The organism is Methylobacterium sp. 391_Methyba4 (assembly GCF_029691625.1).
GTDB classification, from domain to species: domain Bacteria; phylum Pseudomonadota; class Alphaproteobacteria; order Rhizobiales; family Beijerinckiaceae; genus Methylobacterium; species Methylobacterium fujisawaense.
In genome coordinates this window covers 1,511,833-1,624,805 of sequence record NZ_CP121475.1, presented here as the reverse complement: position 1 = coordinate 1,624,805, position 112,973 = coordinate 1,511,833, and the positions used below count along the sequence as shown (strand labels likewise).

The following is a 112,973-nucleotide window of genomic DNA, read 5'->3' as shown; positions in this document are numbered from 1 at the left end:
GTGGGCGTCATCAGCAGATCATGCGCGGCGAACAGGGCGGCGAGATCCTGGCGCAGCGCCAGCGCCATCCGCTGCACGTCGAACAGGTCGGCCGCCGAGAGGGCCGCCCCGGCCTCCGCCAGGGCGCGGATGTCGGGGCCGAGGTCGTCGCGCCGGCCCGGATGCGCCCGCATCAGCCAGGCGATTCCGGCCTGGCCGAGGATTGGCCACGCCTCCGTGATGGCGGTCGCCGCGTCGAAGCGGCCGGTCTCGACCCGGTGGCCGAGGCCGGCGAGGCGCCCGGCCGCCTCGGCGACGCTGTCGGCGATCTCGGGATCGACCGGGGCGGTGCCAAAGGCCGGGACATGGAGGATCCGCAGCGGGCGCTCCGGCATTGCGGCGGTCCCGAACGAGCCGAAGCCGTTCGGCGCGACCGCGTTCGGATCGGCCGCCCCGAGGATCCGCATCAGCGCCGCGAGGTCGTCGACCGTGCGCGCCATCGGCCCGACCACCTCGAGGTCGAGCATGATCGGCGGCAGCCCGCCGGTTCGCGGCACCCGTCCGGCGGTGGGTTTCAGGCCGACGAGGCCGGTATGGGAGGCGGGGCGGCGGATCGAGCCGCCCGCATCGGTCCCGAGGGCCAGGGGGCCGATCCCGGCGGCCACCGCCGCGACGGCGCCGCCGCTGGAGCCCCCCGGGGTCAGCGCCGGATCCCAGGGGTTGCGGGTGACGCCGGAGACCGGGTTCCCGGTATAGCCCTGGACGGTCAGTTCCGGGACGTTGGTCTTGCCCAGGATCACCGCTCCGGCCGCGCGCAGGCGGGCCACCGGCGTCTCGTCCCGGTCCGCCCCCTGCCCCGCGTAGAGCCGGCTGCCCCAGCCGGTGGCGAACCCGGCGACGTTCAGGCTGTCCTTGATGGTCACCGGCACGCCGTCGAGGGGGCCGAGCGGCCGGCCCGCCGCCCAGCGGGCCGCGCTCGCCGCGGCGGCGCGCGCCGCACCTTCGAAATCGACGGCGACCAGGGCGTTGAGCCCCGGGTTCACGGCCTCGGCCCGGTCCAGGCAGGCGCGGGCGGCCGCGACCGGGCTCGCCGTCCCGGCGGCGTAGCGTCGGCCCAGGGCGGTGGCCGAGAGGGTCCAGAGCGGGCCCGTCGCATCGGTCTGCATCATGGCTCTCCCTCGCGATGCGCGATCCAGCGGGCGAGCGGCCCGCTCAGGCCCGTGGCCGGTTTCGCGGGCGGCCGGGCGAAGCGTCCGGCCCGGGGCGGCCGCGTCCCGAGCCGCACCAGCGCCTGCGCCTGGCCGAGGGCGGCCGCCAGCGGGTCGACCAGGGGCACCGGCACCGCGTCCCGCAGGGTCGTGGCGAGGCCGGCGAGGGGCGCCCCGGCCAGGATCACCGCGTCGGCCCCCTCTTCGACCGCCCGCTCGGCCAGGGCCAGGATCTCGGGCCGCAAGTCGTCCTGGACCTCGGTCACCGCCTGGAACGGCCGGCGCACCGCGTAGAGGCCGGCGCAGCGGGCCGACAGGCCGGCCAGGGCCACCGCATCCTCGTACCAGGGCAGCAGCGCGGGGGCGAAGGTGACGATCGCGAAGCGCGCTCCGACCTGGCAGGCGGTCAGCATCGCCGCCTCGGCCATCCCGACCACCGGCAGGTCGAACAGCTCCCGCGCCGCGATCAGCCCGGGGTCGCCGTAGGCCGCGATCACCGCGGCATCGTGGCCGGCCTGGTGCGCGGCGAGCGTCTCCAGCACCGCCGCGCCGGCGAGCTGCGCCTCGGCCCGGCTGGCGATGTAGGGCAGGCCCGTCGTGGCGGTGAGCGCGGTGATCCGCGCATCGGGGGCCAGCGCCGCCTGGGCCGCCCGCGCCATGCGTTCGGTCATCGCCGCGGAGGTGTTCGGGTTGAGGAGCAGGATCCGCATGGCGGGTCAGCCCGCCATCCGGCGGGACAGGCCGGCGGCCCGCTCCATCACCACCGCCAGCACCACCGTCACCAGGATCAGCAGGCTGGAGGCCGCCGCCACCGTGACGTCGAGGCGCCCCTCCAGATCCTGCCACATCCGGATCGGCAGCATGTCGGTGGCGGCGTCGCGCAGGAACAGCGAGACCGGGACGTTGTCGAAGCTCGCCATGAAGGCGATGAAGCCCCCGGCCAGGATCCCGGGCCGGATCAACGGCAGGGTCACCCGGCGGAACGTGTAGAGGCGCGAGGCGCCGAGCGAGGTCGAGCTCTCCAGCAGCACCGGGTCCATCTGCGACAGGGCCGCGACCGTGGTGCGGACCACGAAGGGCACGCAGACCACGGTGTGGCCGAGGATCAGGGTCAGCGGCGAGACCGGGATCCCGGCGAGGCTGAACAGCATCAGGGCGGCGAGCCCGAAGGCCAGGGCCGGCAGGACCAGCGGCGACAGGAACAGGCTGTCGAGGAGCCGCGCGGAAAGCCGCCGCGACCGGGCGATGGCGAGCGCCGCCGCGGTGCCCAGCACCACCGACAGGAGGGTCGCCCAGCCCGCCACCACCAGGCTGTTCCAGGCGGCGGCCTGGAGCTGCTCGGCCTCCGCGAGCGCCGCGTACCAGCGCAGGGAATAGCCCGGCGGCGGGAAGCGCAGGGAGAAGCCGTTGGTGAACGAGACCACCACGACGATCACGGTCGGCGCCGCCAGCAGGACGAGGCAGAGGCCGGCGAGCAGCAGCACGGTGCCGTGGAAGCTGAACCAGTCGAAGTCGCGCCGCAGGGACGTCCGCATGGTGACCTCAGGCTTGCGCGTAGCCGCGCGACAGGCGGCCCACGAGGTTGAGGAGCGTCACGCAGGCCAGCACCGCCACGAGGAAGACGATCGCGATCGCCGCCGCGAAAGGCCAGTTGTTGAGCGAGGAGGCCTGCTGGTACAGGTACATGGGCATGAACAGCATCTGCCCGCCGCCGATCAGCGACTGGGTGATGAAGGCGGTGATCGCCGCCGCGAAGGTCAGCAGGCAGCCCGCCACGATGCCGGGCAGGCAGAGCGGCAGGGTCACCCGGAGGAAGGTGCGCCACGCCCCCGCCCCCAGAGCCGCCGAGGCGTCGGCGAGGTTCGGGTCGATCCGCGACAGGGCGGTGACCAGCGGCAGGACCATCAGGGGCATCTGCACCTGCGCCAGCGCCAGGACGAGGCCGCCCTCGGTGTAGAGCAGCTTCAGGGGCGTGTCGCTTAGGCCGAGGCCGATCAGGGCGGCGTTGACGATGCCCTGGCGCCCGAGGATCACGATCCACGCGAAGGTCCGCACCACCACGCTCGTGAGCAGCGGCAGCAGCACGATCAGGGTCAGCAGGCCGCGCAGCCGGCCGGGCGCCCAGGTCAGGAGCAGCGCCAGCGGCAGGCCGAGCAGCAGGGTGAGCGCGGTGACCTCGACGCCGAGCCACAGGGTCGCGCCGAGCACCCGCAGGGAGAACGGGTCGAGCAGGAACCGGGCGTACTGGTCGAGGCCGAACCGGGTCATGCCCGGATCGGCGTAGAAGCTCACCAGCAGCAGCAGCGCCAGCGGCGCCAGGAAGAAGACCAGGAAGAACGCACCGAGGGGCAGAGCGAGGCGGATGTCGTAGGCCGCCGTCCAGGCGCGGACCGGGCGGCCTGGCGCCGCGACCGGGCCCGCCGTCGCCATGGCCGGGCCGGCGGTCACACCCGGATCTCGCGGTTGAAGCGCTCGATCCAGGCCGACCGGCTGCGGTTGATCGCGGCCCAGTCCTGGAAGACCGACTTGCGCTTCAGTTCGTCCGCGTCCTTGGCCAGCACCTTCGCGATCGCGCCCTCGATCGCGACCTTCCGGTTGGTCGGCACGATCAGGTAGGGGCTCTGCATCAGCTTGGCCTGCACCTCCGGCGAGAGGGCGGCCTCGATCAGCTTGAAGGCCAGCTCCTTCACCGGCGTGTTCTTGACGATGTGGATCGTCGTCTTGAAGGCGATGATGCCCTCCTTCGGAATCGCGAACTCCACCGGCACGCCCCGGGCCTTCAGGATCTGGATCGCGTTGAAATTGCCCGGCCCGATGTCGACCTGCTCCTGCTGGTAGAGGGCCGCCAGGGCGCCCGGGTTGGCCGCCACGGCGGCGAGGTTCGGCTTGAGCGCCTCCAGCGCCTTGAAGCCCGGCTCGACATCGGTCTCCGAGCCGCCGTGCATCCGGGCGATCTCCACGAGGAAGCCGGTGCCGAGCGTCGAGTTCAGGTTGGTGATGCCGACCCGGCCCTTGTACTCGGGCTTCCACAGGTCGGCCCAGGAGGTCGGCGGCGTCTTCACCTTCTCGGGATTGTAGGTCAGGCCGACGATCTGGAAGAACGGCGCCGGGCCCATCGGCTCCTGCGCGTCGGCGATCAGGTCGCCGTAATGGGCCGACTGGGCCACCGGATAGGGCTCGACGAGGTCCTGGGCGATGGCCGTGAGGGCGGGGCCCGGATCGTGCAGCATCACGTCGATCGGCGGGTTGGCGCGGGCGGCCTGGACCTTGGCGATCTGGTCGACCGAGAGCATCGGATCGAGGATGACGTCGCCCCCCGAGCTCTTGCGGAAGGCCGGCACCAGCACGGCCCGGTGCGCCTCCTCCCAGCTGCCCGTGAAGGTCGCGAAGACGAGCTTGCGCGCCTGAGCGCGGGACAGGCCCGGGAAGGCCTGCGCGGCGCCGAGGGTCAGGGCGCCGGCGAGGAGGCTGCGGCGGTGCAGGGTCATGGTCGGCTCTCCTGGCTCGGACTCGGGCGGCTCGGCTTCAGTGGCGGGAATCGGGGAAGACGCTGACCCGCTCGGGCGCGGTCGGCGACAGGCGCACGCGGGTGCCGGGCGGCCGGGGCCGGGCGCCCGCGGCCCGGGCCTCGGCGGTCTTCAGGCGGGCGCCGCCGTCGAGGCGGATCTCGTGGACCAGGGTGGCGCCGAGCGGCAGGCCGATCTCGACCACGCCGTCGAGCCCCTCCCCTCCGGTCGCGAAGGCGACGTGCTCGGGCCGCAGGCAGGCGGCCACCCGCGTCCCGTCCGGCAGGGCCGTGACGGTGGGGAGAAGGCCGCCGGTCTCCAGAGCCACCACGCGGGTGCCCCCCGGGCCGGTCGCGAGCCGGCCGTGCAGGACGTTGGCCGTGCCCACGAAGGTGTTGACGAACAGCGTCTCGGGGCGGTCGTAGACGTCGGTGGGCGGTGCGAACTGCTCCAGGCGGCCGGCATTGAGCACGGCGACCCGGTCGGCCATCGACAGGGCCTCCTCCTGGTCGTGCGTGACGATCAGCGTGGTGGTGCCGGCGCTGCGCTGGATGCGCTTGATCTCGATCTGCATGTCGAGGCGCAGGTTCTTGTCGAGGGCCGCGAAGGGCTCGTCGAGGAGCAGGATCGAGGGGCGCACGGCGAGCGCCCGGGCCAGCGCCACCCGCTGCTGCTGGCCGCCCGACATCTCCCGCGGGTAGCGCCCGGCGAGGTGCTCCAGCCGCACCAGCGCCAGCATCTCGGCCACCCGTGCCTTCTGCTCGGCCCGCCCGACCCCCCGGGCCGCGAGGCCGTAGGCGACGTTGTCGGCGACGCTCATGTGGGGAAACAGGGCGTAGTTCTGGAACACGATGCCGACGGTGCGGCGGTTCGGCGGCAGGTGGTCGACCGCCTGGCCGCCGATGATGACGCGCCCCTCCGTCGGCTTCAGGAAGCCCGCCACCGCCCGCAGCAGGGTGGTCTTGCCGCAGCCCGAGGGCCCGAGCAGCGCCACGAGCTCGCCGCCCTTGATGTCGAGGGTCACGGTGTCGACGGCGAGCGCCGTCCCGTAGCGCTGGGTGATCCCGTCGAGGATCAGGGTGGTTCCGGCTCCGGCGCTCACGGACGGCCCTCCCCGTCCGCCGCGAAGGCGCGGCCATGGGCGGCGAGATGCGCGGTCGGGCAGCCGGCGAGGTCCAGGCCCTTCCACAGGGTGACGGCCACCGAATCGATCACCGGCACGCCGAGTTCGGCCTCCAGATCCGGAGCCAGGACGGCGCCCGCGAGATTTGTGCAGACGATCGCCACCGCGTCGACGCCCTCGGCCGCCACCGCCCGGACCATGCCGGCGATGGCCTCGGGACCGGCCTCGGCGAAGGCGAAATTCTCCGACAGGCCGAGATGGCGCTCGGCGCCGCAGTCGAATCCGGCCGCACCCCAGTTGGCCTGGATCCGGCGCTGGACGTCGCCGGTATAGGGCGTGACGAGGCCGATCCGCCGGAAGCCCCGGGCGCGGAACAGGTCGCGGAAGGCGAGCGCGGCGGTGGAGGCCGGGCGTCCGGTCCGGTCGGTGATCGCCGCGCCGAGGCGCTCGTCCGCGTCGAAGCCGAGCCACGCGCCGGAGGTGCCGTTCCACAGGATCGCGGCGACCCGGGCGTCGGCGAGCAGGTCGGCCGCGCTCAGGATCGGCTCGGGGTCGAACTGGTCCAGCGCCGCCGCCGACAGGCCGATCTCCGTCACGCGGAAGCGGGCGAAGTGGGCGCTCACACCCGCGCAGCCGGCCAGCAGATGGGCGGTGGCCGGCTCGAGGACGCTGTTCGACGAGGGCGTCAGCATGCCCAGGCGCGTCGTGCGGTTCGGTCGTTCCATCGCATCCTTCCCCGACACGCGGAGCATCCGACAGGCCGGGACGAGCGACAAGGTATTTTCTGCATGCTGCATGCAATTTGCGCAAATGCATGATATGGCAGCGCAAGTGGCCGAAAAATGGATCATCGATCGGGCGGCCGCACGCGCTAGGCTGGCGCGGTGGAGCGGGAGGATCGATGGACGTCGTCGCACGAGGCCGGGGCCGGCCCCGCAAGGCCCTGATCGTCCCCGCCGCGCAGGTGCACAGGATCGGCCTGCACGAGCAGGCGGCGGCCCGGCTCAAGGACATGATCGTCCGCGGCGTGCTGCCGGCGGGCGCGACCCTCGTGGAGACGGACCTCTCCGTCGCGCTCGGGGTTTCCCGGACCCCGCTGCGGGAAGCCCTCAAGCTCCTGGCCGCGGAGGGGCTGGTCGACCTGCACCCGAATCGCAGCGCGCGCGTCCCGGACTGGACGCCGGAAGAGATCCTCGAACTGTTCGAGGCCTTGGCCGGCATCGAGCGGCTCACCGCGGAACTCGCCGCGCCGCGGATCTCCGAGGCCCTGATGGACGACCTGCGCGGCAAGCAGGCTCAGCTCGACCGCATGCACCGGGACCAGGCGCTCGATGCCTATTTCGCCCTCAACCAGGAGATCCACCGGACGATCGTCACGGCCGCCCACAACCGTCCGCTGGCGGAGGCCCACGCGCCGCTCCAGGCCCGGGCTCAGTGGGCGCGCCTGCGCGCGCTCTCCAGCGGCAGCCGCTGGGCGGAATCCGCCCGGGAGCACCGGGATCTGTTCGAGGCCCTCGCCGGGCGGGACGCCGCCGAGGCCGGGGCCATCGCCCATCGCCACGTGCTGCGGACCGGCGTGGTGATCGCCGAGACGCTCCACGCCCGGCGCGCGGCCCCCGCCGCCCGGTAAGGAAACGTTAACCCTGTCGGCGCATCGGTGGGCCACCAGCCGGACGCAGGCCTTCCACGCCCCTCCGATCCGCCCCTCAACACGGGTGGGCGTGGGAACCTCGTCCGGCGCGGGCCGTCATGCGTCGTCGAACGCGATCCCGAGTTCGGTTTCCTGACGCCAGGTGACGCGAACCGGCCGACGCTGACCGTTGATCCCGTAGGACAGCACGAAGGCGTCGGGAACGCCGATCACGCTGACGACGCGCAGGCGGGCGCCGCCGTCCGAGATGTTGCGGATCGTGCAGTCGATCGCACCGCCACCGGCGAGTTCGATGTGCCCCTCGAGAAGCGTCCGTCTGCGGGGCGCCACACGTCTGTCGTCCATCCTCGTTACCCTTGGCTTGCGGGGCCGGATTCCACGCGAAATCCACACGAGCATCGCTGATCCGACGCACGGGTCCCGCTGCCTACCCGTCCATCGGCGCGCGATGACGACGGGCGGCACGGGCCGGTCCGTCAGCCATCGGCGCGAGAAGATCACGGTTTTCGTGTCGATTCCGTCAAGAAATCGGAAGACCGATCGCAGCCGGGCCCCGTCAGGACGTCTTCACCAGCTGCAGCGCGCCCCTTTGGAGCGGCGCGGGTGACGGCGCCGCGCTGCGCGTCTGATTGCGGCCGCCGGTCTTGGCCTCGTAGAGGGCGCCGTCCGCCAAGCGGTACAGGTCCGGCAGGGGCGCGCTCCGGTCGCCGCTCGGCCGCGCGGCGGCGAGCCCGATGCTCACCGTCACGACGCCTGCCCCGAGCCCGGCCGACGGGACGGGGAGCTTCGCCACCTCGGCATGGATCGTGTCGGCGACGCGCCGGGCGCCCGCCTCGTCGGTTTCGGGCAGGAGCACGGCGAACTCCTCGCCGCCGATGCGGCTGGCGAGATCCTGCGGGCGGTGCACGCTCGCCGACAGACTGCGCGCCAGGCCCTGCAGGACCGCATCGCCCACCGGGTGCCCGTATTGGTCGTTGAAGCGCTTGAAATGGTCCGCATCCACGATGAGCAGCGACAGGGGATGGCCGTCGCGCCGGGCCGCGTCCAGAGCCCGCTGGTACATGTCCTCGAAGCAGCGGCGGTTCGGCAGGCCGGTCAGGGCGTCGGTGCGCGACAAAGCGGCCATCTCGGCCCGCATCGCCTCGCGGCGGCGCAGCTCCCGCCCGAACAGGAGCGACAGCGCGATCGTGAGGCCGCACAGCGCCAGCACGATGCCGCCGATGATCGTCGCCTTCGCGGCCCAGTCCGCCTCCACGTCCTTCGTGGACAGGGCGACGTTCAGGATCAGCGGCAGGGTCCCGATCCGCGTGAATTTGTAGCTCCGCTCGACGCCGTCGCGCACGGAGGTGCTGACGAAACTGCCCCGCCCCTCCCGCAGGAACCGCCTGAAGGTCGGCGCCTGCGCGATGTTCGCCCCGAGATCGGCCTCCACGTAGGGATAGCGCATGATGCGGGTGCCGTCGGTCAGGTACAGGTTGATGGCCCCGCCCGGCCCGAGGTCGATCTCGCTGAACAGGTGCGTGAAGTAGGACAGCTTCACGGTGCCCAGAACCACGCCGCCGAAGCTGCCGTCGGGCCTGTCGATGCGGCGGCTGAACGGCAGCATCCGCTCGCCGTCGAGCCGCGACACGATCGGGCGCCCGACATGGAGGCCGAGCCCGGCGCTCGCCTGGTGAACCTGGAAGTACTCGCGATCCGCGTAGTTGCCCTTGCGGGGCGGGACGGCCGCGATGTCCGCGACGACATCGCCCTCCTCGTTCAGGATCAGCATCACGCCCATGTCGCGGGCGGTCGCGGCGCGGTCGAACAGGATGAGCTGGCGCAGCCGCGGATCGGCCTCGGTCAGGCCCGGCACCTTCAGGTTGTCGACGGCCGCGCGGATCGAGAGATCGTACATCTCGATGTTGCGCACGATGTCGCGCTCGAGAACCTGGAGGAGGTTCCGGCTGGTCTGGTCCGCGCTGTCCCAGGCGTCCCGGCGCAGATCGGCCAGCATCAGGCCGGACGTCACCACCATGCCCAACGGGGCCAGGACGCCGAGCGCGATCCAGGTGCGGGCCGATCTGAGCCAGGAACCGGCGCGCCGCAACACGTTCATCGGCCCCACACAGGCGTCGTTTCGTTGCCGGGTACTGACATGGCGCGCCTTAACCGCGGCTTTCGCACCCGAGCGGCCGAGCCATCACGGGCGAATTATGGGGATGACGGTCCACTTGTGATGGACGGCGCTGACCGGGCCGTCCGTGGGCCGGCCTCCGCCTCGGCGTGCGGGAAGCGCAGCTCGACATGGCAGCCGCCGCCCGCCGCGTCGCGGATCGCCACGGGGGCGCCGTGCAGGTCGGCGATCGCCGCCACGAGGCTCAGGCCCAGGCCGTGGCCGGGCGTCTGGCGCGCCGCCTCCGCGCGATAGAAGCGGTGGAACACCTGGCTGCGTTCCCCCGGTGGCAGCCCCGGGCCGGTATCGGCGACGGTCACGACGATCGCGGCCTCGGTCCGCTGCAATCCCACCGCGACGCGGCCGCCGGGCGGCGTGAATTTCAGGGCGTTGTCGAGGAGATTCGAGAGGGCCTCGAAGCACAGGTCGCGGTCGCCGTGGACGGGGTGCGGCCCGTCCGGCGCCGCGAGCGCGAGGTCGATGTCCTTCTCCTCGGCGAGCGGCGCGTGGAACTCGACCGCCACGGCCGCCACCTCGCCGAGATCGACCCGCGTGAACGCGCCGCGCCGCCGCCCGTCCTCCATCTCGCCGATCCGCAGGACGGCGGTGACCATGGCGAGCGTCTGGTCGATCCACACGAGCCCCTGGTCGATCGCCTCGTGGAACTCCGCGACGGTCCGGGCCTGGGACCGGGTGCGCTCGAGCCGGGCGCGCAGGCGGGTGAGCGGCGTGCGCAGGTCGTGGGCGACGGCGTCGCCGACGCTGCGGACCTCGCCCATGAGGTGCTCGATCTCGTCGAGCATCCGGTTCACGGTCCGGGTCAGCCGGTCGAACTCGTCGTCGCCCGGGCCGACCGGCAGGCGCTTGCCCAGGTCGCCGCGCATCACCTCGGCCACGGCGGCCTCGGTGGCGGCCAGGCGGCGGCGCGCGCGGCTCGTGAGCAGCAGGCCGCCCAGGGCCGAGAGTGCCAGCGTCGGCACCAGCCCGAGGCCGAGGGCGCGCAGGATCGTGGCCTTCACGCGGTCGATCTCGTCGGTGTCGTGGGCGATCACCACGGTGCTGCCGTCGGCGAGCGCCAGCGCGGCCGCCCAGATCTCGTCCTGGAGGCTGCGACCGGCGAGATCGACCGTCGCGCTCACCCGATACGCGTCGCCGTCGCGCGCCAGACGGGCCGGCAACGCCCCGAGATTGCCGGCCCGGCGTGTCCCGTCCGGCGCGAACAGGCCGCCGTAATGCGTGGCGTGGACATCCATCGCGATCCACGTATCGACCCGGGTCGCCGCGACGCCAGGGTCGGCCGCGGCCGCCCGGACCTCCAGCCGGAGCGTTTCGGCGAGTTCCTCCCGCAGGTAGTCGGCCGTCTGCCAGTAGACGAAGGCGAACATCGCCAGGGCGAGCAGGAGTGACCACAGGGCGATGCCGAGCGCCCAGCGGATCGCGGTGGAGCGGAACAGATCCGCCGAGCGGAGCCGATCAACCATCGGGCGTCAGCGTGAAGCCGGTGCCGCGCACGCTGTGGATCAGGGGCGGCTCCCCGCCCGCCTCCAGCTTCCGGCGCAGGCGCCCGACATGGACGTCGATCAGGTTGGACTTGGGCGTGAACCGGTAGTTCCAGACCTCCTCGAACAGCATCGCCCGGGTCACGATCTGGCCGGGGCGGCGCATGAGATACTCCAGGAGCTTGAGTTCGCGCGGCAGCAACTCCAGGTCGCGGGCGCCGCGCCGGCCCGTGCCGGCGATCAGGTCGATCGCGAGGTTGCCCACGTGCAGGACGGTCTCGCGGCTGTCGACCGGCCGCCGCAGCAGCGCCTCGATGCGTGCGGCGAGTTCGGCCAGCGCGAAGGGCTTGGCGAGGTAGTCGTCCCCGCCGGCGCGCAGGCCCCGGATCCGCTCGTCGACGTCGCCCAGGGCGCTCAGGACCAGCGCCGGCGTCCGATCCCCGTCGCGGCGCAGATCTTGGAGGACGCTCAGGCCGTCCCGGCCGGGGAGCATCCGGTCGAGGATGATCGCGCCCCAGCCGCCATCCCGGGCCGCCCGGGCTCCGTCCGGACCGGTCGCGGTCCAGACGACCTCGTGGCCGCGCCCGCGCAGGTCGTCGAGCACGTCCCCGGCCGTCTCCGCATCATCCTCGATCAGCAGCAGCTTCGCCACGCGCGGCCCCCGCCCCAGTTCCACGCCCCGGCGCAGGCGCGGCTGTTTCCCGGTCCCGGACCCTTGTGCCGGACTTCGCGGCGCAAATCGCCCCGCGACCGTCCGCATGAACCCGAATTTAATGGCACCGCATCGCGTTGGCCCTCTTTATTGGAATGACTCTAGCCCGTACCCGCGTGCCCCTCGGCCGCCGGACGGTGCGCTTCCGGATTCCCTCGATGCGGACTTGGTCTCGCCTTCCCTGCCCGTCCCGCCGCTTCGCGCCCGATCCGTGGACGTCGGTGCATGCCTAGGAAGCGGCGCCCGCGGCGCCTGATCAACCGCTACGCGGCGAGCCGCCTGTACGATGTCGAGACCCGGGCCTACGTCACCCTCGATCACCTCAAGGATCTGCGCAGCGCGGGCTACGAGGTCGTGGTCCGTGAGGTCGAGACCGGGCGCTTCGTGACCGAGGACGTGCTCAAGCCGGGTCTCGACGCGTGAGGCGGCCGGTCGAGTCGGCTGCGGCGCTCGGCGCCGGGCGATGGGGAGGCCTGCGGTGGATCGGATGGCGCTGACCATGGACGCCTCCGACGCCGCGCGGGAGGCCGAGACCGACGCGCAGGCGCCGCATCCGGATGTGGGGCCGACCGCGGCGGCCGCTCCGGAGGTCCGGCCCGGGAAGGCCCGGCGCGGCGGCGCACGCCTGGCCTGGCTCGTCCTGATCCTCGCCGCGCTCCTGGGCGCCGGCTGGATCTCGCGCGACGCGCTGCGCGACCGGCTCGGCTTTGGGCCTGCCCAAACCGGGGACGACGCCTCGATGACGGCCTCGTCCGCCGCGAAGACGGAGGACGCGCCGGCACAATCGGACTTCGTCACCCTCGACGCGGCCGGCCAGAAGCGGTCCGGCCTCGCCTTCGGGACGGCCGAGACGCGCCGGATCGTCCTGCCGGTGCGCGCCCCCGGCACCGTCGCCTTCGACGAGCGGCGCGTGACGCATCTGAAGCCGCGCACGCAGGGGCGGGTCCTGAGCCTCGCGGTCCAGCCCGGCGACCGTGTCGCGGCCGGCCAGACCCTGGCGACCCTCGACGCCGCCGGGATCCTGGACGCGCGCAACGGCCTCCAGGCCGCCCAGGCGACCCTGGGCGAGGCGCAGGCCTCCGAGCGGGCCGCGGAGATACAGCTCAAGCGCGGCCAGGAGCAGCTCAAGTTCGGCGGCGTCGCCCAGGCCGAGGTCGAGCGGCGGCAGGTCGATCTCGCCAAGGCGCGCGCGGCGGTCCAGTCCGCCCAGGCCAATGCCGACATGTACCGGGCGCAGTATCAGCGCCTCGCCCCCGCGGAGGGCGCCGCGCCCGGCACCAGCGCGGTCGTCACCCCGATCGCCGGGGTCGTGACGCAGGTCGGCGTGACCCTCGGCGAGGTCGTCGACACCGCCCGCGACGCGTTCACGGTGGCCGATCCGGCCCGCGTCGTCGTGCTGGCCAATCTCTACGGTCCCGACATCACCCGGGTGAAGGCCGGGGACGCGGCCACGGTGGACAGCCCGATCCCCGGCCAGCCGCCCTTCGAGGGCCGGGTGCGCTCCGTCAACGCCGCCCTCGATCCGGCGACCAACACCGCGCCCGCGCGGCTCGAACTCGACAATCCCGAGGACCTGCTGCGCGCCAACATGTTCGTGTCGGTCACGGTGGCCGCCGATCTCGGCCGGTCGGGCGTCACCGTCCCGGCCGCCGCGATCCAGCAGACCGAGGCGGGCCCGATCGCCTTCGTGCGCGTCGCCCCCGACCGCTTCGAACGGCGCGTCCTGACCCTCGGGATCCAGCGGGCGGACTGGGTCGAGGTGACACGCGGCGTCGCGGCCGGAGAGAGCGTCGCGACGGCGGGCAGCTTCGGCCTCAAGGCGATCCTCATGCGCAGCCTGCTCGGCTCCACGGATTGAGCACCGCGATGAAGACCTGGTTCGCCCTGATGGTGCGCCGCCGGTTCCTGGTCCTGGTGGTGGCGCTCGCGGCCGCCGCGGGCGGGATCGCCAACCTCGAGGGCCTCTCCATCGACGCGGTGCCGGACATCTCGCCCCGGCAGGTGATGGTCCTGACCCTGTCGCCGGGGCTCGGCCCCCTGGAGGTCGAGCGTCTCGTCACCTTCCCGGTGGAGAATGCCATGGCGGGCGCGCCGGGCCTCGCCAATGTGCGCTCCACGTCCCGGGCCGGGGTCTCGGCGGTCTACGCGACCTTCGACGAATCCGTATCGGTGACCGAGGCCCGGGCCGAGGTGTTCCAGCGCCTGCCGCAGGCCAAGAGCCTGATGCCGGCCGGCGTCGGAGACCCGCAGATGGGCCCGATGGCGACGGGCCTGGGCGAGATCTACCAGTTCGAGCTGCGCGGGCCGGCCTACACGCCGATGCAGCTCAAGCGCATCCTGCAATGGACGATCGCCCCGAAGCTCAAGCTGACGCCGGGCATCGCCGATGTGAACATCTACGGCGGCCAGATGCCGACCTACGAGGCCCGCATCTCCGCCGACGCCCTGCGCCGTTACGGGGTCACCCTCGCCCAGGTCTACACGGCGCTCGCCGACAACAATGCCGCGCGCGGCGGCGCCTATCTGGAGCACAACGATCAGCAGGAGGTGATCCGCGGCCTCGGCCTCGCCAAGGGCCCGCAGGACATCGCCGACGTCGTGGTGGCGACCGGCCCCGGCGGCGTCCCGGTCACGCTCGCGACGCTCGGAACCGTGCAGGAGGCGCCCAAGGTCCGGCTCGGCGCCGTCACCCACGACGCCGCGGGCGAGACGGTCGTGGGCATCGCCCTCATGCGCTACGGCGAGAATGCCAGCGCGGTGGTCGAGCGGGTCAAGAAGACCATCGACGACCTGCGCCCGCAACTGCCGCCCGGGGTGGCGATCGTCCCCTATTACGACCGCAGCGCCCTCGTGGATCGCACGATCCATACGGTCGCGCACAACCTCCTTGAGGGGGCGGTGCTGGTGATCGTGGTCCTGCTGCTGCTGCTGGGCAACCTGCGGGCCGGCCTGATCGTCGCCGTCGCGATCCCGCTCGCGATGCTGATGGCGTTCGCCGGCATGCGCCTGCTCGGCCTGTCGGGCAACCTGATGAGTCTCGGCGCCATCGATTTCGGTCTGATCGTCGACGGCGCCGTGGTGATGATCGAGAACGTGCTGCGCGCGCGCGGGGAGCATCCGGACCGGCCGGCCACCGAGGTGGTGCGGGACGCCACCGCCGCCGTGGCGCGGCCGGTGATCTTCGCGGTGGCGATCATCATCCTCGTCTACGTGCCGATCCTCGCGCTGCAGGGCGTGGCCGGCAAGATGTTCGTGCCGATGGCGCTGACCGTGATCCTCGCGCTCGCCGGCGCTCTGGTCGTCACCCTCACGCTGATGCCGGCCCTGGCCGCCCTCTTCCTCGCCGGTCGCGGCGTCGGCGAGCGCGAGACGCGCCTCGTCCGGGGGATGCGCGCCGCCTACAGGCCGCTGCTGCGCGGCGCCGAGCGGCACGTGGTCCTGACCGTCGGGGTAGCGCTCGCGCTCTTCGCCGGCTCCTGCGTGCTGGCCACGCGCCTCGGCGGCGAGTTCCTGCCGAAGCTGTCGGAGGGCGCGATCGTCGTCACCTCGGAGAAGCTGCCGGGCATCGCCCTCGACGCGTCGCTGGCCACGGTCGGCCGGATCGAGCGGGTCCTGAAATCCTTCCCCGAGGTGAAGCGGGTGGTCTCCCTCACCGGCAGCGCCGAGATCCCCACCGACCCGATGGGCGTCGAATCGACCGACAGCTTCATCACCCTCGCCGACCCCGCCACCTGGACCACCGCGGCGACGCAGGACGGCCTCGTGGCCGCCTTCGACACGCGGCTGAAGGAGGAGGTGCCCGGTGTCGCCTACAGCTTCTCGCAGCCGATCCAGATGCGCATGGACGACCTGCTGGAGGGCGTGCGCGGCGACGTCGCGATCAGCCTGTACGGCGACGACCTCAAGGTCCTGAAGGACACGGCCGATGCCTTCGTGCGGACGGTGTCGGGGGTCGAGGGCGCCGCGGACGTGAAGGCCGAGGCGCAGGCCGGCATGCCGGCGCTCTCGATCCAGGTCGACCGGGCCCGGGCCGCCCGTTACGGCATCACCGTGTCCGACGTGCTCGACGTCGTCGAGAGCATCGGCGGCCGCACCGCCGGCATGGTCTACGGGGACGACAACTCGATCACCGACATCGTGGTGCGCCTGGATCCCGCCGACCGCGGCGACATCGAGCGCATCCGTGCCCTGCCGGTCGGCCGCTCCGGCCAGGAGGCGGGTCGAGAGGCCGGCAGCCGGATGATGGTGCCGCTGGCGATGGTCGCCAGCGTGGAGGTCGCGACGGGACCGGCGCAGATCAGCCGGGAGCGGCTGCAGCGGCGGATCTCCGTACAGGCGAACGTCCGGGGCCGCGACGTGCAGAGCTTCGTCGCGGCCGCCCAGGCCGCCGTGGCGCAGCAGGTCACGCTGCCGCCGCGCTACGCCCTGGTCTGGAGCGGCCAGTTCCAGAACCTGCAGGAGGCGACCGGCCGGCTGACCGTGGTGGTGCCGGCGGCGCTCGCCGCGATCCTGATCCTGCTGGTGGTGATGTTCGCCGATATCCGCATCGCCGGCCTGATCTTCCTCAACGTGCCGATGGCGGCCACCGGCGGCATCCTGGCGCTGACCCTGCGCGGGATGCCGTTCTCGATCTCGGCGGCGATCGGCTTCATCGCGACCTTCGGCATCGCGGTCCTGAACGGCGTGGTGCTCACGAGCTACATCCGGGACCTCGAGGCCACCGGCCTCGGCGCCAAGGAGGCCGCGACGCGCGCCGCCGAGATGCGGCTGCGGCCGGTGATGATGACCGCCCTGGTCGCCGCGCTCGGCTTCCTGCCGATGGCGCTCTCGACGAGCGCGGGCGCGGAGGTGCAGCGGCCGCTCGCCACCGTGGTGATCGGCGGCCTGATCTCCGCGACGCTGCTCACCCTCGTGGTGCTGCCGGCGGTCTATCCGGTGGTCGCGGGCCTGCGCCTGCCCTTCGGCGGACCCGGCCGCGCGGCGCCCGCCGCCGTCCCGGAGGCGCGGAAGCGGGCGCGGGCCGAGGCGTGAGCCCGCGCGGCCGTCTCCGCCGAAGGACGTAGCCCGCCCTCCTTCGGCCGGCACCGCTACGTCGAAAGCGCGGTCCGGCTCCGGAGCGCGGCCGATTGTGGTCGATCCGGACGGCCCGCACGGTGGCGGCAGGCCTCAGGCAGAGGCCGCGGAGCCCCGCCATGTCCGTCCTTGGCCTCGTCGCCGAAACCGCGCGCCCGCCCCGCCTGGCCGTTCTGGTCCCGTGCTACAACGAGAGCCTGACGATCGCGCAGGTCGTCGGCGATTTCCGCGCGGCCCTCCCGACGGCGCAGATCTACGTCTACGACAACAACTCCACCGACGGGACCGCCGAGGTCGCCCGAGCCGCGGGCGCGATCGTCCGGATCGAGCCGCGCCAGGGCAAGGGCAACGTCGTCCGGCGGATGTTCGGCGACGTCGAGGCCGACATCTACATCCTGGTCGACGGGGATGGCACCTACGACGCCGCGGCGGCACCGTTCCTGGTCGGACGCGTGCTCAAGGACGACCTCGACTTCGTCAACGGCGCCCGCGCGGAGGTCTCGCAGCAGGCCTACCGGCCGGGCCACCGCCTCGGGAACCGCGTCCTCACCGGCCTCGTCCAGGGCGTGTTCGGGCGCGAGTTCCGGGACATGCTCTCGGGCTACAAGGTCATGTCGCGCCGCTTCGTGAAGTCGTTCCCGGCGATGTCCAGCGGCTTCGAGACCGAGACCGAACTCGTGGTCCACGCGCTGGAGCTGCGCATGCCCGCTGCCGAGGTCACGACGGCCTATCAGGAGCGGCCGGCGGGATCGGTCAGCAAGCTGCGCACCTACCGGGACGGTGCGCGCATCCTGTACCTGATCCTGCGCCTGATGAAGGACGAGCGGCCGCTCCAGTTCTTCGGCGCGCTCAGCGTGGCGCTGCTGCTCGCCGCGCTCGTGCTGGTCGCGCCCGTCATCGTCACCTTCGTCGAGACCGGCCTCGTGCCGCGCCTGCCGACGGCGGTCCTGAGCCTCGGCATCGTGATCCTCAGCGTGCTGACCTTCTTCACCGGGATCGTCCTCGACCTGACGACCCGCACCCGTCAGGAGCTGAAGCGCCTGCTCTACCTCTCGGTGGCCCGGCAGCTCGATGTCCGCTGAGGCCCGGGCATCCCGCAGCGAGGCGGAGCGCTTCGCGTGCTTCTGCCTCGTCGGCGGGATCGGATTCGTCACCGATGCCGGGCTGATGGCGCTCTGCATCCACGGCTTCGGCTGCGGGCCCTTCGCCGCCCGGGCGGTGTCCTTCGCGGTGGCGGTGCTGGTCACGTTCCTGCTCAACAGGAGCCTCAGCTTCGCCGATCTGCGGGGGCGCCCGGTCCTGAGCGCCCTGGCCGGCTACCTGCTGGTGCAGGCCTTCGGCTTCGCCTGCAACATGCTGGTTTTCGCTCTGGCGATCCTCCGGCTTCCCGAGCCGTTCTCCGCCCCCCTCGCCGCCCTGGCCCTGGCCTCCGCGGTCGCCCTCGTCCTGAACTATGCGGGCGCGCGCCTCCTCGTCTTCTCCCGGGTCGGCTCCCGGGTCGACTTGTCGTCCGCCCCCGAGCTTCGTTAGCGGGGCGGCGCGGCTGCCCAGGCCGCCTCCGATCCGCAGGCCGCGCCGCGATATCGGGACGGGTCCGGCCGTAGCGGACGGCCGTGTCCGGATCGCTCCCTGGACGGAGCCGGCCTCTCGGTCCGGCCGTGCTGGACCAATCCGCACCGTCGGCTTCGGCTGCCGGAAGGCGCTGGAGCCGGTTCAGCTTCGGGACGGGCCCGTTCGTTGCCCGGTGATATCGTCTGAAGGTCCGGGCGGCGCGATCCGCGCCTGAATGCCCGACCGCGAGGGAACCGCCCGCCGTGCATCCCCCGGAGGCGGCCGCTTCGCGTCTCCGCCGGCGCATGCCGTCCGTCCCGCCGCGGACGGGTCGGCTCGGCGCGCGCAGCGCCCGTCACACCGGCTTGCGCGCCGGCTGCGGCTCGCCCGGCCCGCCCGCACGGACCGCGAGCGCCACCATGAACAGCGCGCTGAGCCACGCCAGGCGCGCTTGGTAGCGGTCATGCGGTCCGGACAGAGCGCCGCAGGCCACCGCGTTGACGAGCAGCAGGAGGCAGATCCCGGTCCCGATCAGCATGAGGCGATCCAGACGCGCCCGGGTGTCGGCCCCGAGCCGGGGCCGCAGAGCCCAGTAGAGCGCGGTGACGGCCATCGCGGCCAAGCAGGACAGGAGGTTGACGCCGAAGGCACCCTGCAGGGTCGGGACGAGCGCGGCCTCCGGCGGGCACACGCCGGGTTGCGCGACGCACCGGTCGAGCTTGGGGATCGTCTTCAGGATCGCGGCCGTCCTGAACTCGGCATCGTCGACGAGGAGATGCGTCCCGATCACGAACTCGGTCATGTCCACGCTGACGAGCTGCCGCAGGGCGTTGCGCGTCGAGGCCGCCGCCTGCGCGATCGGATGATGCAGGATTGCCGCGCGGACGAAGCGCCCCTCCTCGGCGCCGAGCGCCGTGCGCAGGGCGGCGGGCGCGGTGCTGAAGTTGGGACCGGGGCTCCCGCTGCCCCAGAGAAAGTCATTGTGGTCGACGAAGTGCCGGCCTGCGAAGGCGCAGGCCGCGAAGGGGCGATCGGACGGCGTGCAGGTCTCGGTGAGGAGCAGACGCCCCGGCCCATCGGCGATGACGCGCGCCATCAGGTAGGGCGGCGTTCCGACCGGATGCCCGGAGACGCGTTCCGCGAGCCGGAGATAGGCCGCATTGAAGGCGAGCCCCAGGATCAGCGCGCCGCCGATCCAGAGCAGCGACGCCCTGCGGACATGTCGGTCTGCGAAGGGGACGAGCCGGCACAGCGCGATCAGGACGAGCGCGGATCCGGCCAGCAGGACGATCGTGGCATGCATCACCAGGCTGAGGGCGACAACGCCCGCATAGGCGAGGGTTTTTCCGCGGGACGCCGCTGTGTCGAAGACGAGCAGCAGGGCCGCCAGGACGAAGGTCGCCGCGAAGATGTCGGGCATCAGGAAGCCGCTGAACGCCCCGGCGGAGGTGAGCAGCGCCAAGGCCGCCAGACCGGCCAGGACCGCACCGGGCCGGGGCCGCTCCCAGACGAGATCGAGGAATGTCACGGTCAGCCAGGAGACGAGGACGGATTGGAGGACGATGATCCACCACACGCTCGCCAGGGCGGACAGGACGTAGAGCAGCAGCGCATAGACCGGGGAGCGCCCGCCCGCGATCGCGGCAAGGCCGCCCGCCGCATCCGAACTCGCGGCCGGATCGGCCATGACGGCGCCGCCGCTGCCGGCCGCCGCCGCCGAGCCGCCGAGCCGGGCGAGACCGCCGAGGATGCTCCGGCCGATGATGAAGTAGTGCTCGCTGTCGGGGAACAGGAACGGGTGGCCGTTCCAGAGGGCCGGGATCAGAAACAGGATCGTGCCCGCCGACACCAGGATCGCCAGTCGCCCGGCGCCCCGGCGTCCGGCGGGTGAGCTCTCCGCGGACGCGCGCATGCGGGCGGGGGCGGCGCCAGGGCTCAAGGGGCCGGAGCGCTCGTCGACGATGATCATCGGTCCGGTCCTCGATCCCTCTGGCGCCATCGCGGGCTGCGTCCCCACGGCACCCGGACCCTGGTCCCCGTCACGCGAGCCCAGGAGCGCGCCGCCGATCGGCAAGCGGCTTCCGAGCCGCGATCTGCCGGTCCGACGTGGCACGGGCCGTCCGGGGCGGACTATCTCTCCTTTATGGGTAGGGGGCCGGCACGGTCGTCTCGCGGGGGATAGCCGCCCGGGACCGGACGGTGACACCATCCGCAATCGGTATGGGGATACGTAATTCTGTCCGGCTGCTCGCGGGGGCCCGAGACGGCTAAGGGTTTCCCACAAGACTCTCGGGCGCCGGCGGCTTCGCCTCCGACCGCAACCGCGCTCCGGGCGTTGTGCGAGAGGCTCTACGGGATCACGCGTAGAACAGGAGCCCGGCATGTTGGACGGCGACGCCTTTGCCCACGAGATCGCGGCGCTCCTGATCGCCGACATCAAGACGTCCGGCGCACGCACGCGGGGCGAGCTCGAGGAAGCCTGCCGGGTCTCCCTCGAAAGCCTGCTCGGCGACGCCGCGGTGCCGCCCGGGATCGCCGTGCTGATGCCGATCGGGCTGGACCGGTGGCCGCGGGTGGTCGTGAAGGGGCGGCGCCTGCCGGACGTGTAGGGAGCGTGGACCGGTTCCGGCCAGCACCGTCCCGGTCCTAGCGGCCGATCACGCCCGTGCCGCCGGTCGGGCCGATCGCGTTCGGTCCGGTATTCGGGGCGGGCGTCGCGGCCTGGTTGCGCTGGATGTCCATCCGCAGCGTGTTGCTCTGGGTCGTCTGCTCCTGCCGCAGGGCGCGCAGCTGGCCGCCGGTTTCCATGGATCGGTTGGCGGCGTTGGGATTGGTCTGCTGAACCTGGGCCGATGCCGGTGTCGCGGCGATGGCGGCCAGACAGAGGCTCGTGATGATGAGGAGGCGCATGGGGAGGCTCTCGCGCTGACGGATCTTGCGGGGTCGACCCGCCGAGGGCCCGCCAAGTTCCCTCCGCCCGGCCGCGGATCGCGCTGCGCCGCCTCGGCTGCCCGGAATCCGCGTCGCGCGTGAGCGGGCGTCCCCCGGCCCTGCGGCAGGGTTAGCCGAATCTTGCGGTCCCGCGGCGTCCTTCACGGCTTGTTAAGATGTCGGGGCAAGGCTGGCGGCGCTGTCGGGAGTGGGGTCTGATGCAAGCCTTGTCGGCGGAGGATGAACAAGCGGTCGAGCGGCTCACGCTCCGACTTCTTCAGGACGCCTATTGCGACCTCGCCGCCGTGCTGCGCGGCGCGCAGCCGCAGGCGGCCGCGGCGATCCTCGGGGTCATGGAGCAGCGCGTGACCGACGTCCTCACCCGGATCTGCCGGCAGGGTTCGGAAGGGGCGGCCTCGGTCGAGATCGCCGTCGCCGTCGGCGAGCGGATCGGCGAGATCATGGATCAGGCGCATGGGCGGGATGGGCCCGGCGTGCGGGCCGCCTGATTGAAAGATTGCGGACCCTCAAAATTGTTATTACTCGATCCGATCGGCTGAGATTTAAAGTTGTGGTAGAAAAATCCTATCTATGAATGTGGTTCGAAAACACGACATGTCGCTTCGCAGGCAGATTCAGGCGAGTTTAAAACTGACATAATTGTTGGGTACTTAATTTTTGCCGGAGATATAAATCGGCCTCTAACGATTTTCGGTATGTTTATTTGACCGAAATATTTTACCTATAAAGGTACAGGCGTTCCGTCGAATGAGACCAATTATAAAGCGGTGGCACTAATTCGCTGATGCGGAGATTCGCTAAGAGTCCGTCCGAGAAGTCAGGCTGAGCGGGCCAGTCGCCTGACGAGGATCATGACGGCTGCCGCGTAGAGGAATGCTCTGGCCGAGGCGATAGTCGCCTCTGGGTCCTTCCAGAGGCGGCGATTGCGGCTGATCCAGGCGAAGAACCGTTCGACCACCCAGCGGCGTGGATGCACGGCAAAGCCGACTTGATGGGGCGGCTTGCGCACGATCTCGACCGTGATGATCGTGGCGGTCGCCGGTCTGTTGCCGGCATAGCCTGCATCGGCGAAGGCTTTGGCGATGAACGGGAAGGTCCGACGCGACAGGCGCAGCATCGGCACGGCTCCGTCGCGGTCCTGTACGTCGGCAGGCTGAGGATCGAGGACGAGCGCGCGCCCGTCCATGTCGACCAGCGCTTGGCGCTTGCGCCCCTTGACCCTCTTGCCGGCATCGTAGCCGCGCGGGCCGCCGCTCTCCGTCGTATTGATGCTTTGGCTGTCGAGGACCGCGGCAGACGGTGAGGCTTCCCGTCCGACACGCTCGCGATCGGCCATGACCAGGTGGTGGTTGATCCGGCCAAACAGCCCTGTGTCGCGCCAGCGGCTGAAGTAGCCGAACGTGGTCGAGCGCGGCGGTAGATCCTTGGGTATCAACCGCCAGGAGATCCCACCCCTCAGAACGTAGAAGATGGCGTTCAGGACCTCCCGTGTCGTCCAGAGCGGAGGCCGGCCACAGGGCGCTGGCCTCGGCATCAGTGGCTCGATCACCGCCCACTCGGCGTCGGTAAGGTCGGTTTCATAGCGAAGGCCCACGCGGCTATGCTGCCGCCGGGTGGTCGGGGTCCACATGGCGCTTCCAGGTCAGGCTTCAGCACCCTCCTGGAATCATCGCCATCCCGGCCACTCAACCCCGCCTCAGACACTTACCGGACGGGCTCTAACACTACCTGGGCACTTTGGAGGGCGTTGGGCGTTCTGATCCTGCAGCGGCGGCACTGCGGGAGACGGACATGGCCGAGAGACCGTCGGGGCAGGATCTCGATGCGTGGCTGGTGCCTTTCCTGGCGGCGATGGGGCGCAAGACGCGGCGGACCTGGGCTCCGCTGTACCTGCGCGGCCTGCTCGGCCCCGGGGATCGCAAGAGCCTGCAGCCGATGGCCGCCCGTCTCGGGCTGCCAGGTCACGACCAACTGCAGCACTTCATCGCCAGCCCGGCCTGGGACGACGGCCCGCTCTGGGCGGAACTCACCCGTACCGCGGACCGGCTGGTCGGCGGATCCGACGCCTGCCTGGTGATCGACGATACGGCGCTGCCGAAGAAGGGCACGCGCTCGGTGGGCGTGGCGCGCCAGTACTGCGGGCACCTCGGCAAGAAGGCCAACTGCCAGTCGCTCGTCTCCCTCACCCTGGCGCGGGGCGAGGTGCCCGTCCCGGTTTGCCTGCACCTGTTCCTGCCGGAGGAGTGGGTCGCCAACCCGAAGCGGTGTCAGCGGGCAGGTGTGCCCGAGGCGGCGGTGGTGCCGCAAAGCAAGGGCGAGATCGCGCTTGCCGAACTCGACCGCCTGCAGGCCGAAGGCGTCCGCTTCGGTGTGGTACTGGCCGATGCCGGCTACGGCTGTAGCGCCGTGTTTCGGCATGGCCTCGACGCGCGCGGGCTGACCTGGGCGGTGGGGATCGCCAAGAACCAGAAGGTCTACGATCCCGACGTGCGGCTGGTGGAGCCGGGCGGGAGGGCGCGCAGACCCGTGCCGGATCAGGAGCCGCAGGAGGCCGAGGCGGTTCTCGCTGCGCTGCCGTGGCGGCGCGTGGCGTGGCGGCAGGGCACGAAGGGCGCGCTCGCGGCCCGGTTTGCCATGACCCGCGTGCGGGTGGGCGACGGTCCGATCTGGGGCAACAACCGCCATCTGCCGGGCGCCGAGGTCTGGTTGGTGGGCGAGTGGCGCGCCTCGGGCGAGCGCAAGTACTACCTCTCGAACCTGCCGCCCCGCACGACCCGGCGCGCCCTGGCCGGCACAATCAAGGCGCGCTGGGTGTGCGAGCAGGGCCACCAGCAGTTGAAGGAGGAACTGGGCCTCGACCACTTCGAGGGCCGCTCCTGGACTGGCCTGCACCGGCACGCGCTGATGACGTGCATCGCCTGCGCCTACCTGCAGCACCTGCGCCTGGCTGGGCCCGACCGGACGGATGGGGGAAAAAAAGGTGGCTGGCCTACCGGGACCGCCACCGTCTCCGAGCCTGCCCGCCGTGCGGCAGGCCATCATCGGCCGCCTGTTCGTCGGCCTCATCCCACCGGTGCGATGCCCGCACTGTCGCCGCCGCTTCCGGCTGCCGTCTGACCTCAAAGTGCCCAGGTAGTGCTAAGACGTGATAGGTCTGGGCAGCAAGCCGAAGCATGCCAAGAGCATTTCCCGGTCCCGTCGAGATACGCCTCGGGCGTCGAAAAAATCCGGGATGCGTGAGGTCGCTTCATGAATTTCAACGAGAATCGATGTGGCTTCGGCAGTGGAGAGGCCAAATTTGGCGTAGCTCGCGAATGCGATGCTCGGGTTGCACTCTCGACTGATACCGGGAGCTGGGGCGCAGACATGTTTGGTGCCCGAAGGATGCGGTACAACATCGAATACCGGTGAGAGCCGCCAGCCGGCCCCATCGTGGATGAAGGCGTGGTTGCGCAAATGATCATCGGTGTTCCGTAGATAGGCATTAACCAGGAGCCTGCGGAACATCTCGCGCTCTGGATCCTGAACACCGATCCGGCGCGCGGCTGATGCGATGTCCGAATAGGTCTTGCTTGTGGCATATCCATGGGCAGGTTCACTCAGCAAAGTGCCGGCGCTGAGGTAAGACAAACGAGCCCCATCCGAGGACCGGTCGAAACGCGATATCAAGAGAACCGACCGACCGCTAACGACACGCAGTTCGCGGTCAGGGACTCGAAGTCCTGCGGCCTCAGCAAAATCCAGACAAACCGCTTCAGCCCTGGGATTGTCGAACCTGTCATCCCACGTGGAAAATTTGGCTATCCATTCCTTGTCTGAAACCCGAATACGCGCCTTCGGTCGAGCTCCTCCAATGTCCGAGCTGTGAATGAATAGCTGAGCGAGTTGGTCCGCCGACGCTTCGCCTCCTTCATAATTTTCTGCTGCGATGAGCACCTCTTCGAGAACGTCCTCGCTTTGAACGAACCCAGGCGCCGCGTCCGCTCTGGGTGTCCACCTCTCGGGAGCCTCGGGCGTTGAGCCAAAGGCCAGGTCGCCCGTGCGCGACAGCCCGCCCAGAGCCAGAAATTCCGGCATGCCGAGTTACAGTTCTGGGAATACCTGCGACAGAATTCCTTTTCCCCAGCCGTCAGGGCCTGCATCGTGAAAGGCCAGATGAACCTCTCCCGGAGCCGCTGGCCGCCACTTGGTTGCGAGCGGCAGGCCAATGGGGTCGAGTGGCCTACGTCCCTCTGCAGCTAGATAGTCGGAGCTATAGGCAAACCGACCGATGCGCCTTGAGCTACCCTCGAAGATCAAGAGGCCGATGGGCACGTAGCCGCTCTGCCCTGACCGAAACACGTGCATTTCCTCAATGCGGTTGTACTTAGAGGTCCGCCACATACCCGCTCACACTGATCCTGCGGCGATACAGCATGAAATCCGCTGTGTCTCTGACGTGGTCACACAGGCAAATGTCGCCACGTTGATCTGTGCGGATCCGTGAGATCGGCGCAGTGTGCAAGACTTTGCTGGCGACAACCTTCCACCCGGCCGTTAGGCGATCATGCGATGTGAAGCGCTCACCTGCAACAAGGAAAAGGGCGCCAAGCTTCCGTTAACGATCGCGACAGGAAGGGCGTCCTTGAGATTATATCGTCGCCGTTGTGGTCTTCTCAAAGACGCCGATCCGCGCCACGTTCGTCCTCGGCAGACCACCCGCACATGCCGCGCCGCTCTTTAGCAGAGGGCGGCCGGCACCGGTGTTAGCAGCACCAAGCGCCGGCCTGACCACGATCCGTATCGCAAGGAGATACCGACCATGGCTGAGACCTTCACTACCGGCGTAATCACGCCGACGAAACTGGCCCGATGCATGAATTCCGGGCAGTCCCACCGCCCGTCCCGGCAACCCGCCTGATCGCCTGAAGGTGCGCTGGCACGCGATAGGCCGTGCCTCAGCGTCCCCTCGCAATCCCGCGATCCTGACGCCCTCGTCGCCGCAGGCCTGAGGCCGCGGAAACGAGCCCGTTCGCCGCCCTGCCGCCGTTCGGCGAAGGGCGCGCGGTTTGGTGTCGCCTGGACGGAAACCATCCATGACCATCGTCGTCCCCCACCCCGCCGCCCAGCGCGGCGGCCGACAGCGGTTATCTGCACGTGGGCAGCCTAGCTCCGGGCCGACCAGCCGGATCACCGTCCCGCTCGGGAGCGCCGCCGCCGTCGGCTACGGCCACGTCCAGCCCCCGATCCCACAGATCTGCGCACCCGAACTGATGGCCGCGGCCGAGGCAGCGCTCGACGGCGCGTTCCGGGCGACCTTCGTGCCCGATCCCCTGCTCGGACCAGGCTTGTCGCAGCTCGGCTCCGTGCTGGCCTCCATGGTCAAGCGGCATGGGTCTCTGATCGAGGCGGCCATCACTGACGTCCTCGAGCGAAGCGGGCGCTACATCGTGCTGCGCAACGTCGCGATGCCGATCACCGTGCCGACCCAGGAACTCGTCCGCGCCAGCAGCGTCGCCCAGCTCAGCCAGACCTCGATCGAACTCGCTGGCGCGGTCGCGCAGTCGGTATTCCTCGACCTAATCGTCGTCGACCGGAGAGAGAGCCGAGCCATCATCGCTGAGGTCAAGAGAGGCTCCGGAAAAAATGAGGCTAGGAAAATACACCAAGTCGAATGGGTGCTGCGGTGCGCGCAGGTCCAGGGTCGCTCATTTTTGGCCTCACTCGGCTACGAGGTCGCTCAGACTCGCGCGGTGCTGATCGACGTCTATGGAAGGGCGGGATACTGCGATGACCTTACGGTGAGCGGACCGGCCATAGATCAGCTGTTCGCGACCCCGGTCTCGTCGGCTCTCGAGACTGTGACCGCGGCGCTTCAAGCCCGATTGCGCGCGGCTGTGCCGGACCTTCTGACGATGGCGTTGGCGAGCCTCGCCGTTCCTGAAAACGTCAAACACCCGCACTCGCCCGGGCCGTTCGCGCCCTGATCGCACCACGCTGGCATCGGGTCGCGACCGCGACCTGATGCGTCCATCTCGCTCTCCATCAATCCCGCACCGCGCGCCTGCGCGCCGGCGTGCTCTCCAGGTCTGTCTCAATGACACTCGCTCGTGACCCCGATGCCCACCCCTCCGGCACAACTGACGCGGCCAGCCTCTCGCTGCCGCTGTCCTGGTGGCGCGTCCTCGCCCCTCAGGCGCTCGATATGCCGGCGCAGTGCCGCTTGGCCGCTGCCCTGAAGGCCGCGCAGCCCCTGCCGTCCCCCGACTGGTCCGCGGCTTGCCGGGGCGATCCGGCGGCTGCGATCCACATCGCCCTCGGCGTCCTCGCCGAGGCCATCGCCTTTCCTGGGCGCCTCGATCCGGCGATGTCGGCGCTCTGCCTGTGCGCAGCGCGGGGTGACGGCTCCTGCATCGACCTGCTCGTGCACGTGCTCGGGCGGCGCGCTCGACGCCGGGCTGATCTCAAGGTGCTCTGCCTCGCCCACGCTTGGTGCTCCGTTGCGCGCCGCGGTTCCGACCGCGTCGGCGTCGCCCGCTGAGAGGGAGGAATCCGATGGCATTCTCTTCGACCCCGCCTGCCTTGCAGATCGACCCTGAAGCGGCACGTCGCCTGCTCGAACCGATGCTTCCGCGCCGCCTGCGAGCCTGCCTTGCACAGGATCTGCGCGTGGATTCTGCCTGTTCCGAGATCGCCCTGGAGATCACCACCCTCGCCCCGGATGCCGAGGCCCTGGTCTCGGCCTGGATCGCGGCAAGGACTTCTTCGGACGGTCTTTTATGGCGTGACCGTCGATGGATCGCCCGACGATCCGCCCTGATCCGGTTCCTCGACGTGTTGGCCGTGGAGCGCGATCAGCCGGTGGCGCGGGCGTTGGCCGATGTCGCGACGCTGCTTTCCTGCGCTGGCGATGATCGCAGAGCTGCCGCGCGCTTGGCCCAGCCCCTTTGGCAGGAACGCGAAGCGGTTCTCGACCTCCGGAAAGGGTTCGCAGCCCTGGCCGAGGCGCAGACGCGCCTCGCTCTCGGACGCGTTGCCGAACCGGGCGCCGATACGGATGTAACCGGGGCGACCGATCTCGCTGTCGCCCTGCAGGCAGCTTGGCACGACGCGCTCAAGGATGCGCTTCTGACGTTTTCCGAGAAGACGAGCAGCGCCATCGCTGCGGCTGCCGCCCTGGCCTGTGGCGTCGATGACGCCTTCGCCGGCGATGTGGCACTCGTCCACGCGCTCGTACCCGTTGGGGAGGTCTTGACACGGCCGGTTGCAGACAACGCGGCGACGCGGGAGCGGTGCAGGTGGAAGATGATCGAGGCTCGCCTCGCCCAAAACGAGGCGCGCCGGCGCGAGAAGGCGGCGACCGTCGAGACGACGGCACAGATACCGGACGCAGATGTCCCACACGCCGAAGTGCCCAAGGGGCACGTTCTCGTCGTTCCAACGATCCAGGAGACCGGGAGCGACCGCGGCAAGTCCATCGCGCGCGGCTATGAGCACATCATCGGTAAGCCGCTCCCGCTCGTCGAGGTGCCGGATCTCGCGGCTGTGCGCGCTCGGTTGACCTTCGAGTTTCCTTACGCGCAGGCCATGATCGACAGGCTTCTTGCCGATCTGATCGGACGTGAGCACGCCACGTTCCGACCGACCCTGCTGATCGGCCCGCCGGGAGCCGGCAAGAGCCGCTTTGTCGCGAGGATCGCCCATCATCTTGGATTGGGGCTGTGGCGAGTCGATGCGACTCGGGACGCGGGCGCATCGCTGGGTGGCCTTGATCGTCGTTGGGCAACGTCGGAGCCCGCGCATCCGATCATGGCGGTGGCTCGGTCTGGCACCGCCAATCCGCTGATGCTGATCGACGAGTTGGAGAAGGCCGCAACGCGCGCAGATCACGGTAGGCTTTGGGATGCCTTGCTTCCGATGCTCGAGCCGGAGACCGCCCGGGCCTACCAAGATCCTTGTTTTCAGACGGAGACCGACATCAGCCGTGTCTCGTGGCTGGGCACGGCCAACGAGGTGGGCAACCTGCCCGCTCCGTTGCTTGATCGCCTGCGCGTGCTGGAGATGCCGGCACCGCGCCACGCGGATCTGGAGGCATTGCTCGGACCGATCGTGGCCAGGATTGCGGAGGATCGCGGGCTCAATCCCGCCTTCGTTGCGCCACTGGACGGAGAGGCGATAACATTACTTCGACGGTCATGGCGTGGCGGCTCCGTGAGGCGGCTGATGCGATTAGTTGAAGCTTTCGTGACGGCGCGCGAATCTCTTGCCGTTCGACAATAGCTAGACGGGTCTCAATGGACACACCGTAGCGTGAGGCCAGCGTGCCGGAGCTCTCGTGCGAGCGGGAGATCTCGGCACGCGGCTGGGGTTGTGTGTGCTGGATAGGGATGACGAGCATCAGCGCTCTCTACCAGCGAAGTGGCGGCGCAGACCTGCGGATCGCCATGCATGAGTTGTGATCGTCCAGCACGCCGCATCCCGACGACGATCCGTAAATTAACATCTAAAAGCCTTTCCTGTTAGCGTATCTAAAAATTAAGATGCGGGGGCGGAATTTGATTCGATGCAGTCGAATCAGTGCGATCTGCGGCAAGCCTGTGCCAAATCCAGCATTTTTAATCTTATACAGACCGCAAGATCGAATTGTTGCTCAGTAGATTTATTTTAAAAAATGATGTCGTAAATGGTGTGCGGCTAGCACAAATTTAAGATGCCGGCATATTTAATTGTCTATCTAATATGTTCATTTAAATCTGCCGTGCAACAGCAGAGGAGTCATGTTGGCGGCTCGGCGGAGCGCCTCTGGGGCGGTGCGATGAACGGATCTGCAGAGTTTACAATCCCTTAACCATAAAGGAGGCATGTGACCTACGGAAAATTTGTCTTCAAACTCGTGGCCGTGGCCGGCATGTGCGCACAGGATGCTGATTTTTCGGATGCGGTCAGGCTAAAGATTGCCGTGTCGGACCGTGTCGTAGTCGTCAGTGAGGCCGATGTAGTTAAAGCTGTGGCATCGGTTGCGCTCAGGTCTTTCTCAGACTCCTCGCGAGCGAGCCGCGTGAACGGTGACGTCGCGACTTGTTCACCGAAGGGCCGGAATCGGTCCATGCTGCCAATTGAAGAGCAGTGGTCCGGTGCTGTCGATCTGACGCGGCCAAAGAAAGGCATTTCAAATCAGTTCAGCTTTGTTGCCCAACGTATTGATGAAATCATGTCAAATCAGAACAATTATAATGATGCAATTACTTCTGCCGATGCTTCGAATATTGACGATGATCATCGAATTTTCGAGGAGAAGTCATTCGGTGCCGGTCATTTCCATGGTGACATGGCTGTGCACGTGCATCGCTCTAGCAATCGAACCGAAATTATAGATCGAAGCTACTTAAATCGAACAAGTTCTGAGGATATAAAATTGGAAAAATTTCTATGCTGACAGTCACGCGAACACCGCTGCGTATTAGCTTGTTCGGCGGCGGCACCGATTATCCGGAGTACTTCGAGCGCGCGCCCGGCGCAGTCGTCGGCGCAGCGATTGATAAATACATCATCATCGCAGCGCTCGATTTGATTGGCTGTCAAGATTACAATTATAGATTAAGTTATTCCCGCGTTGAGCATTGCAACACTATTTATGAAATCGAACATCCGGTCGTTCGGGAGGTGCTTAAGCATTTCGACGTGACTCGCAGGCTTGATATGAGCATCATCTCCGATTTGCCTGCGGCGGGCAGCGGATTGGGCTCTTCTTCGGCTTTCACAGTTGGCTTCTTGCGTACGATCTACGCGATATTGAATCAAAAGCCTACGAAGATCGAATTGTCGAAGAAGGCAATCGAAGTCGAACGTGAAATCCTGCGCGAGAACGTTGGTGTCCAGGATCAGCTCCACGCAGCCTTCGGCGGGATCAACCGATTTGATTTCAGCGGTTCCGCGATCCGCATATCCCCCGTTCAGATGAGTTCTGCGGCCACACAGCAGCTCAACGCGTCGATGGTGCTGGTCCATACAGGCATCGCGCGGCGCGCGACGACCACGGTCGCCGCCCAGATCGCCGTGACGCGCGCGCGCGCGATCGACAAGGAATTATCCGAACTCTACCGCCTCGTGGAGGAATGCGTCTCGCTGCTGGAGGCGGGGACGAGCGGCTGGCTCACGCAGCTCGGCGAGATGCTCTCCGCCTCGTGGCGCATCAAGCGGACCCTGTCGCGTGAGGTCTCGAATGCGGTGCTCGACGATCTGTTCGAGGCGATCATCGCGTCGGGGGCCTACGGGGCGAAGCTGTGCGGCGCGGGCGGGGGCGGCTTCTTCCTCGCCCTCATCGATCCGGACCGGCTTCCGGCTCTGACCGAACGGGTGGCGCCGCTATCCGTCGTTCCGATCGGCATCGATGTCGACGGGTCGACTCTGATCTATCGCCAGACCCGCTGAGCGGCGCCCGCCCATCATTCCAGCCCGGCCGCAGGCGGCCCGACGGCTCATCGCGACGAGAGGCAACGATGCGAATTCTGATCACCGGCGGCGCCGGCTATATCGGGACGATCCTGGTGCCGATGCTCCTGGAGCGCGGGCATCACGTCACGGTTCTCGACACGTTCAAGTCCGGAGGGCCGGACCTGTCCTCGGCCTGCCAGTACGATACGTTCAAGCCGATCAAGGGCGACGCCCGCGATACGCGCATCCTCGACGACCTGATCCCGAAGCACGACGTGCTCATCCCCCTCGCGGCCCTGGTCGGCGCACCCCTGTGCAAGGAGGACGCGATCGGCGCCACGACCCTGAACCGCGATGCCGTGATCGCCCTGGTCCAGCGCGCGGGCGGGGAGCAGAGGATCGTCTACCCGACGACCAATTCGGGCTACGGCGTCGGCGAGGCCGGCAAGTTCTGCACCGAGGAATCACCCCTGCGGCCGATCTCGCTCTACGGCACCACCAAGGTCGAGGCCGAGACGGCCGTGCTCGACAGCGGGCGCGGCGTCAGCCTGCGGCTCGCGACGGTGTTCGGCATGGCGCCGCGCATGCGCCTCGACCTCCTCGTCAACGATTTCACCCACCGGGCCGTGACCGACCGGGCGCTCCTGGTCTTCGAGGGCCACTTCAAGCGCAACTACATCCACATCCGCGACGTGGCCAAAGGCTTCATCCACGCGATCGACAATTACGACCGGATGCGTGGCGAGGCGTACAATCTCGGCCTGTCGAGCGCCAACCTGTCGAAGCTGGAACTCTGCGCGCGCATCAAGGCGCACGTGCCGAATTTCGTCTATGTCGAGGCCCCGATCGGCGAGGATCCGGACAAGCGCGACTACATCGTGTCCAATGCGAAGCTGGAGGCGACCGGCTGGTTCCCCGACTTCGACCTCGACCGGGGGATCAAGGAGCTGATCAAGGGCTTCCGGATGATCCGCAATTCGCGGTTCGCCAACGTCTGATCCGGACGGCTCCAGCCCAGCAGCGATCACCCCGCCGGACGGCCCGACAGGTCGGCCGGCGCGGTCACGGACCGAGGTGCTCATGAGCGCGATCGTCGATTTCCTCACGCAGACCCGCGACACCTTCCAGGCGGCCCTCGACGATTCCCGCTTCCAGGCGACCCTCGCCGAGATCGCCGACGTGGTGACCGCATCCCTGCGCGGCGGCGGCAAGCTCCTGACGATCGGCAATGGCGGGAGCGCCGGCGACGCGCAGCACATCGCGGGCGAGTTCGTCTCGCGGCTCAATTACGATCGGGCGCCCGCCGCAGCCCTGGCGCTGACCACGGACACCTCGGTGATCACCGCGATCGGCAACGATTACGGGTACGAGCACGTGTTCGCGCGGCAGGTGCTCGCCCTCGGGCGGCCGGGCGACGTCCTGCTCGCCCTCTCCACCTCCGGGCGCTCGCCGAGCGTGCTGAAGGCGATGGATGCGGCGCGGGCGCTGGGCGTGCGGGTCGTCGCGTTCACGGGCGCGACGGGCGGAGCGATGCCGGAGCGGGCGGATCTGTGCCTGTACGCGCCGTCGGACGCGACGCCCCTGATCCAGCAGGTCCACATCACCGCCGCGCACATCGTGTGCGGCCTCGTCGAGGAAAGCCTGTTCCCCCGCGGGACGGCGGCGTGAAGGGCGGCCCGTGACCGAGAGACCGAGAGGCGCCGGCAGCCCCGTCCGGCAGGCCATGATCCTGTGCGGCGGATTCGGCACCCGCCTGGGCGCGCTGACGTCTGCGATGCCCAAGCCGCTGCTGCCCGTGGCGGGCGAGCCGTTCCTGGACGTCCTGCTGTTCGAGCTCGGCCGCCACGGCTTCACCGACATCGTGCTGCTGGCCTCCTTCCACAGCGAGAAGATCCGCGCCTACGCCGCCGACAACGCGGTCGCGCGACGCTTCGGCATGACGCTGCGGGTCTCGATCGAGCCGGAGCAGGCCGGGACCGGCGGCGCCGTCGTGCACGCCCTCCCCGAGGCGGACGAGACCTTCCTCCTGCTGAACGGCGACTCGTGGTTCGACGTGAACCTGCTGGCCCTGCCCGCCCTGGCGGCGCGTCATCCGGAGGCGGCGATGGTCCTGTCGCTCCGCCGGGTGCCGGACGCGGCACGCTACGGCGTCGCGCTCCTCGACGGCGTGCGGATCACCGCCTTCCTCGAGCGGCCGCCCGAGCCGGGCCCCGGTCTCGTCAATGCCGGCGTCTATCTGGTGCGCCGCGACGCCTTGAAGGGCTTCCCGCCGGCCTGCTCGCTGGAACGGGACGTCCTGCCCGCTTTGGTCGCCGATGGCCGCGTCGTGGGCGAGGCCTACGACGGTTACTTTCTCGATATCGGCGTGCCCGAGAGCTACGACCGCGCTCAGGTGGAGATCCCGGCCCGCCGCACGAGACCGGCCGCCTTCCTCGACCGGGACGGGGTCCTCAATCACGACCACGGCTATGTCGGTTCCGTGGACCGGTTCCACTGGATGGAGGGCGCCCGTGATGCGGTCCGCGCGCTGAACGACGCCGGCTTCTTCGTGTTCGTCGTCACGAACCAAGCGGGGGTCGCCCGCGGCTTCTACACCGAGGCCGATGTCGCCCGTCTGACGGCCTGGATGCGGGACGACCTGCGCGCGGCGGGCGCGCATATCGATGATCTCCGGTACTGCCCCTATCATCCGGACGGGACGGTGGAGGCCTACAGGGCGGTCCACGGCTGGCGGAAGCCCGAACCCGGCATGATCCTCGACCTGATGGACCACTGGGACATCGACCGCGCGCGCAGCTTCCTGGTCGGCGATCAGCAAACCGATCTCGCCGCCGGCCGGGCGGCGGGGCTCGCCGTGCATCACTTCCGGTCGGACGACCTGCTCGCCTTCCTGCGCGAGACCGCGCTGACGGGCTAGGAGACGGCAACACGTGTGGGGGACCAGGGCGCGCGTCGCCGCGCGGCGGGTTCAGTCGTGGGACTGAATCGAGAGCTCCGCCTCGGCCGCCTCACGCATGGCGCGGTCCCAGTCGAGCCGGCGCTTGGGCGGCGTCTCGCGCTCGGCGTCCGCGGCCTTCCGATCTCGCGGAGCGACGATCTTGATGTCGTACTCGGGCACGCTTCAATCCGCTCTTTAACTTGCGATTAATCGTATTGGCGGAACGCGCGGGCCTTGTCAGCGGTTCGATCGCTCGATCCACAATCCGGTGACGGCTCTCATCCGCGGCCGGACAGACCGATCAGGATCATGGCGGCATGCACGGCTCCGACGATGGAGCCCGACTGGGCGAGCCGCAGAGCCTCGGCCCGCGGCACGCGCATCACCGCGATGTCTTCGCCGGGATCCGGACGCGCCGGCCCGGCCGCGATCACGCGCGCGCGGACGAGATGCATGCGGTTGGCGTAGCGGGCCGGATCCGCGTTGAGGGTGACCACGCGTTCGGCATCGGCAAAGGTGTAGCCGGTTTCCTCGTGCATCTCGCGCTCGGCGGCCGCGAGGATATCCGTGTCGCCGGGGTCGATGGCCCCGCCCGGAAGCTCCAGGCTCGGGCTCCCATAGGCGTGCCGGTATTGGCGTACGAGGATGACGTGATCGGCCGCGTCGATGCCCAGCACGAGGGCGATGTCCGCGGTCTCGAGCACGTAATAGGGATCGAGGACGTGGCCCGACGGTGTCACGCAGTCGTCGGCACGGAGTCCGAGCCATCGATCCTTCATGATGTAGTGCGACTTGCGTATCGTCCACGCGGTTTCGGGCATGATTGTTTCCAAATCGAAGATATTGGTAGTGTTTTTGGCAGAGATGCGCTGAACAGCGCGAGGGTGCGGGCGGTATGGATCGGGTCGAATCCAGTGGTCCTGCCCTGTCGTCGATCCGGGCCGGAGCGATCGTTGCGCCCCTCCAGCTCAGCCGGTAAGCGTCTCGGGCACGTAGAGTCTCGCGCCGCGGATGTCATAGGTCGTACGATGACGGGAACGAAACTCGCCATGGCATGCCGCGTCTGCGATGGACGCGATGTCGAGCTGTTCCTCGACCTGACCGATCAGCCGCACTGCAACCGCCTGATCCCGCCGGACCTCGCCGACCGGCGCGAGCCGCATTTCCCCCTGCGCGCCGGCTTCTGCCACGACTGCACGCTCGTCCAGATCGATCACACGATCCCGAAGGAGAGCATGTTCAGCGACTACCCCTACGTCTCGGGCACGACGAAGACGCTGGTGGAGCATTTCCGCCAGACGGCGGCCCGGCTCGTGGAGCGGTACGGCCTCGGGCCGCAGGACCTCGTCGTCGATATCGGCAGCAACGACGGCACGTGGCTGCGGCAGTACGAGCCCTTCGGCCTGCGCCGCTGCGGCGTCGAGCCCGCCGCCAACGTCGTGGAACTGGCTCGCGCCGCGGGCGTGCCGACACTGAACCGCTTCTTCAACGAAGAGACCGCCGAGATCGTCCGCGCGCAGGACGGGCCGGCGAGCCTGATCACCGCCGCCGGCGTCTTCTTCCATCTTGAGGAGCTGCACAGCGTCGTGAAGGGCATCGTCACGCTGCTCAAGCCGGACGGCGTCTTCGTCGTGCAGGCGATCTACCTGGGCGGCATGATCGAGAACACCGCCTTCGATCAGATCTACCACGAGCACCTGTGCTATTACACGCTCCGCTCCCTGGAGCAGCTGTTCGCGCGCCACGGCCTAGAGGTCTTCGACGTCAGCGTCGTCCCGGTCCACGGCGGCTCCCTCGAGGCGCATGTCGGCTTCCCCGGCGCCCACCCGGTCAGCGACGCGGTCAAGCGCATGCGCGCCGACGAGGAGGCCCGCGGCTATGGCACATTCGAGACCTATGTCGGCTTCGCCGAGAACGTCCGGCGCCTGCAGGCGGCGCTGCTCGATCTGCTGGAGCGCATGAACGCCGAGGGGAAGACGGTCCACGCCTACGGCGCCCCGGCCAAGGGCGCGACGCTGCTCAACGCCTTCGGCATCGGCCCGCGGCTGGTTCAATATGCGGCCGAGAAAAATCCGCTGAAGTTCGGCCGCCTGATCCCCGGCGCCCGCATCCCGATCGTCGAGGAGGGCAGCGTGCCCGCGCCCGACGCCTATCTGGTGCTCGCCTGGAACTTCATCGACGAGTTCCTGGCGCGCGAGCGCCGCTACCTCGAGAACGGCGGCGCCTTCATCGTTCCGGTGCCGGACCTCAAGGTGATCACCGCCGCCGACCTGCCGGCAGCCTGAGCGTGGCCGCCCTCCCCTCAGCCCCCTTGCCCGAGGCCGTCGTCGTCGTCGGTGCGACCGGGTTCGTCGGCCGCAACCTCGTCGCGCATCTCGCCGGCCGCGTGCCGCGGCTGATCGCGGTCAGCCCCTCCGGCCAGGCGGTCCCGGGGGCGACCGAGGCCGCGCGCTTCGACGCCCTCGAGGCGCTCTCGGTCCCCGCCGACGCGATCGTCGTTAACGTCGCCGCGCAGCGCTACGACGCCGACAAGTTCGAGACGGCGCAGAGCGACCTGCTCACCGGCAATGCGGAGATCGCCAACCGCCTCTACCGGTTCTGCCTGACGAAGGGCATCCGCGAGGTGCGCGCGGCCTCGAGCGTCGCGGTCTACCCGGCGGCCTGCGATCCCCTCGACGACGCGCAATCGGTCGACCTCAACGCGCCGCCCAATCCGAACGAGGCCTTCTACGCGTGGTCGAAGCGCTGGTCCGAGGTGGTCGCCGACCTGCACGCCGAGCGCTACGGGATCCACACGATCAGCTTCCGCCTGAGCAACCCCTACGGCCCCCACGACTCGACGGATCCGCGCAAGGCGCATGTCCTGCCGGCCTTCGTGATGCGCGCGCTGGCCCCGGGCGAGCGCTTCACGATCAAGGGCAACCCGCTGGTCGAGCGCGACTTCATCTACGTCGGCGACGTCGTCGACGTGTTCGCTCGGTCGCTCGCGATCCGGGAGACGAGCGACGCGCTCAACCTCTGCCGCGGCGAGACCACGACCCTGCTCGACCTCGCCCGCACCATCCTGGAGGTGGCGGGAGAGGACCGGCCCGTCCACGCCTCCGACACGACGACCCACGGCGTCCTCGCCCGCCGTTCGACCAACCAGCGGCTGCGCGAGCGCTTCGGGATCTCGACCTTCACGGGGCTCGCGGAAGGGCTGCGGCCGACGATCGCGTGGTATCGCCAGGAGTACCGCCATGCCGGGGCCTGAGCGCGACATCGTCATCGGGGCGGACGGCTTCCTCGGGCGCAACCTCGTGCCGCGGCTCCGGGCCGAGGGCCGCGAGGTCGTCGAGATCGGCCGCGCGGCGGGCGACCTGTCCGACTGGGCCAATGTCGAGCGGGCGTTGCGCGACGCCCCCCCGGCCGGCCGCATCTTCCACGTGGTGACCCGCCAGCGGACCGGCGCAATTCAGTACGACATCCAGGGCGAGCTCCTGGCGATCAACGCCCGGATCCACCTGAACGTCCTCGAGGCGTGGCGCCTGTACCAGCCGCAGGCCAAGCTCGTCTCCACGGGCTCGTCCTGCACCTATCCGGAATCGGCCGAGCCCGTCCCCGAGGCGCGCTTCGGACAGGGACCGACCCATCCCTCCGTGATCGGCTACGGGCTCGCCAAGCAGGTCCTGGCGACGGGCTCGGCGGCCTACGCGCACCAATACGGGTTGAGCTTCCTGCACTGCGTGCTGGCGACCCTGTACGGTCCGCACGACAACACAGCCTCCGATCGCAGCCACTTCGTCGGCGCCCTCCTCGACCGGGCCGTGCGGGAGAAGGCAGCGGGCGCGCAGGCCTTCGAGGTCTGGGGCAATCCGCAGACCGTCCGCGAGGTGCTATACGTTGACGACCAGATCGACGCGATCCTCGCGGCCGACCGGGCGTTCGAGAACGAGATCCTCAACTGCGGCGCCAACACCCCCATCACCGTCGAGGCAGTAGCGCGGGCGGCCCTGGTCGCCCTCGACTGGTCCGTCCCCCTCGTGAGCCCGCCCGGCTCGTTCCAGGGTGCGGCCTACAAGATGCTCGACTCGACGCGGTTCCTGGGCCGGGTCGGCTGGCAGCCGCGCATCGATCTCGAGGCGGGCCTGCGCAGGCTCGTCGCGGCGGAGTACGCCGAGCACTGACAAGCCGCATTCGGGACTGGACTTGCTTGGCTGGAGCAAGTCCACTTCGCCGTGCGTTCGAGCTATGTGCCGACGGGCAGGAGTGCCCTCTACAACGAGACGAGTCTGGCAGTTTGATCCTCCAGGCTCCGGCCGGTGATCGCGTAGGCTTCCTCGAAGCTACATCCCACCATAAGGCAACGCGAGGGAGCGGTTCCGGATGTCGCGCGAGATTGGTGCCCGCCCGAGCGCTCCGTAGCAAGCGCACCGACATTCGGTGCAGCCATCGCTCTTGCGACGTTCGTTGCTAGCCTTCCGAGACCTGCAGGCGAGCGAGCATAGCCATGACGGTAGCGGATTCAGTACGAGCTTGGTCGGCCAATGTCCGATGGGACCGGGAGATACGGCGCGCCGCCCGCTTTGTGGCCTGGGCCCTAGCGGATCGCTCTGAGTTTGGCCGAGCGGGTTGCCGGGCGACGGATGCGGAAATCGCCGCCGAACTGGGGGTGGCGGAGAACACCGTCAAGAATGCGATATTGCAGCTGCGGTCGCGCGGTCACATCGATTGGACGTGGCGTACGAGCCGCGGACAGGACATTCGAACCCTTTTTCCTGTCCTCGCCACAGACCAGCTATCGACACCGCGTGTCACTATGGACCCAGCACCGATTGTCGGTGCAGACACCGATCCGGAGCATACCTCATGCGAGTCGCTGAATTGCGAACTCGAGGAGGTCGCAATGACGGCGCCAGCGACAATCAATATCGTCCAGGACATTCCAATTCTTGAACCGAGCCTCACCAAAGAGCGGCTATCGCTACCGCATGCCGCTATAGGCCTAGCACCGAGAGTCGGTGCGGATACCGATCCGGAACCTGCCTCATGCGAGCCGCTGAATGGCGAACTCGACGGGGGCGCAATAACGGCGCCAGCGGCCGGCAAGGTCGTCCAAGACATTCGAACCCTTGATCCAACCCTATCCGAAATGCGGCTGTCGCTACCGCATGCGGCTATAGGCCTAGAACCGAGTGTCGGTGCGGATACCGATCCGGAACCTGCCTCATGCGAGCCGCTGAATGGCGAACTCGAGGAGGCTGCAATAACGGCGCCAGCGGCCGGCAAGGTCGTCCAAGACATTCGAACCCTTGATCCGACCCTATCGGAAATGCGGCTGTCGCTACCGCATGCGGCTATAGGCCTAGAACCGAGTGTCGGTGCGGACCCCGATCTGAAACCCTCCTCATGCGAGGCTCTAAATCGCAAACTTGAGGATATCGCAGTGACGGAGCCAGCGGCCGTCAAGGTTGCCGGACGGCGTAAACCCTCGCGGGACGGTAACCGGCGTCCCGAGGCGTCTGTGCCCTTTTCAGAGTGGACACGCGACCTTCAACGTACCCATGTCCAAGACCTGATCGATCGCTTGCCAAATTCCGGGTGGTATGCCCGATGCAGTGAGCGCGGCTGCGAGGCGCGCGCGGCTTTCATCTGCGCGGACGAGGGACACACGTTCTGCCGCCCACATCGGCGATACGCGTACGAGGCCGTGGCGCTTGCCGCCTTTGGACTCGGACCAGAAGACTGGGCGGGTAGGCCGGAGTGCGATGGCGATTTTCGTGGTTGGTGAGCACGCTGTGAATGCGGCCGGCGGAGAGGGCTCTCGGCGCATGTAACAGGGGTGGTCAGTGGTGGATCCAGCCAATCGAGACCGGACACGAGCGCCGGCGACCGTCAAAGCCTATTTTAAGCGAGGTACCCTTCTCCTGGAAATGGCGACCCGAGAGACCGGGATCGATCCGCTCACGCCGATTCAGTTCGCCGAGTGGTTCCTGGGCGAAAAGGATCGCTGGTCCCGGTCCACGATCCGGACTTATCGAGCCTCAATCCGGGAATGCCTCGTCTACCTCGGCATATCGAAGCCGGCCAGATCGAAGCTCATAGACACAGCTCTTGATCTCCTGGCTGAAGTGGTGGACCCCGAAACCGGCCGTCTCGCCGCCCCACGGGCCATCAAGACGCCTCGGCGCACAAGCGCGGGCAAGCGGAAGTCCCTGACCGCGACCGAATTCAACGCGGTTGACGCGGCCCTCTTAGGCCTACGCCACCGGTACGCGTTCCTCGCGCGGCCCTACCTCTCCTACACGTCGCTTCTCGGGCTGCGTCCAAGCGAATGGCCAACGGCTCAGATCATTGGCACCAGCTTGGTCGTCCAGAACGGCAAAAATTCCAATGGCCGCGCGAACGGATCGACTCGGACGATCGAGCTGGACGCGTATTCCGAGGGCTACATCCAAGGGCTCGGCGAGTTCATCGCAGCGTTGGCACGGGCCACGGCCGATGGTGACTGGCGCCGGGTGCATGCCGGAATTCGCAGGGCTCTCCGGGCTGCCTGCATAGCGACGGGGATCCCCGGTTTGATCAGGAGGCCTGTCACTCCCTACACCTGTCGGCACGTCGCGGCGGCACGCCTGAAGGCTGCTAAGACCCGAACCGAGGTCGCGGCACTGCTCGGCCACGCGACCGACGAGACGGCCTTTCAACATTATGCGCCTCGTTCCGCAGCAAGGGGCTGGAAGCCGGTCCACACCCGAGCTCCAGAGGGAGCCAAAGATCTTATACGCTTACGCTACGTGTCATTCACTGATCGAGCGAGCCTCGTCCAGAATGCAAAAAGGGACCTCCCTCCGCCAACCCCAACCCCGTAGCGACTCGATGCAGGCTCGCCAGCACTGGCACGAACCCAACGTAAGCCGTTGTCGAGCGACACGGCAAACTGGGGTCCTTTCGCACTTCTGACGCAGGCGGGGCGTGCCCGGATCGGGAACGCCCCGTTTTCGATCCTGCCGGTTAACGCCTACGCGCCTGTCGGCCAAGCCATAAGGCGCGTGAAGGCGGAGCGCGGGGTTCTGGCGGCGGGCGTGTCGTCGATCCAGGCGCAGCGAGGCGATTGAGGTTGATAAGAGCGGTCGTCACCAAGTGCTGTAGTCAAATCTCAGCCGTGCCGAATTGGCCAAGGCGAGATGGCGACTTCCGCGCAGCCACATCGCCCGCATCCCGCGCGACACGTGCCCTCGAAGCCGACTTGCCTTCCCCGGTCGGCAGTGCGACAGCTGGCTGACCGTCGCGCGCCCGTGCCGCCGTGTGCCCCATGTTCCTCTCACGAGCGCGGTGTCCCCAGGCTGCGCTCCGAGCGCGTGCAGCGCCACTGCCGGATGCAGGCATTGTGGTCCTCATCGCCAACCGGGCGTGCACCACCTTAGGTCCGAAATTGCAGTCGGAACGCCGGATCCGGCTGCTTTGGCCGGCCGGGTCGACAGCGACCTAGCGATACCGATCGAGCTGGAAATCTTCGAGCGCGGATGCTCCCTCGGTGCACGCCTCCAATTGGTTGTTCCCCGGCATTGGCCCGATGAGGTCGCCACCGTGATAAGCCATGGTCGACGCGAGGCCTTCAGCGTCGATGGAGGCGAAGTCGACGAGGTCGCGCGCTTGGAGCAGGTCCTCCGCCGCGAGCGCGATGTGCCGCCGGCCGAGCACCGCGCGATTCGAGACCGGGCCGGGATCGACGCTCTGTGGGCGATCACCGGCGGCCGCCGTCGTGGTACCGCTCCGTGATGTGGACCTCGTGATCGATTCAGGTGATGCACTTCTTCGCGTTATGGACGTCCAGGTCGTAGGGCGAGGCGATCATCGTGTGTGCGGCCGGATCGCCGTCGGTCTCGGCGCGCCACCGGACCCGATCGTCTGCGTACAGTGCGTCATCGTCACGTTCGTTGAGGCGGAAGTTCTGCAACCAGACCCGGCGCAGGAACGTGACGACCGGCACCTGCGCACTCGACGCAGCCGCACATCGATCTCGAAGCGGGCCTGCGCAGGCCCGTCGCGGCGGGGTACGCCGACCGGTAGCAGGCGGCGTGTGGCCATCGGGCATGTCGCGCGAAGCCCGTCCGTTGGCCTTCCCCGAGCGGTCGCGCCAAGGGGCGAAATTCGTCAGCGCGCCTTGAAGAGAGCCCCGGCTTCTTGCGTTGTTCGGGCATCGCTCCGAGGCTTCGTGAGGGTTCAGGCGTTTGCCGACATCGCGGTCGCGGCGGAGGCAAGTCCCCATCGGACGAGGTCCTGCGCCTCCTGTGCCGTCTTGGCCTCCGCATAACAGCGCAGCTCGGGCGCATTTCCCGAAGCCCGGAAATGGATCGTGCGCCCGCCGTTCAGTTCGATCCGGATCCCGTCCTGCTGATCGATCGAGTTGGACGACCCGATCGGGCCGAGGAAGGCGGCGCGGTAGTCCGCATCCTGGAGGCGCTCGAGGAAGGCGGTGCTGGTGTCGGACGGGGTGTTGGGCAGGCGGTCGCTCGCCATCTCTCCCGCATCCAGGGACGCCACGAGATCTGCGAGGGCGGTGCCGGTCGCGCGCGCCGCTGCCAATGTGGCGAGGATCGGCAGCATCGCGTCGCGCGTCGGAAGGGCGGCTAAAGTCCTACCGTGGAGCGTGACGTCCGATCCGAGCAGGAAGCCGCCATTCGCCTCGAAGCCGGCGACGATCCGCGCCCCGGCAGACGTCGCCTGCTCCATGCCGGCGATGACGAACGGCGATCCCACCTTCGTACGAACAACTTTCCGGAAGCCGCCGGAATGCTCGAGCGCCGAGCCGGCCGTGACCGGCACCACCACCGTATCGGCACCGAGGAAGCGGGCGGTGATGAGCCCGAGCACGTCGCCCCGCAGGATCCGGCCCGCGCCGTCGGCCACCAGCGGCCGGTCGGCGTCGCCGTCCGTGGTCACGAGCGCGTCGAAGGAGCCCGGTCCCATGACGTCGCGGATGAAGGCGATGTCCTCCGGGCGATGGGCCTCCGTATCGATCGGCACGAAAACCTGCGACCGGCCGATCGGCGTCACCTGCGCGCCGAAGCCGGCGAGCAGGTCGGCCATCAGGTCGCGGGCCACCGAACTCTGCTGATAGACCGCGATCCGCAGGCCTTGCAGGATGTCCGGCGCGAAGGCGGCAGCGTAGCGCTGCTGATAGCGCGCGATCGCGTCGGGTTCAGGCGTGGCGGGCGTCGCGGACTGGCCCTCGCCGGACGCGCCCTCCTCCAGGGCGGCCAGGATAGCGGCCTCGTCGGTCTTGGTGATCTCACCCTCGGGCCGGTAGAATTTCAGGCCGTTGCGATCCTCGGGGATGTGGCTGCCCGTGACCATGACCGCATAGGCACCGCGCCGCATCGCCTCGAGGGCGAGGGCCGGGGTTGGCAGCGGGCCGCAATCGATCGCCGTGAAGCCGGCGCCTGCCGCGGCGTCCGCCACCGTCGCGGCGATGCCGGGGCTGCTGTCGCGCAGATCTCGCCCGATGACGACCATGCGGCCGCCTTCGCGCGGGGCGACGGATCGGAAGAACGCGCTGGCATAGGCGTAGCTCGGGCTGCCGACGAGGTCGGTTACGAGACCGCGCAAGCCGCTCGTCCCGAATTTCAGACTGCTCACGGAATTTCCATCGAGTTGGCGATGACCGGCTCCTCCTACTGATGCCGCGAATCGTACGCCATCACAACGCCCAATCTCGGAGGAGCCAAGCTGGTATAGGTGCTAGCCGCATCGTGCTCGATGACGCTCGGCTTGGCCGCCCCAGCCAAGGCTTTGCGGTATGATTGGCCGGCCGCGCGAACTCCCTGCGACTGTGATCCCCTTTCATCACGCTCGGATCCCACGACAGGAGGGAAGGGCCACGAGTTCGCCTCAATATCAGGCGCGGACGGCGTCTCGCTCAGAGAGCGACGGCGTATCGAGGTTGGCTTAAACCGGTTAGGAGGGATAAACGTCGCGCCTCAGCCACTCTGACTGGAAGTGCGATGCGCTACAGCCTCCTCGATTTGCTCGCATCACCTGACACGGGTGCCCCGTTCGTTCTCGTCGGCGCAACTGAGGCGGAAGTTCCTTTCCTCGGACCGTATGGCAAGCCGGGGAGCCGCGTGAGCCGCCTGGGCGCGGCGGTTGGGCCGGCGTTGGAAGGAGAGTCGGGGGCATTCTACACCTCCTTTTTGGCGCGGCATGAGACCGCCCCGGATGACCCGGAGCGGAGCCGTCAGACAATCGTCATCGACGGGCTCCTCGTCGCCACCGATACGGGCATGTGGTACCCGATCGTCGACACGATCCCGGAGCTACTGCCTCCGTCCCTGCGCGACTGGCAGAGCCACCACGATTTTCTCGATCAGGTCATCGCTCCGCGCATCCCTGCAGAGCTCGTCGTCGCTTTGCGTCAGGCGGTTGCCGGTGTCGACGCCAGTGGTCGTCGCGGGGACAACCACAAAACGTCCGAGATCGGATTGCTCGACAAGGTCGAGGACAAGGCGAACTTTCTAGCGCCGGGGTTGCTGTCGCCATTCAATCCTAACATCTACAATCATCCGGCCGATCTCATCCGAGGCTTCGGCAACTGCCTGCCGTTCCTACAATTGCAACACGGCCATCGGGTGCTCGACTCGGGATGCGGGTATGGCTGGACGACTGAGTGGCTGATGAATCTCGGCATCGATGCCGTCGGTATCGACATTTCGCGCGTCTACCCCGATGTCGGACGTCGACGGATGGGCCCGAACAATCAGCCCCACCTTGTGGTCGGCGACTCGGAGAATCTGCCGTTCCGCGCGGGGGTCTTCGACGCCGTACTGTGCTTCGACGCGTTCCATCACATACCGGACCGGCCGGCCGCTATGCGACGCTACGAGCGCGCCCTCAAGGATCCGGGCCGGATCGTGCTCCTTGAGCCAGGTGGGCAGCATGAGACGGACGAGGTGTCGGTCAACGTGATGGATACTTACGGTATCATGGAAGTCGGCATGGAGCTTGCCGACGTGCAGGGCTACATCGACGGGATCGAGACCTTTCGGCCCGCCCGGCAGATATTCCTGACGCCGCATCTCAGCGATGATCCGCGAACATCGGTCCCGATCTCGGAGCTGCGCGATCGTAGCTATATCGGTTGGGGCATGTTTCTCATCGAGAAGGATGCTGCTGCTACAGTTCAAGCGCGATCGTTGGCATCTGTGGCGCAGGCGCAGTCAGCAACCCAGCCCACGAACGGTCTCGCCCGCGTGCTGGGCCGTGTGCTGAAACGCTGAGGCACGTTCTGACGAAGTGGATGTCGCCTTGCCGCAGGCGGTTGATCCTGAACGGCATTTTCGAGCCGAGCTTGCCGCGGAGAAGGTGGATCGATGGACGGTCGAGGTCAGACCATTTTTGTGGCGGGCCATCGGGGCATGGTGGGCTCGGCGATCGTGCGTCGGCTGCGCGAGCTCGGCCATGAGCGGATCCTCACGGCCGACCGCCGGACCCTCGACCTCCTCGATCAGGCCGCGGTCCGGCGCTTCTTCGCCGAGAACCGCATCGACCAGGTCTACCTCGCCGCCGCGCGCGTCGGCGGCATCCACGCCAACAACACCTACCCGGCCGAGTTCATCCACGAGAACCTGCTGATCCAGTCGAACCTGATCGACGCCGCGCACACGCACGGCGTCGACCGGCTGCTGTTCCTGGGCTCGTCCTGCATCTACCCGAAGCACGCGCCCCAGCCGATGCGCGAGGACGCCCTGCTGACCGGGCTGCTCGAGCCGACCAACGAGCCCTACGCGATCGCCAAGATCGCGGGGATCAAGATGTGCGAGAGCTACAACCGCCAGTATGGGCGCCGCTATCGCAGCGTCATGCCGACGAACCTCTACGGCCCGAACGACAACTTCCATCCCGAGAACGCCCACGTGCTGCCGGCGCTGATGCGCCGCTTCCACGAGGCGAAGCGGGAGGGTCTGGCGAAGGTCACGGTCTGGGGCACCGGCCGGGCGATGCGCGAGTTCCTGCACGTCGACGACATGGCGCGGGCCAGCGTCTACGTGATGGAGATGGACGACGCGGTCTACGCCGCGAACACGCGCCCCGACCTGTCGCACATCAACGTCGGGAGGGGTGAGGATTGCACCATCCGTCAGCTCGCCGAGGCGCTCGCGCGTGTGACCGGCTACGAGGGCGAGCTTGCGTTCGACGCCACCAAGCCCGACGGCACGCCGCGCAAGCTGATGGACGTGTCGCGGTTGCGGGCGATGGGCTGGCGGCCGGAGATCGCCCTCGAGGACGGCCTGCGCCAGACCTACTGTTGGTTCCTGGAGAACCACGCGACTCTGCGGAGCTGAGCGGGCCCGCCGTCCCGCCGCTCGGTCCACCGACCATCACACAGCCACCGGGCCCCCGCCCGGGGAGGAGATAGACCATGGCCCACCGGCCGCCCGACGACAGCGCGGACGCGCGACGGCGGAAGTTCCTGCAGAGCTTCCAGAACTTCGACGCGAACAACCGGTTTCCCGCGCCCTACGCGCATTTCGCCGGCAAGCCACTGACGGAGGCGTCCGGTCAGGGCTGGCGCTACGACGCGCTCGGGTATCGCAACGACGCGCACGCGGACGCGCGGCCGCCCTCCGAGACGCTGCGGGTCTTCGTCGTCGGCGACAGCACGCTGATCGACGGTCAGGTCTTCGCCGACACCGTGCCTGGGCGGCTGGAGACCGGGCTGAAGCAAGCGCACGGGCCGGGCGCGCGGGTCTACAATTTCGGCGCAGTCTCGGCCTGCCTGAATCAGATGATTGCCCTGGTCACGACGCGGCTGATGGACCTGCAGCCCGACGTCATCCTGATCGTCGGCGGCGCGACCGACATCTTCCAGCCCTGGAGCTTCGATCCGCGGGCGGGCGTCCCTTACAACCACTTCGCGAACGAGAGTCTGTACGACTATTTCTTCGATCCTAAGAAGTCTGACGGGGACGCGGAGGCCCTGTCGTATGATGGCCTGCAGGCGATGATCTTCAGCCGCCTCGAGAATCTGCGCGCGCTCACGAACTGGCAGTCCGACATCTGGGAATGGGAGGTGGTGCGGCAGTTCGAGCTGGCGCTGAAGCGCCTCGCGCGGCTCGCGCCCGGGATCGGCGCGCCGGTGCGGTTTCTCCTGCAGCCGACAATCGTCCGCAAGACGACGCACGCGGGCGCCGAGGCCGGCGTCGCGTCGGGCGCGTTCCTCGCCTATCTCGACCGCCAGTCCGAGCGCTTCGAGAGCGTCCTGGGGCGGATGGAGACGGCCGAGCCCGCCTTCGCGGCGCGGGATCTGAGCCGGCTGTTCGAGGCCGAGACCCGTCCCCTGTTCGCCGACATCGTCCACGTGACCTCGGAGGGGCGCCAGATGATGGCGGACCGCCTCCAGGCGGAGGTGGCGGATGCGATAGGCGCCTCGGCCCAATGTGCGATCGTTCCCTGTGCCGACTGACGAATTGACCAGGCTGTCAAGCCGAATTCCGTCGCAAGCGGCATCGGGTAGCGGCGAGTATCTGTCACATCCGGGCTAATTTCTCCCGCAATTTCCAAGCGGCCTCATCCCGCCTCTTGGCAAGATGAGGGCTTGTCCAGGAGCTGTGATGCCCGTTGACGAGCGCGCTGAAGCCGTCAACGCATGCGGTTCGTCAGTTTCGCAATTCCTCAGCCTTGCATTTTGATTACGACGTGTTTGAGCAAAAATAGGCCGATGGTGGTGGAAGTTAATCCGAACATGATCACATATAAATAGTCTATTTGAAGCCCTGCATACGGGTAGTATGCAGATCTCACCCATTCCGCCGTTTGTAGTGCGGGATTGAATTTCATCCAGTAGTACGCTTTTTCGGGAAGATAGCTCGGCATAAACATCACGCCGCTGGATACATACAATATGATGCTGAATAGCGCGTATCCGATCATCCAGCCCGGAAAAAATCCGATGATTGCAACGTTAATCGTCCCAACCCCAATGCCGAGAATGATCGCGGCTATATAGCCGCCGACGGCAGTAAGGGGGTTCGAAGGAATCGGATTCACTCCTATCGCCACAAGAACTGAGCTGACAACGAGCAGCGCTAGGAAGCCGGTCACGATCTCGACGAGGATGCGTGAGAATATCAGGTCAAACAGTTTGACCTGAGGATAGTACGTCAACGGGCGATTCATGATAACAGACTTCATGACTTCGCGAGAAATATACTGAAATACGAGAACAGGAACAGCGCCGGTCGCGAAAAACATCGCTCTGTCGTCGCCGAGTGGCGCCGGTAGCTTTTGGAATGTGTAGATCGCGATCAGCATGAAGATGTGGACGCACGGCCACAGCACCACGACGCCGTAGCCCCAGATGGATGCGCCGAATCGGGTGCGCATATCGCGCAGGATAAGCGCATGTAGGACATGCAGATACGATTCGAGTGGGCTCCGGCGCTCAGTGGCCGGCGTAGAGACGTTCATGGGACCAAACCTCGGTTCGATCGAGGCATCGGCGCAAACATGGGCAAAAGTGCGTTTGTGTTGCCAGGCCGACCCGACCCGGCGGCTTTGCGCGTCCAGGCTGAACGCCGTCAGCTAGGAACGGGGTTGGCTAAGGCAATTACCGTCCGCTTCATCCTCCAAGCCTCGGCTCTCGTCTCGACCGAAGCCGGTTTGAGACGGCGTAGGATCCGCGCGAAAGGTCGGCTGCGATATGGGACGGATCAACCCGCCGGTCCGGTCCCGCACCGTAGATCGCGGCAACGATAGCGAAACGCGCGGTTCCGCGCTTGAATGCGCCGGTGTCTGGTCGGACCGCGACGCCTTCGCGAACTTCGGACAGAGCCGACCAGCGCTCGCTCGTCTCCATATCGCCCGGTCAGTCGACGGCTCCACATCGAGCGTCTCTGTCGATCGGAGCTGGCGACCAAGCGAGTCGATTGACGTTCCGAACGGCTTATGGCCCAAGCATCTCTCCGGTGACGCTTTTGAGAACGAGTCGATGGTCGGAGACGACACGCTGGCGAAGGCCCTGGCCGATGTGCGGAAACGGCGGGCGGATCTTGAGGCTGACTACGAGCGCATCACCGGCGAGTTGAACAAGCTTCGAACGGCCGAGCGATCACTCGCGGTGATCGTCGAGGGGACCGATGTTGAGGAGAGCAGCGCATTTCCCAAGCTCATCCCTGCGGATGAGATGCAGACCCGCTCCCGACGGGCCACCGGGCGCGGCAGCCGTGGTCCCCGGGCAAATTCCGCGAAAGGTCGATTGAAGGCGCTTCTGGACGGAACCGGACCGCAGGGGTTGTCGCACGCGGAGATCGAGCGTCGCCTGCCCGACGTCGCCCCCAACACGTTGAATACGTATCTGAGCATGATGGTCACGGGTGGTGAGGCGGTGCGCCGAGGCGACTTTTACGTCGCCGTCGACGCCACCGCTCACGACGATGCCGCGACTGAGCGTGAATCGGACGAGGCCCAGTCGGACGAGGATGCGGACGCAAGCTCCGCCGAGTGAGACGGATGTGTTTCGCCGAGGCGCGAGGCTGAGCCGGGAGGGCGGCCGGTCGATTGCGCTGATGCTGCGGTCAGGTCACCGACTTGGCCGTCGCGTCCGTGGACGCCGCGCGTTGAGCGCTTGACGGCACCCTCAGAACGCGGCGCTGCGCTCACGCGGGCATTTCGAGCGAACCGCTGGCCTCCGAGTCGGTGTCGGACGTCGGCGGCTGCTGCCGCAGACGCCAACCGATCCAGATCAGAAGGGCTGCGGGAACGGATAGGAGAAGGCCTAATCCGATCGTGCCGATGTGGCTGGCCAAGCGCCCGTACAGGCCGCCGATCACGCCTTCGTGCCACGAGGCCAGGGTCATGCCGATGGCTGCGAGGAGAAGAAGGACTGGAAGCTTGAACCACCAGGGCAAGGCTGCCGCGCGTGCACCTTTCGCCTCGGGATCGGTCTGAGCCGGCTCGGCCTCGCGCTGCCTGAGGAGCGTTTCCGTCTGGATTTGGAAGGCTTGCTGGGTCGGACTGTTTCGGTCCGCCGTCGAACTCCAGCTCTCTGCTTGGCTAGTTGCTAGAGCCGTACCCTTTCAGGTTGGCTCATAGGCATCGTATCCGGCAGCGGTGAGGTAGTTTCGGCATTCATCCGGTCGGACGGCGGCGAACGCGTTCTCGATGGCGGTGATGAGGTCGGCGGCGGTCCGTGCCGCAGCCGTTCGGAGGAGGGCTTTGACCTTGGCAAAGACCTGCTCGATCGGGTTGAAGTCGGGACTGTAGGGCGGAAGGTAGAGAACTCGTGCGCCGACCGCCTCGATGGCCTTGCGCACCCCGGCGACCTTGTGGGCGTTCAGATTGTCGAGGACGACGGTGTCACCGGGCCTCAGCACCGGAGCCAGGATGTCGGTGACGTAGGCGCGGAAGCGCATTCCATTCGTGGCTCCATCGAAGACGCTCCTAGCGATCAGTCCCGTGGCGCGCAGGGCGGCGGTGATGGTGGTGGTCTTGTAGTGTCCGTGGGGCACGGCGATCCGGCAGCGCTGACCGCAGGGAGCACGGCCATAACGGCGGACCATCTTCGTCGTGGCGGCCGTCTCGTCGAGGAAAACCAGGCGATCCGGATCGAGGTCGGGTTGGCGATCGAACCAGTCCTCGCGCGCGGCCCTCACATCCGACCGCTCCTGCTCGGCCGCGTGGACAGCCCCTTTTTACGGGTGATCCCATGCCGGGCGAAGAAGCGTGACAGGCTGCTCGTGCTGGCCCGGACGCCGCGTTCCGAGAGCCTATCGCGCAGCTCCCGCAGGAAGGAGAGCGGGTGTTCTTCGTTGAGCCGAAGGATCAGGGCGGCCTGCGCTTCCAGACGCTGCGAGTTGCGGTCGCCGCCCATGGGCTTGGGCGCGATCTGCCCGTCCTGTCGGAAGCGCTCGTGCCAACGGACTGCGCTGGCCGCCCCGACACCGAAGCGTTGGGCCGCCTGACGCCGCGAGGCGCCCGCTTCAATCGCGGCGACCACACGCTCGCGCAGATCGACCGACAGGGCTGAAGGCATGGCGATCCTCCATTCTCGCCCATCCAGTGAATCACACGCCAGCCAGATCGCCTACCCCAACCGATTCAACCCGCCAGGGCACGGCTCTAGCGTCGAGGTGTGTTGGTCCGGACGCCCGACAAGCGGACCCGGGATCGCGGCCTCGGCGGCGACCATGAGGCGTGCTTCGTGCCGGCGCATGAACAGCCACAATGCCATAGCGCCGATGAGGACGAAGGCGAGCAGGCTCAGCCCGACCGGCCCCATGATGTTCTCGATCGAGCGCCCGCATAGGTAGGCACCAAAACCCATGATCGAGGCCCAGGCTATACCACCGAAGGCGTTGAAGGCCATGAAGCGGCGGGCATCGAGCTTGTTCACGCCGGCGAGCACGGCCGCGTAGGCGCGCAGCATCGCGGTGAAGCGGCCGAAGAACACGATCTTTCCGCCATGCCGGCAGAACAGGTACTGGCCGAGTTTGAGCCGGCCATGGTCGAGCCCGATCAGATGCCCCTTGCGCAGGAGGAGGGGCAGGCCCCATCGCCGGCCCACCCAGTAGCCGGCATTGTCGCCTAGGATCGCGGCAGCGGCGGCGATCGCTACCACGACGGCGATGTTCATGTTGCCGGTGCTGCCGGCATAGGCAGCCGCGGTCAGCAGAACAGTCTCACCGGGCAGCGGCAGCCCGGCGCTCTCCAGCGTGACGATGGCGAAGATGGCGAGGTAGCCATAATGCGCGATCAGGTCGGCGATCGGCAGATCGTGCAGGAAGGTCATCCAGCGTCCCATTGCTCAGAAAGCTCGCGTTGTTGGCTCTGGGAAGGTGGCGGTACCGTGACGAAGGCATACTCTCGCGACTGTGGCGCATCCCGGTGCTCGGATGGCGAGCCAGCTGAAAGGCTGCGAGTTTCTCCTGGGGTGATCGTTCGCCGGCTGAGGCTCTCCAGGCAGCCGTCTCATCCATTGCAGTGTGGGCCGGCGGGGTTCTAAACGGGCGTCGGCGTACTCTGCGCACCTTTAACGAGCGGGCATGACGGTCGAGATTCGCGGAAACCTCAGCGCCAACAACATCGTGTTGTCGGAGAAATTTCGGCGCTATTCCACCGGCAGCATCCTGTTCACCGGTGAGGGCGCGCGCGTCGAGATCGACGGGCCGGTGACCAGCGGCGATTTTTCTCTGGCCATCGGCTCGCATGCCTCGGTCACGATCGGCCCGGACTGTGTGATTGGACGGTTGAGCCTCAACGCGTTCGGTGAGGGCGCGCGGATCGACATCGGGCGCGAGGTCGGGTTCGCGGGTGCTGTAAGCCTCAGCACGCATGAAGGTGCTCAGATCAGCATCGGTTCGCGCTGTCTGATCGCGGGAGATACGGTGTTCAGCGCCTCGGACTTCCACCCGGTGTTCGACGTCGCCACGGGCGAGCGCATCAACCATGCGAGCGATATCCGTGTCGGGGAGCACGTCTGGGTGGGAGCTCGGGCGATGATCCTGAAGGGAGCGAGTGTCGGCCACGACTCGGTCGTCGGAGCCGGCTCGATCGTCACCAGCGGCTTCGCACCCAACAGTTTGATCGTCGGCAATCCCGCCCGGCTCCTGCGCTCTGGGGTTTGCTGGCGTCACTGACTCGCCGCGCTTCGGATCCGCGGTGCCAGCTGTGTCCCGTCGGGACCGATGGCGCTGCCGCTAGTGCTGAGCTAAGATTGCCGGATGTTCAGGAGGGTCATCTCCGGCCTTTGCGCGATCCGGTGCGGGGTGGATCTGCGTGCCGCGGTGGTGAGGGACGAGACATGAGAGGCGAACAGGATCAAACCGGGATCGCCCGATGATCCGCCACACCCTCCTGCTTCGTTTTGGCGCCGAGGCGACGCAACGGGAGCGCGATGCCACTCTCCAATCGCTCATCGCGCTGTGCGACCGCGTCGGTGAGGTCGCCTCGTTCGCCTGCGGTCCAGATGTCGATCTGCGCGCGCGGGCGGAAGGCTTCACGCACGCGTTCGCCGTCATCTTCGGAAGCCCGTCGGCGCGCGACGCGTTCCAAGCGCTGCCGGGCTACGCAACCATCCTGAACAGGCTGTCGCAGGCCGATGTGGCCGTACAGGTTGCCGAGTAGGGTCTCGATCGGGCCTTGCGCGCTCGAGCCCGGAGCGGCTTCCAGATCGGGGTAGCTGAAAGATATGCCTGTCAGGATTGACGACCGCGGTGCGAACAATCAGGTCGACGCGCCTTCCGGGTTCCTGGAGACCTACGACGGAACGATCACCTTCGAGGGGCACCACAACCACGTGGTGATCGGGCACGGGTCGCACTGCAACGGCATGTCGATCCTGTGCCGATCGCACGGCACGATCCACGTCGGCGACCACGTCCGACTCGAGACTCTCCATGTTTACCTGCTGGCCGCCTCGAAGCTGATCGTCGGCGAGCACACCGCCTTTGTGGGCGACGCCTCGATTGCCGCCCACGAGGCCCGTGACGTCACCATCGGCCACAATTGCCTAATCGCGGGCGGGGTGAGCTTCACGGTCAGCGACATGCACTCGATTGTTGACGTGGATACCGGCGAGCGGGTCAACCCACCCCGCCCGATCCAGGTCGGTCACCGTGTCTGGCTCGGGACCAAGTCGACGCTTCTGAAGGGCACCACGATCGGGGACGGCTCGATCGTGGCCGCCAATTCCCTCGTGAGCGGCGAGGTCGCCGCCAACGTTCTCGTGGGGGGCATTCCTGCCAAGGTGCTCCGCAACCGCGTGACGTGGCGCAACGACTTGATCTGAACGGCCGCCCTCTCGCCGAGCGCCCCGCACGGCCCCTTCGTCGCAGACGGCCTTGTCCTCGCCGCATTGCCGCGACACCTCCCGAGGCGTCACGCGTGCGAGCCCCCGATCGTTCCGCGGTGTGACGAACCCTGTCCGATGCCTATCGACGGCGCACAGGGCCGGGGGGCGAGCCTCGCCGATTTCCGAATTGCCGTAGCGGGTGATCCATGCTGGATGCGTTGGAACAAATGAATCTCGCGGGCCACTGGGTGGAGTGCATTCTCCATGTCGGGGCCAACGAGGGCCAGGAACGACACGATTACGAGGCCAACGGCGCCAGCCCGTGCCTCTATGTCGAGCCGGTCGACGGAGCCTTCGCTGCCTTGAAGGCCAACCTTGCCGGCATGCCGTTTCACCGAGCGATCCAGGCGGTCTGTGCCGAGCGCGAGGGTGAAGAGGTTCTGTTCAATGTGGCCAGCAACGGCGGCCAGTCCTCAAGTCTCCTGGCCCTTGGCGCGCATGCCGAGCACCACCCGGACATCGTCTACACCAGTGCGCAGCGGATGGTGACGACCACGGTCGATCGGATTGTCGCCGAGCACAGCTTGGGACGGGTGCCCAACCTCTTGGTGATCGATGCGCAAGGCTCCGACCTGCGGGTGCTACAGGGGGCGACGCGGACCCTGCCGGCGTTGGACGGGGTGTATGTCGAAGTCAGCGAGGCCCCGCTCTACGAGGGCGGCTGTACGTTGGAGGAGGTCACGGGCTTCCTTAGAGGCTTCGATTTGCGCCTGCGCTGGTTGCGCCTCGACGGTGCGGGCCACGGTGAGGCGTTCTACTGCCGACCGAAGCCGGGAGCTGTAAGCATGCCCGACTACGATGGGGTGCTGAGTGAGGGCAAGCCAGCGGTCCAGAGCAGTCTGTGTGAGTGGTCCTACTTCGATGCGGCGAACGGACCTCAGGGCGGTGTGGACGGTCCGCTGACTGGGCGACCCGGGTTCCACACGGACATTGAGGACGCGCCGTGGTGGCAGGTGGATCTCGAGGCGGTGCACGCCTTGAACGAGGTACGGGTTTTCAACCGCATGGACTGCGCCCGGGAGCGCTCGCGGACGCTACAGGTGCTCTTGTCGGACGATGGCGAGACCTGGCGCTGCGTACATGACCAGGCTGGTCGCACGTTTGGTGGCGCGGACGGGCGTCCGCTGCAGGTCCGGCTCGCGGGGGAGCGAGCCCGTTACGTGCGCCTGCAACTGGCTGAACGCGCGTTCCTTCACCTCGACAAGGTGCGGGTGTTCTGACCACGGTTGCGCCGAGCCGGACCGGCCGCGTCCATAGCCGTCTCTCCGTGGCCCGCCGCAGCGCTCTGGCAGATCGGCCTTCATCCGTTCTCCTGCGAGGCCGACGTCCCGACGGGCTAGGCATCAGCCGGCAGACGGCAGAACTGTGACCGGCGCGGTCGAGGGATCCGGCTGAGTCAGGCGAGCGGTGGCGGCCCGGCGCACCCTGCGCCGCTGCTCTGCGGTGGGTCAGAGCCGGCTTGACTGTCTATTTACTTCGATGCGTAGCTGTCGATCTGTAATTACCCATGCCTGTGATGGCAGGGTTCAGGCACCGATGGTTTTGAGGACGGTGCTGAAGGGGCTGCTGCCTGTGAGGCGGGCGGTGTCAACGACGGTGCGGATGGCGGCCTTGCCCTCAGCCGCCCACAGGGCGCGGTAGCCGTTGGTCACCTTCCGCTGCACGACGGCCGAACGAAGCAGCCGCTCGGAGCCGTTGTTCGTCGGCTCGACCTGGCCGGGATAGGCGAGGAAGACCAGGAGCTGATCGCGCGCGGCTGATCTTGGCCTAGAGCTCGCGGGTCAGGTCACAGCAGCTCGGCGTGGCCAGGATGGCGCCGAGTTGCCGATCCAGGCTGCGGCGCTTGGCCGAGAGCGTCGAGGCAGCCAAGTCGGTGACGCGCTCGGCCAGGGCAAACACGCTCTGCAACCAGAGTTGCAGGCGCCAGGGGACGGGATCGTCGCTGGCCTCGACGGCGTAGGCGACGTCGCGGGCCATGCGCCAGGCAGGTCTGGTGCTCGGCGGCATGGCCCTGCTGGGCGGTGTAGCGATCCGAGAGGGACTGTCAGGAATTCCGTGTGCGGGCGGCGGGTTGAACATCAGGCCGCCATGGCCCGGGTGAAGCGCTCGCCGAAGATGACGGCGAACTGCGCCTTGGCCATGACCTGACCGGTATTTTGGACCGAGCCGAGTGGGAGGCTACTGCATAGTAGCGGCGATGGGTAGCCGGAAGGCCAGATCTGGGAAGCTGACAGGCGCGGCTGGCCGATAGCCAAGCGACGAGTGCGGTCGGACGCGGTTGTAGGTGGATTGCCATAGACCAATCACGATCTGTGCCTCCTTCAGCGAGTAGAAGATCTCTTGGCGTAGGCACTCGTCGCGCAGCTTGCCGTTGAAGCTCTCACAGTACCCGTTCTTCTCTAATCGATATAGCGCATGTCAATGGACGCGGTGATCCCCCGTGGATCTCATGCTTCTCTTCGAGGTCGGTATGCAACCGCCTCAGGATGGGGTGCTGAAGGGCGGCGGGACCAATCTCCCTTACGCGGCCTTGGCATCCGCAGATGCCGGGCACAGGAACGGGTCCGTCCTCGCCTAACCCTCGTCCCCACGGGGACACCATTCCGCGACGCGCGCGGATCTCGTCGGCAGCCGGATCAGGCCATGGCAGGTCGTCCCTGCGGGTGGAACACGCTGCCGTCGCGCCACATCCGGTGGAGCACGACCGCCAAGCGGCGCGCGAGGGCGACGCGCGCCTTCTCCAGCCCGCGGCGCTTGGCGATTGCCAGAGCCCAGTGGCGCAAGGACGAGGGTTTCGTGGCGTGTACCAGCATGCTGGTGGCAGCCTCGTACAGTGCGTGACGCGTGAGCGCGTCGCCGGTTTTGGTGATCGTTCCCGAACGATCCGTCTCGCCGGACTGGTAGCGGCGTGGCGTCAAACCGAAGTGGGCGCCCACGTCGCGCGAGCGGGTGAAGCGCTCGGCCTGATCGACCGTTGCGCGGAAGGCCAGCGCCGTGATCGGGCCGACGCCAGGCACCGTCATCATCCGCCGGCAGACCTCCTCCTCGCGGACCGTCTGTAAGACCATCCGATGCAGGGCCTCACGCTGCGCCAGCAGCGCGGCCTGCACGAGCAGAACGGGTTCGACGACCCGCAGGAGGCTTGGCCGGTCAGCGAGCAACTCGCGCACGCGCACCGCAAACCCGGCGCGCCCTACGCGCCCGATCTTCAGCCCGAAGCCGCGTAGCGTGCCGCGGATCTCGGCCTCGACGTCGATCAGCTTGTTGACGAGCAGGCGACGCTGGGTGAGGAGCAGGCGCCACTCCTGCGCTTGTTGCGTCTTGACGTGTACCGCCTTGAACCAGCCGGTACGCATCAGCTGCGCTATGCCGCGTGCGTCCCCGCGGTCGGTCTTGACCGGCATGGCGCCCAGCGCCGCCTTGGTGTGGCGGGTCTCGACGCATATCGTCGGCAGCCCGTGAGCGACGAGGCCGGCGTGCAGCCACTGCGAGAGCGGTCCCGCCTCCAGGCCAACCCGCTCGACGGTCAGAGCGGTTTGCCCGAGGTAGGCGGCAATCACGTCGGGACCGGTGTCGATTTTGGTCTCGCGCACGATCCGGCCGGCCGCGTCGAGCATGCACAGGCTGGTTTGGTCGAGGGAGACATCGAGGCCAACATAGTGGAGCATGGTAGCAGCCCTTCCGGATCGTTGGATCGGTCTGGTGAGCTTGCGCGACTCAAGACCGATTACGCCATCTCCCACGGCGATGTGAATCGCGCCGGGTTTTCCGGAGGCCGTTTGGTTTGGCTCAGGCGGCCAAGGCTTGGACCTCGGCCTGGGCATAATAGCGTGCCTCCGCCTCGGCGGGAGGGATGTGGCCGATCGGTTCGAGCAGCCGACGGTGGTTGAACCAGTCCACCCATTCGAGCGTGGCAAACTCGACCGCCTCGAACGAGCGCCACGGCCCGCGTCGATGGATGACCTCCGCCTTGAACAGGCCGATCACCGTCTCGGCGAGAGCGTTATCGTACGAGTCGCCAACACTGCCGACGGAGGGTTCGACGCCCGCCTCGGCCAGGCGCTCGGTGTAGCGGATGCTCACATATTGCGATCCGCGATCCGAGTGACAGACGAGGCCGCTGCCGGCGAAGGGGCGGCGCTCGTGCAGGGCCTGCTCCAAGGCATCGAGCACGAAGTCGGCCCGGGCCGAGCGCGACACACGCCAGCCCACGATCCGGCGGGCGAAGACGTCGATCACGAAGGCCGCATAGACGAAGCCGGCCCAGGTGGCGATGTAGGTAAAATCCGCCACCCATAGCCGGTTCGGGCATTCGGCCCTGAACTGCCGATTGACCCGGTCGAGCGGGCAGGCCGCCGCCGGATCGGGAACGGTGGTGCGAACCCTCCGCCCCCGGACGACGCCAGCCAAGCCCATCGTTCGCATCAGCCGGGCCACCCTGCAGCGCGCCACAACGATCCCTTCGCGGGCGAGCTGCCGCCAGACCTTGCGCACGCCGTAGACCCGGAAGTTCGCCTCGTACACGCGCCGGATCTCGACCATGAGGGCCGCGTCCCGCTTAGCTCGAGCCGGCAGCCTCCCGGGATCGGCTCGTCGCGCGGCATGGGCGTGGTACGTCGACGGGGCGATCGGCAGAACCTTGCAGATCGGCTCGACCCCGTAGAGCGCACGATGATCGTCGATGAAGGCGATCATGACCGGAACCGGCGGTCGAGCTCCGCCTGGGCAAAATACGCGCTCGCCTTCCTGAGGATCTCGTTGGCCTGCCGGAGCTCGCGGTTCTCCCGCTCTAGAGCCTTGATCCGCTCGCGCTCATCCGTCGTCGGTCCGGCCCGCACGCCCCGGTCGCGCTCGGCCTGGCGGACCCACTTGCGCAGCGTCTCGCCAGAGCAACCGATTTTGGCCGCGATTGACTGGATCGCGGCCCATTGCGAACCGTGCTCGCTCTCATGCTCCCGGGCCAGCCGGACTGCCCGCTCGCGAACCTCAGGGGAAAAGGGTGGGGTATGCTTCGTCATGGCTCCAGTCTCTCAAGAGTTGGAGCCTCCGAAAATCCCGGCGCGATTCAATCCTGGCGCGTACTGGATCTGTGCTCCGGCTTTGGCGACCCATTTGCGCAACGCCTTGGAGATCATCTCAGGGCCGTAGCACATCGGGAAGATGGCTCGACGGTTCTGGGGCGGCGCGCGAAGCCATGCTGAGCGCAGCGCGCCGCCCTGGGCGGTCATGGCCGATCGGCAGGTCTCTAGAGTGACGGTGTTCGAAGCCTCATTCCGGAGACGGATCGACCATGACCAGACAACAGCTTACGCCGCCGGCCGGCGTTCTCGTAGCCATCGACGTCGCCAAGGCCCGCAACGAGGTCCTCATCGAGGTGCCCGGCTCCGGCCGACGACGCCGGTCGAGCGTCCTCAACACCCGCGCCGAGCACGACCGTCTGATCGCGCTGCTGTCGGACCTCGGTCAGCCGGTGACCTGCGGCTTCGAGGCCACCGGCAACTATCACCGCCCGATCGCCTGGCGCCTGCTCCAGGCCGGCTTTGCCGTGCGCCTGATCTCCTCCGTGGGGCTCGCCCGCACCCGCGAGGCCCTGCACAACGGCTGGGACAAGAACGACCCGAAGGACGCCCAGGTCATGCTGCACATGATCCGCATCGGCGCCTCGCAGGTCTACCACGACCCGCTCGCCGCCGGCATCAACGACGTGCAGGAACTGTCCAAGACGCACGACGCCGTCTCAAAGGCCAAGACCGAGGTGCTGCATCGGATCCTGACCCACTACCTGCCGCTATACTTCCCGGAGGTCGACCGCTTCCGCCATAACAGCCGCTCGGACTGGTTCTTCGCGTTCCTCGATCGCTTCCCCACGCCCGCCAGCATCACCGCGCTGAGCAAGGAGGCCTTCATCGCTGCCGCCTGGGATGTCGTCGGGCGCAAGGTCGCCAAGGCGCAACTGCTCGGCGACATCTACGAGACGGCCCGCAGCTCGATCGGCCTGCCGGTGCCGCCTGACGCTCCGGCGGTGAGCATGTTCCGGCTCGTCATCGGCGAGGCGCGCGGGCTGATCCAGCAGCGCGATGCCATCGAGGCCACGGCCGACGCCCTCCTGACCGACAGCTCCGACTACAAGCTGCTGCGCCGCATCCCCGGTATCGGCCCGATCAACGCCCTGACCATCCTGGCTGAGGCGGGTGACCTGCGCCGCTTCGGCCATCACCGGCAGTTCCTGAAGTTCTGCGGGCTCGATCTGGCCACCCAGCAATCCGGCACCTTCCGCGGCCAGACCAAGCTGTCGAAGTACGGCAACGCCCGGCTCCGGCGTACGCTCTGGCTGGCTGGGCAGGTGGCCATCCGGCAGCGGGAGAACGGTTTCCGCGACAAGTTCGAGCGCTACATTGCCCGCGACCGGCACGATGCCGACCTGCGGCGCAAGGCGCTGACCGCGATCACCGCCAAGATGGCGCGCGTGGTGCACGCCGTCATCAAGACCGGTGCCGACTACCGGCCCTTCGTCGAGGGACCGGTGCCAGGTGGGAGAACCCCTCTCAGCAGAGCCGTGAGGGCGTGAGAACCACGACCCTGTAGATAATGCTCGGGTCTCCTGCCTGAATCGACATCTCGTGTTGAGGACGGTGAGGACCACGGTGCCGCGTGCATCGGCTGGATCCTGTGTTCGCTATGGCCGAGAGTTCATCCGGATCGGCAGGAGCCGCCTGGATCGACGTTGACGACAAACACACCGCGGGCGCATGTTCGCGGACGGAGACCTGTTGCCTAGCCAGCCGTCCTTCCTCGCTACGTAGGACGTTATCGCAGCGGATGTGCTCTGGGATGCCGTGCAGGCACATGGCGTCGGCCAGTGCCTCGATCACGCCGAGGCTGTTGATCCGCCGCGCCACCTTCAGCGCGAGGCACGCCCGGCTGTGCTCGTCGATCAGCGTCAGGATGCGCAAGGTTCGGCCGTCGTGCGTCTGGGCCTGCACGAAGTCGAAGCTCCAGACGTGGTTACGGTGGAGCGGGCGCAGCCGCACGCACGAGCCGTCGTTCAGCCAAAGCCGGCTGCGCGGCCGGTGCTTCTGCGGGACCTTCAGCCCCTCGCGACGCCAGATGCGCTGAACCCGGTCCTTGCCCACCTGCCACCCTGCCGCCTGCAGCAGCGCGGTGACGCGGCGATAGCCATAGCGCCCGTACTCGGACGCCAGGGCGATGATGGCCTGGGTCAGCTCATCCTCGTCCGCCAGCAAGGTCGGCACGTAGCGTTGCGTGCCGCGGTGCTGACCGACGATCCGGCAGGCGTGACAATCCGAGAGGCCGTACTTCTCCCGGATCCCGTCCACCGCCTGCCGGCGTCGCGCGGGGGCTCCAAGTTTTGCTGTCGCTGCCCTTCGGGTCCCGCGGCAACGTCCGCCAGCACCTGCTTTTCCAGGGACAGGTCCGCCACGAGCCGCCGCAACCGGGCGTTCTCGCGCTCCAGGTCCTTCATCTTCCTGGCCTGGTCGACCTGGAGGCCGCCGTACTCCTTGCGCCAGCGATAATAGCTCTGCTCGGAGATCTACGCCTCCTTGCACGCCAGTGACAAACTCTTGCCCTGGGCTGTCTGCACCTCGATCTGGCGCAGCTTCAGCACCACCTGCTCCGCGCCCGTCTTCTGACCTCGCCGCATGTCCGACTCCTTCGGTCCTGGCTGATCCTCTCAATCAGCCCGGTCCAAAGCCAGCCGGTCAGGTCAGTCGACACCGCCCGCCTCACAGGCAGCAGCCCCTTCAGCACCGTTCTCAAGACCATCGGTGCCTGAACCCCGCCATCACAGGCCTGAGTAATTACTTCGATGTAGACATGCGCCGGTCAACGTAGCAAATTCCATCATTTTGGGTTGGAGAGGGACAGGTTTGCTAAATTGACAGCCGACCTACGACGTAAGCTAATCAGGACTAACAGATCGTCCCTATTATGGCATGTCGCGTTGTCCAGAGATGGGCAGCGATCTCCAATTGGCTGGTATAAGATCTTGGGTATCTAGCCCGGCCGTTGCAAACCACGGATTAGGCGCAATTACGATTTTGTCAGGCTTGTCACACAGCCATGCCGACCACCAGCTAAACGAACTGTTCGACAAGATATTATGGCGGCACCGGGACATAAGATGAAGATCTCGACAAGCCTTCAGCCCGCTTTCTTCGCGTTCCTCAGGGATATCGACAAAGACAACGTCCAGGCCCTCGAATTTCCCCCTACACCACTCAATATCGTCGGAGAAAAAATAAAAGCGGGGATTTCCTAGTTCGTCCCGCATCATATCGACCGCTTGACGGAAATAATCGGGCGCAGCAAGCCCGTGGAATGCCTGAGTTGTTTGGTTATTTGCATAGTCCCCCCGACGAACATGAACTCCAACCGATTCAACATTCTGTATCTCGTTTGAAATTGACTGGTAAGTTTCTGGCCAAGCGAGACGGAGCTGAAAATCAGTGCGGATGCGATCTGCTACTGCCGAAAAATATAAAGGACTTTGCCAATACCCCCTATAACGTATGCTCTGACTGTGAGTGTGGGCGAGTGCGTCGAAATGAAAATGAGGTTCTTCATAGAGCGGCACTGAATTATCTAGACTCTGCTCGCTCACAACTCCTGCAATTCGGAAATGGCCAAGATTGAATTGCCGCAGAGGATAACTCGCAAAACCACTTACATCGAGCCAAAGCTCAGCCTCGTGGCAAATCGCAGCAGCCCGTCCAAACGCATACTGAAACATTTGGTTTCCTAGGCCGCCGATGATTTCGACAATGATTTGTTGCATCGTTACCTCCGCCATTCTCTGCAAACACAATATTACCCGAAAACGGTTAAATTAACTGCTTGGAAAAAATTACCCCGGTGAAAATCTTACCGTCCTCCAATCCTATTGAGCAGGATAGAAAATCTTTAGACGCACCTTGCCCGTCGCCGGTGTCATTGTCGTCGGCTAAGAGATCCTATCGATATAAGAGGCGATGCCCCGGCAAAGGGCGGGTGCAACGATGTATCGATTTGCAAGCGTGTTTAGAAGCGTGGTATCATGCTGTAAGGTACTCTCGTCAGCCGCAACGATAAATGAAAAGTTTTCTCCAAATTCGGAAATGAAGTTGAATACCTCACCAGCAGCAGGCTCGGCGCTTTCACATTCGGTCCTGATTTCATTTGGTCGGTAAAAAATAAGCTTATAGGACTTCAAGACCGAGTAGAATTTTTCAATAAATCCAAAGCTGAAGTTCGAAGTTCCGACGTGTATAGTGCCGCCGGGCGCGAAGTTTTCAAGAACCCGCAGCGCTATAATCTGTAAATCGGACTCGGCGCATTTATATTCAGCTTTTGTCAGATCGATTATAGCGAGATCATCCGATTGTTCTGGCGCCGCTGAGTCTACTTGCGATCCTCCAGTGAATAGAATGAGGAATTTTCGACCCCGTTCTAGGCGAATTATGCCTTCGATTAGATCCAAAAGATAATTTCCGCCGCCTCCTACATAGGAGGGCGCGAAAACTACATCTGTAAATTGACGGCGCTCAATAAGCTCGCATATACGGTAGTAAGTAGCGCCTCCGACTAGCGGAGGCGCTAAATTGCTATATGCCGGCAGGCTGGAATGTGATCGAGTATTAATAGCTGGATCGAGTTTGCTTGCGGCGCGGATCAGCTCTTCTACCAACGGATTGCCCGTAAACTCTTGAGTGATTATTTTAGGATCTTTCGAATTGATTTCCCCGCTTTTGAACCGAACAAAATCTCGTGCGCAGCAAGAAAGAAACTTCTTTGGTGCAAATAGCGCAGTCGGCGGGATTTGCTGAACGGAGGTTCTGTCCGCGACGCGTCCTAGGCTATTTGAACGTCGTCTGTAAAACAGAATTGTGCCGCGGCCAATCACAAAATCACAACCTTTGGCAATAGATTCGCAAGCGAAGTGCCAGTCTTCAAAAGCGTAATCGCTATTTGGACCTACATCAACGTATTTGCTGAGATCAAAAATCGACCTGTGGGCGAAGATCCTTGAGACACTGGGGTGATAAGTCAAAAATCCCAACCTGCTGACGCAATCTGTCCCATAGTACTCTACTAAAAATTTCTCTTGACCAAAAGCAAGAAGGTACTGCGGAATAACGATTGCCTTAGGTCCAGACCGCTTCGCCGTGGCATACAGCGTGCTAAACATATTGAAAGATATTAAATCGTCCGCGTCGCAGGTGGCAATGTATTCACCTGTGGCCGCAGATATGCCCTCGTTCCGGGCAAGTCCAAGAGATCCATGATCGCACTTAACTGTAACGACTTGGTCAAAAGCATTAAATTCCTGTTTCCTAAGCCATTCCTCCGTCGAGGGAACAGGTTGATCTAAGACTATTGCCAACTCGAACTTGAGTCCAAACGATTTCGCGTGCCGCACAGACTCCTCTAAGGACGCGACGGTCCTCTGTAGATATTTTGTTTCATCGTGCGCATTGAGAACTAAGGTTATGTCAGTGGAGGTTTTGCGAGACATGTAGCCCACTACGAAGCCGAAATCAGGTGCGCCGATAATGGGCATCAGCGGTATGCGTACGGTATAGCGCACCTTTTTCGCAAGCGGCATTATACGAGCTGGCCGCGGTTCCAGCTCCTCGCCAAAGTGGGATTGCCCCGGTTTATCAAGCGACATCCGGACCTGGGTCCTTCCGCACTTCTGGTGCAGATCCGAGTCGAAGGGCCGCGTCGCGCAGATCGGGAACCGGTCTCACCCAACGAGGATGACCAAGCGCCTGCTGCCTTCCATCCCCGCAGATCTCATCGTCGATCAGGTCCAGCCCAGTCCGGGTCGACTGATCATCCTCACCCGTCCGCGCGCCGCGACGGCCGCCTGTCCAACATGCGGTCGCGCTTCCCCGCGGCTGCACTCGCACTACACCCGCACCCTCGCCGATCTGCCCTGGCAGGGACGGCACGTCCGCGTCGCAGTCCGAGCCCGGCGCTGGCGCTGTCCAGCCAATGACTGCCCTCGTCGCATCTTCGCCGAACGCTTGCCGAGCGTGGCGATGCCCGGGCACGACGGACCGGGCGGCTCGGTGACTTGCAGCGCCACCTCGGCCTCGCGCTCGGCGGCGAAGGGGGAGCCCGGCTGTCTGTTCTGCTTGCCATCCCGACGAGCGGCGACACGCTCCTGCGTCTGCTACGATGCGGTTCACCTGACGAGCCGAAGCGATTGAATCGCGCCGGGATTTTCGGAGGCTCCAACTCTTGAGAGACTGGAGCCATGACGAAGCATACCCCACCCTTTTCCCCTGAGGTTCGCGAGCGGGCAGTCCGGCTGGCCCGGGAGCATGAGAGCGAGCACGGTTCGCAATGGGCCGCGATCCAGTCAATCGCGGCCAAAATCGGTTGCTCTGGCGAGACGCTGCGCAAGTGGGTCCGCCAGGCCGAGCGCGACCGGGGCGTGCGGGCCGGACCGACGACGGATGAGCGCGAGCGGATCAAGGCTCTAGAGCGGGAGAACCGCGAGCTCCGGCAGGCCAACGAGATCCTCAGGAAGGCGAGCGCGTATTTTGCCCAGGCGGAGCTCGACCGCCGGTTCCGGTCATGATCGCCTTCATCGACGATCATCGTGCGCTCTACGGGGTCGAGCCGATCTGCAAGGTTCTGCCGATCGCCCCGTCGACGTACCACGCCCATGCCGCGCGACGAGCCGATCCCGGGAGGCTGCCGGCTCGAGCTAAGCGGGACGCGGCCCTCATGGTCGAGATCCGGCGCGTGTACGAGGCGAACTTCCGGGTCTACGGCGTGCGCAAGGTCTGGCGGCAGCTCGCCCGCGAAGGGATCGTTGTGGCGCGCTGCAGGGTGGCCCGGCTGATGCGAACGATGGGCTTGGCTGGCGTCGTCCGGGGGCGGAGGGTTCGCACCACCGTTCCCGATCCGGCGGCGGCCTGCCCGCTCGACCGGGTCAATCGGCAGTTCAGGGCCGAATGCCCGAACCGGCTATGGGTGGCGGATTTTACCTACATCGCCACCTGGGCCGGCTTCGTCTATGCGGCCTTCGTGATCGACGTCTTCGCCCGCCGGATCGTGGGCTGGCGTGTGTCGCGCTCGGCCCGGGCCGACTTCGTGCTCGATGCCTTGGAGCAGGCCCTGCACGAGCGCCGCCCCTTCGCCGGCAGCGGCCTCGTCTGTCACTCGGATCGCGGATCGCAATATGTGAGCATCCGCTACACCGAGCGCCTGGCCGAGGCGGGCGTCGAACCCTCCGTCGGCAGTGTTGGCGACTCGTACGATAACGCTCTCGCCGAGACGGTGATCGGCCTGTTCAAGGCGGAGGTCATCCATCGACGCGGGCCGTGGCGCTCGTTCGAGGCGGTCGAGTTTGCCACGCTCGAATGGGTGGACTGGTTCAACCACCGTCGGCTGCTCGAACCGATCGGCCACATCCCTCCCGCCGAGGCGGAGGCACGCTATTATGCCCAGGCCGAGGTCCAAGCCTTGGCCGCCTGAGCCAAACCAAACGGCCTCCGGAAAACCCGGCGCGATTCACATCGGATCATCTCGGTCGTGTTCGCTCGTGTGATAGAAGACCGTGACGTGGTTGGTGCCCAGCCCCTCGCGCCGCAGTTTCTCGCCGAGCCGTGTCGCATGCGCGGCCACCGCCTCCTCCGGCACCGCCCGCTCGGTGATCCGGCTGGAGAACGAGCGCGTCACCGCGCAACCCTTCCGCCGCGCCGGCACCATCTCCAGCGGCAGGCAGGCCGCGCCGCGCAGCTCGTAGATGATCCGCTCGCCCACCACGGTGAGGCCCTTGCGCACCGGTCGCCGGTCGAGGTCGCGCAGGTCCGCCACGCTCTCCACGCCCATCGCCTGGAGCTTGGCGAGCGAGGCCCGGCCGATGCCCCAGACCTCGCCGACGTCGATCCGGCACAGCCAGTGCGCGTAGGCCGCCGGGTCGGTCAGGTCGCACACGCCGTCCAGCACCGGCACGGTCTTGGCGATTTGGTTGGCGAGCTTGGCCAGCGTCTTGGTCGGGCCGATGCCGACGCAGGTCGGGATCCCGGTCCAGGCCCGGACCGTGGCGCGCAGGTCTCGGGCGAGCTCGACCCGCAAGGCCGGTGCGACGTCCGACAGGTTCAGGAAGCTCTCGTCGATGGAGTAGATCTCCACCTGCGGGCTGAACTGCCGGTAGACCGCGTTGGTCCGCCCCGACATGTCGCCGTAGAGGGTGTAGTTCGACGAGAATACCCGCACGCCCTGGGCGCGGCACAGGTCGCGGATCTTGAAGAACGGATCGCCCATCTTGATGCCGAGCGCCTTGGCCTCGGCGGTCCGGGCGATGGCGCAGCCGTCGTTGTTCGAGAGCACGATCACCGGCACCGCGGCGAGCTTCGGGTCGAACACGCGCTCGCACGAGCAGTAGAAGCTGTTGCCGTCGATCAGCGCCACGGCGCGGCCGCCACCGATCCGGTCGCGCTGCCGGGCCTCCGGCGTGCTCACGAGACTCGCCCGCGGGCAACGTGCCAGCGGATCGAGAAGCGCACCACGCCCCAGATCACGCCCTCGCCGAACTCGTCGACCGCGAAGGCCGGCAGGTCCGGGTTGCAGAAGGCGAGCCGGGCGACGTTGCCGTCGATCACGAGGCGCTTGCAGCTCATCTGGCCGTCGATCGCCGCGACGACGATGCGGCCGTGGCCGGCCGTGAGGCTGCGGTCGACGCAGGCGAGGTCGCGGTCATAGATTCCGGCGCCCTCCATGGACGAGCCAGCGATGCGCCACAGGAAGGTGGCGGGCGGGTTCGGCACGAGCCAGCGCGGCAGCTCCAGCGCGCCCTCCAGAAAGTCGTCGGCGGGCGATGGGAAGCCTGCGCACAGCGCCTGCCCGATCAGCGGCACGCGGACGGCGTCGGGGCTCCCGACCAGCAGCGCGTCGATCGGGTGGACCGGCACGGGGCTCAGGCCGTCCCTGCGCGGCATCGTGCGTATCCGCGGGAGATCAGCCGGCCTTGTGCGAGCACGCGCGCTTCGGCGTCTCGCAGGTCGGTGAGCGCATCCTCCACCGCCCGAACGAGGGCGGCCCAGGCATCGCCGGAGGCGGCCCGGTGATAGGCCAGGGCGATCACCTCGGCCTCGGACAGACGGATCTCCACAGGCGGTTCGTGCCGTTGGGCATGCATCCGGATCACAACCTCGACTAGAACACATAGGGAACAAAGCCCGATGGTGAGGCGTGACTCAATGGCCGTGTCGGATCCCGCGGAGATCGCAGTGGGCACGTGTGGAGAGGTCGGGAAAAGGCCAATGCCGCGGAGACTTTATCGCTTCCACTGCCTGGGAGGCGGTGATGCCGTGTTCGACCTGCAGGGGCGGTGGCTGTCGAGCATCCGCGAAATCCGGCAGCACGCGGACCGGGTGGCGCTGGCCCTGATGGAGGGGGTCGGCTGCCAGGATTGGACCGTGTGGTCGGTGGACGTGCGCGATGCCGCAGGCCGGCCGGTGCTGTTCCGCGCGTTCACTGCGGTACGGGTCGGCAGCAAGTCGGCGTAAGGGCGGGAGCGGCACCATGGCGATGACGACCAGCTACCTGGTGCAGCCGTTCGAGATCCACCGCAAGCGCCTGCGCCCGGCCCGCCAGGAGCCGGCGCAGACGGAGAGCGGCGCGCTGAAGAAGGCCGAGACCCTGGCCAGGCGGATGCCGGGCGCAGCGGCGCTGAAGGTGGTGGCCGACGACGAGACCGGCGAATTGGAGGGCGTCACGATCCTCGGCCAGTGGGGCGAGATCCCCGACGACTTCGCCGAGAGCCTGCAGGGCGGGTAGAACGAGCGATTGGCTAGGATCCCGAGCTCAGGAGAGAGGGAACCGGCAGCCTGCATCCAGCTTGGCTCGGCATGCCTGGAAAAACACCCGCCAAGAAGAAGCCAGTCAAGGCAAAGGCCGCCGAGAAGGCGCCCCGCAAGATCGGCCTACCAACGCAGCTTGCGGCGATCCAGACGCGTTATCGCGATGCGCTGCTCGTTGCAGCCGAGCTGCCCTACGCAGAGCAGGGCGATCGCATCCGGTCCGCATTAGCGACGCTGCTCGCGCAGAAGGCCGCGCTGGGCGTGAGGGATGGCGAGGAACTCGCCGAAGTAGAATAGCCCTACCGCGCCACTCCACGCGCCGCGAACTCCCAGACCGGGGGACCCCAGGTCTGCCCGGGCTTCGTCCGGTAGCCAGAGAAACGGTCGAACACGATCCGGTCCGGCTCGACGCCGACGACCCGGCTGTCGTTGACCATCAGCGCGCCGGCAGACTCGACCCGGAGAAAGCCGTGCTCGGGGTGGACGCCGAACAACTGCGGCGCCGTCCAACCGAGCCGGTGCGCCTCGGCGCCGTGCTGGTCGAGGAAGGCCAGCGAGTTCGCGCGCGTTGCCGTCCGTCTCGCCGGAGTGAGATACCGGCGCGGTGAGGCGCGCATGGACGGGCGCTGGGGTGATTCGTCTGATAAGATCGGGACCCAAGTTTAGCTGATGAACCCTGCAGGACAGTTAGGTCGAGAAACGTTGGTGTCCCAGCTCATTCTGCCGCCCTTGCGCCGAACTGCAGCTGACGCTGCCGATGTCGCGGCCGTCATTCACAAAGACGGCATCGACGAGGCTGGCCAGCCGTTCATAGGTCACCTTGCCCGCGTCGCCGCGAGCGTCCGTCGCCTTGCGGAGTGGTGCCCATTTTGGAGCGACGATCACCGTGACGACGCGGAGCAGGTCGCTTGGTTACACGATGTAATCGGAACCGCGGGCGCTACGGAACGGCGCCTTCGGCAGGAAGGCTTCTCGCTTATCGTGATCGAGGCGGTTGCGGCTCTGACGCCACAAGAGGGCAAATCTTACCAAGACTTGATCAACGCGATCATGCGTGACGGGGGGCTAACCACAGTATTGGTAAAGCTGGCCGATCTGGACGACACTCTTGATCCGAGATGGTTGGCTAGATTGGCGAACGATAGTCGGTCAAAAATCGAGCGGCAGTATCGAGCTGCCCGGTTGCAAATGATCGAGGCCGCCGTTGAAAAGGGATGGCAGGGAAGCTCTAGCGCAATCGCGCCCTTGCAGTAGCTAAAGCATATAGCGCTTGAGCTCCAACGGGCCGATCTTAAAGACCGCTGCCCACGACAACTGAACTACGCGGCTCGCTAGGCATTCAACCGGCGATAGACCTCGATGGCGTCGTTCACGTCCTCGTAGATGATCGCGCGGCCGTTGAGCAGGACTAGCCCCTGTGTGCACCACTGGCGGATCGTCTCCATGGAGTGCGAGACCATGATGACGTCGGCGTGCTTCCGCCGCTGCGAGAAGACCTCGTCGCAGCGTTTGCCGAAACGAGCATCGCCGACCGAGGTGATCTCGTCGATCAGATAGCAATCGAACGGGATCGCCATGCTCATGCCGAAGGCGAGCCGCGCGCCCATGCCAGACGAGTACGTGTAGATCGGCATATCGAGATAGCTGCCGAGCTCCGAGAAGTCCTCGACAAAGTCCAGCACTTTTCGTGGATTCTCCCCGTAGATCCGGGCCACGAACATTACATTGTCGCGCCCGGTCATTTTTGGGTGGAAGCCGCCTGCGAAGCCGAGCGGCCAGGAGACCCTGACGCCGCGATGGATCCGGCCTCGCGTCGCGGCCTCGGTGCCGGCGATCAGCCGCATCGTGGTCGATTTTCCGGCGCCGTTGATGCCGAGGATGCCGTAGGAGACGCCCGGCTTCAGAGTGAACGACACCTGCTCCAAGATGGTCCGCTTGTGGCCATCGGTGCGGTAGACCTTACTGACTTTCTCGAAGCGGATCACCGAGAGTGTCTCCTATCGTCGACTCCGAAGCATGAGCCCGGCGCCGTCCCGCTACGGCAACAACGTGACCGTTTGCGGGCGACGCCTTTGTTCATCCATCGCAAGCCGCGGGCAAGTCGGCACCAAACCCCGTATGCGGTCGAGTGTGAAGCCCCGCCGCCCCTATGACGCTGACGACTCCGAGATCACGCTGAAACGTAAACATCACCCCAAGCGTCGCTATCAGCCGCGCATGCGCCTTTGAGGTGAGCTATCGCCGTTTCGACGTCGGCCCAATCCGCTAGCGCATATTCTTCTGCCTCGCCCAAGCTAAAATTGAAGTGCCTATAACCCAGGCCGCGCGCATACCACATGATATCTCTCGCTTCCGCCTCGAACTCCGTGGTAAATTCGAAAGATATCGCTCCAATTCGGCGCGTTAACCCAAGCATCACGGATTTCTCAAATCCCTCAACATCAATCTTGGTATACCTTGGAGCTCCATATTCTGAAACAAGCTGGTCTAGTGTTGTCACTTGAACAATCGCTTGATCGTCCCAAACCATATCGCTGAAGCGACCTTTGGTCCAATGCTCGGTGAAGGTCGATATGGTCGGGGCCTGCGTATTGATGCGCATAGTCAATTCGCCAGGCTCTCCTGCCAAACCTTTTGGGACGACCGTAACATTCGGATTGCCATCGAAACGCACTCGTAGCTTCTCAATCATGGCGGGTTGAGGCTCAACCGCGATAACTCTGGCGCCACGATCTGCGAACCATTGCGCCTTGCTGCCAGCATGGGCGCCGATGTCAAATACGAGTTCTCCTGGAAGCACCGAGCGAGCGATTTCGTGCATGGCGTGATCCTGGTGCGCATTCTGCAGCGCGGTCCCGCCTGTGTAGTCGGCGCCCAACTCGATCCGCAACGCCCGCGGCCGAAGTCAGGGCGCCCAGGGCCAGGGTTCAGAAAAAAGCGCTACCGCGCCACGCACCTGCTCGGCCCCGCCCCGATCTGCTCACGGGGCGGGGGAGCGCATACAGATCAATCCGTTCGGACTGCCGTTGGTAACCGCGTGCGGCCGTGGCATGATCGTAAGATGGCAAGCCGCGACAGATACGAATTGACCCTCTCGTGTCCTACTTGCGGGACACAAGGCGTCGCCCGCGTTTCTGACTCAGATAGCAACTGGGGCGGAGCAGATTTCCGGGTGGACAGTTTGCCGGATGGCTTTGAGGAAGGCCCATATACCCGATTCCCGCAGGATGCGACATTCCTCTGTAGTACTTGCGGATCGAAAGCGGACGCTCGCTAAGCGCTAGGGTAAACAAAATTAGCTTGCAGAGTGCAACGTCACACCAGCATGCGAACTGCGGGGATCTGCTGCTATCTCAAAAGTGAATGTTATCGCTGTGTTGGCGGTAGTGGCGGCGCACCAGCCGGGTCAGCACAAGCCTTGAAGGCGGAGTACATCATGAGCGACCAAACTGCCGTTGCGAAAACTATCAAGCGGCTGGATGTAAAATCTCGTCTTGAGTACGCCTTGGCCGCCGTGTCGGTTCTTAGATCTTTGCAAATAACTGACCGAACGATGAAATATAAGCAGTTCGCTCAGGCGATTGGCTTGATATCACTCGATGGGGAATGGGAGGCTTGGCATCAGCAACAAGTGCCCGATATTTTGCGGATCGTCGCCGCGGTCGAGCGTCAAGCAGGCGGCAAAACAGGTGTGGCGTTGGTCGAATTCGAGCGGATCGTGAATGCTGACGGCCAGCCTGGTGCTGGCGTCACCCGCGATACCCGCATCGTCTCAACGCCTCGGTCGCCGGTAGATCCAGAATAAATGCATGAGAAGCCCGCGCCGGCGGACCGGGCGGGCGGATGCCGATGGCAATCGCCTATGGCCAAGGGGCAACAGCCTCGCAACCATCAGTCGCCTATACGATCTGCTTGGCAACGTGAAAGCGCAGGCGATGAGCACAGCGACTGGACGCGACGACCAGCAGGCTGCGAAGCCGGCCCCCAGCGAGACGCAGCGCGACCTCTACGATCCGCATTTCCCGGTTCGGCGGCGCGTGAAAGAGGCTTCGGACCACGTGCGCAGCGAAGTCTTTGACCCTCATTTTCCGAGCCGGGTACGGCTCTAGAGCCGTGCCCTGGCGGGTTGAATCGGTTGGGGTAGGCGATCTGGCTGGCGTGTGATTCACTGGATGGGCGAGAATGGAGGATCGCCATGCCTTCAGCCCTGTCGGTCGATCTGCGCGAGCGTGTGGTCGCCGCGATTGAAGCGGGCGCCTCGCGGCGTCAGGCGGCCCAACGCTTCGGTGTCGGGGCGGCCAGCGCAGTCCGTTGGCACGAGCGCTTCCGACAGGACGGGCAGATCGCGCCCAAGCCCATGGGCGGCGACCGCAACTCGCAGCGTCTGGAAGCGCAGGCCGCCCTGATCCTTCGGCTCAACGAAGAACACCCGCTCTCCTTCCTGCGGGAGCTGCGCGATAGGCTCTCGGAACGCGGCGTCCGGGCCAGCACGAGCAGCCTGTCACGCTTCTTCGCCCGGCATGGGATCACCCGTAAAAAGGGGCTGTCCACGCGGCCGAGCAGGAGCGGTCGGATGTGAGGGCCGCGCGCGAGGACTGGTTCGATCGCCAACCCGACCTCGATCCGGATCGCCTGGTTTTCCTCGACGAGACGGCCGCCACGACGAAGATGGTCCGCCGTTATGGCCGTGCTCCCTGCGGTCAGCGCTGCCGGATCGCCGTGCCCCACGGACACTACAAGACCACCACCATCACCGCCGCCCTGCGCGCCACGGGACTGATCGCTAGGAGCGTCTTCGATGGAGCCACGAATGGAATGCGCTTCCGCGCCTACGTCACCGACATCCTGGCTCCGGTGCTGAGGCCCGGTGACACCGTCGTCCTCGACAATCTGAACGCCCACAAGGTCGCCGGGGTGCGCAAGGCCATCGAGGCGGTCGGCGCACGAGTTCTCTACCTTCCGCCCTACAGTCCCGACTTCAACCCGATCGAGCAGGTCTTTGCCAAGGTCAAAGCCCTCCTCCGAACGGCTGCGGCACGGACCGCCGCCGACCTCATCACCGCCATCGAGAACGCGTTCGCCGCCGTCCGACCGGATGAATGCCGAAACTACCTCACCGCTGCCGGATACGATGCCTATGAGCCAACCTGAAAGGGTACGGCTCTAGCGGCCACTGACTACTTGACCTTCAACACGGTCGCTCTGTCCTAGATTCATCTCCGGCTCCTCTGGTCCGGTCTGATCCTCTCGATCGGCCCGGACCAAATATCAGCCGGTCGGGCCAGAAATCGCCTGCTCGCTTATGTCAAGGCTATATTTTCACCAACTCAAAAAGCCCACAGCCGTAATCAAGACCGAGGCTGCGTGAAATATCAAGGTTCGTGAGTTTCACGTCGTAATTCATGCCGCCTCGATCATCGACGTATGAGAATTCACGAAGCTGAAACCGATGTGTCTCGTACAGTTCGATAATTGCCTTAAGGGAGAAAATCCTATGCGCATTGAACTCGATGCGCTGTCGACCAATGGGTACGGAAAAATAAAATGTACCGCCATCCGAAAGAAGAGCCGATATATTCGCAAATCCTTCGATGTAGCCGCGGGCATCAACTGGATCGCCGTATCGACCAAGCCCGAAGTGTTCGAGTGCGTGCAGACATGATAGGGAGTCGCAGATGCTCGTGAGGGACTTCTGCAGGAAATCGTGCTGCTGAAATATAATATTGGGTATGTTTACGTTAAGAGGCCTAATATCAAATATTTCGACTTCTCGATAGGATGCGACGTGCGCCACAAACCCGTCGATCCTTGATCCGACATCCACGTGTCTATTCGGGCTACGTTGATAAATCCGCCTTGCAGCCCATAAATCTTGATGAAAATAATGTCCAGACGCGGTGCCGCTCTGCTGATCCCATTCATTTAGGATCGGATAATCGACGCCGAAGGGCCAGTCATGCGTGCCTTCGAGTCCAGCGATCAACTTTCTTCGATCATCCTCATATCGGGCAACCGCGGGATCGACGGCCGGCACCTCCGGCCGCTCTTGAGGTAGCGTTATCGCCTCGGCGGCGATCATAGCCGTGTCCTGAAGCATCGTCTGGCGCTTGCGTTTTCTGAAGAACATCTGCTCCTCGCAGCTTCGCGCCAGTCAGCTCGACCTTGCTTTGCGCGCCGCGTCTGGACTGCTGTGCTGGCATAGTCAAGAGAGGCTCACGGGATCCGAGCTAATCGCATAATTCGATGGCGGCCCTCGGATCGCCACCCATTTCGCCGGCATGAGGTAGCGGCACGGCGAGAGTAACCAAGGATGGCGAGGGGGACGCGGCCGGTCTGCGGCTTCTCGTCGACGCACAGCACCAGCGCGCGATCGGGTGGAGCGAGGTAGAGGCCGACGACGTCGCGCACCTTCTCGACGAACGCGGGATCCGCGGAGAGCTTGAAGGTGTCGGCTTGGTGCGGCCGCAGACGGAAGGCGCGCCAGATGCGTGACACTGCACTCTGGCTCATGCCGGTGCGGCGCGCCATCGTGCGGGTGCTCCAGTGTGTGGCGTTGGCCGGTGCCTCTTCCAGTGAATCGCGCCGGGTTTTCCGGAGGCCGTTTGGTTTGGCTCAGGCGGCCAAGGCTTGGACCTCGGCCTGGGCATAATAGCGTGCCTCCGCCTCGGCGGGAGGGATGTGGCCGATCGGTTCGAGCAGCCGACGGTGGTTGAACCAGTCCACCCATTCGAGCGTGGCAAACTCGACCGCCTCGAACGAGCGCCACGGCCCGCGTCGATGGATGACCTCCGCCTTGAACAGGCCGATCACCGTCTCGGCGAGAGCGTTATCGTACGAGTCGCCAACACTGCCGACGGAGGGTTCGACGCCCGCCTCGGCCAGGCGCTCGGTGTAGCGGATGCTCACATATTGCGATCCGCGATCCGAGTGACAGACGAGGCCGCTGCCGGCGAAGGGGCGGCGCTCGTGCAGGGCCTGCTCCAAGGCATCGAGCACGAAGTCGGCCCGGGCCGAGCGCGACACACGCCAGCCCACGATCCGGCGGGCGAAGACGTCGATCACGAAGGCCGCATAGACGAAGCCGGCCCAGGTGGCGATGTAGGTAAAATCCGCCACCCATAGCCGGTTCGGGCATTCGGCCCTGAACTGCCGATTGACCCGGTCGAGCGGGCAGGCCGCCGCCGGATCGGGAACGGTGGTGCGAACCCTCCGCCCCCGGACGACGCCAGCCAAGCCCATCGTTCGCATCAGCCGGGCCACCCTGCAGCGCGCCACAACGATCCCTTCGCGGGCGAGCTGCCGCCAGACCTTGCGCACGCCGTAGACCCGGAAGTTCGCCTCGTACACGCGCCGGATCTCGACCATGAGGGCCGCGTCCCGCTTAGCTCGAGCCGGCAGCCTCCCGGGATCGGCTCGTCGCGCGGCATGGGCGTGGTACGTCGACGGGGCGATCGGCAGAACCTTGCAGATCGGCTCGACCCCGTAGAGCGCACGATGATCGTCGATGAAGGCGATCATGACCGGAACCGGCGGTCGAGCTCCGCCTGGGCAAAATACGCGCTCGCCTTCCTGAGGATCTCGTTGGCCTGCCGGAGCTCGCGGTTCTCCCGCTCTAGAGCCTTGATCCGCTCGCGCTCATCCGTCGTCGGTCCGGCCCGCACGCCCCGGTCGCGCTCGGCCTGGCGGACCCACTTGCGCAGCGTCTCGCCAGAGCAACCGATTTTGGCCGCGATTGACTGGATCGCGGCCCATTGCGAACCGTGCTCGCTCTCATGCTCCCGGGCCAGCCGGACTGCCCGCTCGCGAACCTCAGGGGAAAAGGGTGGGGTATGCTTCGTCATGGCTCCAGTCTCTCAAGAGTTGGAGCCTCCGAAAATCCCGGCGCGATTCAGGATCGCTGCCGGACGATCTGGTTGCGGCGGGTGACCTGCCGGCGTAGCGCCTGGGTCGGCTCGTCTGGAACCCACACCTCCGGCAGGAACCCGCTCGCGTAGAGCTGCGCCAGCACGCCGGCGTCGATCGTGTCGGTCTTGATCTTGGCATGCGCGATCATCCGCACCTGTATCGGGTTGGCGATCACCACCTTCTTCACGTGCGGCGCGAGAACCGCCACAACGGCCGAGGCATTGCCGGTGGCCTCAACCACCACGACGTCATCCGCCGATAGTTGCTCAGCGAAGGCGGTCAGAAGATCGCGACGCATGTCGACGCGACCCATCCGCCTCAGCTTGCCATCATCCCACGCTACCGCTTCCGCGAAGGTGCGATGAATATCCAGTCCGATGATCCGCATGCCCACTCCCCAGTCTGGTTCGTCGACAAAAACGGGAGCTGGCGGGCAACACGAAACCTACCGATCCGCGCTCGCAGCGCATCCGGGAAAGTCGTAAGGGGCGGCCATGTAACGAGTTCGGGCTCTCAGCCCACTGTCTATCGACGGCCTGCCCGCACCTTCGTGCTCCCGGTGCCCCGCGTCCCAGATGGGCTCACCATAATGCCGTTCTCTGGGGAGAACAGCGGTACGAGAAGGCACCACACAGGTACATACCAGATAACGGCATGGTCGAGCGCTACAACGACCGCGTCCAGCGGGAGGTGCTGGGGATCACGCTCTATCGCCACGCCGACCTGGAGATCGTGCTGCGCGGCTTCAACGCCGCCTATAATGGCCGCCGGCAGCGCGTACTCAATGAGCTCTCGCCCGAGATGGTGCTGCGCCAACGTCTCGAAGCCGATCCCGAACTGGCCAACCCAACCTACAAGCCACCCAGTTCCAGCCTCATCAAACAGGCCCTTCGCATCGTTGAAGACGCCAAGGAGGTCTCACATCCAGACATTCAAGCGGTTGTGGTCCATGATATGCGTTTGCCGTCATCGGGCTTCGCTCCGGATTGACTGCGTGGTATGCGGCGCTCACTCAGCGCCTATTACGCATCGCGGGAATTGAAATAGATCTGCCGTCGCCATCTTGGCGACATGAATAACGGCCGGGACCAGAATCTTTGCAGTCAACATCTTATTATTTTGGTTTGAATCATAGTGATGGCGACAAATACAGAAAATCTCTCCGCGGGCGATGATGCTGGTGAAAGCACGGGGCGCGGCTTGTTGGTCGATCGGGACTGGTACAGGGAGCGCTACCCAGATGTGGCGGCGGCAGGCGCAGATCCCTCCGAGCACTTCCGGTCCCACGGACGCTCAGAAGGCCGCTTCCCCAATCCGGCAGCCGAATTGGCGACGCTGGGTGAGGTCGTCGACGCCGTCTGGTACCGCGCGCGCTATCCGGACGTGGCCGCCACGGGAGCCGACCCGGTCCGACACTACGTCCTCTACGGCCGGGCCGAGGGCCGATATCCCAACGCCGATCGTGAGCCGCGGGACGTGTGGGACACCCGGTTCGATCCGACCTGGTACCGGGCGCGGAACGCGGATCTCGGCCCCTTTCAGGACGACCCCCTGGAGCATTTCCGCCGGATCGGCCTTCTCGAGGGCCGGGCCGCCAACGCCGCCGAGGAGGATCGGGCGGCCTGGCGCACGACCTTCGATCCGGACTGGTACCTCGCCCGCAACCCCGACGTCGCCTGGCGCGGCCTCGATCCCCTCGAGCACTTCATCACAGAAGGCCTGATCGACCGCCGCCGTCCGAACCCGCACGCGATCCTCGAGTCGGAGCCGGTCACGGCGGCGCGGATCGACCGCCTTAAAGGCGGCGCGTTCGCTGATGAGGTCGCCCTGTTCATCACGCACGCGCGCGACGGCGCGATCAAGCCGCACGTCGCCCACCATCTCGCTTGCCTGCGGCGTTGCGGGATCGCGTGCGCGCTGATCGTGGCCTGCGACGAGGCCGACGCCGCGGTGACCGGTGCGGCCCTCGGCCAAGCCGATCACGCCTTCCGACGCGCGAATGCGGGCTTTGATTTCGCCGCCTGGGTCCACGTGCTGCGCCTGCACCCCGAGCTCCTCAAGGCCAAGATCCTGTACCTCGTCAACGACAGCGTCTTCGGGCCGACCCATCCGGAGGCGCTGGAGCGGGTGGTCGCCCGGATCCGCGCGAGCGAGGCCGACCTCGTCGGCCTGACCGACAACGCCGACCGGGGCTGGCACATCCAGAGCTACTTCCTCGCGCTCAAAGGGCGCTTCCTGGCCTCGGAGGCGGGCCGGGCGTTCTTCGACGGCGTGGTCGCGTACGCCCACAAGAACGACGTCGTGAACGAGTACGAGACGCAGCTGGCGCGCTACGCGACCGCCCGCGGGTTTCGCGCGGAGGTCCTGTTCCCGACGCCGGACTGGCTCGACACGACGCTGCACAATTGGCGTAAGCTCCTGCGCGCCGGCTTCCCCTACTTGAAAGTCGGGACCGCCCGGGCCCTCGTCCCGGGCGTCGAGACCGCGGACTGGCGCGCCGAGATGGCCGCGCGCGGGTACGACACCGGCCCCGCCGACCGGACGCTCGCGCGGCTCGCCCGGGAGGGAGCGGGGGGCCGTCCCGCGCCGGACGGGACCGGGCGCGACGAGGACAGCTTGGTGCTCGCCGAGATGCACGAGTTCCTGGCCGTCGGTGACGTGCTCGACTTAGCGCCGGGCGCGGCCCCGCTCGTCTCGGTCCTCGCCGTCGTCGATGGCCAGCCGGCGCGGCTCCTGCGCCTGATGCGCGCTCTCGCGGAAGGCCGATCTGCGCCGAGCGAGGTCGTGCTCGTCGACAACGCCTCGATCGACGACACGCATCACGTTCTCGGGCGGCTGGCCGGAGCGACGATCGTGACGAACGTCGCGCCCCTGCCGCCGCTGCGCGCGGCGCGTCAGGCCGCCGCCCGCGCGCGCGCCGACGTCCTCGTCCTCGTACGGCCCGGCGCGGGGCAGGAGGCTGAGCCGAGCGACCCGACCGTGGGTGGAGCGGAGGACGGGCGAGTCCTGCTCGACCTGTTGGAGCGGGTATGGCCGGCCGGTGACGGGCTGAGCTACGAGCCCTTGGCGGCGCCCACCGAGGCGCCCTGGCGGGCTTTCGGCGTCCGCCACCGCAGCGATCGCCTTGGGACGGCCTACGCAATGCTGCGTCGCGACGCGCCGCAGGTGCTGGAGCTGCTAATCGACCTCCTGGAGCCGCCGCGTCAAGGCGAAGCGCCGGACCCAAACGTGCTCTGACAGGGGCACCGGCTCAGGCGAGCGCAGGGCGCGGCCGCCAGCGGGGTGGGCCTCAGCGCCGCCGGATGCCTCACATGTTTCCTACGGCCTAGAGTTGTGGGCCGTGAGCGTTGCGCGCAGGCCCGCGTCGAGGTCAAAGCGGGGCTGGAAGCCAACCTCCCGGTGCAGGCGGCTCACGTCAGCCTCGATGCAGGCCGGCTCACTGTCCGCGAGCGGACGGGCGCCGAAATCGATTAGGTCCGGCCGGTCGGTCAGGCGGCCGATCCGCTCCAAGATCGCCCGCACCGGCACCGCCGCGCCCGAGCCGACATTGACCGGCCCCACGACGCCCGCGTCCACCAGGGCCGCGAACGCCCCGGCCGCGTCCGCCACATGGCTGAAATCCCGGCGCTGGTGGCCCGGGCTGGTGCCGAAGCGCGCGCCCGCGGCCAGCGCCCGGATCGCGTCGCCCACCAGCCGGCCCGGCTTCTCCCCCGGCCCGTAAAGGAAGAACAGCCGCCCCCAGGCGAAGGACAGCCCGGTCTCGCCGGCATAGGCCTCGAGGATGCGCCGCGTCCCGTCCTTGGCGGCCCCGTACAGGGTGGCGGGGGCGCACGGCGCGTCCTCGCGCAAGCAGTCGGGGCCCCAGGCGTACTCGGCGCAGGTGCCGGCGACCACCGCACGAGCGCCGCCGGCCTCTCGGAAGGCGCGGACCAGCGCCAGGCTCGCCGCGACCCAATCGAGGTTGACGGCCGAGCGCCAGTACAGGCGCGGCTCGGCGTACCAGGCTAAGTGCAACAGATGACTCGCCCGAACGGCGTCGAGGACGTCTCGGACAGACGCCGCGTCCAGCAGGTCGACCGGGTGGAAGGCGACCTCCGCGGCCGGCGGGCGGCGGCCCAGGGCGTGGATCTCGAAGCCGCGGGCCTGGAGCGCCGGGATCGCGTGGGCGCCGACGAAGCCGGTCGCGCCGGTGAGCACGATGCGCCGCACGCTCGAACTCACACGACCGGGTCCGCGCCGGTCCAGGCCGGGAAGGCGAGGTCGCGCTCGGCGATCACCGTCACCGGCACCGGCCAAACCACGTTGAGCGCCGGGTCGTCCCAGCGCAGGCCGCGGGCCGCCTCGGCCACGTAGGCGCGGTCGATCATATAGAGCACCTCCGTCTCGTCGCGCAGCGTCTGGAAACCGTGCGCGAACCCCGCCGGGATGTAGAGGGTGGCCCGGTTCTGGGCCGACAACTCGACGCCGACGGCTTGCAGATAGGTCGGCGAGCCCCGGCGGAGGTCGACGATCACGTCGTGGATCGCCCCCATCGTGCAGCGCACGAGCTTGGTCTCGGCGTGCGGCGCCACCGCGTAGTGCATCCCCCGCACCGTGCCGCGGCGCAGGTTGAACGACACGCTCGACTGCTGGAACCGGCCTACCAGCCCGCGCGTAGCCAGTGTGTCCTCGCACACCGTCCGGGCGAAGAAGCCGCGCTCGTCCCTATGCGGGCTGAGCCCGATGCGGTAGGCGCCCACGAGCGGCAGCTCTTCGAAGGTCACGGGTTCACTCCACCGCGAGACCCGGGATGCAGGTCACGAACCGACCGCCCCAGGCGCGGATCGCCCCCATCTCATGCATGATCTCGGCCTTCAGGTTCCAGGTCAGGATCAGCACGTAATCCGGGCGCAGCTCCAGCAGCGCCTCCGGCGAGATCACCGGGATGCGGCTGCCGGGCAGTAGCGTGCCCTGCTTGTGCGGCGAGCGGTCGGCCACCGCCTCGACCAGCTCCGGGCCGATCCCGCAATAGTTCAGGAAGGTGTTGCCCTTGGCCGCCGCCCCGTAGCCGCAGACCCGCTTGCCCGCCCGGTGCTGCTGGATCAGGAATTCGAGGCTCGCGCACTTGATCTCGACCATGGCCTCGGCGAACCGCCCGTAGCCATCGGCCGAGAACAGCCCGCCGTCCCGCTCGTCAGCCAGCACCCGCGCCACCGCCGGCATCCGCGCTTGCGGACCGTCGGCGTGGCAGAAGAATACGCGCAGCGAGCCGCCGTGGGTCGGCAACTCCTCCACGTCGAACACCCGCAGCCCGGACCGCTCGAGGAGCCCCGAGACCACGCCGAGCGACAGATACGAGAAGTGCTCGTGGTAGATCGTGTCGAACTGCTTGTGCTCGATCATCCGCAACAGGTGCGGGAACTCGAAGGTGCCGGCGCCGTCGCGCTTCAGCAGCACCTCGAACCCGGCCACGAAGTCGAGGATGTCGGGGACGTGGGCGAGGACGTTGTTGGCCGCCATCAGGTCGGCGCTGTGCCCCTCGGCGAGCAGCCGCTCGGCGGTGGCGCGGCCGAAGAACGCGACCTCGCTCGGCACGCCCTTCTCGCGCGCCACGGCCGCGACGTTGGCCGCCGGCTCGACGCCGAGCACCGGCACGCCTCGGGCGACGAAGTATTGCAGCAGGTAGCCGTCGTTGCTGGCGACCTCCACCACCTTGCTATGCGGTCCCAGTCCGAAGCGCTCGGTCATGGCGGCGACGTAGCGCTCCGCGTGGCGCAGCCAACCGGCCGAGAAGCCCGAGAAGTAGGCGTAGTCAGAGAAGATGTGCTCCGGGCTCTCGAACGCCTCGAGCTGGACCAGCCAGCAACGCTCGCAGACATAGGCGTGGAGCGGGTAGGCCATCTCCCCGTGCCTCGCCCGCGCGAGCGGCACGTAGGAATTGGCCAGCGGCGACAGGCCGAGATCGGCCACTGTGCGCGCGAGCGGCGTGCCGCAGGCACGGCAGCAGACTCGATTCGCGGTGGCCGGAACGGTATCGATCGCTGCGCTCATGTCCGGTCCTCTGCTACTGCCAGCGCCTCGTAGCGCGCGATCTGGTCGAGTGTCAGCGCGGCCGCGTCCGCGCCCTCCCCTTGGGCCCGGTACCACGCCCCGGTCCAGTCCAACGCTTCGGCGAGCCGCAGCCGCCGGTCCCAGCCGAGATGCGCGCGCGCCTTCGAGGCGTCGACCTTGAGGAAGGTCGCCTCGTGCGGGTGCGTGCCGCTGGCGAGGCGCCACGTCGCTCCGGCACCCCAGCCTCGGGCGAGGCCGGCGACCACCTCGGAGACTGGTTGGCAATCCGCGTCGGCCGGCCCGAAATTCCAGCCTTCGGCGTAGCGCGCGCCGTCCTCGCCGCACAGGGCCTCGGCTAGGCGCAGGTAACCTGAGAGCGGCTCCAGCACGTGCTGCCAGGGCCGCACCGCGCCCGGCGCGCGGATCTCCACCGGCTCGCCCCGGCCGAAGGCGCGCACTACGTCCGGGACGAGGCGATCCAGCGACCAGTCGCCGCCGCCGATGACGTTGCCGGCCCGTGCGCTCGCGATCCGGGCCGGGTGTCCGCCGTCTCCGAAGAACGAGGCGCGGTACGCGCTGGTCACGAGCTCGGCGCAGCCCTTCGAGTTGGAATAGGGATCGCGCCCGCCCATCGGCTCGTCCTCGCGGTAGGCCCAGACCCACTCGCGGTTCTCGTACGCCTTGTCGCTGGTGACGATCACTACCGCCCGCACCGATGGACAGGCGCGCACCGCCTCCAAGAGGTGCACCGTGCCCATGACGTTGCTGGCATAGGTGCCGACCGGGTCGGTGTAGGACGGCCGCACCAGCGCCTGGGCGGCGAGGTGCAGGACGATCTCAGGCCGCGCCTCGGCCATGCAGGCGGAGAGTGCGGTGAGGTCGCGAACGTCCCCGATCCGGCTGTCGACGCGATCGGGCAGTTCGGCTAGCGTGCACAAACTCGGGTCGGTCTCCGGCACCAACGCGAACCCGCTGACCCGTGCGCCGAGGCGGCCGAGCCATAAGCTAAGCCACGCACCCTTGAACCCGGTGTGGCCGGTGAGCAGCACCCGGCGACCCGCCCAGAAGCCGGGATTGGGGTTTTGGGCGCGCGATGCCGCCACGCTCGCTACGGCGGCGCTCATGCCCAAATCATCCAGGGGGCGGCCTTACTTGCCCAGAGCGCCTCGAGCTGGTTCTTGTCGCGCAGCGTGTCCATCGCCTGCCAGAACCCGGTGTGGCGGAAAGCGTGGAGCTGCCCCTCGCGCGCCAGCCGCTCCAAGGGCTCGTTCTCCCACACGGTGGCGTCGCCCGCGACATAGTCGAGCACCCGGGGGTCGAGGACGAAGAAGCCGCCATTGATCACGGCGCCGTCGCCGGCCGGCTTCTCGCGGAAATTGCGGATCGCGTCTCCTTCCAGTTCCAGAGCGCCGAAGCGGCCAGGCGGCGCCACGGCGGTCAGCGTCGCCAGGCGGCCGTGCGCCTTGTGGAAGGCAGCGAGTGCGGTCAGGTCTACGTCCGAGACGCCGTCGCCGTATGTCATGAAGAACGGTTCAGTGCCGAGATAGGACCGCACGCGCCGGAGCCGGCCGCCGGTCATGGTCTCGGGTCCGGTCTCGATGAGCGATACGCTCCAATCCTCCGCGCCGCTGCGGTGAAACTCGATTGCCCCCGTACCGGTCTCGACGGTCACGTCGGACAGGTGGAGGCGGTAGTTGAGGAAGAACTCCTTGATCATGTAGCCGCGGTAGCCAAGGCAGATCACGAACTCGCGCACGCCATGGGCCGCGAATCCCTTCATGATGTGCCACAGGATCGGCTGGCCACCGATCTCGACCATTGGCTTCGGGCGCGTCCCGGTCTCCTCCGACAGGCGTGTCCCGAGCCCGCCCGCCAAGATTACCGCCTTCATCCGTCCCTCTCCGGCAATCCCAACGGTCCCGCCCGATTGCAGCCGCCGTCCCGCTGGAGCGTCGAGGGCGCATTGACCTCGGCGAAGGGACAGGTCTTCCAATCAGATCCCGCGCGGCTTACGCGCGAAGGCCGATGCTGTTCAACCCGCTGTTCCACCCGTCATCTATCGTTTGCCGGCTCACAAGTCTCCCGACCCGGCCTCCCGGCGCCGTCCAAGGCGGATCGCTCGCCTAAGCTTCCGACCGGGCTTGGGTGCGGGCAGCCGCCTGTTCAAGAGAAGCCCCTCGTCACACCGGGCTCCAAGCTCTATCAGCCTCGATACGAACGCCCGCGCTCCGCGCCGCGCAGGCCCCACGCCGTCGGAGTTGCCCGAAGACTATGTCGATCCGGACCGCCGCCGTCATCTACCTCGCCCGCGGCTACGACGCCGATCACACCGACCGGTTTCGGCGGTTCGTAGCCTCGTACCGAGCGCACCCCGCTGGGCACGATCACAAATTCTACGTGATCTTCAAGGGCTTCACCGACGCGGCGCAGCGCGTGGCGGCGGCGGAGATCTTCGACGGCTTGCCGTTCGAGGCTATCGAAACCGACGACCTCAGCTTCGATCTCGGCGCCTACGCGGACGCCCTGAGGAGCGTAGGTGAGGATCACATCTGCTTCCTCAACACGAACTCGGAGATCAACGCGCCGTTCTGGCTCGCCAAGCTCCTGCGCAATCTGGACACGCCCGGTGTCGGCATGGTCGGCGCGACGGGCTCCTTCGAGAGCCTGCATTACATCAACCGGTTGTTTCCGGCGTATCCCAATCCTCACCTAAGGACGAACGCCTTCGCGATGCGGCGGGAGCACGCCCAGGCGCTACTTGCCACCTACGCCATCACGACCAAGCTCGACGCATTCTTCGCGGAGAGCGGCCCCGATGGCCTGACACGCCGGGTCTTCGCGCTTGGCCTTACCTGTCTTATCGTCGGTGCCGATGGCCGCGGATACGCGCCGCCGCTCTGGCCCGACAGCGAGACATCCCGTCAGGGACAGCAAGCCAACCTTCTCGTGCACGACAACTACACGCGTGGCTTCGAAACGAAGGGTCCCCGCGAGCGCGCGGAGCTCACCTCCGCATCCTGGGGACGCGCGATCCCAGTGTCGGTGGTCGAGGCCTGAGCGCCGCCTAGGGCTGGTTGGCGCAGACGAGCTATCGGTGCCAGACGCATCCCGATTCGATTCGAAGGCGCGCCGGCTCAGCCGGCGAGGCCGCGGCGCCCGCTCACAACCGGTTGTCGAAGGCCAGCTTCTCGGCCGGATACTCGATCATCAGGCGGCGCTGGGCCTCGGAATTCGCCCACTCCCCGATCTTCATGTACCCGCCGCCGACATCCCGGACTTCGATGGCTTGGCCCACCGTCTCGATCGTCTGGAAGCCCTGCGGCCAGTTGCACGAGAAGTAGAACACCTGCTCTACCCGTTCCGAGACGTGGCAGACACCGGGTCCGAACGAGCCGAACCCGAAGACGAGGTAGCGGCCGTTGGCGATCGCCGCGACGTCGTCGGCCAGCGTGCCGCTCTGGGTCCTCAACGGCAGGCCGATGCGCGCGATATGGTCCTCCAGCGCCGGGATCACCGGGTTCGCCCGGTTCTCGAACACCATCTTGACGGATCGGATGCGGCCTTCCGCCATCAGGCGCTCGATGACCATCCGGTAGAAGGCCAGCGGCGGCTGCGGGTAATTCGGGTCGATCCAGGTGCTGAAGATGTCGCCGGAACGGATGTGGATGATCAGCTCGTCCTCGGGCTTGGCCGGAAACACCGCCGGCAGGCCGTTGAACAGGGGCCGGATGTACGTGTGGACGATCGCCCGCATGGGCAGCGGATCGTGCGCATCCACCACGGGTTGGAATGGCGTGTCAAAGAACATCCCGGACAGGAAGTTGCCGTCGTCCGGCAGCGGCTCGTCGGCGGGGATGAAGGTGATCCCCGCGCAGGTCAGATGCTCCTTGAGGAAGATCACTTGGCTCCGGTCGATCTTCGGGATCTTGACGTAGCTCAGCCGGAGCGCGCGCGCGACCGCGATGGCGATTGCGTACTGCACGAGGCAATTGCCGAAGGCACCGTTCTCGAGGAGCGCGATGCCGACCAGCGCCTTCGAGCGCGGCGGCTCCGCGCTCACTAGACTATAGGAAGTGTGCAGCACCGCTCCGGCATGCTCGTGGAGGATGTTGAAGGCGACGCCGAGCTGGGCGCGGAATACGATCAGATCGAGCGTCGTCGCTTCGCACCAGACGTGCAGCCGCGCGCGGGCCGAGGCGCTTCCGGCGGGGACGACGGCGCGGACGTGGCGCGCCCATCGCCCCTCCCCGGCCGCGATCACTGCACGGATCTCCCGGTCCGCCGCGGACCGAGCCGCGATCGGCGGCTCCGACCAAGCGCTGCCGTCCTGTGAGAACGCGAGCCGCAGATCGGTTACGACCTCCGACCGACGCGCTCCGTCCAGGCTGACCGAGACGGCGTGGATCGGGAACCGCACGCCGAGATCGACCACGAGCGTGAGCGACTCACCAGCTCGATCCGGTTCGGCCGGGCCCCCAGCGGCGGGCGCCGGCGGGGCCCCCTCCACCGTCCGGATGATCTCCCGGGGGGCCGCGAGATCGACGAGGTCTTCGATCCGGTCGGCTGCTTCGGCCATGCGATGCACTCGTTCGCCCCTTTGTCGGTCGGCGGGTGGCGTCACGCCGGGCCCGATCGCCTAGCTGGATGTCGCGCGGCAAGGCAAGCCGGGGCCGCCCCGATCGGACGGCCGCCGCGGCGGGAGACAAGGCGGTTGACCGCGCGCGCGCCAGCTGCTCAGACCTCGACGATGACCGCGCCCTTCGACCACCCGGATCTCTACGTCAACGTCGCCCTCGGCAAGCCGGCGACGCAGAGCTCCCGGCCAGCTTGGTGCCCGCTGGGTCCGGACGGACTGGTCAACGGCGATTTCAGCCAGGAGTACAACGCCCATACGGACGTCGACCAACCGGCTTGGTGGCAGGTCGACCTCGGGCAGCGCCTCCCGCTGTCGGCGGTCGTCGTCCACAACCGGCGTGAGGTGGCGCGGGAGGCCGCCCGCTCCCTCCGCGTCGAGGTGTCGGACGACGGGGCAGCCTGGACCCTGATCCACGCGGGGCTGACGCATTTCCGGGCGCGGGGGCAGGCTATCCCCCTGCAGCTTCCGCTCGCCGGGCTCGTCTGGGCTCGGTTCGTCAAGCTGTCGCTCGACGAGCCCCAGCCGCTGGTGCTGACCCAGGTTGAGGTGTTCGTCGAGCGCCCGGCCCTCGAACTGATCCGTCTGCGGGAAGAGCACGACCTCGATATCCCGCTCCTGGCCGAGACGCCCGGCGCGGTCGAGCAGATGAGCTACGCTCTGGTCGGCGCGCCTGGCACCCGCGACCGTCCGCTGATTGGCGTGTCGCTCGTGCTCAACGCCGCCCTCGGCAACGGCTTGATGCAGCACACCATGGCGATCGCCGTCGCCCGCCGGCTCGGTCTACGCTACTTCAAGCTTGCCACGCGGGAGAGCAGCGGGGTGATCGCGCGCACCGAGCCGGTGGATCTCGGCGGTCTCACCTTCCTGCCGGGCCCCCATCCCCTGCCCGAGGGCGGCTGGTTCCTGGAGGGCTATTTCTGGGAGCTGGAGCACCACGCGCGCTTCGCCCGGGACCTGCTGACGCCGCACGACAAGCGCGAGATGGTCCGTACCATCATCCACCCGCTCTACAATCTGCTGCCGCCGGTGTTCGCGCCGAAGCCGGACGACGAGCTGATCATCCATATCCGCTCGGGCGACGTGTTCAGCACCTGGGTCAACGCCGCCTACATCCAGCCGCCGCTGGCCTTCTACACCCTGGTGATCGACCGCTTCCGGCAGGCGGGCCGGATCACGCGCGTCAAGCTCGTCTACGAGAACCGCCTCAACCCGGTGATCGACGCGCTTGAGGCGCATCTCAGCGCGCATGCGATCCCGTTCACCGTCCAGAGCGGGAGCATCGTCGAGGACACCGCCGCCCTCGTGAACGGGCGTCACCTCGTCTTCGGGTTCGGAACCCTGGGGCCGGCGATCTGCTACCTGTCCGACTCGGTCGAGACCGTGGTCTCGTTCGCGAACGGCTACGATCACAAATTCCGAGAGATCCCCACGGTCAAGAACGTCGTCGAGGTGACCGACGCGGGGGATTACATCCGGCCCGGCGGCTGGAACAACTCGCCCGAGCAGCGCCGGGTGATGATCGAGTATCCGGAGTCGAACCTGCGCCTCGAGGGGACGATCTGATCATGCGCCCGGTATCAGCGACTGGATCGGGATCCGCTCCGGACGGTATTCCTGCATGCCCCCGGCGATCCGCTCCTCGACGGCGTCGAGGAATTTCTCCGGGTCGGTGATCGAGCACTGGCGCAGGTCCCAGAAGGCGTAGCGCCACCATTGCACCTTCAGGTAGCGCTCGATCAGCGCGTCGGGGAAGCGCATCTTCACGATCCGGGCCGGGCTGCCGGCCACGATCGCGTAGGGCGGCACGTCCTTGGTCACCACCGCCATGGCGCCGATGATCGCCCCGTCGCCGATCGTGATGTCGGGCATCAGGAAGGCACCGTGGCCGATATAGACGTCGTTGCCGATGCGCACGCGCTTGGGCCACAGATAGGGGCCGCAGATCTCGTAATCCTCCGCCCGCGGGTCCAGGCGGTCGAACACCGCCGAGTGGTGCGTGTAGAACAGCGGCGAGGTCGAGCCGCAATGGACCGGGTGGCTGCCGCGCCCGACCTGGACGCTCTCGCCGATCGAGCAGTAGCGGGCGATGTCGGCGCCGAAATAGTAGCCGCTGACCGCGTACGAGAACGCCCCCATGGTGAGGCAGTAATCGACGCCCATCCACTTGATGCTGCACGGCGGCTCGAAGACGCAATCTTCCGGCAGGCCGAACGGAGCCGGATGCAGCACCGAGATGCCGCGGCGCAGCATCTCCTGCTTCATGTCCTCGTTGACGGAGATCATGCGGCGTCCTCGTCGACGGGATGTCGGGTTGCGGCCGGCGCCGGGTCCAGGCCGTAATAGTCGCGCATCAGGTCGTCGTATTCGGCCGCCCGGATGGGGCCGCGAATCCGCCCGCGTGGCGAGATGTCGATGTCCATGAGCCGGTCGTTGAACGCGGTCGGATCGTGGATCAGGGCATAGGGCAGCACGTGTCCGTGGGCGTAGCCACGCAGCCGCTCGCTCTGCGCGCCGAGGCCGAAGGCCACCACCGGCAGGCCGGTGCGCAGCGCCAGGGTCAGCGCGTACGAGTAGGTTTCGGGCCAGATCGCCGGCAGCAGCACGAGGTCGGCGAACGATCGCGCCGTCAGGTCAAGAGCCTCGTCGTCGCTCATGTAGCGGCCGGTCTCAGTGATGCCGACGGCCGCGAGCGCCGGACGCAGAGCCGGGTCGGAGAAGCCCACGATGGTGATGTCGATCGGTAGGGCCCGATCCCGCGCGTCGGTGGCCAGCGCCTGAAGGAAGCGCGCACCCTTCATCATGTTGATGGCGCCGAGCACCGCCACCCGGCGCCTTCCCTCCCCGCGCTTGTGGATCGCCGGCCGGATTCGGCGGTCCGCCTCGAAGTGAGGCCGGACGGTGATCGCCAAGTCCGGATAGACTGCGTTGAGCCGCCGTGCCGTGTCCGACGAGGGCGCGAACACCTGCGCGGCGCCGGCCAGGAAGGCGCCGAACGTCGTCCGCCGCTCCTCCGGATCCGGTTCCTCACGGGCCTCCCCATCCGCGGTCATGCAGCCCCGGCAGACCGGAACGGGTGCGAGCCCGCAATAGGTGCCGTCGGGCTGGACTAGATGGTTGCGATGGCAGACCGGCGAGAAGTCGTGCAGCGTCCAGGCATAGGGGCGCCCCGCCTCGGTGACCAGCCGCATCATCGTCCGCACCGCCGACCAGCGCAGGCCCGCCAGCGAGTGCACGTGGATCAGGATCGGCGCCAGCCAATCGAGGAACTCGGCGACCTGAGCCTCGTCACGGATCAGGGACAGGCTCTCGATCGTCGGCAGGTAGAGGTTCTCGGCGCTGCGGTACGAGACGTTGATCTGGATGTTGCGGTCGCGGTCGACCGAGATCAGCACCACGCTGACCCCCTCGCCCTGCAGGCGCGCGATCATGTCCTCGATGTGCCGCTGGATGCCACCGCCCCAGCTGTGGGTCACGAACAGGACCGCTCGGCTCCGGAAGTGTCGGGCCAGCCGGTACAGATCGATCCGTGCCCGGGTCTGCCGGCCGGGATCGGCGGCCACGAACTGGCCGACCACGGCCGGGTAGTCGGGGTGCTTGGCCAGCAGCGCCACCTGACCCTGGTCGTACTCGCCGCCCTCGTCGAGTCCGAACGAGATCTGGCCGGCGTGGTAGACGAACACGTCCTCCGCGAGCAGGTTGACGAAGCCCGCCTTGATGGCGCGCATGCACCAGTCGTTCTCCTCGCCGTAGCCCTTGCCGAAGGCGACCTCGTCGAGCACGCCCACGGCCTCGAGGGCTTCCTCGGTCATGTACATGCAGAAGCCGACGCCGGTGGGCACCGCGACGGCGCGGCCTCGGTTGATCCGCGACACGACCGCGTCGAGCTCGGGCCGCTCGATCTCGAGCCGCATGCCGTTGTTGGCGTTGAATTTCGGGTAGCTGCAGATCGTGGCGTTGTTGGAGAGCGGGGTCACGCTGCCGATTTGCGGACGGGCGCGCGTGTGGGCGACGAGCCGGTCGAGCCAGTCGCCGAAGACCTGCGCGTCGGAGTTGAGCAGGACCACGGCCTTGCCCTGGCGGAGGCCGAGGCCGCGATTGACCGAGCGCACGAAGCCGAGGTTGTGCTCGTTCTCGACGAGGTGGAACAGGCCGCGGCCGGCGAGGTCGGCGAGGTCTGCGGACAGCTCCGGGTCGGGCGAGCGGTCGTTGATCGCGAGCAGCGTGAACCGGGTCTGCTGCCGGGCGACGAGGCAGGCGTGAATGGCGCGCAGGGTCTCGCCGCGACCCTTGTAGACCGGCATGATTACGACGACGTCGGCCTGCGCGATCGGCAGGGCTTGCGGCAATCCGTTCCAATCGGCTGGCTCGGGGGCGAGCATGGGCGGCCAAGTGCCGAGATCCTCCGGACAGGCCATCAGCCCGGCGGCCCGGCCGGTCCGGACGTAGTGCAGGAACGGCGACTCGCCCGCGGCGAGCAGGTGACCGTAAGCCTTGCCGTAGAAGTCGTACGAGAAGGTCTTGTTCGGAAGCCGACCCTCGTGCTGGCCGTGGGCGACGAAGTGGGCGAGCGGGCCGCCCTGCGCGCCGGCCACGTCCGGATAGCGCTTGGCGTAGAAGGCGGCGTCGAAATACGGCTCCATCAAAAGAGCCTCGTCCATCATCGCCTCGTCCGCGTCTGAGGGCGGCGTACCATAGCGCGGGTCGAAGCCGGTGCCGATGTCGACGCCGAGCATCAGCGCGGTGGCGAGATGGTGGATGAACGGCGCGACCCCGGTCTCCAGCACGTATCCGTGCTGGTCGAGATAATCCCGCCCGTTGAAATCCGCGCGCGGGTTGCGTCCCATCCGCCAGCCGCGCTCGCAATAATCGCGGATCGCGTCGACCTCGTCGGGCACGCCGTAGCGCCGCCTGTAGAAGGCGTGATCGAAGTGTAGGGCCGCCAACGCCGCCTGCAGCCGCAGGTAGGCCTCGCGGTCCACCGGTTCGCGGCCGATCTCGGCGATCCAGCCGGTATCCTCGACCGGCGGCGTGTCCGGGCGGAACCCGCATACGCGAAGCAGCGTGTACAGCGTCGCGTGCTCCGGTCCCGGGTCGCGCCCCTCGCGCCAGCCCACGCTGGCGAAATGCACGTAGGGCCGGATGCCGCTGCCGCGGACGTCGGCATAGGTCGTCCGGTACCAGTCGTCGTCGACCGCGGGGAAGCTGATCCGGCCTGGGCTCTCGAATGGCGTCTCGGCGGAGATAAGCGTCTCCGCGATGTAGCGGAAGAATGGATCGCCGCGAACCGCGCGACTCTCCGCGCGCTCCTGCACGAAGCCCGCCGGGTCGAACTCCTGGCGGGGGCTGCGCATCTGGCGCCACTCGCCGGCCGCGTAGGCGCGCAGCAGCTTTTCGTCGGAACGCTGATCGGTCCGGCCGCGATAATAGGCGGCGTCGAAGTAGGGCGCGATCGTCTCGATCCGGAACGAGACCGCCTCGTCCTCGCTCAGCGGCCGCGCCTTACCGCCATGCATTACGTAATGCAGCAGCGGATTGTCCGTCGTGTAGCTGAGGCCGCGGGTCAAGCAGTAGTACGGGAGGTCGAAATGGGGCGATGGGTCACGGCCCTCGCGCCAGCCCGAGTTCATGTAGTGATCGCTCGGATCGACGCCCGCCGCCCGGAGATCGGGATTGCCGGCGAGATAGTAGTCCGGGTCGATCAGCCGACGTGCGAGGCGGGCGGCGCGACGGGCGTCGGGCCGCGGGATTGCATCGACCCCGTGGCCGAGCCGGGTCTGCAGGTAGTGCAGGAAGGGATTGATGTCGGTGTGACGCAGGAAGGGATGCGCCGCGAGGTACTCCGCCGTCGAGAAATCGGGGCGGGGGTCGCGGCCCTGGCGCCAGCCGTTGCGCAAATAGTCGCGCAGCGCCGATGCTCCTCCGATCCCGTACCAGCTCTCGTAGAACGCCGCATCGAAATGCGGGGCTAGGGCTGCGAGCTGCTCGGCCTCGGACGTTGGGTCGGTCGAGGGCGGAAGGCCGCCGCGGGCGGCGAGGCGCACCAGCGGATTGCGGCTCGCGCGCGTGTCCGGTGCGCCAGCCCAGCGGTGATAGAGCCCGTCGAGGCCGCTCAGTGCTCCCTCGCCGTGACGCCAGCCCGCGCGCAGAACGCGCGCGGTTCCGCTGCGCAGGATCTCCTTGCCGATACGGCGGCCGATGCCGGTCAGGCCCTTGCGACGGCTCCATGTAAAGTTGAGCGCCATTACGGCACCTCTCGGCTCAGGGGTGACGTGCCCGCGCTCATGGGCCTCGCGAGCGCGATCGGGTCGATTCGACTCATGGCGTCTTGGTGTTGAGAAAGCGCTCGGCGGCCGCGCGGATTTGATCTCGGTGAGCGCACTAATTGAAGCTGCCTGTTCCGTAAACTCGAGCCCACGCCGTCAGGGCAGCTCTCGCCCGTCGTAGTTCGGCGGTCCGAGCCTGAAGGCGGCCTCGTTGTAGAAGGGGTCGTGGACGACCCGCGCGCCCCAGCGGCGCACGAAGTGCTCAACCTCAACGGCACGCGGCCGAGGCGCCTGCCAAGGGTCGGTATCGGCCAGGATCGCGCCCGGCTCGTAGACGATCCGGGAGCCGGCCGCCCATCGGCCGAGGCAGTAATCGACATCCCAAAGTGCCCCGCCGAGCGCCTCGTCGAAACCCCCGGCTTCGGCGAACGTGGCGGCCCGGGTCATCAGGCATTCCCCGCTCACGGCCAGGAAATTCCGGGCGGTGGCGGCGCTGAAGAAATAGCCCTCTGCCCCACCGTTGCCCTCGCGTACGGGCTCGGGCAGGCCTGCATGCATAACGAGGCCGGCGTGCCGGAACTGGCCGTCACCGCCGACCAAGCGCGCGCCGACGGCGCCGACCGCAGGTTTGTCGAGATGGATCAGCATACGCTCGATCCAGTGACGCTCGGTCGGCTCCAGCTCAGGGGCGAGGAATAGCAGCACGTCGCCCCTCGCCTCGCGAGCCCCGTGATTGAGCCGGCCCGCGGGGCTGATCGCGCCCGCGGGCGCGACGACCGGTCGGCACCCGGCCGCGCTAAGGGCGGCCTGTTCGACGGAACCGGCCTCCCGATCGAGGACGGCCGTCACGTCTAGACGGGCGTGGCTCGATTCCTCCCGGATCGCGGCGATCCGACTGATAAAGGTTTCGACCGATCGCGCCTCTTCGCCGACGGGACCGAGCGTCAGCGAGGCGATCACCGAGACGGTTTCGGTCCGCGGGCCGGGCGCCACGGCGTAGTGGCGGGCCCGAGGAGCGGTGTCGATGCGCGCGCCCGTGCGGCCGGTACGCGCCAGCCGCTCTTCGATCAGAGCGCGCTCGGTCGCGTCCTCCCCGTACCGTCGGTCCGGGCCGCGCAGGAGGATCCGGCGCAGATGCCGGATCCGGGCGCCGGCCTCGCCGAGGCGCAGGGTCAGATCGAAAGCGCTACGCGCCTCGACCAGCAGGCTGGCGACCGCGGCACCCCGGTAGCAGGCCGCCCGGCCGACGTAGTCGAAGCTCTCGAGGTAGTCCGGACTCCAGCCCGGTTTGAAGAACGGCAGGAGGCCGTACCGGCTCGGGACTTCCTCGTCGCCGTAGATCAGGTCGGTGTCGGGCGCGCGGTTGATGTCGCAGGCGAGATCGTAGAGGGCGCGCGGAGGCAGCTCGTCGCCGGCCTCCAGCCACAGCAGGTAGGCGTTCTCCCGATCCCGGAGGGCGTCGGCCGCCGCCGACGGCGTCTGGCAGCGGAGCGCGCGCTTGTAGATCTGCCGGTCGAGGGAGGCCCACGTGCGCTCGGCCGCCTCGACGTCCACACCCCCGACCAGCACCACGAAAGTGGGCTGCACCACCATCAGCCCGATATGGCGGTGAATGTCCTGGACCTCCGCGGCGAGCGTCAGACGCGCCGCGGTGCTGCGCCGCTCGTGGAGCGTCTCGAGCGGCAGCGGCGCCCGGCCCTCGATCGTGCCGGCTGAGGCGAAATGTGCCAGCGGATTGAGGCCGACGCGGGCCACGTCCGGGTGACGTTCCAGATACCAGCGTGTCGAAAAATCCGGGCTCGGATCCCGGCCCTCCGCGGCGCCGAGATGAAGGTAATGGTGTAGAGGCGTCTCAAAGGCATCGACCAGCTGCGGATAGGTCCGAAGATACCAGCCGCCGTCGAACAGCGGATGCGGCTCGGATCCGATGTGGACCCCGCGCTCGATGTAGTCGACGAGCGGATCTTGGTCCGGTCCGAGTTCCGGATGGTGTGCACGGTACCATGCGGCGTCGAAGAGAGGGTTCGGATCCGTCCGGTCCCGGATGCCGTGCGCGAGGTAATGGACAAGGGGATTGGTGTCCCCGAGGTCCGTGACCCGGGAGCGGTACCAGCCGATGTCGAACAGCGGGTGCGGGTCGCGCCCCTCTCGACCGCCGTCCCCGAGGAAGTGGACTAGTGGATTCTGCCCGGAGGCGGCCACGTCCGGATTGCGCTCCAGGTACCAAGAGGTGTCGAACAGCTGACAGGGATCGCGCCCCTCCGCGGCGCCCCCCTCAATGAAGTGGGCGAGCGGGCTGCGGCCAGTCTCGACGAGATCCGTGTTGCGGGACAGGTAGAAGGCGGCGTCAAACAGCGGATGCGGGTCGAGCGCGGCGCCGCGTGTCCTGTAGTGGAGCAGCGGATTCAGGCCACGCGCGGCGGGCGTGCGCGCCAGATACCAAGCTGCGTCGAACAGCGGGTGCGGGCTCGCCGTACCGCGGTCCCTCAGGTAATGCAGCAAGGGATTGGCGCGAGCGTCGACGGCATCCGGGACCTGCCGGAGGTAGTGGGCCGGATCGAAGAGGGGATGCGGGCTGAGGCCCGCGCGTGCCCCGTCGGTCAGGTAATGGATCGCGGGGTTCATCCCCGCCTCGGCCACGTCGGGCGCTTGCTCGAGATACCAGGGGGAGTCGAATAGCGGGTGCGGCTCGGCGCCGTCCGCCGCATCGCGGCCGAGATAGTCGAGCAGCGCGTTCTCGCCCGCGTCCGGGAAGGTCTGGCGGTACCATTGCGTGTCGAACAGCGGATGCGGATCGTAGCCGAGCTGCGCCCCGAGGCGCATGTAGTGGACGAGAGGGTTCTCGCCGGTCGCAGCAACGTCCCGGTAGCGGGCGAGATACCACGCGCTGTCGAACAGAGGGTGAGGGTCTACCCCCTCCCGGCTCCCGTCTGCGAGGAAGTGCAGCAACGGGTTGAGACCCGCATCGCGCACGTCCGGACGCTGCCGGAGGTAGAAGCCGGTGTCGAACAGCGGATGGACGTTGCGGCCTTCGCGGCCGCCCTCGGCGAGATAGTGCTGCAGCGGGTTCGCGCCCGCGCCGGCGACATCGCTGTTGCAGGCGAGATACCAGGAGGTGTCGAAGAGCGGATGCGGATCGAGGCCACCGACCGCGCCGGCTGTAACGTAGTGTAGGAGCGGGCTCTCCCCCGCACTCGGGGCCTCGGCCCGGTACCAAGCGGTGCTGAACAGGGGGTTCGGATCGAACCCATCCGCGTTCTGATGCGCGATGTAGTGCGCCAGGGGTGCGTCGGCCGCCTCCGGATGGCGCAGGGTGTACCAGGTCGCGTCGAACAGCCTCGATTCCGCGATGGCCTGCGCCAAGGCATCGGATCCCATCGTCATCCCGCGCGCGGTCGCCAAACCGGGAGCGGACAAGTCGGATTGCGGCGGGGCGTCCATAGCATCTCGGATTTTCGAGCGGGCCGAACTGATAACCAGCGTCCTGGGATGCTGCAATGTCCTGATCCAGAAGGGCGTCGTCGAGATCGGAGACCGCCGTTCGCCGGCCGCGACGGACCTCCCGGATCCGGCCCGCGCGGTAGCCCGGCCCGGGGCGGGTGGATCGCAGGCGGGTGCCTCAACCGTCGCCCGGCCGCAGCGTCGGCAGGCCGGATGGAGGCGAACGCAGTCCCTGGCGTTGAGCTGGGTTCAACCCATCCCAGGTCGTGCGCAGACGATGATAGGCACCCCGATAGCACTCCAGAGTGCGGTGGATGTCGAGGGAGCCCGGCAATCCGGGACCGTCGATCACCGGAGCGTCGCCGGGCTGCGGCGCGAGGCCGACGCCGGCAACCGTGACTTCATCCGTGTGCTCGCGCAGCAATGCGGCCGCATCGGAGAGGCGAACGACGTAGTCGGCGAGGCGACGCCTGTAGGTGTAGAACTCGGACTCCGCAAAGGCGTAATCTTCGAGCGAGTATTTGAAAGTCGTCATGCGGCGTGCTTCCACTGATGTCCGCCGGACGGTAGACGAGGCATCTGTCCGGTGTCGGTCCGCGCCGCCCGGCGCGCCGGGGAAAGGGTGTTCCGGCCCGCGCCGTCCTCGGCTATGCCTCCCGACGGGCCGCCCCGGTCAGGCGTTGGCGCTGAGGCGCTTGATGTCGGCGTCGACCATCTCGGTGATCAGCGCCTCCAAGCTGGTCTCGGCCTCCCAGCCGAACGTCGCCTTGGCCTTGGCGGGGTTGCCCAGCAGCACCTCGACCTCCGCCGGCCGGAACAGCGCCGGGTCGACGATCAGGTGGTCGTCCATCTTCAGGCCAACGTGCTTGAACGCGATCTCGCACATGTCCCGCACCGTCGTGGTCCGGCCGGTCGCGATCACGTAATCGTCCGGCCGGTCCTGCTGCAGCATCAGCCACATCGCCTTCACGTAGTCCCGGGCGTGGCCCCAATCGCGCTTGGCGTCGATGTTGCCGAGCCGCAGCTCCTTCTGCGTGCCGAGCTTGATCCGCGCCACAGCGTCGGTGACCTTGCGGGTGACGAACTCGACGCCGCGCAGCGGGCTCTCGTGGTTGAACAGGATGCCGTTCGACGCGTGCAGCCCGAAGCTCTCGCGGTAGTTGATGGTCATCCAGTGCGCGTAGAGCTTGGCCACGCCGTAGGGCGAGCGCGGGTAGAACGGCGTCGACTCGCTCTGCTTGGCCTCCTGGATCAGGCCGAACATCTCCGAGGTCGAGGCCTGGTAGTAGCGCGCCTGGGGCGCCGCCGAGCGCAGGCATTCCAGCAGGTGGGCGGCGCCGAGGCCGGTCACCTGCCCGGTCAGCAGCGGCTGCTGCCAGGACGAGGTCACGAAGGACTGGGCCGCGAGGTTGTAGATCTCGTCGGGCTTGGCCGCCTGGACGATGCGCAGCAGGGCGGACTGGTCGAGCAGGTTGCCATCGACCAGCTCGACATCGTCGAGGATGCCGAGCCACTTCAACCGGTGATCGAACACGCCGGCATGGCTGGAGCGGCGCACGATGCCGGTGACGGCGTAGCCCTTCTGCAGGAGCAGCTGCGCCAGATACGCGCCGTCCTGGCCCGTCACACCCGTGATCAGCGCTCGCTTGGCCGTCATGAACTTGTCCCGTCCCGAAGATGCCCGGCTGCTAGGACCGTGGCGATGACGAAGTCAAGGGAGCGCCGGACGGGGGTAAGCCGGCGCCGATGACGTGATTGACCCCAAGCCCGAGCGAAACAAAGGTCGAAATAACTCGCGATTCCTGGCCGCCGCCCCTCACTGGTGATCTGCGTGTCAAGCGTTTCCGGCGGCTTAGGGCTCAGGCAGAAGAGCCAGCGGTCAATGTGAGACCGCATGAAATCGACAAGTGTCACCTTCGTGAATGTGCGCGATGTGATCCGCGGATGCAATCTACGCGAGCGTCGCCGGTCCTGCTCCTGTCCGAGTGCTAAAGGGGCGCAGACAGGCGCACCGCTTAAGCCGCATACCCGTTCGAGCGCGCGGAAGTCGACAACGTGGACGGCCGGGCGGTCTGGGCCCGACCGACCTCACACAATTCACAGTCACGAGTTGTTTCTGTGGCTGATCTCGCAGTCTTCTCTAATGAGGCCAAATATATTACTGCTCATAATTTGTCTGCCGGCATCATTGTAATGAACTATGTCTGTAAATATCTGTTCTTTGATTTTAATAAACGCGTCGCTTAGATCGTGAATGCTGAAAAAATCGCGAGAGCCATACTTCCCCTCATACTCTGATGTGACGGTTTTCAATCTTTCGTATTGGCGATCGAGGTAATTCAGAAATTCTTCGGACGCGAATGATTTTTCGCTCTCGGTCGGCGATGATTTGCGAACAACCATGGGCTGAAGAACGAAATGGACAGGTATAGCGATACCTTTTGAGAGCCGGCCGAGACGGTCAACTGCGAGTTCGAACTTCCTCACCACCTCCCATTCCCAAGCTGGATCCTTCCAACGCGTGATCAGTCTCAGATTGCGCAGTCGCGCAAATATCAGATCCTGAACCGATTCTCGGCTGAGACTGGACAGTGCTCCCTGCCGCTGATCCTGAGAAAACAGGTCGCTGTAAATGGCTTCGAGAGCAAACATATTGTACGGATTTCCCGGGCGTGGATCAAACGTCCAGGGCTGGAAAGTATCTGTACCGCCGCCTATTATAACTATAACATCTGGATCTAAATCGATCAATTTCATGGTAGAGAGCATTATAGATTGGTTAAGGCAGCTGGATATCGCTCCAAAATTGTAAACAAACGCCCCGATACCAAATTTTTGGCGTAGCAGTGCCTGAACTCTTCCGGGGACGGTATCGTCGTTCGTGAGTCCATCGACCAGCGTGCTGTCGCCGACAATAAACACCCTCAGGGTCTCGTCTTTACTCCTTGGCCCAGCGGCTACGTCGTTCCGATAGCCGAGCGCATCGTAGTGCCAGCCATGGTCAAATATTTGCGATGAGGGCCTTCCAGCGAAAGCCACGTAGGGTGCCGGGAAGCGAATATTCGAGTCAAAAGTCCCGAGATGGCGAACCAGCTTCTGCTTTTCTGCATCGTTATCAGGTATGGACGATCCGGTTGTCATGCGCGTGTCCGTGAGATTGTCTGTGCGAACGCAGGCCGTTGCGTTGCAGGCTGATCTCCCGCGCACGCTTCGGCCGCCCTATACGCATTCTCTGCAAAACCTCATCCGCCCTGTGGCCTAGCTAAATCGTGGGACGTCCTGAGATGGCGACCTTCGGGCGAAAAGCCGGTTCTGGTGGCCTAGCCTCCGTGCAGAGAGTTATTAAGACGTCGGTTCACACCTCGCTATCGAGCTCGTTGCGCGTGCTTACCGCGAAACGAATGTGGGCGCGACGCCGTAGCGATCTCTGCTGTAGCCGGTCCTGGGACGAGGTCCGCGTCGTCCTTCCGATGTATCAGTGGGACTGAGCTATCCACCGCAGCGCTGAGCGGGCGGATGGTTCCAGCTGCCTGCCCCACTCATCGTGTTAAATTAGGTGAGAAGGATCGTTCTGCGTGGCGGGTATCGAGAGCATGGGCGCGCCGACGTCGACCGTAGACGAGGCGGCCGAGGTCCCATAGTGCCTCGGCGTCGTGCCGCCAGAACCCCCAAGCCCTGAGGGCGCCGAGGCAAATGCGCTCGAGCCAGACCGGGCGATCAAAGCGCAAGGGCGAGCCGATCCGTGCGCCGACCTCGTGGCAGATATGGTGGGCGTGATCCATCGCGATATATGCGTGACCGTCGTTTAGCCTCTTCCGCAGCGACCCGTCCGGCTCCTCGTACAGCGCCGGGATTGGCACGTAGGTGATGTCGAATGCCTTCGTGTGTACCTCCAGTACCGCGTTGAGCATGCGGCGGATCGCGATCCGTTCGCTGAGCGGTCCATGGACGGGAAGATTGGGATTCGGGGTGATCGGATCCATCGGCGGCGGAGCGTCAAGCATGAAGATGCGTGACCGAAGGCCGAAATGCTCAAAGGTTGCTCGGGTTCTCACGACGTAGCGGTCGACCAGTTCCCCGATGATGTACTCGATCGGTCGGCCCTGTAGGCGGGCGATCCGGGCTATATGGCAGCGCACGTCAATTTCTCCGAACACCAGAACGACCGCGTCGTCCGGTTTCGGCGTGACCAAGTGTGGTACGAACGACGCGCCGTCTCGCCCGACCCGGTGCATGGTCCGCGGCCCCAGCCAGAAGGTTGTGACATCAGCGCAGCGCGCGAAAGTGTAGTGCGCGTGGCTGTCGCCAAAGACGTAAATCGCCACCGACTCGTCCGCCTCGCCCGATCTGCCAATGCAGTGCCCGCCGGGTTGGCGCTCGCTGAGGCGGTTACCAACCCAGCCGGCAAACCCTTACTGTCCCTGGGGCCATGATGGCAATTCGGGCTCGGAATGGTTGTTGTCGCCGCGTCACAGGTCTCGCTTGAGTCGAATCATCATTAGTGAGTTCTACTCTCGCGTGAAGCTACTGAAGCGCACGTCGAAGAGCGCTATGCGAAGCCGCGCAGTCGCTCTCGCGAGGCAGGTGTGGCACACGGGCGGGTCATCTAGCCTCAGAGGCTTCCGGATCGCAGGCACGTGCGGGCATCACGTCAATCGGGGTGGCTCGACCGGAGATTCGCCGCTGATCGCTCGAGCCGATTGGATCTGATGAAAAGCGGCCCTGGGATACGAGAAGAAATCGCTGATGTGGAAATTCTAATGATTGATCACCTGGAATTAGAAGGATTGTACGAGTTGTGGGCAGCTTTGTTGGAAGAACGGCGAATGATCGTCGCATCGGTGAAGTCGTTGCGCGACACGCATCGGCGGAAGGGTAGCTTCGTCGTCGGGGACGGGGCCGCTTCCGGCCCTGGCTTCATGGCCCTACAACAGCAAATCGACTGTGTTGAGAGCGTGATCGCGCGGCTGACAAAGGACGCGACGGGGGAGTTTCCTCCTACACTGCGCGCAGCGGATGAACGTAACTTTGGATAAGGTGCAGGCTCGGGCCACACAAGGTCGGCCTCCAACCTGCTACGATCGTATCGGCGCACCGGATCCGCCCACACGTTCAAGTGCCTGAACGGGGATGCAACAGTTCGGGTGAACGCGCTGACCGAAGCGGGGCACTCTGAGGGCGCGCCGATCAAGCCGTGATCCCCCCCACGGCGAATTCGATCCGTCCACGCGCATGGCGGTGTGGCACGACACGTCGATCAAAAGCATCTCGATGTTTTTTGCGCGGTCCCAGGCGGCGATAAGGCGATCTGATCGGGCCGAAGACAGGGCGGTCCGAGTGCGCGTAGTTGCCTCCTCGCACTCAGACGAGCGATCGAACCGACGCGCCGGATTCAGCCGTCGAGCCCGAGCATCAGCCCGAGATTCTGCACGGCCGCCCCGGAGGCGCCCTTGCCGAGATTGTCGAGCCGCGCCACCAGCACCGCCTGCCCGTGCTCGGACGAGCCGAACACCCGCAGCTCCAGCCGGTCGGTGTCGTTGAGGCCCTCCGGCTCGATCTTCTCGCGGTGCGCGCCGGTGGCGGCGCCCGGCACGACCTGCACCAGCTGCTGACTGGCGTACCAGTCGCGCAGGGCGGCCTCCAGGTCGGCGGCCGTCGGCCGGCCCGGCAGCGCGTCGAGATGGAGCGGCACGCTCACCAGCATGCCCTGCCGGAAGTTGCCCACGGACGGCACGAAGATCGGCCGGCGGGTCAGCCCGCTGTAGCGCTGCAGCTCCGGCAGGTGCTTGTGGGCGAAGCCGAGGCCGTAGAGCTGGAACGGCGGCGCCGTGCCCTGCTCGTAGGCCTCGATCATGCTCTTGCCGCCGCCGCTGTAGCCGCTGACCGCGTTGATGCTGATCGGATGATCGGCCGGGATCAGGCCGCCTTCCACGAGCGGGCGCAGGAGCGCGACGCCGCCGGTCGGGTAGCAGCCGGGATTGGCCACCCGCCGGGCGCGGGCCACCGCGGCCCCCTGCTCCCGGGTCAGCTCGGCGAAGCCGTAGGTCCAGCCCTCCGCGACCCGATGGGCCGTGCTGGCGTCGAGGACGCGCGGGCCGCCGCCGGGCAGGCTGTCGGCGAGCGCCACGGTCTCCTTGGCGGCCTCGTCCGGCAGGCAGAGCACCACGAGGTCGACCTCGGCGAGGAGCGCCCGCTTGGCTTCCGGATCCTTGCGGTGCTCCGGCGCGATGCTGCGCAGGGCGACCCGCCCGTCGCGCTCCAGGCGCTCGCGGATGCCGAGGCCGGTGGTGCCGGCCTCGCCGTCGATGAACACGGTGGGCTTCTGTACGCCGTCGCCAGCCATCGTCCGTCTCGCTCTCTCCGAAAGGCAGTGCCGCCCGAGTCGGCCATCGCGGCCGGGAAACTGGTGAGCGCGGTGCGACAGCCTGTCAACGGCCGCGCCGCAGCCCCGAAACGCGAAAGGGCGGCTCCCGCAGGAACCGCCCTCTCCGTGACACCGGTGTGACCGGATATCAGCGCTTGGAGAACTGGAAGCTGCGGCGGGCCTTCTTGCGGCCGTACTTCTTACGCTCGACCACGCGGGCGTCGCGGGTGAGGAAGCCTTCGCGCTTCAGCGGGGCACGCAGCTCCGGCTCGTAGTAGGTCAGGGCCTTCGACAGGCCGTGGCGCACCGCGCCGGCCTGACCGGAGAGGCCGCCGCCCGCCACCGTGACGGTGATGTCGTACTGGTCGACGCGACCGGCGATCTCCAGCGGCTGGCGCAGGATCATGCGCAGCACCGGACGGGCGAAGTAGGTCTCCACCGGGCGCTTGTTGACCGTGACCGTGCCGTTGCCGGGCTTGATCCAGACGCGGGCGACCGCGTCCTTACGCTTGCCGGTGGCGTAGGCCCGGCCCTGGGCGTCCAGCTTCTGGACGTGGATGGGCGCTTCGTTGGCCGGATCGACCGCGCCGGTGTTCGACCGGTTGAGGTCGGCGAGGGACTGCAGGGTCGCCATGATCAAGCGCTCACGTTCTTGCGGTTGAGGGCGCCGACGTCGAGCGCCTGCGGCTGCTGGGCCTCATGCGGGTGCTCGGAGCCCTTGTAGACGCGGAGGTTGCCGAGGATCTGACGGAAGAGCGGGCCGCGGGGCAGCATGCGCTCGACGGCCTTCTCCACCACGCGCTCGGGGAAGCGCCCCTCGAGGATGAACTTGGCCGTGCGCTCCTTGATCCCGCCCGGATAGCCGGTGTGGTAGTAGTAGCGCTTCTGGACGTACTTGCGGCCGGTGAACTTCACCTTGTCCGCGTTGACGACGATGACATGGTCGCCGCAATCGACGTGGGGCGTGTAGGCGGCTTTGTGCTTGCCGCGCAGGCGCATCGCCACGATCGACGCGAGGCGGCCGACGACGAGGCCCTCCGCGTCGATCACGATCCACTTCTTGTCGACCTCGGCGGGCTTCAGCGAGGTGGTCTTCATAGCCAAATCCCAGGGGTTCCGACGGACCAGGGCCCCGACGCGTCGGGATCCGAGAACATCGGGGTGCCGAAAAACGAGCCGCCGCGTGGGGCACACGCGGCGGCGGTGGCCAGTGCATAGACGGGCCCGGATGCCGGGTCAACAGCGAAATCGGAAATCGCGAAAAGTCGAGCAATCAGAGAGGTTTGGCGGTTAAGGTATCACAATACCACATCATGGCGGGCACGGGGCCGCAGAGGGCCGGCTCGGCTCTCCCCGTCACCGCCGCATCGTGAGGGGCCGGAGAGCGGCGGAGGCCTCCTTCAAGGCTCGCTGCGCTCACGCCTCGGAATCAGGGTGTCGGGTGGGCTGACCCGATCCGGCGGGAATCGTTCCCGATCGCGCTGAGGCGGGGGCGATAGCCGAGCCCGTTCCACGCGATGCGCGGGTCCCTCTCCCGTGCGGGAGAGGGACAGGGTGAGGGATCAGGTTCGTCCAGACGAGGCTCGCCTGTCCGAGCCGTGATGGTGCACTCGACCGCGAAGCGTCGTGTCCCTCACCCCAACCCTCTCCCGAACGGGAGAGGGAGGATGGCGCGGCTGTCTCGACCGGAGTCGCCTTCCGTCCAGACCGTCGCAATGCGATCGGACGCGGCGCTGCGAATGGGGCGCTGGCCACGGGGCGCTGTCTCGGACCGTATGAGGATCGGATTCAGTCGCCCCGACGGCCCCGCTCCGCGATGGTCAGCTTCTGGACGCCCTTGGCCGCCAGCACCGGTTTCCGGGCGCTGAGGATCCGGGAATTCACGCCGGTCCAGCCGATCTCGCCCGACAGCCGGCCGTACTCGATCTTGGGGCAGCGGTTCATGATCACCGTGAGGCCGCGCGCCTCGGCCCGGGCGGCGGCCGCGTCGTCGCGCACGCCGAGCTGCATCCAGATCACCTTCGGCGGCGGGCTGAGCGCCAGCGCCTCGTCGACCAGCGGCCCGGCGGCGGCGGAATTGCGGAAGATCTCGACCATGTCGATCGGCTGGTCGCCCAGGCTGGCCTGGACCTCGGCCAGGGAGGCCGCCACCCGGCGCCCGAGCAGGTCCTGGCCGGCGAGGCCGGGATTGACCGGCGTCACCACGTAGCCGCGGTCGAGCAGGTATTTCAGCACGATCCAGCTCGGGCGCGCCGGGTTCGCCGAGGCCCCGACCAGCGCGATCGTGCGCGTGGTGTTCAGGAGGGCGCGGATCTGCGCGTCGGGGTAGCGGGCGTGGCGCTCCGCGAGCGCCGCCAGGTCGCCGGGCGCGGGCTGCCGGTGATCGTGGCCGGTCTCGTCCATGGCATGTCCCCTCGTCGTCCGGATGATCGCAATGCTTGCCGGCGGCCCGGCAACGGTCACAGCCGCCAGACCTCGTAGCCCAGCCGTGCGAACGCCGCGCGCTCGTACAGCGCCTTCACGTCCACGATCAGGCCGCCGGGCTTAACCCGGGCGGCGATCGCCTCCGGCCCGAGCCGGGCATAATCCCGGTGCGGGACCGCGATCACGGCCGCGTCCGCGTCGGCGGGCAGGTCGGCCCAGTCGACGAGGGTGATGCCATACTCGGCCCGGGCCTCCGCCGATCCGGCGCGGGGATCGTGGACCGACACGGCGCAGCCGAATTCCTCCAGCTCCCGCACGAGGTCGGCGACCTTCGAGTTGCGCAGGTCCGCGCAGTTCTCCTTGAAGGTCAGGCCGAGGACGATGACCCGCGCCCGGCCGGCATGGCCGCCGCGCCGGACGATCCGCTTCACCGTGCTGCGCGCCACGTGGGCGGCCATGCTGTCGTTGATCCGGCGCCCCGCCAGGATCACCTGGGGATGATGGCCGATCATCGCGGCCTTGTGGGTGAGGTAGTACGGGTCCACGCCGATGCAGTGGCCGCCGACCAGCCCGGGGCGGAACGGCAGGAAGTTCCACTTGGTCCCCGCCGCCGCGAGGACCTCCTGCGTGTCGAGGTCGAGCTTGTCGAAGATCAGCGACAGCTCGTTCATGAGCGCGATGTTCAGGTCGCGCTGGGTGTTCTCGATGACCTTGGCGGCCTCGGCCACCCGGATGGACGAGGCGGCGTGGAGGCCCACCTCGATGATCGACCCGTAGAGGGCCTTCAGCCGCTCCAGCGTCGCGGGCGTGTCGCCGGCGACGATCTTCACCACCTTGGCGAGGCTGTGCTCCCGGTCGCCTGGATTGATCCGCTCCGGCGAGTAGCCGACGAAGAAATCCGTCTTCCAGCGCAGGCCGGAGGATTGCTCGAGGACGGGGATGCAGACCTCTTCGGTGGCGCCGGGATAGACGGTGGATTCGAACACCACGGTCGCGCCCGGCCGCATGTGCCGCCCGACGAGGTCCGAGGCCCGGATCAGCAGGGTGAAATCGGGGCTCTGGGCCGCGTCCACCGGGGTCGGGACCGTGACGATGATCACGTCCGCCGCGCTCAGGGCGGCTGGGTCGTCGGTGATCGCGAGGTGCCCGGCCGCCCGGAACGCCGCCGCGTCGATCTCTCCCGCCGGGTCGTGTCCGGCCCGGTAGGCCGCCACCTTGTCGGCGGCGCGCTCGTAGCCGATCGTGATCCGCGCCCGGCCGAACGCCAGGGCGAGCGGGAGCCCGACATAGCCCAGGCCGACGATCGCAACGCTGTCTGCCGAGCTGTCCGCCACGCCGGATCCCTCTGCGGGCTCGGAAGGCGCCGATGACGGTCCGGCCGCCGGGCGCGTATAGGGGCGGCCCGGGCCCGCGTCGACTCGCATCGGCCCGCGCGGCGCGTCGCCGGCCGGTCGCGGCGCACCAAGACCACCTGACCGACGGGCGACGACCGATCGAGCCCGGAGCGCGCATGAGGCGAGACGATGCCTGACCTCCGCCGGACCGAGGGGCCGGTCCACTGCACCGACCTCGCGGACGGCACCGGCAAGGTCTTCGGCTATGTCGGCCCGTGCGCCGCGGGCATGCGCGGCTACGTCGTCCAGTCCGGGTCGGAATGGCCGCCTTCGCCGATCACCCCGCGGCCGCGGCGGCCCGCGCCTGAGTCGGGTCCGCGGTGTCCGCGGGCGCCTTCCGGCCCGTCCGCATCCTCCGGGATGACGATGGAACGGCCTCGTGATCGCCCGGTGCGGTTCGTGAACTCGCTAGGTTCGCTCGGCCTTGTGGCGTGGAGTGTAGGCGCCCGATGGCCAAAATCTGCATCACAGAAGACCAGAACGGAAGATGGACCGTCTACACCGCCGGACTGATGGTGACAGACCTGACGCGCGAGGCCATCGAGGCCTTCGCGGCTAGCTACCGCCGCGTCACGGCCGGCTGAGCTACGCGCGTTTCGCGGCCCGAGGGGCGATTCAGTCGTCCGGCCCGCGGCTCTGGTCCGTCCGTCTCCCGCTCCGAGCGAGGCCGGCGTCGCCATCGCCAGCGCGTTCGGGCTCTGAGACACGATGGAGACTCGCCCTAACCAGTAGCGGGTCGTGAGAGCGTTCATAATGCGCCTGTTCATGCTCGCCGCCGCCCTTATGGCGCTGCCCGCCCCCACCTCGTCGCGCTGCCGCTGTACGTGCGTGCGGGGCGAGATGAAGGCGATCTGCTCGAAGACCGACCGCACGGTCCCGATCTGCCGGGGGGCTCTGCGAGACCACGATCCGGCAGCAGCGGGTGATCGTTCCACTGGCTGGCGGCCGTCAGGCCTTCGAGCCGGCCCAGACGACGAACCCCTGCCCCGGTGGCCTCACGACGCAAGATCTCAACCTGGACACCAATCCGAACGGCACCGTGCTCGGTACCCCGAGCTAGCTCTTTGGCAGCATCGGGTCGAGCCTGTCCTCCGGCAGCGGCCGCTGAGCCACGAAAAAGCCCCGCGCGGCGGGTGCCGGCGGGGCTGAAGGTTGAGGACGCCCGGTGCGTTACGCCGAGCGACTGCGCCTAGAGTAACATCATCCTGCGCAATGTGAAGATCTTGCGAAAAGAAACCAATACTATTTTTGCGTCGAGCCCTGAGGTAAGCGCAAAAGTCCCCGCCCGGCCGGGCAGGGCGGGGTGGATCGCGGCGGGCGCGCGACGAGAGACCGCGCGCGTTCTTGGTCCCAGATCTGTCAGAATTAGGACTGGGTCTTCAGATAGGCGATGAGGTCGTTGATCTTCTTGTCGTCGGCGATGCCCTGGAAGATCATCTTGTTGCCGGGCACCTTCGTCTTCGGGTTCTTTAGCCACTCGTGCAAATTGGCCTCGTCCCAGGTGATGCCAGAGTTCTTCAGGGCGGCGGAGTAGTTGTAGCCCTCGTAGGTGCCCGCCTTGCGGCCGACGACACCCTTCAGGTCGGGGCCCACGCCGTTCTTCTGGAAGTTGTGGCACGCCTTGCAGGGGGCGAACGCCTTCTCGCCGGCGGCGGCGTCGCCGGCCTCCTGGGCCTGTGCCGCGAGAGGCATAACAACGGCAAGGACGGCGCCGATTGCAAGAATACGCATGTATAAACCCCAATCCAGGATATAGGCTTCGCGGTTCTGACAGAAAAAACGCGCGATGCAAGCGAAAAAATCCGAGTATGATCTCAGATTATATTGATCTCAACATCGCGTCATTTCGCGCGTCGCGCCGGCTTCTGTGCCGCGTCTTCGCGGCGCGATTGCCGCGCGGTCGCGGGCCGTCGCCAGCGCGTAGCTCCTCACGTCCGCGGAGGGGCGCGGAGGGGGAGGCGGCCGGCGAACCTGAGAACTCTTCCAAGCTTGGCATGTCGTGATGTTGACGTGCGCTGAGGCGGGATAATCCGTCCTGGGCCGTGAAATCTGTCTCGCCCTGAAGGTCGAGGACGGTGCGCATGAGAAGGGGCGCGCCGCAGCGAGTGTTGTCTAGTGCAGTGACACAGACGGAGGATCCACGTGCACGATGAGACGTGCGAGTCTGGGCCATGGATCAAACGGTCTATGCGCTCCTCGATGCGAGCGACGCGGCACGGCTGGTTGCGTTCGCCAGCAACCGCTCCCGCCCGCTCAAACATACCCAGCGCGCCCGCATTGTCCTGCTCTCGGCCGAGCGCTTGAGTGTCCAGGACGTCGCCCGACGGGCGGGCGTCAGCCGCCCTGCTGTGTGGCGCTGGCAGCGGCGCTACGCCGAGGCTGGCGTCGAAGGTCTGCTGCGCGACAAGACGCGTCCGTCCGGCACGCCGCCCCATTCAACCGAGACGGTGGCCGAGGTACTGGCGCTGACCTGCTCGGAGCCGCCGGGCGAGGTCACCCACTGGACCGGCCGGGCCGTGGCCCGCGCGGTCGGGATCTCGTTGCGTGCCGTGCAGCGGATCTGGGACGCTCACCGCCTCCAACCGCATCAACTGCGCACGTTCAAGCTCTCGCGCGACCCCGCCTTCGCCGCCAAAGTCGAAGATACCGTCGGCCTCTACATGGCCCCACCCGCCCACGCGGTGGTGCTGTCCATCGACGAGAAGAGCCAGATCAAGGCGCTGGAGCGGACCCGCCCCGACCGGCCGCTTGCCCCCGGCCATCCCGCCGCCCAGACCCACGACTATACCCGTCACGGCACCACGACGCTGTTTGCGGCCCTCGACGTCCTGGCGGGCACCGTGCTCGGCCGCTGCATGCAGCGCTACCGGAACGGCGAGTTCATCCGGTTCCTCAACGCCGTCGAGGTTGCTGTCCCGTCCGGCAAGGCGATCCACGCGATCCTTGACAACGTCGCCGCCCACAAACATCCGAAGGTGCACGCTTGGCTCGTCCGGCACCCGCGCTGGACGTTCCACTTCACCCCGACCTCGGCCTCGTGGCTCAACGCTGTCGAAGGCTTCTTCTCAGCGCTCACCCGTCGTCGGGCGGCGAGGCTCCTTCACCGGCGTCGTCGATCTGCAGGCGGCCATCAAACGCTACATCGCCGAGCACAACCAGCGCGCCAGACCTTTCGTCTGGACAAAGCCCGCCACCGATATCCTCGCAGCCGTCAGCCGATCCCCTGAACCATCCGTGAGGAAGGCCACCGCCTCGGCGGTGGCCTTCCTCACGGACGCCCTAGCAGGCTGTTGAAGAAGTCCGTGGCGTGGCCGAGCGGGGCATGATTCACTCCTTCCTAGAAGCGCTTGGGGAAGGCGGATGCGGGGTTCGGATCAGCGTTCGGGGACGTTGTTCTCCTATGTGGACTTGGAGGCTCGGGTCCGACCCGACCACCCCCTGCGCACGATCCGGCAGCTCACGGACGTGGCGCTCGCAGCGCTGAGCGGGGACTTCTCCGTGCTCTACGCAGCCCGGATGGGTCGCCCGTCGATCCCGCCTGAGATGCTGCTGCGGGCGATGCTCCTGCAGGCGTTCTACTCGATCCGCTCGGAGCGGCAATTGATGGAGCGGCTGGAGTTCGACCTGTTGTTCCGCTGGTTCGTGGGGCTGGGTGTCGACGATCCGGCCTGGGATCATTCGAGCTTCAGCAAGAACCGGGACCGGCTGCTGGCCGGCGAGATCGCCGCCAAGTTCCTGGCAGCCGTGCTCGCCCAGCCACGGGTGAAGCGGCTCCTGTCCAGCGACCACTTCAGCGTCGACGGCACGCTGATCGAGGCTTGGACCTCGATGAAGAGCGTCAAGCCCAAGGATCAAAGTGGGGACCAAGCTCCACCACCCGCTGGCGGACGTAACGCCGAGGTCGACTTCAAGGGTCAGAAGCGTTCGAACGAGACGCACGCGAGCACCACCGACCCCGAAGCCAGGCTCTACCGCAAGGGCCCGGGCATGGAGGCCAAGCTCTGCTTCATCGGCCATGCCCTGATGGAGAGCCGCTCGGCCCTGATCGTGGACACCTGCCTGACGTCCGCGGACGGCCACGCCGAGCGCAGCGCTGCGCTGGCAATGATCGAGCCGAGGGCGGACCGCCCCAAGGCCATCTCCGTGGGTGCTGACAAGGCCTATGACGCGGAGGACTTCGTCAACAGGCTTAGATCGAGGAATGTGCGCGCGCACGTGGCCCAGAACACCAGCGGCCGCCGCTCGTCCATCGATAGGCGAACCACCCGCCATGCTGGCTATGGCATGAGCCAGAAGATCCGCAAGCGCATCGAGGAGGGCTTTGGCTGGATCAAGACGGTGGGTGGCCAGCGTAAAACCCGCTTCAGGGGCCGCGATAGGATCGGATGGGCCTTCGCCTTCACCGCGGCAGCCTACAACCTCGTCCGCCTGCCCAAGCTGTTCGGGACTCTGGCGTGAGCGTCCTGGGCAAGTGGCGGATCGTCGAGCTGCCGGGCTACGCGGACGACTATGCCGACATGGTCGAGCCAGCCTACATCCTCTTTGAGGCCACCGGCGGCGAGTTCGCCTTCGGATGCGTCACCGGGGCCTTCGCCGGTGGTGGTGACCACGCTGCCGTTGAGTTCGACTGGAACGGGAACGACGAGATGGACGAGGCCTGCGGCTCCGGATGGGCCGCGCTTCAGGCCGACGGCTCGCTTCGGGGCGAAATCGGCTTCCACGCCGGCGACGACATCCCCTTCATCGCTCGCCGCTGGCCGAGTTCTTCAACAGCCTGATAGGGGCCTTTCCGTTCAAGGTCACGCACGTGCTGACTGACCGCGGCTCCTGCTTCACGGCCGATGCGTTCGAGGCCGCCTGCGAGCTGCACGTTGTGCAGCATCTCAAGACGCGCCCCTACACACCCAAAACAAACGGCATGGTCGAGCGCTTCAACGGCCGCGTCCAGCGGAAGGTGCTCGGCATCACGCTCTACCGCCACGCCGACTTGGAGATCGTGCTGCGCGGCTTCAACGTCGCCTATAACGGCCGCCGGCAGCGCGTACTCAATGGGCGCTCGCCCGAGACAGTGCTGCGTCAGCGCCTCGAAGCTGATCCCGCATTGGCCAACCC

99 protein-coding genes, 8 pseudogenes and 3 other annotated features (2 of these 110 only partly in view) are annotated in these 112,973 nt (G+C 67.0%); of the genes and pseudogenes, 46 read left to right on the top strand and 61 right to left on the bottom strand.

Annotated features, from left to right (window positions below; all coding sequences use genetic code 11):
- The 7 genes in view from P9K36_RS07755 to P9K36_RS07725 are tightly spaced (at most 37 nt apart) and all read right to left on the bottom strand, a layout consistent with a single transcriptional unit that may run on beyond the window.
- On the bottom strand, positions 1–1,148 hold the 5' portion of the coding sequence (locus P9K36_RS07755; RefSeq protein ID WP_278306836.1) for an amidase. Its footprint begins 274 nt before the window's first position; only the first 1,148 of its 1,422 coding nucleotides appear in the window; its start codon is at positions 1,146–1,148; its stop codon lies beyond the left edge, outside the window.
- Positions 1,145–1,897: an aspartate/glutamate racemase family protein gene (locus P9K36_RS07750; RefSeq protein WP_043386555.1), complete on the bottom strand. Its 753-nt coding sequence runs from the start codon at positions 1,895–1,897 to the stop codon at positions 1,145–1,147. The genes P9K36_RS07755 and P9K36_RS07750 overlap by 4 nt, the downstream gene beginning before the upstream one ends.
- Before the next feature lie 6 nt (positions 1,898–1,903).
- Entirely contained in the window at positions 1,904–2,722 is an 819-nt protein-coding gene (locus P9K36_RS07745; protein ID WP_043386552.1) for an ABC transporter permease, read from the bottom strand.
- A 7-nt stretch (positions 2,723–2,729) separates the two neighbouring features.
- On the bottom strand, positions 2,730–3,617 hold the full coding sequence (locus P9K36_RS07740) for an ABC transporter permease (RefSeq protein WP_205782357.1): 888 nt from the start codon (positions 3,615–3,617) through the stop codon (positions 2,730–2,732).
- Between the two features lie 14 nt (positions 3,618–3,631).
- On the bottom strand, positions 3,632–4,675 hold the full coding sequence (locus tag P9K36_RS07735; RefSeq protein WP_043349754.1) for an ABC transporter substrate-binding protein: 1,044 nt from the start codon (positions 4,673–4,675) through the stop codon (positions 3,632–3,634).
- A gap of 37 nt (positions 4,676–4,712) precedes the next feature.
- Positions 4,713–5,795, bottom strand: coding sequence for an ABC transporter ATP-binding protein (locus P9K36_RS07730; protein WP_043349755.1), 1,083 nt, complete (start codon positions 5,793–5,795; stop codon positions 4,713–4,715).
- Positions 5,792–6,541 (bottom strand): aspartate/glutamate racemase family protein, encoded by a 750-nt coding sequence (locus P9K36_RS07725; RefSeq protein ID WP_043349762.1) that lies wholly within the window; start codon positions 6,539–6,541, stop codon positions 5,792–5,794. Before P9K36_RS07725 ends, P9K36_RS07730 begins: the two co-directional genes overlap by 4 nt.
- Before the next feature lie 176 nt (positions 6,542–6,717).
- On the opposite strand from P9K36_RS07725, the gene P9K36_RS07720 reads away from it, so the two are divergent.
- Positions 6,718–7,446, top strand: a complete 729-nt coding sequence (locus tag P9K36_RS07720) for a GntR family transcriptional regulator (protein WP_043349758.1) — start codon at positions 6,718–6,720, stop codon at positions 7,444–7,446.
- A 117-nt stretch (positions 7,447–7,563) separates the two neighbouring features.
- Here the strand turns inward: P9K36_RS07720 and P9K36_RS07715 are convergent, their stop codons facing one another.
- From P9K36_RS07715 to P9K36_RS07700, 4 genes are all read right to left on the bottom strand, one after another.
- Positions 7,564–7,812 carry a PilZ domain-containing protein gene (locus P9K36_RS07715; protein WP_043386543.1) on the bottom strand — a complete coding sequence of 83 codons (249 nt, stop codon included), beginning with the start codon at positions 7,810–7,812 and terminating at the stop codon, positions 7,564–7,566.
- Between the two features lie 211 nt (positions 7,813–8,023).
- Complete coding sequence (locus tag P9K36_RS07710; RefSeq protein ID WP_075379910.1) at positions 8,024–9,565, bottom strand: sensor domain-containing diguanylate cyclase; 1,542 nt, start codon at positions 9,563–9,565, stop codon at positions 8,024–8,026.
- 95 nt (positions 9,566–9,660) lie between these two features.
- A complete protein-coding gene (locus P9K36_RS07705; protein ID WP_051044747.1) occupies positions 9,661–11,103 on the bottom strand; it encodes an ATP-binding protein in 1,443 nt (480 codons plus the stop codon).
- Complete coding sequence (locus P9K36_RS07700) at positions 11,096–11,773, bottom strand: response regulator transcription factor (protein ID WP_043349768.1); 678 nt, start codon at positions 11,771–11,773, stop codon at positions 11,096–11,098. Before P9K36_RS07700 ends, P9K36_RS07705 begins: the two co-directional genes overlap by 8 nt.
- A gap of 285 nt (positions 11,774–12,058) precedes the next feature.
- Here P9K36_RS07700 and P9K36_RS07695 point away from each other — a divergent pair, with 285 nt between their 5' ends.
- The 5 genes from P9K36_RS07695 to P9K36_RS07675 all read left to right on the top strand — a co-directional run bounded on the left by P9K36_RS07695 (position 12,059) and on the right by P9K36_RS07675 (position 18,436).
- Positions 12,059–12,256, top strand: a complete 198-nt coding sequence (locus tag P9K36_RS07695) for a polyhydroxyalkanoate synthesis regulator DNA-binding domain-containing protein (RefSeq protein WP_043349771.1) — start codon at positions 12,059–12,061, stop codon at positions 12,254–12,256.
- A gap of 76 nt (positions 12,257–12,332) precedes the next feature.
- Positions 12,333–13,691: an efflux RND transporter periplasmic adaptor subunit gene (locus P9K36_RS07690; RefSeq protein WP_278306835.1), complete on the top strand. Its 1,359-nt coding sequence runs from the start codon at positions 12,333–12,335 to the stop codon at positions 13,689–13,691.
- An 8-nt stretch (positions 13,692–13,699) separates the two neighbouring features.
- Entirely contained in the window at positions 13,700–16,864 is a 3,165-nt protein-coding gene (locus tag P9K36_RS07685) for a CusA/CzcA family heavy metal efflux RND transporter (protein ID WP_278306834.1), read from the top strand.
- Between the two features lie 161 nt (positions 16,865–17,025).
- Positions 17,026–17,988: a glycosyltransferase gene (locus tag P9K36_RS07680; RefSeq protein ID WP_043349781.1), complete on the top strand. Its 963-nt coding sequence runs from the start codon at positions 17,026–17,028 to the stop codon at positions 17,986–17,988.
- Entirely contained in the window at positions 17,978–18,436 is a 459-nt protein-coding gene (locus P9K36_RS07675) for a GtrA family protein (protein WP_278306833.1), read from the top strand. Before P9K36_RS07680 ends, P9K36_RS07675 begins: the two co-directional genes overlap by 11 nt.
- Positions 18,437–18,812: 376 nt before the next feature.
- On the opposite strand, the gene P9K36_RS07670 is transcribed toward P9K36_RS07675, so the two are convergent.
- Positions 18,813–20,426 carry a hypothetical protein gene (locus P9K36_RS07670; protein ID WP_278306832.1) on the bottom strand — a complete coding sequence of 538 codons (1,614 nt, stop codon included), beginning with the start codon at positions 20,424–20,426 and terminating at the stop codon, positions 18,813–18,815.
- Positions 20,427–20,838: 412 nt separating this feature from the next.
- Between P9K36_RS07670 and P9K36_RS07665 the strand changes: the two genes are divergently transcribed.
- Positions 20,839–21,066: a hypothetical protein gene (locus P9K36_RS07665; RefSeq protein ID WP_043349788.1), complete on the top strand. Its 228-nt coding sequence runs from the start codon at positions 20,839–20,841 to the stop codon at positions 21,064–21,066.
- A 37-nt stretch (positions 21,067–21,103) separates the two neighbouring features.
- Here P9K36_RS07665 and P9K36_RS07660 read toward each other — a convergent pair whose 3' ends face one another.
- A complete protein-coding gene (locus P9K36_RS07660) occupies positions 21,104–21,367 on the bottom strand; it encodes a hypothetical protein (RefSeq protein WP_075379904.1) in 264 nt (87 codons plus the stop codon).
- A 239-nt stretch (positions 21,368–21,606) separates the two neighbouring features.
- On the opposite strand from P9K36_RS07660, the gene P9K36_RS07655 reads away from it, so the two are divergent.
- Entirely contained in the window at positions 21,607–21,897 is a 291-nt protein-coding gene (locus tag P9K36_RS07655) for a hypothetical protein (RefSeq protein ID WP_043349792.1), read from the top strand.
- Positions 21,898–22,226: 329 nt separating this feature from the next.
- Here P9K36_RS07655 and P9K36_RS07650 read toward each other — a convergent pair whose 3' ends face one another.
- Positions 22,227–23,039, bottom strand: coding sequence for an IS5 family transposase (locus tag P9K36_RS07650; protein WP_278306831.1), 813 nt, complete (start codon positions 23,037–23,039; stop codon positions 22,227–22,229).
- A 161-nt stretch (positions 23,040–23,200) separates the two neighbouring features.
- Between P9K36_RS07650 and P9K36_RS07645 the strand changes: the two genes are divergently transcribed.
- Positions 23,201–24,526: an IS701 family transposase gene (locus P9K36_RS07645; protein WP_278306564.1), complete on the top strand. Its 1,326-nt coding sequence runs from the start codon at positions 23,201–23,203 to the stop codon at positions 24,524–24,526.
- 21 nt (positions 24,527–24,547) lie between these two features.
- Here the strand turns inward: P9K36_RS07645 and P9K36_RS07640 are convergent, their stop codons facing one another.
- The gene (locus tag P9K36_RS07640) at positions 24,548–25,486 is read right to left on the bottom strand and encodes a HipA domain-containing protein (RefSeq protein WP_278306830.1); all 939 of its coding nucleotides are present in this window, start codon (positions 25,484–25,486) and stop codon (positions 24,548–24,550) included.
- Between the two features lie 998 nt (positions 25,487–26,484).
- Between P9K36_RS07640 and P9K36_RS07635 the strand changes: the two genes are divergently transcribed.
- The 8 genes from P9K36_RS07635 to P9K36_RS07600 all read left to right on the top strand — a co-directional run bounded on the left by P9K36_RS07635 (position 26,485) and on the right by P9K36_RS07600 (position 34,739).
- Positions 26,485–27,375 (top strand): hypothetical protein, encoded by an 891-nt coding sequence (locus P9K36_RS07635; protein WP_278306829.1) that lies wholly within the window; start codon positions 26,485–26,487, stop codon positions 27,373–27,375.
- Positions 27,376–27,485: 110 nt separating this feature from the next.
- Positions 27,486–27,929, top strand: a complete 444-nt coding sequence (locus P9K36_RS07630) for a hypothetical protein (protein ID WP_278306828.1) — start codon at positions 27,486–27,488, stop codon at positions 27,927–27,929.
- Positions 27,930–27,943: 14 nt separating this feature from the next.
- Entirely contained in the window at positions 27,944–29,668 is a 1,725-nt protein-coding gene (locus P9K36_RS07625) for an AAA family ATPase (protein WP_278306827.1), read from the top strand.
- A gap of 583 nt (positions 29,669–30,251) precedes the next feature.
- A complete protein-coding gene (locus P9K36_RS07620; RefSeq protein ID WP_278306826.1) occupies positions 30,252–30,824 on the top strand; it encodes a hypothetical protein in 573 nt (190 codons plus the stop codon).
- Positions 30,818–31,819, top strand: coding sequence for a GHMP kinase (locus P9K36_RS07615; protein ID WP_053610039.1), 1,002 nt, complete (start codon positions 30,818–30,820; stop codon positions 31,817–31,819). Before P9K36_RS07620 ends, P9K36_RS07615 begins: the two co-directional genes overlap by 7 nt.
- Before the next feature lie 68 nt (positions 31,820–31,887).
- Positions 31,888–32,820, top strand: a complete 933-nt coding sequence (locus P9K36_RS07610) for an NAD(P)-dependent oxidoreductase (RefSeq protein WP_278306825.1) — start codon at positions 31,888–31,890, stop codon at positions 32,818–32,820.
- A gap of 82 nt (positions 32,821–32,902) precedes the next feature.
- Positions 32,903–33,490, top strand: coding sequence for an SIS domain-containing protein (locus tag P9K36_RS07605; protein ID WP_043349796.1), 588 nt, complete (start codon positions 32,903–32,905; stop codon positions 33,488–33,490).
- A 10-nt stretch (positions 33,491–33,500) separates the two neighbouring features.
- A complete protein-coding gene (locus P9K36_RS07600) occupies positions 33,501–34,739 on the top strand; it encodes an HAD-IIIA family hydrolase (RefSeq protein ID WP_278306824.1) in 1,239 nt (412 codons plus the stop codon).
- Between the two features lie 51 nt (positions 34,740–34,790).
- Here P9K36_RS07600 and P9K36_RS07595 read toward each other — a convergent pair whose 3' ends face one another.
- Together P9K36_RS07595 and P9K36_RS07590 are read right to left on the bottom strand one after the other, a co-directional pair.
- A complete protein-coding gene (locus P9K36_RS07595; protein ID WP_164706398.1) occupies positions 34,791–34,940 on the bottom strand; it encodes a hypothetical protein in 150 nt (49 codons plus the stop codon).
- A gap of 98 nt (positions 34,941–35,038) precedes the next feature.
- Positions 35,039–35,581, bottom strand: coding sequence for an NUDIX hydrolase (locus tag P9K36_RS07590; RefSeq protein ID WP_278306823.1), 543 nt, complete (start codon positions 35,579–35,581; stop codon positions 35,039–35,041).
- A gap of 207 nt (positions 35,582–35,788) precedes the next feature.
- Here P9K36_RS07590 and P9K36_RS07585 point away from each other — a divergent pair, with 207 nt between their 5' ends.
- The 3 genes from P9K36_RS07585 to P9K36_RS07575 are packed head-to-tail and all read left to right on the top strand — an operon-like array spanning position 35,789 to position 38,926.
- On the top strand, positions 35,789–37,045 hold the full coding sequence (locus P9K36_RS07585; RefSeq protein WP_236952883.1) for a class I SAM-dependent methyltransferase: 1,257 nt from the start codon (positions 35,789–35,791) through the stop codon (positions 37,043–37,045).
- Between the two features lie 2 nt (positions 37,046–37,047).
- Positions 37,048–38,013 carry an NAD(P)-dependent oxidoreductase gene (locus P9K36_RS07580; protein ID WP_278306822.1) on the top strand — a complete coding sequence of 322 codons (966 nt, stop codon included), beginning with the start codon at positions 37,048–37,050 and terminating at the stop codon, positions 38,011–38,013.
- Positions 38,000–38,926: an NAD-dependent epimerase/dehydratase family protein gene (locus P9K36_RS07575; RefSeq protein ID WP_278306821.1), complete on the top strand. Its 927-nt coding sequence runs from the start codon at positions 38,000–38,002 to the stop codon at positions 38,924–38,926. Before P9K36_RS07580 ends, P9K36_RS07575 begins: the two co-directional genes overlap by 14 nt.
- Before the next feature lie 3,298 nt (positions 38,927–42,224).
- Here P9K36_RS07575 and P9K36_RS07570 read toward each other — a convergent pair.
- From P9K36_RS07570 to P9K36_RS07560, 3 genes are all read right to left on the bottom strand, one after another.
- Complete coding sequence (locus P9K36_RS07570; RefSeq protein WP_278306820.1) at positions 42,225–42,440, bottom strand: hypothetical protein; 216 nt, start codon at positions 42,438–42,440, stop codon at positions 42,225–42,227.
- A 97-nt stretch (positions 42,441–42,537) separates the two neighbouring features.
- On the bottom strand, positions 42,538–42,729 hold the full coding sequence (locus tag P9K36_RS07565) for a hypothetical protein (protein WP_278306819.1): 192 nt from the start codon (positions 42,727–42,729) through the stop codon (positions 42,538–42,540).
- Between the two features lie 233 nt (positions 42,730–42,962).
- Positions 42,963–44,378 (bottom strand): phosphomannomutase, encoded by a 1,416-nt coding sequence (locus tag P9K36_RS07560; protein WP_278306818.1) that lies wholly within the window; start codon positions 44,376–44,378, stop codon positions 42,963–42,965.
- 365 nt (positions 44,379–44,743) lie between these two features.
- Between P9K36_RS07560 and P9K36_RS07555 the strand changes: the two genes are divergently transcribed.
- From P9K36_RS07555 to P9K36_RS07545, 3 genes are all read left to right on the top strand, one after another.
- Positions 44,744–46,015 carry a methyltransferase domain-containing protein gene (locus P9K36_RS07555; RefSeq protein ID WP_278306817.1) on the top strand — a complete coding sequence of 424 codons (1,272 nt, stop codon included), beginning with the start codon at positions 44,744–44,746 and terminating at the stop codon, positions 46,013–46,015.
- Between the two features lie 93 nt (positions 46,016–46,108).
- The gene (locus tag P9K36_RS07550) at positions 46,109–47,080 is read left to right on the top strand and encodes a GDP-L-fucose synthase (RefSeq protein ID WP_278306816.1); all 972 of its coding nucleotides are present in this window, start codon (positions 46,109–46,111) and stop codon (positions 47,078–47,080) included.
- Between the two features lie 77 nt (positions 47,081–47,157).
- A complete protein-coding gene (locus P9K36_RS07545; protein ID WP_278306815.1) occupies positions 47,158–48,201 on the top strand; it encodes an SGNH/GDSL hydrolase family protein in 1,044 nt (347 codons plus the stop codon).
- Between the two features lie 209 nt (positions 48,202–48,410).
- Here the strand turns inward: P9K36_RS07545 and P9K36_RS07540 are convergent, their stop codons facing one another.
- A complete protein-coding gene (locus P9K36_RS07540; protein ID WP_278306814.1) occupies positions 48,411–49,205 on the bottom strand; it encodes an ABC transporter permease in 795 nt (264 codons plus the stop codon).
- A 520-nt stretch (positions 49,206–49,725) separates the two neighbouring features.
- Here P9K36_RS07540 and P9K36_RS07535 point away from each other — a divergent pair.
- A complete protein-coding gene (locus P9K36_RS07535; RefSeq protein ID WP_278307266.1) occupies positions 49,726–50,241 on the top strand; it encodes a hypothetical protein in 516 nt (171 codons plus the stop codon).
- A gap of 151 nt (positions 50,242–50,392) precedes the next feature.
- On the opposite strand, the gene P9K36_RS07530 is transcribed toward P9K36_RS07535, so the two are convergent.
- The 3 genes from P9K36_RS07530 to P9K36_RS07520 form a co-directional block, all read right to left on the bottom strand.
- Entirely contained in the window at positions 50,393–50,593 is a 201-nt protein-coding gene (locus P9K36_RS07530; RefSeq protein ID WP_278306813.1) for a hypothetical protein, read from the bottom strand.
- Positions 50,594–50,812: 219 nt separating this feature from the next.
- A protein-coding gene (locus P9K36_RS07525) for an IS630 family transposase (protein ID WP_278306793.1) occupies positions 50,813–51,768 on the bottom strand; the annotation gives its coding sequence in 2 pieces (ribosomal slippage) (positions 50,813–51,417 and positions 51,417–51,768; 957 coding nt in all).
- A 51-nt stretch (positions 51,769–51,819) separates the two neighbouring features.
- Positions 51,820–52,524, bottom strand: coding sequence for a DedA family protein (locus P9K36_RS07520; protein ID WP_278306812.1), 705 nt, complete (start codon positions 52,522–52,524; stop codon positions 51,820–51,822).
- A 253-nt stretch (positions 52,525–52,777) separates the two neighbouring features.
- Between P9K36_RS07520 and P9K36_RS07515 the strand changes: the two genes are divergently transcribed.
- From P9K36_RS07515 to P9K36_RS07500, 4 genes are all read left to right on the top strand, one after another.
- Positions 52,778–53,371 carry an acyltransferase gene (locus tag P9K36_RS07515; protein ID WP_278306811.1) on the top strand — a complete coding sequence of 198 codons (594 nt, stop codon included), beginning with the start codon at positions 52,778–52,780 and terminating at the stop codon, positions 53,369–53,371.
- Positions 53,372–53,570: 199 nt separating this feature from the next.
- Complete coding sequence (locus P9K36_RS07510; RefSeq protein ID WP_278306810.1) at positions 53,571–53,858, top strand: Dabb family protein; 288 nt, start codon at positions 53,571–53,573, stop codon at positions 53,856–53,858.
- Positions 53,859–53,922: 64 nt separating this feature from the next.
- Positions 53,923–54,522, top strand: a complete 600-nt coding sequence (locus tag P9K36_RS07505; protein ID WP_278306809.1) for an acyltransferase — start codon at positions 53,923–53,925, stop codon at positions 54,520–54,522.
- 209 nt (positions 54,523–54,731) lie between these two features.
- A complete protein-coding gene (locus P9K36_RS07500; RefSeq protein ID WP_278306808.1) occupies positions 54,732–55,805 on the top strand; it encodes an FkbM family methyltransferase in 1,074 nt (357 codons plus the stop codon).
- 306 nt (positions 55,806–56,111) lie between these two features.
- Here the strand turns inward: P9K36_RS07500 and P9K36_RS07495 are convergent.
- From P9K36_RS07495 to P9K36_RS07475, 5 genes and pseudogenes are all read right to left on the bottom strand, one after another.
- Positions 56,112–56,623 (bottom strand): annotated as a pseudogene (locus P9K36_RS07495) (transposase); the annotation flags it as partial.
- 140 nt (positions 56,624–56,763) lie between these two features.
- A pseudogene (locus tag P9K36_RS07490) lies at positions 56,764–56,982 on the bottom strand (transposase); the annotation flags it as partial.
- Positions 56,983–57,221: 239 nt separating this feature from the next.
- Complete coding sequence (locus P9K36_RS07485) at positions 57,222–58,253, bottom strand: IS110 family transposase (RefSeq protein ID WP_278306807.1); 1,032 nt, start codon at positions 58,251–58,253, stop codon at positions 57,222–57,224.
- Between the two features lie 121 nt (positions 58,254–58,374).
- Positions 58,375–59,603, bottom strand: a protein-coding gene (locus tag P9K36_RS07480; RefSeq protein ID WP_278306556.1) for an IS3 family transposase whose coding sequence is annotated in 2 segments (ribosomal slippage) — positions 58,375–59,315 and positions 59,315–59,603 — 1,230 coding nt in all. Because the reading frame shifts where the segments join, the coding sequence is not laid out codon by codon here.
- Positions 59,206–59,322: a sequence feature (AL1L pseudoknot), on the bottom strand. It overlaps the preceding gene by 117 nt.
- A gap of 12 nt (positions 59,604–59,615) precedes the next feature.
- Positions 59,616–59,813: a hypothetical protein gene (locus P9K36_RS07475; RefSeq protein ID WP_278306806.1), complete on the bottom strand. Its 198-nt coding sequence runs from the start codon at positions 59,811–59,813 to the stop codon at positions 59,616–59,618.
- Between the two features lie 62 nt (positions 59,814–59,875).
- On the opposite strand from P9K36_RS07475, the gene P9K36_RS07470 reads away from it, so the two are divergent.
- Positions 59,876–61,153, top strand: a complete 1,278-nt coding sequence (locus P9K36_RS07470) for an IS110 family transposase (RefSeq protein WP_278306805.1) — start codon at positions 59,876–59,878, stop codon at positions 61,151–61,153.
- Positions 61,154–61,391: 238 nt separating this feature from the next.
- Here the strand turns inward: P9K36_RS07470 and P9K36_RS07465 are convergent.
- The 3 genes and pseudogenes from P9K36_RS07465 to P9K36_RS07455 all read right to left on the bottom strand — a co-directional run.
- A pseudogene (locus P9K36_RS07465) lies at positions 61,392–62,248 on the bottom strand (IS3 family transposase); the annotation flags it as partial.
- A gap of 285 nt (positions 62,249–62,533) precedes the next feature.
- Complete coding sequence (locus P9K36_RS07460; RefSeq protein ID WP_278306804.1) at positions 62,534–63,382, bottom strand: alpha-1,2-fucosyltransferase; 849 nt, start codon at positions 63,380–63,382, stop codon at positions 62,534–62,536.
- Between the two features lie 165 nt (positions 63,383–63,547).
- Positions 63,548–65,254, bottom strand: coding sequence for a glycosyltransferase family A protein (locus P9K36_RS07455; protein WP_278306803.1), 1,707 nt, complete (start codon positions 65,252–65,254; stop codon positions 63,548–63,550).
- Between the two features lie 591 nt (positions 65,255–65,845).
- On the opposite strand from P9K36_RS07455, the gene P9K36_RS07450 reads away from it, so the two are divergent.
- A protein-coding gene (locus P9K36_RS07450) for an IS3 family transposase (RefSeq protein ID WP_278306556.1) occupies positions 65,846–67,074 on the top strand; the annotation gives its coding sequence in 2 pieces (ribosomal slippage) (positions 65,846–66,134 and positions 66,134–67,074; 1,230 coding nt in all).
- Positions 66,127–66,243 (top strand) — a sequence feature (AL1L pseudoknot). Its footprint overlaps the gene before it by 117 nt.
- 39 nt (positions 67,075–67,113) lie before the next feature.
- Here P9K36_RS07450 and P9K36_RS07445 read toward each other — a convergent pair.
- The 3 genes and pseudogenes from P9K36_RS07445 to P9K36_RS07435 form a co-directional block, all read right to left on the bottom strand.
- Positions 67,114–68,064, bottom strand: a pseudogene (locus P9K36_RS07445) (Y-family DNA polymerase); the annotation flags it as partial.
- On the bottom strand, positions 68,061–68,513 hold the full coding sequence (umuD, locus tag P9K36_RS07440; protein WP_278307265.1) for a translesion error-prone DNA polymerase V autoproteolytic subunit: 453 nt from the start codon (positions 68,511–68,513) through the stop codon (positions 68,061–68,063). The gene umuD and the pseudogene P9K36_RS07445, both read right to left, overlap by 4 nt.
- A gap of 5 nt (positions 68,514–68,518) precedes the next feature.
- Positions 68,519–68,713: a hypothetical protein gene (locus P9K36_RS07435; protein ID WP_347568050.1), complete on the bottom strand. Its 195-nt coding sequence runs from the start codon at positions 68,711–68,713 to the stop codon at positions 68,519–68,521.
- A 199-nt stretch (positions 68,714–68,912) separates the two neighbouring features.
- Here P9K36_RS07435 and P9K36_RS07430 point away from each other — a divergent pair, with 199 nt between their 5' ends.
- The 3 genes from P9K36_RS07430 (at position 68,913) to P9K36_RS07420 (ending at position 69,701) form a co-directional block, all read left to right on the top strand.
- Entirely contained in the window at positions 68,913–69,110 is a 198-nt protein-coding gene (locus P9K36_RS07430) for a hypothetical protein (protein ID WP_347568049.1), read from the top strand.
- Between the two features lie 16 nt (positions 69,111–69,126).
- A complete protein-coding gene (locus P9K36_RS07425) occupies positions 69,127–69,381 on the top strand; it encodes a hypothetical protein (protein WP_278306800.1) in 255 nt (84 codons plus the stop codon).
- 71 nt (positions 69,382–69,452) lie between these two features.
- Complete coding sequence (locus tag P9K36_RS07420) at positions 69,453–69,701, top strand: hypothetical protein (protein WP_278306799.1); 249 nt, start codon at positions 69,453–69,455, stop codon at positions 69,699–69,701.
- 2 nt (positions 69,702–69,703) lie between these two features.
- Here the strand turns inward: P9K36_RS07420 and P9K36_RS07415 are convergent, their stop codons facing one another.
- On the bottom strand, positions 69,704–70,021 hold the full coding sequence (locus P9K36_RS07415; RefSeq protein WP_278306798.1) for a hypothetical protein: 318 nt from the start codon (positions 70,019–70,021) through the stop codon (positions 69,704–69,706).
- An 88-nt stretch (positions 70,022–70,109) separates the two neighbouring features.
- On the opposite strand from P9K36_RS07415, the gene P9K36_RS07410 reads away from it, so the two are divergent.
- Positions 70,110–70,658 carry a metal-dependent phosphohydrolase gene (locus tag P9K36_RS07410; protein ID WP_278306797.1) on the top strand — a complete coding sequence of 183 codons (549 nt, stop codon included), beginning with the start codon at positions 70,110–70,112 and terminating at the stop codon, positions 70,656–70,658.
- A gap of 77 nt (positions 70,659–70,735) precedes the next feature.
- Here P9K36_RS07410 and P9K36_RS07405 read toward each other — a convergent pair whose 3' ends face one another.
- Positions 70,736–71,389, bottom strand: a complete 654-nt coding sequence (locus P9K36_RS07405; RefSeq protein ID WP_278306796.1) for an ABC transporter ATP-binding protein — start codon at positions 71,387–71,389, stop codon at positions 70,736–70,738.
- Between the two features lie 185 nt (positions 71,390–71,574).
- Complete coding sequence (locus P9K36_RS07400; protein ID WP_278306795.1) at positions 71,575–72,225, bottom strand: FkbM family methyltransferase; 651 nt, start codon at positions 72,223–72,225, stop codon at positions 71,575–71,577.
- A 615-nt stretch (positions 72,226–72,840) separates the two neighbouring features.
- On the opposite strand from P9K36_RS07400, the gene P9K36_RS07395 reads away from it, so the two are divergent.
- Together P9K36_RS07395 and P9K36_RS07390 are read left to right on the top strand one after the other, a co-directional pair.
- Positions 72,841–73,209, top strand: coding sequence for a hypothetical protein (locus tag P9K36_RS07395; RefSeq protein WP_278306794.1), 369 nt, complete (start codon positions 72,841–72,843; stop codon positions 73,207–73,209).
- A gap of 390 nt (positions 73,210–73,599) precedes the next feature.
- A protein-coding gene (locus P9K36_RS07390; RefSeq protein ID WP_278306793.1) for an IS630 family transposase occupies positions 73,600–74,555 on the top strand; the annotation gives its coding sequence in 2 pieces (ribosomal slippage) (positions 73,600–73,951 and positions 73,951–74,555; 957 coding nt in all).
- A 160-nt stretch (positions 74,556–74,715) separates the two neighbouring features.
- Here P9K36_RS07390 and P9K36_RS07385 read toward each other — a convergent pair.
- The 4 genes and pseudogenes from P9K36_RS07385 to P9K36_RS07370 form a co-directional block, all read right to left on the bottom strand.
- Positions 74,716–75,531: a DUF268 domain-containing protein gene (locus P9K36_RS07385; RefSeq protein ID WP_278306792.1), complete on the bottom strand. Its 816-nt coding sequence runs from the start codon at positions 75,529–75,531 to the stop codon at positions 74,716–74,718.
- A gap of 206 nt (positions 75,532–75,737) precedes the next feature.
- Positions 75,738–75,977: pseudogene (locus P9K36_RS07380) on the bottom strand (IS630 family transposase); the annotation flags it as partial.
- A 39-nt stretch (positions 75,978–76,016) separates the two neighbouring features.
- A protein-coding gene (locus tag P9K36_RS07375) for an IS3 family transposase (RefSeq protein WP_278306556.1) occupies positions 76,017–77,245 on the bottom strand; the annotation gives its coding sequence in 2 pieces (ribosomal slippage) (positions 76,017–76,957 and positions 76,957–77,245; 1,230 coding nt in all).
- Positions 76,848–76,964 (bottom strand) — a sequence feature (AL1L pseudoknot). It overlaps the preceding gene by 117 nt.
- A 50-nt stretch (positions 77,246–77,295) precedes the next feature.
- A pseudogene (locus tag P9K36_RS07370) lies at positions 77,296–77,697 on the bottom strand (transposase); the annotation flags it as partial.
- A 266-nt stretch (positions 77,698–77,963) separates the two neighbouring features.
- On the opposite strand from P9K36_RS07370, the gene P9K36_RS07365 reads away from it, so the two are divergent.
- Positions 77,964–78,299 carry a hypothetical protein gene (locus P9K36_RS07365; protein WP_278306791.1) on the top strand — a complete coding sequence of 112 codons (336 nt, stop codon included), beginning with the start codon at positions 77,964–77,966 and terminating at the stop codon, positions 78,297–78,299.
- A 210-nt stretch (positions 78,300–78,509) separates the two neighbouring features.
- Entirely contained in the window at positions 78,510–80,546 is a 2,037-nt protein-coding gene (locus tag P9K36_RS07360) for a rhamnan synthesis F family protein (RefSeq protein WP_278306790.1), read from the top strand.
- Positions 80,547–80,627: 81 nt separating this feature from the next.
- Here the strand turns inward: P9K36_RS07360 and P9K36_RS07355 are convergent, their stop codons facing one another.
- From P9K36_RS07355 to rfbF, 5 genes are read right to left on the bottom strand one after another with little or no spacing between them, the layout of a single operon-like run.
- Complete coding sequence (locus P9K36_RS07355) at positions 80,628–81,518, bottom strand: NAD(P)-dependent oxidoreductase (RefSeq protein WP_278307264.1); 891 nt, start codon at positions 81,516–81,518, stop codon at positions 80,628–80,630.
- Between the two features lie 8 nt (positions 81,519–81,526).
- Positions 81,527–82,072, bottom strand: a complete 546-nt coding sequence (locus tag P9K36_RS07350) for a dTDP-4-dehydrorhamnose 3,5-epimerase family protein (protein WP_278306789.1) — start codon at positions 82,070–82,072, stop codon at positions 81,527–81,529.
- A gap of 4 nt (positions 82,073–82,076) precedes the next feature.
- The gene (locus P9K36_RS07345; RefSeq protein ID WP_278306788.1) at positions 82,077–83,339 is read right to left on the bottom strand and encodes a class I SAM-dependent methyltransferase; all 1,263 of its coding nucleotides are present in this window, start codon (positions 83,337–83,339) and stop codon (positions 82,077–82,079) included.
- The gene (rfbG, locus tag P9K36_RS07340; protein WP_278306787.1) at positions 83,336–84,463 is read right to left on the bottom strand and encodes a CDP-glucose 4,6-dehydratase; all 1,128 of its coding nucleotides are present in this window, start codon (positions 84,461–84,463) and stop codon (positions 83,336–83,338) included. The genes P9K36_RS07345 and rfbG overlap by 4 nt, the downstream gene beginning before the upstream one ends.
- On the bottom strand, positions 84,460–85,230 hold the full coding sequence (rfbF, locus tag P9K36_RS07335; protein WP_053622542.1) for a glucose-1-phosphate cytidylyltransferase: 771 nt from the start codon (positions 85,228–85,230) through the stop codon (positions 84,460–84,462). The genes rfbG and rfbF overlap by 4 nt, the downstream gene beginning before the upstream one ends.
- A gap of 506 nt (positions 85,231–85,736) precedes the next feature.
- Here rfbF and P9K36_RS07330 point away from each other — a divergent pair.
- Entirely contained in the window at positions 85,737–86,396 is a 660-nt protein-coding gene (locus P9K36_RS07330) for a hypothetical protein (RefSeq protein ID WP_278306786.1), read from the top strand.
- A 103-nt stretch (positions 86,397–86,499) separates the two neighbouring features.
- On the opposite strand, the gene P9K36_RS07325 is transcribed toward P9K36_RS07330, so the two are convergent.
- A complete protein-coding gene (locus P9K36_RS07325) occupies positions 86,500–87,915 on the bottom strand; it encodes a coagulation factor 5 8 type domain-containing protein (RefSeq protein ID WP_278306785.1) in 1,416 nt (471 codons plus the stop codon).
- 171 nt (positions 87,916–88,086) lie between these two features.
- Between P9K36_RS07325 and P9K36_RS07320 the strand changes: the two genes are divergently transcribed.
- Positions 88,087–89,538, top strand: a complete 1,452-nt coding sequence (locus P9K36_RS07320) for a discoidin domain-containing protein (protein WP_278306784.1) — start codon at positions 88,087–88,089, stop codon at positions 89,536–89,538.
- Here the strand turns inward: P9K36_RS07320 and P9K36_RS07315 are convergent, their stop codons facing one another.
- The 7 genes from P9K36_RS07315 to P9K36_RS07285 form a co-directional block, all read right to left on the bottom strand.
- On the bottom strand, positions 89,539–90,258 hold the full coding sequence (locus P9K36_RS07315) for a CatB-related O-acetyltransferase (RefSeq protein ID WP_278306783.1): 720 nt from the start codon (positions 90,256–90,258) through the stop codon (positions 89,539–89,541).
- Entirely contained in the window at positions 90,255–94,217 is a 3,963-nt protein-coding gene (locus P9K36_RS07310; RefSeq protein WP_278306782.1) for a glycosyltransferase, read from the bottom strand. Before P9K36_RS07310 ends, P9K36_RS07315 begins: the two co-directional genes overlap by 4 nt.
- Before the next feature lie 177 nt (positions 94,218–94,394).
- Entirely contained in the window at positions 94,395–97,622 is a 3,228-nt protein-coding gene (locus P9K36_RS07305) for a hypothetical protein (protein WP_278306781.1), read from the bottom strand.
- A gap of 235 nt (positions 97,623–97,857) precedes the next feature.
- Positions 97,858–98,214: a hypothetical protein gene (locus P9K36_RS07300; protein ID WP_278306780.1), complete on the bottom strand. Its 357-nt coding sequence runs from the start codon at positions 98,212–98,214 to the stop codon at positions 97,858–97,860.
- A gap of 138 nt (positions 98,215–98,352) precedes the next feature.
- On the bottom strand, positions 98,353–99,336 hold the full coding sequence (gmd, locus tag P9K36_RS07295) for a GDP-mannose 4,6-dehydratase (protein ID WP_278306779.1): 984 nt from the start codon (positions 99,334–99,336) through the stop codon (positions 98,353–98,355).
- Positions 99,337–99,782: 446 nt separating this feature from the next.
- Positions 99,783–100,820, bottom strand: coding sequence for an SGNH/GDSL hydrolase family protein (locus P9K36_RS07290; protein WP_278306778.1), 1,038 nt, complete (start codon positions 100,818–100,820; stop codon positions 99,783–99,785).
- Between the two features lie 398 nt (positions 100,821–101,218).
- Positions 101,219–102,004, bottom strand: a complete 786-nt coding sequence (locus P9K36_RS07285) for a hypothetical protein (protein ID WP_278306776.1) — start codon at positions 102,002–102,004, stop codon at positions 101,219–101,221.
- A 312-nt stretch (positions 102,005–102,316) separates the two neighbouring features.
- On the opposite strand from P9K36_RS07285, the gene P9K36_RS07280 reads away from it, so the two are divergent.
- Entirely contained in the window at positions 102,317–102,715 is a 399-nt protein-coding gene (locus tag P9K36_RS07280; protein WP_278306775.1) for a hypothetical protein, read from the top strand.
- A gap of 356 nt (positions 102,716–103,071) precedes the next feature.
- Here the strand turns inward: P9K36_RS07280 and argC are convergent, their stop codons facing one another.
- From argC to P9K36_RS07255, 5 genes are all read right to left on the bottom strand, one after another.
- The gene (gene argC, locus P9K36_RS07275; protein WP_278306774.1) at positions 103,072–104,022 is read right to left on the bottom strand and encodes an N-acetyl-gamma-glutamyl-phosphate reductase; all 951 of its coding nucleotides are present in this window, start codon (positions 104,020–104,022) and stop codon (positions 103,072–103,074) included.
- A gap of 169 nt (positions 104,023–104,191) precedes the next feature.
- The gene (rpsI, locus tag P9K36_RS07270; RefSeq protein ID WP_043356850.1) at positions 104,192–104,677 is read right to left on the bottom strand and encodes a 30S ribosomal protein S9; all 486 of its coding nucleotides are present in this window, start codon (positions 104,675–104,677) and stop codon (positions 104,192–104,194) included.
- Positions 104,678–104,679: 2 nt separating this feature from the next.
- On the bottom strand, positions 104,680–105,141 hold the full coding sequence (gene rplM, locus P9K36_RS07265) for a 50S ribosomal protein L13 (protein ID WP_043356851.1): 462 nt from the start codon (positions 105,139–105,141) through the stop codon (positions 104,680–104,682).
- A 690-nt stretch (positions 105,142–105,831) separates the two neighbouring features.
- The gene (locus P9K36_RS07260) at positions 105,832–106,446 is read right to left on the bottom strand and encodes a CoA-binding protein (RefSeq protein WP_278306772.1); all 615 of its coding nucleotides are present in this window, start codon (positions 106,444–106,446) and stop codon (positions 105,832–105,834) included.
- A 56-nt stretch (positions 106,447–106,502) separates the two neighbouring features.
- On the bottom strand, positions 106,503–107,801 hold the full coding sequence (locus tag P9K36_RS07255; protein WP_278306771.1) for a nucleotide sugar dehydrogenase: 1,299 nt from the start codon (positions 107,799–107,801) through the stop codon (positions 106,503–106,505).
- 509 nt (positions 107,802–108,310) lie between these two features.
- Here P9K36_RS07255 and P9K36_RS07250 point away from each other — a divergent pair.
- The gene (locus tag P9K36_RS07250; RefSeq protein ID WP_278306770.1) at positions 108,311–108,445 is read left to right on the top strand and encodes a hypothetical protein; all 135 of its coding nucleotides are present in this window, start codon (positions 108,311–108,313) and stop codon (positions 108,443–108,445) included.
- A 781-nt stretch (positions 108,446–109,226) separates the two neighbouring features.
- On the opposite strand, the gene P9K36_RS07245 is transcribed toward P9K36_RS07250, so the two are convergent.
- Positions 109,227–109,592, bottom strand: coding sequence for a cytochrome c family protein (locus P9K36_RS07245; protein ID WP_278306768.1), 366 nt, complete (start codon positions 109,590–109,592; stop codon positions 109,227–109,229).
- Positions 109,593–110,032: 440 nt separating this feature from the next.
- On the opposite strand from P9K36_RS07245, the pseudogene P9K36_RS07240 reads away from it, so the two are divergent.
- From P9K36_RS07240 to P9K36_RS07225, 4 genes and pseudogenes are all read left to right on the top strand, one after another.
- Positions 110,033–111,155: pseudogene (locus tag P9K36_RS07240) on the top strand (IS630 family transposase).
- Between the two features lie 66 nt (positions 111,156–111,221).
- Positions 111,222–112,319, top strand: coding sequence for an IS5 family transposase (locus tag P9K36_RS07235; protein ID WP_278306766.1), 1,098 nt, complete (start codon positions 111,222–111,224; stop codon positions 112,317–112,319).
- On the top strand, positions 112,316–112,639 hold the full coding sequence (locus P9K36_RS07230) for a hypothetical protein (protein WP_278306765.1): 324 nt from the start codon (positions 112,316–112,318) through the stop codon (positions 112,637–112,639). The genes P9K36_RS07235 and P9K36_RS07230 overlap by 4 nt, the downstream gene beginning before the upstream one ends.
- A 5-nt stretch (positions 112,640–112,644) precedes the next feature.
- Positions 112,645–112,973 (top strand): annotated as a pseudogene (locus tag P9K36_RS07225) (integrase core domain-containing protein) (its annotated part continues 88 nt past the right edge of the window); the annotation flags it as partial.

Coding starts and splice junctions, on each gene's coding strand:
- P9K36_RS07395 (WP_278306794.1), top strand. CDS start 72,841: ATGAGCGACCAAACTGCCGTTGCGAAAACTATCAAGCGGCTGGATGTA.
- P9K36_RS07400 (WP_278306795.1), bottom strand. CDS start 72,225: ATGCACGAAATCGCTCGCTCGGTGCTTCCAGGAGAACTCGTATTTGAC.
- P9K36_RS07555 (WP_278306817.1), top strand. CDS start 44,744: ATGCGCTACAGCCTCCTCGATTTGCTCGCATCACCTGACACGGGTGCC.
- P9K36_RS07510 (WP_278306810.1), top strand. CDS start 53,571: ATGATCCGCCACACCCTCCTGCTTCGTTTTGGCGCCGAGGCGACGCAA.
- P9K36_RS07665 (WP_043349788.1), top strand. CDS start 20,839: ATGTTGGACGGCGACGCCTTTGCCCACGAGATCGCGGCGCTCCTGATC.
- P9K36_RS07645 (WP_278306564.1), top strand. CDS start 23,201: ATGGCCGAGAGACCGTCGGGGCAGGATCTCGATGCGTGGCTGGTGCCT.
- P9K36_RS07505 (WP_278306809.1), top strand. CDS start 53,923: ATGCCTGTCAGGATTGACGACCGCGGTGCGAACAATCAGGTCGACGCG.
- P9K36_RS07605 (WP_043349796.1), top strand. CDS start 32,903: ATGAGCGCGATCGTCGATTTCCTCACGCAGACCCGCGACACCTTCCAG.
- P9K36_RS07740 (WP_205782357.1), bottom strand. CDS start 3,617: ATGGCGACGGCGGGCCCGGTCGCGGCGCCAGGCCGCCCGGTCCGCGCC.
- P9K36_RS07305 (WP_278306781.1), bottom strand. CDS start 97,622: ATGACGATGGGATCCGATGCCTTGGCGCAGGCCATCGCGGAATCGAGG.
- P9K36_RS07575 (WP_278306821.1), top strand. CDS start 38,000: ATGCCGGGGCCTGAGCGCGACATCGTCATCGGGGCGGACGGCTTCCTC.
- P9K36_RS07300 (WP_278306780.1), bottom strand. CDS start 98,214: ATGACGACTTTCAAATACTCGCTCGAAGATTACGCCTTTGCGGAGTCC.
- P9K36_RS07470 (WP_278306805.1), top strand. CDS start 59,876: ATGACCAGACAACAGCTTACGCCGCCGGCCGGCGTTCTCGTAGCCATC.
- P9K36_RS07725 (WP_043349762.1), bottom strand. CDS start 6,541: ATGGAACGACCGAACCGCACGACGCGCCTGGGCATGCTGACGCCCTCG.
- P9K36_RS07670 (WP_278306832.1), bottom strand. CDS start 20,426: ATGATCATCGTCGACGAGCGCTCCGGCCCCTTGAGCCCTGGCGCCGCC.
- P9K36_RS07710 (WP_075379910.1), bottom strand. CDS start 9,565: ATGAACGTGTTGCGGCGCGCCGGTTCCTGGCTCAGATCGGCCCGCACC.
- P9K36_RS07245 (WP_278306768.1), bottom strand. CDS start 109,592: ATGCGTATTCTTGCAATCGGCGCCGTCCTTGCCGTTGTTATGCCTCTC.
- P9K36_RS07365 (WP_278306791.1), top strand. CDS start 77,964: ATGGTCGAGCGCTACAACGACCGCGTCCAGCGGGAGGTGCTGGGGATC.
- P9K36_RS07315 (WP_278306783.1), bottom strand. CDS start 90,258: ATGATCTCCGTCAACGAGGACATGAAGCAGGAGATGCTGCGCCGCGGC.
- P9K36_RS07705 (WP_051044747.1), bottom strand. CDS start 11,103: ATGGTTGATCGGCTCCGCTCGGCGGATCTGTTCCGCTCCACCGCGATC.
- P9K36_RS07290 (WP_278306778.1), bottom strand. CDS start 100,820: ATGACAACCGGATCGTCCATACCTGATAACGATGCAGAAAAGCAGAAG.
- P9K36_RS07535 (WP_278307266.1), top strand. CDS start 49,726: ATGGTCGGAGACGACACGCTGGCGAAGGCCCTGGCCGATGTGCGGAAA.
- P9K36_RS07745 (WP_043386552.1), bottom strand. CDS start 2,722: ATGCGGACGTCCCTGCGGCGCGACTTCGACTGGTTCAGCTTCCACGGC.
- rplM (WP_043356851.1), bottom strand. CDS start 105,141: ATGAAGACCACCTCGCTGAAGCCCGCCGAGGTCGACAAGAAGTGGATC.
- P9K36_RS07545 (WP_278306815.1), top strand. CDS start 47,158: ATGGCCCACCGGCCGCCCGACGACAGCGCGGACGCGCGACGGCGGAAG.
- P9K36_RS07715 (WP_043386543.1), bottom strand. CDS start 7,812: ATGGACGACAGACGTGTGGCGCCCCGCAGACGGACGCTTCTCGAGGGG.
- P9K36_RS07655 (WP_043349792.1), top strand. CDS start 21,607: ATGCAAGCCTTGTCGGCGGAGGATGAACAAGCGGTCGAGCGGCTCACG.
- rpsI (WP_043356850.1), bottom strand. CDS start 104,677: ATGGCGACCCTGCAGTCCCTCGCCGACCTCAACCGGTCGAACACCGGC.
- P9K36_RS07630 (WP_278306828.1), top strand. CDS start 27,486: ATGACACTCGCTCGTGACCCCGATGCCCACCCCTCCGGCACAACTGAC.
- rfbG (WP_278306787.1), bottom strand. CDS start 84,463: ATGAGCGCCGCCGTAGCGAGCGTGGCGGCATCGCGCGCCCAAAACCCC.
- P9K36_RS07260 (WP_278306772.1), bottom strand. CDS start 106,446: ATGGACGAGACCGGCCACGATCACCGGCAGCCCGCGCCCGGCGACCTG.
- P9K36_RS07500 (WP_278306808.1), top strand. CDS start 54,732: ATGCTGGATGCGTTGGAACAAATGAATCTCGCGGGCCACTGGGTGGAG.
- P9K36_RS07475 (WP_278306806.1), bottom strand. CDS start 59,813: ATGACCGCCCAGGGCGGCGCGCTGCGCTCAGCATGGCTTCGCGCGCCG.
- P9K36_RS07530 (WP_278306813.1), bottom strand. CDS start 50,593: ATGACCCTGGCCTCGTGGCACGAAGGCGTGATCGGCGGCCTGTACGGG.
- P9K36_RS07695 (WP_043349771.1), top strand. CDS start 12,059: ATGCCTAGGAAGCGGCGCCCGCGGCGCCTGATCAACCGCTACGCGGCG.
- argC (WP_278306774.1), bottom strand. CDS start 104,022: ATGGCTGGCGACGGCGTACAGAAGCCCACCGTGTTCATCGACGGCGAG.
- P9K36_RS07640 (WP_278306830.1), bottom strand. CDS start 25,486: ATGCCGGAATTTCTGGCTCTGGGCGGGCTGTCGCGCACGGGCGACCTG.
- P9K36_RS07455 (WP_278306803.1), bottom strand. CDS start 65,254: ATGTCGCTTGATAAACCGGGGCAATCCCACTTTGGCGAGGAGCTGGAA.
- P9K36_RS07590 (WP_278306823.1), bottom strand. CDS start 35,581: ATGCCCGAAACCGCGTGGACGATACGCAAGTCGCACTACATCATGAAG.
- P9K36_RS07685 (WP_278306834.1), top strand. CDS start 13,700: ATGAAGACCTGGTTCGCCCTGATGGTGCGCCGCCGGTTCCTGGTCCTG.
- P9K36_RS07520 (WP_278306812.1), bottom strand. CDS start 52,524: ATGACCTTCCTGCACGATCTGCCGATCGCCGACCTGATCGCGCATTAT.
- P9K36_RS07675 (WP_278306833.1), top strand. CDS start 17,978: ATGTCCGCTGAGGCCCGGGCATCCCGCAGCGAGGCGGAGCGCTTCGCG.
- P9K36_RS07345 (WP_278306788.1), bottom strand. CDS start 83,339: ATGAGCGCAGCGATCGATACCGTTCCGGCCACCGCGAATCGAGTCTGC.
- P9K36_RS07680 (WP_043349781.1), top strand. CDS start 17,026: ATGTCCGTCCTTGGCCTCGTCGCCGAAACCGCGCGCCCGCCCCGCCTG.
- P9K36_RS07415 (WP_278306798.1), bottom strand. CDS start 70,021: ATGCGCGCCTCACCGCGCCGGTATCTCACTCCGGCGAGACGGACGGCA.
- P9K36_RS07420 (WP_278306799.1), top strand. CDS start 69,453: ATGCCTGGAAAAACACCCGCCAAGAAGAAGCCAGTCAAGGCAAAGGCC.
- rfbF (WP_053622542.1), bottom strand. CDS start 85,230: ATGAAGGCGGTAATCTTGGCGGGCGGGCTCGGGACACGCCTGTCGGAG.
- P9K36_RS07690 (WP_278306835.1), top strand. CDS start 12,333: ATGGACGCCTCCGACGCCGCGCGGGAGGCCGAGACCGACGCGCAGGCG.
- P9K36_RS07310 (WP_278306782.1), bottom strand. CDS start 94,217: ATGGCGCTCAACTTTACATGGAGCCGTCGCAAGGGCCTGACCGGCATC.
- P9K36_RS07660 (WP_075379904.1), bottom strand. CDS start 21,367: ATGCGCCTCCTCATCATCACGAGCCTCTGTCTGGCCGCCATCGCCGCG.
- P9K36_RS07250 (WP_278306770.1), top strand. CDS start 108,311: ATGGCCAAAATCTGCATCACAGAAGACCAGAACGGAAGATGGACCGTC.
- P9K36_RS07325 (WP_278306785.1), bottom strand. CDS start 87,915: ATGGCCGAAGCAGCCGACCGGATCGAAGACCTCGTCGATCTCGCGGCC.
- P9K36_RS07550 (WP_278306816.1), top strand. CDS start 46,109: ATGGACGGTCGAGGTCAGACCATTTTTGTGGCGGGCCATCGGGGCATG.
- P9K36_RS07425 (WP_278306800.1), top strand. CDS start 69,127: ATGGCGATGACGACCAGCTACCTGGTGCAGCCGTTCGAGATCCACCGC.
- P9K36_RS07720 (WP_043349758.1), top strand. CDS start 6,718: ATGGACGTCGTCGCACGAGGCCGGGGCCGGCCCCGCAAGGCCCTGATC.
- P9K36_RS07750 (WP_043386555.1), bottom strand. CDS start 1,897: ATGCGGATCCTGCTCCTCAACCCGAACACCTCCGCGGCGATGACCGAA.
- P9K36_RS07385 (WP_278306792.1), bottom strand. CDS start 75,531: ATGTTCTTCAGAAAACGCAAGCGCCAGACGATGCTTCAGGACACGGCT.
- P9K36_RS07540 (WP_278306814.1), bottom strand. CDS start 49,205: ATGAACGTCTCTACGCCGGCCACTGAGCGCCGGAGCCCACTCGAATCG.
- P9K36_RS07735 (WP_043349754.1), bottom strand. CDS start 4,675: ATGACCCTGCACCGCCGCAGCCTCCTCGCCGGCGCCCTGACCCTCGGC.
- P9K36_RS07585 (WP_236952883.1), top strand. CDS start 35,789: ATGACGGGAACGAAACTCGCCATGGCATGCCGCGTCTGCGATGGACGC.
- P9K36_RS07515 (WP_278306811.1), top strand. CDS start 52,778: ATGACGGTCGAGATTCGCGGAAACCTCAGCGCCAACAACATCGTGTTG.
- P9K36_RS07460 (WP_278306804.1), bottom strand. CDS start 63,382: ATGCAACAAATCATTGTCGAAATCATCGGCGGCCTAGGAAACCAAATG.
- P9K36_RS07320 (WP_278306784.1), top strand. CDS start 88,087: ATGACCGCGCCCTTCGACCACCCGGATCTCTACGTCAACGTCGCCCTC.
- P9K36_RS07610 (WP_278306825.1), top strand. CDS start 31,888: ATGCGAATTCTGATCACCGGCGGCGCCGGCTATATCGGGACGATCCTG.
- P9K36_RS07635 (WP_278306829.1), top strand. CDS start 26,485: ATGACCATCGTCGTCCCCCACCCCGCCGCCCAGCGCGGCGGCCGACAG.
- gmd (WP_278306779.1), bottom strand. CDS start 99,336: ATGACGGCCAAGCGAGCGCTGATCACGGGTGTGACGGGCCAGGACGGC.
- P9K36_RS07235 (WP_278306766.1), top strand. CDS start 111,222: ATGCGGGGTTCGGATCAGCGTTCGGGGACGTTGTTCTCCTATGTGGAC.
- P9K36_RS07615 (WP_053610039.1), top strand. CDS start 30,818: ATGCTGACAGTCACGCGAACACCGCTGCGTATTAGCTTGTTCGGCGGC.
- P9K36_RS07485 (WP_278306807.1), bottom strand. CDS start 58,253: ATGCTCCACTATGTTGGCCTCGATGTCTCCCTCGACCAAACCAGCCTG.
- P9K36_RS07625 (WP_278306827.1), top strand. CDS start 27,944: ATGGCATTCTCTTCGACCCCGCCTGCCTTGCAGATCGACCCTGAAGCG.
- P9K36_RS07650 (WP_278306831.1), bottom strand. CDS start 23,039: ATGTGGACCCCGACCACCCGGCGGCAGCATAGCCGCGTGGGCCTTCGC.